The following is an 82,343-nucleotide window of genomic DNA, read 5'->3' on the forward strand; positions in this document are numbered from 1 at the left end:
AGCTCCGGATCGTCAACCTGATCGACCTTGTTCAGGAACACGACCAGAGCCGGCACGCCGACCTGACGAGCGAGCAGGATGTGCTCACGGGTCTGCGGCATCGGGCCGTCAGCTGCGGACACAACCAGGATCGCGCCGTCCATCTGCGCCGCGCCGGTGATCATGTTCTTCACGTAGTCGGCGTGGCCGGGGCAGTCGACGTGAGCGTAGTGACGCGCTGCAGTCTCGTACTCAACGTGCGCCGTCGAGATCGTGATGCCGCGAGCGCGCTCTTCCGGCGCTGCGTCGATCTGGTCATACGCCTTGAAAACGGCGCCGCCGGTCTTCGCCAGCGTCTTGGTGATAGCCGCAGTCAGCGAGGTCTTGCCGTGGTCGACGTGACCGATCGTGCCGATATTGCAGTGCGGCTTGTTACGCTCGAATTTAGCCTTTGCCATCGTCTCTCTCCGTTACCCGCAAATCTGCGGGATGCGGTTGTTTACTCTGTAGTCCGGCGCCACGACCAGCGGCGCAAGGAAGGAAAAACCGTCAGTTACCAGCGGTAGTGACTGAAGGCCTTGTTCGCTTCCGCCATGCGGTGCGTGTCTTCCCGCTTCTTCACTGCGGCGCCGCGATTGTTCACAGCATCAAGCAGCTCGTTGGACAAGCGGTCCTGCATCGTGTTTTCGCCGCGCTTGCGCGAAGCGTCGATCAGCCAGCGGATCGCCAGCGCCTGACGGCGCTCGGCCCGGACTTCGACCGGAACCTGATACGTAGCACCGCCAACGCGGCGCGAACGGACCTCAACGGCCGGCTTCACGTTGTCCAGAGCGCTGTGGAACATGACCACAGGATCGGCAGACGCGCCGCCGCGACGACGCATCGTCTCGAGCGCGCCGTAGACGATGCCTTCGGCGGTGGATTTCTTTCCATCGTACATCAGCGCGTTCATGAAACGCGTGATCACGATGTCTCCGAACTTCGGATCGGGAAGGATCTCGCGCTTTACAGCGCGGTGACGGCGACTCATGCCTCGATATTCCTCTTACTTCGGACGCTTCGCGCCGTACAGCGAACGGCGTTGACGACGCTTTGCGATGCCCTGCGTATCGAGCACGCCGCGCAGGATGTGGTAACGCACGCCCGGAAGATCCTTCACGCGGCCGCCGCGGATAAGGACGACGCTATGCTCCTGAAGGTTGTGACCTTCACCCGGAATGTAGCTCACCACCTCGTAGCCGTTCGTCAGACGCACCTTGGCGACCTTACGCAGCGCCGAGTTCGGCTTCTTCGGAGTGGTCGTATAGACGCGGGTGCAGACACCGCGCTTCTGAGGGCAACCCTGGAGGGCCGGCACCTTGTTGCGCTTGGCCGCGGGCTCGCGCCCCTTGGCGATCAGCTGGTTGATGGTCGGCATGCGCCCTTCCCGATCCTTACACAGTTCGGCCGGCCAACCTTCCTTCCGGTTGCCGACTGTCATTCAAAACGAACTCCTTCAGGCGCGAACGCCCGAGGAGCCTATGTTTGCATCCGGCCTTGGCCCACCCCAATCGGGACGTGCGGCGCCACATGCTTGCTCTGCTACATTCAGCAACCACGCCCGAAAAGCATTCGGAATACGGGGAGCCGAGGGCGCGGAACCTACGGTCGCTGGCGACGTGAGTCAAGCAGAGTCACCCGATTCGCGGCCGATTTCCCTGTTGCGAAACTCTGACATGCGCCCTGAAGAAAGGGGCCGTTCGGTCGTAACGCAACGAACTGCCGCGCTCTTACCGTTAATGAGCGTCTTTCGCCAGTAAAATCGGCAGCGCATGGCGGAAAAACAGACTTTTAATGAAAAAGGCCGGGGACGAGCCCCGGCCTTCTCCAGTTACAAGAGGGACGGCAGCTTATTCCGCCGCTTCCGTGCCCTGCCCGAGGCGTTGACGGTCCTGACGGGCCGCAACGGCGCGCAGCTTGTTCATCACGCTGCCCGTGCCCGCCGGGATCAGGCGGCCCACAATCACGTTCTCCTTGAGACCGTTCAGCGAATCGACCTTTCCGGCCGTGGCCGCTTCGGTCAGCACGCGAGTCGTCTCCTGGAAGGACGCTGCGGAGATGAACGACTGGGTCTGCAGAGAAGCCTTCGTGATGCCCTGCAGCACCGGCATCGCCAGCGCCGGACGATCGCCCTCGTTGAGACGCTTGGTGTTCTCCGTCTCGAACTCGATTCGGTCCACCGTCTCACCGATCAGATAGGTCGTGTCGCCGGGTTCGAGAATCTCGACCTTCTGCAGCATCTGGCGAACGATCACCTCGATGTGCTTGTCGTTGATCTTCACGCCCTGCAGTCGGTACACGTCCTGAATCTCGTTCACGAGATAGTCGGACAGCGCCTCGACGCCCATGACCTTCAGAATGTCGTGGGGCACACGCGGACCATCAACCAGCGGATCGCCCTTCTGGACGAAGTCGCCCTCCTGCACGGACACGTGCTTGCCCTTCGGCACCAGGTAATCAGTCTCTTCGCCTGTCTCATCATTCTTCACGATGATGCGACGCTTCGACTTGTAGTCCTTGCCGAACTCCACCCGACCTTCGTTTTCGGCGATGATCGCGTGATCCTTCGGACGACGGGCCTCGAACAGTTCAGCCACGCGCGGCAGACCGCCGGTAATGTCGCGAGTCTTGGAACCTTCGCGCGGGATACGCGCCAGCACGTCACCTGCATGGACCGTCGCGCCGTTCTCGACCGAGAGCAGCGAGTCCGGCGACAGGAAGTAGCGAGCATCGTTGCCATTATCGAGCTTGATGACCTCGTTGTTCGAGTCCTTGAGCTGCAGACGCGGCCGCAGATCAACGCCCTTGGACGCCTGCTTGTAATCGACCACCACCTTGGACGTCAGGCCGGTCACCTCGTCCATACGCTCGACGAGCGTGATGGAGTCGATCAGGTCGAGATACTCAACCTTACCAGCCTTCTCGGTGATGATCGGCAGGGTGTAGGGGTCCCACTCAGCCATCTTCTGGTTGCGCGTCACCGCCTGGCCATCGTCGATCAGCAACCGGGCGCCGTAAGGCACACGGTACCGTGCACGCTCTGCTCCGGTGTCGTCCGTCAGAAGAATTTCGCAGTTACGCGACATGACGATCGGCACGTTCTGGCTGTTGTGAACCACGTTGCGGTTGCGGATGATCACCTTGCCGTCACGCGACGCCTCGACCATCGACTGCTCCGCGCCACGCTGCGCGGCGCCGCCGATGTGGAAGGTGCGCATCGTCAGCTGCGTGCCGGGCTCGCCGATGGACTGCGCCGCGATAACACCGACAGCCTCACCAATATTGACTGGCGTGCCGCGAGCCAGATCGCGGCCATAGCAGTGGCCACAGACGCCGACGCGGCTATCGCAGGTCAGAACCGAGCGAATCTGCACCGTCTCGACGCCCGCCTTCTCGATCGCCTCAGCGTCAGCCTCGTCGACGAGATGGTTGCGATTGAACACCAGCTCACCCGTCGCCGGGTTCACGACGTCAGCCGCAAGCGTACGCCCGAGGATGCGCTCGGAAAGCGATGAGACGATTTCGCCGCCGTCCATCACAGCGCGCACGGTCAAGCCGCGCTCGGTGCCACAATCGTTCTCGACGATGATGCAGTCCTGCGCCACGTCAACCAGACGACGCGTCAGATATCCCGAGTTCGCGGTCTTCAGAGCCGTGTCCGCGAGGCCCTTGCGGGCGCCGTGGGTGGACGTGAAGTAATCGAGAACCGAGAGACCTTCCTTGAAGTTCGCGATGATCGGCTGCTCGATGATCTCGCCCGAAGGCTTGGCCATCAGACCGCGCATACCTGCGAGCTGCTTCATCTGGGCCGGCGACCCACGGGCGCCGGAATGGCTCATCATCCACACCGAGTTGATCGGCGTGCCGATCTCGGCCTTCGAAATCTCCTTCGTCATCGCGGCCTGCACTTCGTCCGTGCAGCGCGACCACGCATCGACCACCTTGTTGTAACGCTCGCCAGCCGTGATCAGACCGTCCTGATACTGCTGCTCGAACTCCTTCACCTCGGCGGCGGTACGATCGACCAGCTCTTTCTTCTCGGCGGGGATGATCATGTCATCCTTGCCGAAGGAAATGCCGGCCTTAGCCGCGTGACGGAACCCGAGAGCCATCATCCGGTCGCAGAAAATCACCGCTTCTTTCTGACCGCAGTGACGATAAACCGCGTCGATCACGTCCGACACGTTCTTCTTCGTCAGCTGCTTGTTGATCAGCGAGAACGGGATCATCGCGTTCTTCGGCAGGATCTGCGCAATCAGCATGCGACCCGGCGTCGTAACGACGTTCTGGGTGACAGGCTTGCCGTCCGCGTCGACTGTCTCGAAACGCGTGCGGATCTTGTCGTGCAGCTTCAGCGCGCCAGCCGTCAGGGCGTACTCGACCTCGCCAACCTCGCCGAACGCGGACGCGCCCTGCTTCGTCAGCTTGCCGGTCGTCGGATCGTACTCGCTGCGGTCCGGGGTCGCCGCGAATTCCGGCGTCTCCAGGCTGAGGTAGTACAGGCCCAGCACGATGTCCTGCGACGGCACGATGATCGGCTTGCCGTTCGCGGGGCTGAGGATGTTGTTAGTCGACATCATCAGCACACGCGCTTCAAGCTGCGCTTCCAGCGACAGCGGCACGTGAACGGCCATCTGATCGCCGTCGAAATCCGCGTTGAAGGCGGTGCAGACCAGCGGATGAAGCTGGATCGCCTTGCCCTCGACGAGGATCGGCTCGAACGCCTGAATGCCAAGACGGTGGAGCGTCGGCGCACGGTTCAACATGACCGGATGCTCGCGGATAACCTCTTCAAGGATATCCCAGACTTCCGGACGCTCTTTCTCCACCATCCGCTTCGCGGCCTTGATGGTCGTCGCGTGGCCGTATTTCTCGAGCTTCGAATAGATGAACGGCTTAAACAACTCGAGCGCCATCTTCTTCGGCAGGCCGCACTGGTGCAGCTTCAGCTCAGGGCCGACCACGATGACCGAACGGCCAGAGTAGTCGACGCGCTTGCCGAGAAGGTTCTGACGGAAGCGGCCCTGCTTGCCTTTCAGCATGTCGGACAGCGACTTCAGCGGGCGCTTGTTGGCGCCCGTGATGGCGCGGCCACGGCGACCGTTGTCGAACAGCGCGTCAACGGCTTCCTGCAGCATGCGCTTTTCGTTGCGGACGATGATGTCCGGCGCGCGCAGCTCCATGAGCCGCTTCAGACGGTTGTTACGGTTGATGACGCGGCGATACAGGTCGTTCAGGTCGGACGTCGCAAAACGACCGCCGTCGAGCGGAACCAGCGGACGCAGTTCCGGCGGAATGACCGGCACGAGGTCCAGGATCATCCATTCCGGCTTGCAGCCGCTTTCAGAGAACGCCTCGATCAGCTTCAGGCGCTTGACCAGCTTCTTGCGCTTCGCCTCGGAGGTCGTCTCCTTGAGGTCCTGACGCAGCTTCACCTTCTCGGCGTCGCAGTCGATGCGCTCAAGGACCTTCTTGATCGCTTCCGCGCCGATGCCGATCTCGATGCCGTCTTCCGCGTGCTCGTCAAGCACATCCAGATACTGGTCCTCGCTCAGCAGGCTGTACTGCTTGAGCGGCGACGTGCCGGGCTCAAGAACGACGTAGTTTTCGAAATACAGGATCTTTTCCAGATCCTTCAGCGTCAGATCGACCATCAGGCCGATGCGGCTCGGCAGAGACTTCAGGAACCAGATATGGGCGACAGGGCTTGCGAGCTGGATGTGGCCCATACGCTCGCGACGCACCTTCGCAAGCGTGACTTCAACGCCGCACTTTTCGCAGATGATGCCGCGGAACTTCATCCGCTTGTACTTGCCGCACAGGCACTCGTAATCCTTGATCGGGCCAAATATGCGCGCGCAGAACAGACCGTCGCGCTCCGGCTTGAACGTCCGATAATTGATCGTCTCGGGCTTCTTGATCTCGCCGTACGACCAGGACCGTATCTGCTCGCTGGACGCGAGCTGAATCTTGATCTGATCGAATGTGGCGGCCTGGCCGGTCTGGCCAAGGATCTTCATGAGTTCATTCATGCGCCGAAAACCTCCAGGACGGGAAAAGCGCGGGGGAAACCCGCGCCTGACAGGGTGCTACGCCCTGCCCCCAATTCATTAAAAACAAGCCGGAACCGGGAGGACTGTCCTCCCGAAGGCGGGACAATCCCCCGCCGCGATATCACTTTTCGCCGCTTTCCAGATCGACGTTCAGCCCGAGCGACTTCAGTTCCTTGATCAGAACGTTGAAGCTCTCCGGGATGCCTGCCTCGAAATCGTCCTGCTCGCGCACGATCGACTCGTAAACCTTGGTTCGGCCGGACACGTCGTCGGACTTCACGGTCAGCATTTCCTGCAGCGTGTAGGCGGCGCCGTAAGCCTCAAGCGCCCAAACCTCCATCTCTCCGAAGCGCTGTCCACCGAACTGCGCCTTACCGCCCAGCGGCTGCTGGGTGACGAGCGAGTACGGACCGATCGAACGAGCATGGATCTTGTCGTCGACCAAGTGATGCAGCTTCAGCATGTAGATGTAGCCGACGGTCGTCTTGCGCTCGAACGGCTCGCCAGTGCGGCCGTCGATGAGCTGGGATTGACCCGACTTGTCCACACCCGCCTTGGTCAGCATCGCCTCGATGTCGGGGATCGACGCGCCGTCGAACACCGGCGTCGCGATCGGCACGCCCTTGCGGAGGTTCCCGGCCAGCTCGACCAGCTGATCGTGGTTCATCGTGGCGATATCGTCTTCGTAGACTTTCTCGCCGTAGACGTCCTTCAGCTCGTCGAGAAGCGCCTGCTTCTTCTCGCCCGTGCGCTGATACTCATCCACCAGATCGCCGATGCCGCGACCGATGTTGGCGCAGGCCCAGCCCAGATGGGTCTCGAGAATCTGACCGACGTTCATGCGTGACGGCACGCCGAGCGGGTTCAACACCAGATCGACCGAGGTTCCGTCTTCAAGGAACGGCATGTCCTCGACAGGCACCACGCGAGAGACGACGCCCTTGTTTCCGTGGCGACCGGCCATCTTGTCGCCCGGCTGTAGCTTGCGCTTCACCGCGACGAACACCTTGACCATCTTCATCACGCCGGGAGGCAGTTCGTCGCCGCGCTGCAGTTTCTCGACCTTGCTGTCGAAACGCGCCTGAATCTTCTGCACCGACGCGTCGAACTCACGACGCAGGGTCTCCAGTTCGGCGACGACGGCGTCATCGGCCACGGAAACGTTGCGCCATGCGCCACGAGGCACCTCGGCGAGAACTTCTTCCGTGATGACCGTGCCGGACTTGATGCCCTTGAAGCCCGTTCCCGCAGTCTGGTCGAGCAGACGCTCACGCAGACGGTTGTAGAACGAACGCTCCTGAATGCCGCGCTCGTCGTCGCGGTCCTTCGCCAGACGCTCAATTTCTGCGCGCTCGATCGCCATCGCACGCTCGTCCTTGTCGACGCCGCGGCGGGAGAAGACGCGAACGTCGACGATCGTGCCGGTCGTGCCGGGCGGCAGACGCAGCGACGTGTCGCGCACGTCGGACGCCTTCTCGCCGAAGATAGCGCGCAGAAGCTTCTCTTCCGGCGTCATCGGGCTCTCGCCCTTCGGCGTGACCTTGCCGACCAGAATGTCGCCAGGGTTCACTTCCGCGCCGACATAGACGATGCCCGCCTCGTCAAGGCTGCGCAGGGCTTCTTCACCGACATTCGGGATGTCGCGCGTGATTTCTTCCTGACCCAGCTTCGTGTCGCGGGCCATGACTTCGAATTCCTCGATGTGGATCGAGGTGAACACGTCATCACGGGCGATACGTTCGGAGATGAGGATCGAATCTTCGAAGTTGTAACCGTTCCACGGCATGAACGCGACGAGCACGTTGCGGCCGAGAGCCAGTTCACCCAGCTCCGTCGACGGACCGTCGGCGATGATGTCCCCGGCGGCGACCTGATCGCCCACGCGCACCAGCGGACGCTGGTTGATGCAGGTGGACTGGTTGGAGCGCGAGTACTTACGCAGACGATAGATGTCCACGCCCTGCGTCGAACCCGTGTCGCCCGTTGCGCGCACCACGATACGCGCGCCGTCGATCTGATCGACGATACCGGCACGGCGGGCAACGATGGTGGCGCCAGAGTCGTGCGCGACCGCCGCTTCCATGCCCGTGCCGACCAGCGGCGCGTCGGAGCGGACCAGCGGCACCGCCTGACGCTGCATGTTCGAGCCCATCAGTGCGCGGTTGGCGTCATCGTTCTCAAGGAACGGAATCAGCGCGGCGGCGACGGACACAAGCTGCTTCGGCGAGACGTCGCAGGCCGTGACGTCGGTTGGCGGCACCAGACGGAAGTCGCCGCCACGACGCACGGAAACGAGCTCCGAGGTCAGCTTACCTTCGGCGTCCTGCTTGGCGTCAGCCTGCGCGACGATGAGGCGCTCTTCCTCCATGGCGGAAAGATATTTCCAGCCATCCTGAAGGACGCCGTCCTTCACCAGGCGGTACGGGGTTTCGATGAACCCGTACTTGTTCACCTTCGCGTACGTCGCCAGCGAGTTGATCAGACCGATGTTCGGACCTTCCGGCGTCTCGATCGGGCAAATACGGCCGTAATGGGTCGGATGCACGTCACGGACCTCGAAGCCCGCGCGCTCACGCGTCAGACCGCCCGGGCCAAGCGCCGAGAGACGACGCTTGTGCGTCACTTCGGAAAGCGGGTTGGTCTGGTCCATGAACTGGCTGAGCTGCGACGAGCCGAAGAACTCACGCACAGCGGCTGCGGCCGGCTTCGCGTTGATCAGGTCGTGCGGCATGACAGTGTCGATATCGACCGAGCCCATGCGTTCGCGGATGGCGCGCTCCATGCGGAGCAGGCCGACGCGGTACTGGTTCTCCATCAGTTCGCCGACCGACCGCACACGACGGTTGCCGAGGTTGTCGATGTCGTCGATCTGGCCGCGACCGTCCTTCAGGTCGCACATCATCTTGATGGAGCGAAGGATGTCTTCCTTGCGAAGCACGCGAACCGTGTCCGGGCAATCGACGCCCAGACGCATGTTCATCTTCACGCGGCCAACAGCCGACAGGTCGTAACGGTCGGGATCAAAGAACAGGCCACGGAACATCGCTTCCGCCGTCTCGGCGGTCGGCGGCTCGCCGGGGCGCATGACGCGGTAGATGTCGATCAGCGCCTCGTCGCGACTGCCGTTCTTGTCGACCGTAAGCGTGTTGCGAATCCACGGGCCATTGGCCGAGTCGACGGCGAGCGTCGGCAGCTCGGTAAGGCCAGCCTCCTCCAGCGCCGCCAGACGGGCTTCCGTCAGCTCTTCACCGGCTTCGCCGTAGATCTCGCCCGTCTGCATGTTGACGATGTCATGCGCAATGAAACGGCCGAGCAGATCAGCCTCGCCGACCAGCACTTCCTTCGTCGTCTCGGCGATCTTGCGGACAGAGCGAGCGGTCAGCTTCGTGTCGGCGGTGGCGACGACTTCGCCGGACTCGGCGTCAACCAGGTCCGAAAGCAGCTTCTGTCCACGGAACGCCTCGGGGTCGAACGGGCGCGCCCAACCCTTCGGGGTCTTGGCGAAAGTCACCGTGCCGTAGAAGAAGCCGAGAATTTCATCCGCGTCCATGCCACGGATATCCAGCGAGTCGACGTCGCCGCCCTCTTCCAGCTTCTTTGCGCGCGCGGCTTCGGAGTGCACGCCTTCAAGGGCGTACAGCAGCGTCGTCACCGGCAGCTTACGCTTGCGGTCGATGCGGACGTAGATCAGGTCCTTCGCGTCGAATTCGAAGTCGAGCCACGAACCGCGATAGGGGATCACGCGAGCCGTGAACAGATACTTGCCGGACGAGTGCGTCTTGCCCTTGTCGTGATCGAAGAACACGCCGGGCGAACGGTGCATCTGGCTGACGATGACGCGTTCTGTGCCGTTGATGATGAAGGTGCCGTTATCCGTCATCAGGGGCATGTCGCCCATGTAAACGGGCTGCTCCTTGATGTCGCGGATCGAGCGCGAACCGGTGTCCTCGTCAACGTCCCAGACGATCAGACGGAGAATGACCTTCAGCGGCGCGGCGAAGGTCAGGCCACGCTGGATGCATTCCTCGACGTCGTATTTCGGCTCTTCAAATTCGTAATGCACGAACTCGAGACGCCCACGACCGGCGAAGTCATTGATCGGGAAAACCGAGCGGAAAACTTCCTGCAGACCCGTCTGGGTGCGCGCATCAGGCGAGACGTTCGCCTGCAGGAAGGCTTCGTAGGACGCGCGCTGCACGTCGATAAGGTTAGGCATCGGGGCGATTTCGGGGATTTTCCCGAAGCTCTTGCGTATCCGCTTGCGCCCTGTGAACGATTTCGAGATTGCGTTCATGTCTTTACTGCCCCGTCCCTGCCGTCGGACCATCCGGCCGCCCGTAGCTGCATACCCGCAACCACCGGCGGCCGGACGGTCCGGCCGTAATTCACACCAGCCGCGCGGCCGCCATCCGCGCTTCGCCTGCGCGGAGCGCCCCAAAAGGCGCCGCGCCTGACGATCCGTTCACACAGACCGCCACAGACGAACGGGCGGAGGCCAAAGACGACCCCCGCCCAAAAACTCTTTCAAAAACCTCGACGGGACATAAACCACCGTCCCGCCAAAAGCACCCGTCGTTATTTGATTTCGACGGAAGCGCCGTTCTCTTCGAGAACCTTCTTGATCTTCTCGGCTTCGTCCTTGTTGACGCCTTCCTTGACGGTCTTCGGCGCGCCCTCGACCAGATCCTTCGCCTCTTTCAGGCCCAGACCCGTGATGGTGCGGATTTCCTTGATCACGTTGATCTTCTTGTCGCCAGACTTGGCGAGGATCACGGTGAACTCGGTCTGCTCTTCAGCAGGCGCAGCCGCAGCGGCAGCCGGACCGGCGGCGACAGCGACCGGAGCAGCGGCGGAAACGCCCCACTTCTCTTCGAGCAGCTTGGACAGCTCAGCGGCTTCGAGAACGGTAAGAGCGGAAAGCTCGTCAACAATCTTGTTCAGATCGGCCATGGTTAGTCTTCCTAATATAGATACCGGTTATCGATACACAACCCGGCGAAAGCCGGACGTGCGAATTTTCTTGTCCCCGCGCGCGGGGACAGGGTCAGGCTGCGTCCGCCTCGCCCGTCTTGGCGTAGGCCCCGAAGACCCGCGCAAGCTGTCCTGCCGGCGCCTGAAGGACACCCGCGATGCGCGTGGCCGGCGTGGAGATAAGCCCCACCAGCTGCGCCCGGAGCGTATCCAGGGACGGAAGTTCGGCCAGAGCCTTTACGCCATCCGCATTGAGCGTCTGGGTTCCAAGGGCTCCACCGAGCACGACAAGCTTGTCATTGGTCTTGGCGAACTCGACGATCACCTTCGCCACAGCCACAGGGTCGGCCGCCCACGCAAGCGCGGTCGGTCCCTTCAGCAGCGGCGAGATGCCTTCGAATCGGGTCCCATCCAGGGCGAGAGTGGCCAGCCGGTTCTTCGCGACCTTGTAGGTCGCGCCCGCTGCGCGCACCTTGCGCCGCAGATCCGTCACATCAGCGACCGTCAGACCCTCATTGCGGGTGACGACAACCATCGACGTCTCGGCGAACACGGCGGCCAGGGACGCGACAAATTCGCGCTTCTCCGTACGGTCCAAATCCCGTCTCCGTCTTGGCCTGCCCGAGAAACTCGAACAGACCGGGTTTCCCTAGAACCACCGGAAAAAATATCCGGCGATCCGGTTCGCCTGTCCTTTTACGGAACACCCGGAGACGCAGGCTGAGCCTGCATAACCAGCATCCTCGTCTTCCGGCCGCGCCTCCCGTGTTACAGGAGAAGCATTAAGGCTGAGCGCCGCGCCCGGTCTGGGACAGGATCGGAATGGCGCGCAGGAGCGCGCCACCCTGGAAGCCGCGTGGCGCACCCGGAAGCGCGCCACACGGCAACGTCTTGAACTCGGCCGTTAGACCGAGAAAGCCGACACGTCGACGCGAACGCCAGCGCCCATCGTCGAAGACAGAGCCGCCTTCTTCAGGTAGGTGCCCTTCGCGCCAGTCGGACGAGCCTTCTGCACCGCATCGACGAACGCGCGGATGTTTTCCGCCAGCTTCTCGCCGTCGAACGAGGCCTTGCCGATACCGGCGTGGATGATGCCAGCCTTTTCAGCGCGGTACTCGACCTGACCGGACTTGGCCGCCGTGACAGCGCCCTTCACGTCCATCGTGACGGTGCCGAGCTTCGGGTTCGGCATCAGACCACGCGGGCCGAGGATCTTGCCGAGACGACCGACCAGACCCATCATGTCCGGCGTCGCGATGCAGCGGTCGAAGTCGATTTCGCCAGCCTGCACCTTCTCCATCAGGTCGTCCGCGCCAACCACGTCGGCGCCGGCGGCCAGAGCCTCCTCGGCCTTCGCGCCACGAGCGAAAACACCGACGCGCAGGGTCTTGCCCGTGCCATTCGGCAGGGACAGCAGACCGCGGACCATCTGATCAGCGTGACGCGGGTCGATGCCGAGGTTCAGCGAAATTTCGACCGTCTCGTCGAACTTCGCCGTAGCGTTGCTCTTCACCAGAGCGATCGCCTCGTCGAGGCCATAGGCCTTCGTGGTGTCAACGGCGGCCTGGGCCTTCGTAAGACGCTTGTTCTTCGCCATAATCTCAGCCCTCCACCGTCAGGCCCATCGAACGGGCGGAACCGACGAGCATACGCACGGCGCCGTCGAGGTCGTTCGCGTTCATGTCTTTCTGCTTCTCGGCGGCGATCTCGCGCAGCTGCGCCATCGTCACCTTGCCGACAGCTGCTGACTTGCCGACTGTCTGGCTGCCCTTGGACACCTTCGCCGCTTTCAGCAGGAAGTAGGTGTTCGGGGGCGTCTTGGTGATGAAGCTGAACGTGCGGTCAGCAAACGCCGTGATGACGACCGGGATCGGCATACCGGGCTCGAGGCCCTGCGTCTTCGCGTTGAATTCTTTGCAGAACTGCATGATGTTCAGGCCGCGCTGACCCAACGCCGGGCCGACCGGCGGCGAAGGGTTAGCCTTGCCGGCGGGAATCTGCAGCTTGATGTAGCCAACGATCTTTTTGGCCATATCCGGGGACTCCTGTTAAGTTTCACCCGAACCGCGGTACTGACGGCCTGCCGATGCACTGACGCACACCGCGACCTCCCGCGTTCCGTAGGAGGGGCGGCGCTTACGCCCTGATACGGTCACTGTCAAGCGCGGAATCGATAAGCAACTCAGCAACCGCCCTACGCGCACCATACTAAATTTCGATTTGTGCATTTCTCGCTCGCCCTCATCGAACGAGCCTCCTCCCCTGACCTATCCGACACTCTCACGCCGCTATAGCAGGGCGAGCCATTCTCGCCTCGAGCACGCTCGATTCGAAGAATTGTGCTAGGCTACAGGATCATGTCCTCCCGACGATCAATCTCACGCACGAACGCCACGCCCGCTCCACCGCAGCGACCTGACCGGCCCGGCCTGCGGGAGGCGGCGCTGACGCATCTTTCGCGGTTCGCCACGACAGAGCGGGCGCTCTCTCAGGTTCTGGAGCGTCGCATCCTGCGCTGGGCGCAGCGAGCGACGGATGCAGGCCTCGACGCGGGGGAGGTATCCGCCGCCGTCACCGAACTGCGCCCTTTGGCCGAACAGATAGCGTGCGAGATGACGGCTCTGGGAGCTGTCAATGACGCTGCGTTCGCAAAAGCGCGCGCAGCGAGGCTGACCCGTTCTGGCCGCTCGCGGCGGGCGGTTCAGACCAGACTCGCAGCCAAAGGGCTGGACACCTCAGTGATCGACGACGCCCTGGAGAACGCCCTCGGCGAAGGCGACGCCGGACGTGATGCGGAACTCGCCGCAGCTCTTGTCTTCGCCCGCAAGCGGCGCATCGGTCCCTTTAGCCCTGATGGAGAAGGCGACGACGAGAATGAAGACTCCCCCCGCATTCTCGCCGCCTTTGCTCGCGCCGGTTTCTCCCGCGACGTCGCTGAGCGCGCTCTGACGACAGAGCGCGACGAGGCCGACGAGCGCATCCACGCTCTCAGGAACTCCGCATGATCCGACAAAGGGCCCATCCGCATAGGTTCCGCCGCGCCGAAATGGTCGCCAAACAACCGCCACGTTACGCGCGCTTCGCCCGCAGTGTCAGAAGCATACTCGCGCTCTTTGTCGCCACGCTGCTCGCGGCGTGCGGCGGCGACGGATTTCACGGACGCGTCCAATGCGCGCCCTGGGCGCGGGAACATTCGAATGTGGCCCTCTACGGCCCGGCGGCGTCCTGGTGGCGATCGGCCAATGGAAAATACGCGCACGCAACGCAGCCGAAACCCGGCGCAGTGCTGGTTTTCAGATCGACCTCGCGCCTACCGGACGGGCATGTGTCCGTGGTGCGATCGATCCAGGGGCCGCGCGCCGTGCTGGTGGATCAGGCGAACTGGAGTCCCGGACATGTCGATCGCCGGGTCCCGGTCGTCGATGTATCGGCGCGCAACGACTGGTCCCGTGTGCGGGTGTGGTGGTCCCCGACTGAATCCATGGGACGCACGGTCTTTCCGACCTATGGCTTCATTTTGCCTGAGCCGCCCAATGGGTGGATCTCCTGACGGGGCGCCTTGGCCGATGTCATGATCGAGGGGCGCATAGGCCTCGGCGCCTGCTTTATCGAAGCAATTTATGGCGAACGACGCTCTCGACGCTTGCATGATCGCCCCGGGGCGGCCATGTCATCCGTCCAGATAGTATTGCACGGAGCGCGTCCTGCGCTCTGGCCGTCCTGACAGGGCGCAACTCGACACAGCAGGGATTGAGGCGATGGGTAGCTTGAGCATCTGGCATTGGCTGATCGTTCTGGCGGTCGTGCTGGTCGTCTTCGGCGGGGGCGGCAAGATCAGCTCCCTGATGGGCGATTTCGCCAAGGGTCTGAAGTCCTTCAAGAAAAACATGGAGGACGACGAATCCATGGAGCAGGCGAACAAGCAGGATGGCCGTATTCCCGCGCCGCCCGCCGCCTCGACCGGATTTGCGACCGACGCCAACACGGCCGACCGCGCCGCGACGAACGCGCGCCCCAACTGATCCATCAGGGCGGGGTCATGAGCGAAGGACACAACGCGGCCGTCGAGGACCCGGCCTGGGTCGCCGCCGCCGATGCGATCGTACGCGCCGGGCGACGGATGGATCAACGCGGCTGGGTGCCGGCCACCGCCGGCAATATCAGCGTCCGATTGGCTGATGGCCGCATAGCCTTGACGCGTTCCGGCGGGCACAAGGGCTTCCTGAACGCGGACGACGTGATTGAGGTCGATCTGCAGGGTCGTCCGCTACGCGACGGCGACCGTCCGAGCGCCGAAACGCTGCTGCATTGCCAGATATACGGGCATTTTCCCACCGCCGGGGCTGTCTTGCACGGCCATTCCGTCGCAGCGACAGTGCTGTCGATGGCTACGAAGGCGTCGGCGCTCTATCTGGCTGATTACGAAGTCCAGAAAGTCTTCGAGGGTCAAACCACCCACGCAGCGCGCGTCACTGTTCCAGTGTTCGACAACGATCAGGACATCGCGCACCTGTCGCGCAGCGTCGCGCTGTATCTCGACGACATGAAAGCCGGGTACGTCATTCGCGGCCACGGCGTGTACGTATGGGGGCCGACCATGGACGTCGCGCTTGCCCGGCTTGAGGGACTGGAGTTCCTGCTCGCCTGCGAACTGGAACGGGTCAAGCTGGGCGTCCCGACGAGAATTGCGGAGGAACGACTATGAGCAGTCTTGTGGTGTTCGATGACGGCACGCCCGGCGCGGCGCGCTTCTCCACCAGCGACCCGACGGCCATCGCCGAACGTCTGAAGACCATCGGAGTCCGCTTCGAACGCTGGCTGGGCGTCGATATCCCTCCCCGCGACGCTTCGGCCGAGCGCGTGCTGGACACCTATCGCCCCTGGCTGGACAGGCTGATGGGTGAGACGGGCGCCGGATCGGCCGACGTCATCCGCATCGACGTGAACACGCCCAACCGGGCTGCTCTGCGCGACAAATTTCTGTCGGAGCACCGCCACACCGAGGACGAGGTGCGGTTCTTCGTGCACGGCGCGGGGCACTTCATCCTGCACGTAGACGGCGCCGTCTACGATATCGGCTGCACGCAGAACGACCTGATTTCGGTGCCGGCAGGCATCCCGCACTGGTTTGACGCTGGAGAAATCCCGGATGTGGTGGCGCTTCGCGTGTTCACCAACACCGATGGCTGGATCGCGGACTACACCGGCGACGATATCGCGTTACGCTTTCCGGCCGTCGCTGCATGAAACCCACAGTCGTCCTTCTGGACATCGAAGGCACCACGACGCCCGTCTCTTTCGTCCATGACGTCCTGTTCCCTTATGCGCGCAAGGCGCTGCCTGACCTGATCGTTCGCCGCGCGTCCGAGCCCGCCGTGGCGGAGGCGCTGGAGGAGACGCGTCGCCTTGCGCCGGACATGGAACCGCTCGCCCGGCTGAACGCGTGGATGAAAGAGGACGCGAAAGTCGCGCCGCTAAAGGCGTTGCAGGGACTTGCCTGGGCGGAGGGTTACGCGGACGGGGAACTGGTCGCCACGCTGTACCCCGACGTTCTGCCGGCGCTCCGCGCATGGCGGCAGGCGGGCGTGAAGCTCGCGGTTTACTCATCTGGTTCGGTCGCGGCGCAGAAACTGATATACGGCCACACGGCCGAGGGCGACGCCACGGCGTTGTTCGACGCGTTCCTCGATCTTGCGATGGGCGGCAAAAAAGACGCCGCCAGCTATGCAAAAATCGCCGAGACAGAGGGCTGGGTTCCGGGAGACGTGTTGTTCGTGTCGGACGTCGTGGCGGAGCTGGACGCAGCGCGCGGAGCGGGAATGAAAACCTGCCACATGGTGCGGGCTCAGGACGGCACGGTAGCCGGAGACGCCCATCCGGTGGCGCACGACATGCCTGAAGTCGGCGTCCTGTTCGGGCTTCCCGGGGACGACGTGACAGCCGACGCTCCATGACTCCCCGACTGCACGAAGACTGGCGTTCGATTCCCCCGGAAGCGCGCGGCGCAGTCGCCGCGCTCGGCAATTTCGATGGCGTCCATCTCGGGCACGCTCATCTTGTTCGCACCGTGCAGCTGGCGCGCCCGGACGCGCCTCTGGCGGTTGTGACGTTCGAACCCCACCCGCGCGAGCTATTCCGCCCTCAGGACCCGCCGTTCAGACTGACCCTGCCTGATGAGCGCGCGGCGGCTCTTGGCGCCCTCGGCGTGCAACATATCTTCCAGATTCCGTTCGATGAAGCGTTTTCACAGATGCGGGCCGACCGCTTCGTCGAAGACGTTCTGCACAACGCACTCGGCCTGCGGCACGTCGCTTGCGGCCACGATTTCGCCTTCGGCCACAGACGCGGCGGCGACGTGCCGTTTCTAACGGAACGGGCAGCGGAGCTTGGCTTCGGGTTCACCGTCGCCGAGGCCCTGACCGACGCGAACGGCCCTTACTCCTCGACGCGCATCCGTCGCCTGCTGCAGGATGGCTACCCGGAGCGCGCAGCGATTGAACTGGGACGTCCGTGGTCTATCCGCGGCGTCGTCCAGCACGGCGACAAGCGAGGCCGCCTGCTGGGCTTCCCCACCGCGAACGTCGCCCTTGGGCGGCATATTGAACCGGCGCGCGGCGTTTATGCCTGCATGGTGCGTCTTTCGAACGGTCATACATACTACGGCGTCGCCAATATAGGACGACGTCCGACGATCAATGACGGCCAGGAATCGCGACTTGAGGTTCACCTCTTCGATTTCAGCGCCGATTTGTACGGACAGACGATCTCCGTCGCCTTGCATGCGCTGCTTCGTGCAGAGAAGAGGTTTGAGAATTTGGACGCCCTGAAGGGGCAGATCGCAAAGGACGCCGAAGAGGCACGCGCCCTGCTGGCCGACAGAGAAAGCGTCTGAAGCGATCACGTCCTGACGCTACAGGCGTCAGGTTCGGTTAGAGGCCTCTCCGAATCCCCTGTCCCACACGGACTGCCGCATTGGCGGCGGCGGGGGTTCGCACGAGACGAAGTAAATACCTACGACGAAAACCAGATTCGCCAACGCATTGAACCAGAGCGGAATCACGAACGGCGCAGGCGCCGAGACCCCCTGATAAAAAGCGTAAATAGCGAAGGGGATCGACAGAAGCCGCATGCCGGTCAGCATGACCCGAAGCGGGTTGAGATGACCCGGGCGCACGAGCGTCTTCATACGGGCGACGCCGATATAGAACGACAGACCGAACGCCCAGATCAACACGTTGAAGATCGCGTCGGTGATCTCCATTCCAGTCAGAAAGACCATCGCGACGATGGATGCCGCTGACAGCATCAGCGCGCCAAACAGCATACTCATGCCCAGTTCGACTGCCGGCAGCTTCTCCGGCATGCGATTCGCGACCGGCTGGAACACCTTGTCCAGAAGCCACAAATCGGCCTTGCTCACTCGCTCTCCAAACGTCATGCCGTCAAATCTCGCGCGCTTCGACCGCCCCGGGCCGAGCCGCTCAGACCGTGCCGGCCGGGGTGTTTTTGTCCACCGCATCCGGGAGGAAGTGCGCCAGTGCGGGAAGCAGGGTGTCGGCGGGCAGCCCGGTGCGCGCTACGAGGTCCTGAACCTGCGAACTGCCAAGGACGTTTCGGATTTCGTCGGCCGAAATGGGCAGATTGTCGCCTGAACCGATCCACGAGCGGACGCGATCGCCGAGTCCGGCCTGATCAGCCTTCGCGACGAGATCACGAATCGTATCAGGCTGCAACAAGGAGCCCAGCTCCTCGTTCAGTTTCGCATGCAGATCGACGCCGAGCGCGCCACCGAGCTTGTCAACAAGTCCGCCAAAAAATCCAGACATCAGTGAGTCTCCGCCCTCGATGAAGCACGTCCGCGCCACGTCCCCGAAGCGCCTTCAACGGCGCGGCGCGATAACAGATATGCGAGCGTCCCATGCACGGGATGGCTCGAATTGCTTTAAATGATCGACGTTCTTCGCCTCGGACGCAAGTAGAGCTGTGCTGGTCTTACCGGGAATCCCCCTTTTCATCGCCCGCCGCATGGCGTTCCTGCAGCACCTGACGCCATTGCGGCGGCCCGGCGAAGCCCGCAACGCGCGATTACGCTGGCTCTTCTTCCCCACCATGTCGGCCCTCGGGTTCGCGGTCCGCACGACTATCGCCGCATTGTCGGCGCTGATCATCGCAATGTGGATGGAAATGGACGACCCGCAATGGGCGCCCATGACCGTCTGGATCGTGGCGCAGGGCTCGCGCGGCGAGAGTCTGTCGAAAGCGCGGTGGCGCATCGTCGGCACTGTTTTCGGCGTCATTTCCGCCGTGGCTCTGATTTCCGCGTTTCCGCAGCAACCCGGACTGTTTTTCCCGGCGCTTGCGATCTGGATGGGGCTTTGCTGTGCGCTGGCTACGGTCGTGCACAACTTTCGCTCCTACGCTCTCGTGCTCACCGGCTACACATGCGCCATCATTGCGCTTGGCGCGGTCAGCAATCCGGAAAACATCTTCATGGTCGCGATGTCGCGTGCGACCTACATCTTTCTCGGCATTGCCTGCGAGAGTCTTATTGCGGGCTTGTTCGCGCACAATCTCGCCGACGCCGCGCGCGCCAATATACGCACCAAACTTCGCACTGCGCTAGCCAGCGTCACCGACGCCATCGCATCGCTTCTCGAGGGCAATAAGGCCGCCCTCGTCCGTTCGCGCGCACTCTTCGGGCCGTTGCTGTCCATCAACGACCAGATCGAATTCAGCGAAGTCGAGATGGGGCCGCACGGGCATGAGGGCGACCACGCCCGCGCCGCTCTGGCCGCCGTTTCGGTGCTGCTGTCGCGCGGGCTTGGCATGGCCGTGCGGATACAGTCGCTGGAACACGAACAGCCCGTGTTTCGGGCGACGACGGAAAAGACGCGCGCATTTCTGACGAGCGCTCCCGAACCGCTGGACAGCGACGAATCCATCGCAGCCCTAAGGCAGGACCTGTCTCTTCTGCGCAGTGAATGCCGGCAGCGTATCGTCGACGCCCTGACCGAAGAGATTTCTCTCAACCTGCCGTCAGAGAACCAGCAGGTCGTGGCGTTGCTCGACCAGCGTATCCTGCACAACGCCCTGGACGAACTGCTGGGAGAACTCGACCGAGCGATCCTGGAGTTCGAAGCCAGCCATACGGCGGTTCGCGGCGACCATTTCCGCTTTCGCCTCCAATCCCACCGTGACTGGCGCGAGGCCGGCTACAACGGCGTGCGCGCCGCAATCGCGCTGATGGCCGCCGCACTGATCTGGGAAGTCACGGCGTGGTCCTCGGGGATAGGGTTCATCACCTTCGTTGGGGTGGTTTGCGGGCTCTTCGCCACGCGTGAAAATCCGGTTCTGGCGACGACCAACTTCCTGAAGGGCAGCGTCTGGGCGGCGATCGTCTCCTTTTTCTTCGTTTTCCTGATCGTGCCGCGTCTTTCCGATCCGGAAATGCTGATCGCAGCGCTTTCGGTCCCGATGATCGCCGGCGGCCTCGCCGCCCGCAATCCGGCGACCGCCCTGCATTCCGCCGCCTTTACCCTTCTGTTGCCAAATTTCGTTCACCCCACGAATCATACCCGTGAAAACGAAATCGCCTGGTTCAATTCGACCGGGGCCATCTTGCTGTCCGTCGCCTGCTCGGTGTTGATCTTCAAGGTCATCCTGCCGTTCGACGCAGCGGCGGAACGCTGGCGGATGCGTAGAACGATGCTGCAGGATCTGCGCGCCCTCGCCTCCGCGCAACCGATACCGCTGACGCAGGACTGGATCGGTCGAAACATCGATCGTTTCGCGCGCCTGATCCGCCACGCCGGACCCACCCCCTCCCCCACTATCGAGGGGTGTCTGCAAGGCACTCTGGCTGCGATGACCATCGGCCTTAACATTATCCGTCTACGGGCTGTTCTGGAGCGCGACCAGATTCCCCCCAGAGCCCGCGACGCGCTGCTGCTCACCATGCAGCGGATGAGCCAGTTTACAGGACGTTACGGACGCGCCGCCGCAACCGCCCGACGCGCAACAGCGATGTTGCGGCGACTGGAGGCGCGGGAGGCCAACGTCTCCACCCGTATCGAACTGACACGCGCGATGGCGTATCTGATCGTGGTTTCACACGAGTTGGACGCTAACAGGGAATTTCTCGATGCGTCGCAAGCGTTTCAGGTTCGCTGAACGCGTCCTCCGTCAGATGCCGCCTGGTGGGGATTAGCGCCAGATATTGAAGCCTCGGCTGTTTCCGCCCATGCGAACGAGTGCCTTCGCCCGCACTCGGCTCACGATCTCAAGCTTAATGCAAAGCCAGTTCGTTTGGGCACGTTTTCCCACCACCACTCGTGCATCCACGCGTCGCCGCCATGTGGACAAACAGGTAATAGCCGCTGCGTGTTGAATGGCGATCGTGAGCGCCTTTAATAGCCCCTCAGCGCGTCAGCGGGAGACGCCGGAAAACGCCTCCCGACCACATATTGCTGCAAATGGCTATGCGGCCGCAGCTTCAAGCTCAGTCATGTCTTCCGCCGTCAGTTGCAGGCTGGCCGCCTTCGCGAAGCTCTCGACTTGAGACACTTTCGTCGCGCTAGCGATCGGAGCAGTCACGCCCTCGCGCTCGATCAGCCATGCGAGAGCGACTTCCGCATCGCTCGCGCCATGGCGCGCGCTTACAACATCCAACGCCTTGAGGATCCCGAACCCGCGCGTGTTCAGATACCCTTTCACCTTGCCGCCCCGTTGGCTGACGCCAAGATCCGCTTCGTCACGGTATTTTCCGGACAGGAATCCTGATGCGAGCGCATAGTATGGGACGACGCCCACTCTTTCTCTAAGACACAAGTCCCGCAGCGCCCCGTCATAGGCGCCGCGGTCGTAGAGATTATATTCCGGCTGAAGGACCTGATAGGCGGGCAAACCATCCTTCTTCGAGACATCGAGAGCGTCTTGCAGTTGCGTCGCATCGAAATTCGAAGCGCCTATAGAGCGAATCTTGCCCTCCTTGAGCAGGCGTTCGTATGCCGCCAGCGTCACCTCCTGCGGCGTCGCGTCGTCGAACCTGTGCGAGAAATAGAGATCGATCCGCTCGACGCCCAGTCGGGTAAGGGAGTTTTCAACCTCTGTGAGAATCCACTTTTCCGACAGCCCCGTCTGCCCCGGTTGCCGCATATCCATACCAACCTTGGTGAAGAGCTTGACCCTGTCCCGCATGCCGGGCCGAGCCTTGAGCCAGCGGCCGATGATCGCTTCGGACTCGCCACCTTTGTTGCCTGGAACCCAAACGGAATAGACGTCCGCCGTGTCAATGGCGTCAAAGCCATGATCCACGAAGGCGTCCAGAACGTCGAAACTGGTTTTCTCGTCGATCGTCCAGCCGAACACGTTGCCACCGAACACGATGGGGGCGATCTCGAATCCGGTGTTGCCCAGCGCGCGTTTCTTCATGACAGCTTCTCCTTCAACGTTTGACTTTCCTAGTGAGAAGAACACGCCCTGACGCCCTTCAATGCAAGCGTCGCCGATCGAGGGTTGAGGGATCCGGGCGGTCCCGTCCGGGATATGCGCCGGATGGGCGCCCTTAAGCCGTCAGGAAAGCAGCCAAACGGCGCGCGCAATACATATGGAGATACAGCTTGGACCCCGCAGGCGAAATGCTTTATTCCCTCGGGCATATTGTCGGCTTGCCAGGATATCATGAGAAAGAAGACGCAATCGGTCGCCCCGCCGCGTTTTGTGGATGCGCAGTCGCAGAGCGAGGGCTTTCGGGCCAACCGAGAGGCGCGCCGCAACGTGCTGATCGAGGATTACGTGGAACTGATCGCTGACCTGATCGACGAGGGATTGGACGCTCGGCAGGTCGACATTGCAGCCCGGCTCGGCGTCTCGCAGCCCACCGTCGCGAAAATGCTCGCTCGCCTCGCCTCCGAAGGTTTGGTGGCGCAGAAGCCCTATCGCGGAGTTTTCCTGACCGAAGCCGGACAGGCCGTCGCGATGAACGCACGGCGGCGCCATGGCATCGTCGAGGCGTTTCTCTCCGCATTGGGAATCAGCGCCGAGAATGTCCGCATAGACGCAGAAGGCATCGAGCATTACGCGAGCGAGGAGACGCTGCGGGCGTTTCAGACGGCGTTAGACTCTGGATTAAAGGAACTCATGGCGCGAAGCGCAGATATTCAAAAGAAATAAAGAAAAATTCGATACAGCACCTTTGCTGTCACGATGACTGACCGGAGGGCGTCTTTGTGGCGCGATCCTTGCTTTTGCGAGCTTCAGGCTGAACCATGTCCGGCGCGCGATCACCTGGCAAATCGGGGGCTTAAATTTTCGACTTTCACCGGGATTGTGGCTGATCGGGGATGCGCCCCTCGAATATGAGATAGTTGCATCACATGAGCCGATCCGACGGCGGAATGCGAAATTCGTCGTAGCCAATAAGCTGCCTCGACAGGCGCGCAGCGTCCCGACGGCACAATGAACGCGGTAGCCTCAGTCTACGTTGACCGTGTCGAGCCGTTGACCAGGACGGGTTTCCTCAGGATGGCTACACAATACGATGGCCGCAACGCGTCTATTGCCTCGGCTGCCGAAAAAACAGCACGCAGCCGCAGGTGGACGATCACCCATAGGCCAAAGGTTTACAGGTAAGTTAGAGTCAGGCCGCACCGACTCTGGAACATCGCGGTCGCCGCAGCCTAACAGAAGAGCGGCACGCAGATCAGATCTTCTTAAAGCTTGTTCAGTTTATGCAGACACTCCGTTCGCGAGGAGGATGTCAGCACCAAGCCATCACGCTGTCCAGTCAGCGCCATTTACTCGTCGTCCTGCGTCGATATCTGCGGGCCTTAGTCGTCATCTTCAGGTGGCATTTGTTTGATGGCGAGCCTCCACCCCGCCTCCGCCCCGAAAATCCCTCATGGCACGTGTCCGTCAAGCCGCCGCGATTAACGTGGCGTCCCCCTCTCGAGTGCGTCGGTAAGAAATGCGAGGAACGGCAACGCACGGAGGCAAAAAGTTCGTTTTCGAAATTTCCGTATAAATATAGGAAATCCACGCAGACCTCATTTTTCTGGAGCTGAAAACGAAATCGCCCGCGACGTTGATATACCGTATGGACGCCGCATACCGATCGGTATATGAAACTCACATGAAACTACACATTGCACCCCGCAAGCGCCTGAGTCGCACTGAACAGCAAGCGGAAACTCGTCAAGAGATTCTGACGACCGCTGGCGCTCTGTTCGCTCGAGTAGGATTTGGAGGCGCAAGTCTGGAAGCTATTGCTTCAGAAGCGGGTTACAGCAAAGGAGCAATTTACTCGAACTTTGAGAGTAAAGAGCATCTTTTCCTTGAAGTTATGAAGCGATACCAACAGGAGAGCCTCACGTCGGTAATGAGCATTTTCGACGATGACAGCTCACACGACGTCATCGTGGATCGTCTGGCGGCATGGGCCGACAATCTGGCCAAGAACGGGATTTGGGCCTTTTTGGCGCTTGAGTACGCGCGCCATGTTGGCGCTGATTCAGATTTCGGCGAACTGCAAACGGCATTGATTCGAGATAATTGGTGGGCCGTCGGCAAGCGTTTACGCACGATGTTTAATAGCGAGTTTCCCGGCGATGATGAGATGCTGGGGGCGCTCGTATTCGAATTGACTCACGCGCCCCTATCTGGAATTGCCGCGTCCCCGACCGTAGGGCAACTGCTGCGTCTCACATTCAACGGATTGCTTGCCGCCTATGGCGTTCAGAAAAAAGATGGAGGTTCTCGGAAGAAATCCGGGAAAAATTCCTGATGAGCGGCAAAATTGATATCAAGCCGTTATTGGGACTTCTGGGAGTTCTGATCGCGGCGCTTAGCGCCGAGTTCAATGATCAGGTTGTCGGCGTCGTGATGCCAGACTTGCGTGGCGCTCTTGGCGTTGGCCACGATCCGGGAACGTGGCTGGAAAGTCTTTATGTATCGGGCGAAGTTCTCGGGATGTGTTTCTCGCCCTGGTGGATGTATACACTATCGCTGCGAAAATTGGTACTCACCGTTCTGTCTGTGAACTGCCTGACATCTATCTGCATTCCGCAGTGCGAAAACCTGACTTTACTGTTTTCTCTTCGATGGATTCAGGGTTTGTCCGGCGGATTGACGATTCCTCTATTGATGGCCACCGCTCTTCGCGCCCTACCCCCGCCGATAAGGCTATGGGGGTTGGCCGTGTACGCGCTTACTGCGACGTTTACACCGAACCTGTCCGTGACGCTTGCTGCATTATGGTCCGACGTCGTGGGATGGCAGTTTGGTTTCTATGAATCCATCTTTCTGTGCTCAGTCGCCGCAGCTTTGTGCTCAACTTTTCTGTGGAGAGACCCGACGCATTTCGAACGCCTACGCCAATTCGACTGGCGCGGCTCCCTTCTCGCGTTCATTTGCTTGAGTTCGCTGTCGACTTTTCTGATTCAGGGAGATCGCCTTGACTGGTTCAACTCTCCGCTGATCTGCGTTTTGATACTCCTGACGGTGGTGAGTTTTCCGCTCTTTGTCATAAACGAAAATCGGCATCCACTCCCTCTCGTAAAACTTCCTCTCCTTAAGCGGCCGAATCTCCTCTACGGCGTTATAGCGTTATTCACATTGTTGTTAATAAACGCAGCTTCGTCGTCGCTGCCAGTTATGTACCTTACCGAAGTTCAGGGTTACAGGCCTATTAACGCACATCTCATTACGCTGGAAATTGGCTTGACCCAGCTTATTTTTCTTCCGTCGATGGCGGTTCTTCTGAACCGTGAACGTGTGGACCCCCGTGTGGTATCCTTCATTGGCGTTTCACTCTTCTTCTGCGCCTGCATTGGAGAATCATTCGTCACGAGTTCGTGGAACAGAGAGCAGTTTTACGGCTGGCAACTGGTTTTCAGTCTGGCGCTCGCGATGATTGTGGTGCCGCTTTTGCAAATGGCGACGAATTCGATTCAGCCGCCAGAGGGAGCCTTCGCGGCCGGCATCGTCAACACACCGCGCGCAATATCGGAGGCGGTAGGGCTCTGGCTGCTTGATCTTATTGAGCGTTGGCGCGGAGGGCTGCATTCGTCCCGAATTACTGATCAGCTTGGACGTCGGCGCTTCGAAGTCGTGCAATCCAACGGATACCTTCCGCAACACCCCACGCCGCTGCTTCCTGACGGAGCGCCCCGCTTCGACGGCAGTCTTGAGTGGTTCTCCCATACGGTACGAGCTGAGGTGACGACTCTTACTGTCAGCGACGCGTACCTTGTGTTCGCAGCAATATCAATCGGCTTGATGCTGCTGATCGTGACACTCCCGATCCGCACATACGCCCCCCGCATAGCTCTGATGAAGAAGTAACAGGTGAATTTTTATGGCTGATCCTAATCCCAACTCCGCTCCCCCAGGCCACGAAACGCCAAAAAGCAGATGGCCTCTGTTCCTGGGTTTGGCAGTAGCGCTTTGCTTCGTTGTAGTAGTCCTCGGAATCATTTTTATCCCGACCAAAAATGTCTGGACAGATGACGCTTATATTCACGCTCATAACGCTGTAATTGCGCCGCGCATCGCGGGACAGATCGAGACAGTCAATGTCAACGATAACCAGATGGTGAAGCGAGGCGATATTCTCGCCGTGCTCGACGACCGGGACTATCGTACCGCCCTGGCTGACGCAGAAGCGACTCTCGCCCGGGACCGTGCTGAGGTGGACGACGCTGCGGCGACCGTCGCGCGGCAACCGTCCCTGATTTCAGAAGCCGAAGCCCGTGTTAAAGCGCTTGAAATCAAAATGAATTTTTCCAAGCAGGACGCATACCGATACGAGCACCTCGCCAGTACAGGCGCTGGCACGTCTCAGGAGAAACAACTGTCAGCAACAAAGTGGCGTCAGGATGAGGCCGATTTGATGGGAGCGCAAGCTGCACTGGAAGCGGCGCGCCACCAGTTGGATATCCTGAAGGCCAAACATGACGCGGCGATGCAGGCGGTGCGCGCGGATGAGGCGCGGGTCGAACAAGCTCGCCTAAACCTCTCCTATACCCGCATCCACGCGCCCGTGGACGGCATGGTGGGCGCCAAGACGGTGCAGTCGGGCAACTACGTAAGCCCGGGCGCAACCATTATGGCAGTCGTTCCGATGAACGACATTTATATCGAGGCAAATTACCGAGAAGTCGCCTTGCGTCACGTCCGCCCGGGGCAAAAGGTCAAAATCCATCTGGATGCGTATGACGTCGACCTGAACGGCGTCGTGGACAGTGTGCCTCCTGCTACTGGCGCAGAGTTTGCGCCGATCGCTCCGGAGAACGCGACAGGAAACTTCACGAAGATCGTTCAGCGTCTCCCGGTGAAGATCGTCATCAGCCCTCATCAGTCTTTAGCGCATCTGTTGCGGCTTGGTTATTCAGTTGAGACCACGATTTACACAAACTTTGACGATGTTGTTGGCGCGCAGACCAATTCGACTGCACCAGTGACGCTTGCACACGAATGAGATGACCATGTTTGGAAGAAAAACTCGACGGTTGTATCTGCTGTGCATTGCGACCACGTTGGGCGCGTGCACGGTAGGACGAGATTTCAAGGAACCGCATGCCAACCTGCCGAGCAGGTGGAATGACAGCCCTCATTCAGTGGCGAGCACAACCTATGGCGGTGCAGTCGACACCATGTGGTGGAACAGCTTCCATGACACCGAACTAACCTCTTTGGTTTCACGGCTTGCCGCCCAGAACTTTGATCTGGCGATGGCGGAGCAGCGCGTTGAGGAAGGGCGGCAGGAACGAAACGCGGCCGCGTCTCAAGGGCTCCCGCAGTTAGGCGCATCCGCCAGCTATTCGCGTACGATGATGAGTCCCCAAGGTTTTTTGCAACTTGTGCAACCAAGGCCAGGCGCACCAACTGAATACGATCTTTTCTCCAACTCGATCATGGCGTCCTGGGAGGCTGATCTTTTCGGTCGTATCAGACGTAGGGTCGAGGCCGCACGCGCCAATACGGCTGCAGCTGAAGAGGCACGACACGCGATCGCACTGGAAACTGTTTCCGATCTTGCGCTCAATTATTTCTCATTAAGAGCCGTGCAGAATAAAATTGAAATTGTGAAACGCAACGTCGCTATAGCGGAGCGAAATACAAAGCTCGTCCGTAACCAAATTATGTTTGGAACCGGTAACAACCTGGACCTGGCGGAGTCTCTGGAGCTGGAAACGTCGATGCGCTCGACGCTTCCAGCCATGGAATCTCTACGCTCTCACCTGTTGAACGCCATCACTTTACTCCTCGCCCAATCTCCGCATTCACTTGATGATGAATTACTGGCCTCAATAAACCAACCTGATCTTCCACCGTCCGTACCGACCGGGCTGCCGTCTGAACTCGCGCGCCGGCGTCCGGATATTCGCGAAGCCGAAGCCAAACTCCACGCGGCAACAGCGCAGACTGGCGCTGCGGTCGCGGCCTTCTACCCCGACATTTCTTTGAGTGGAAATTTCGGCACACAGTCCATTCAATTTCCAAAAATGTTCAATCTGAGTTCACGGGCAGGCGCAGTTGGCCCCTCTCTCGATATCCCAATCTTTAAAGGGGGCCAGCTTCGCGCGGAATTGCATCTACGTAAGGCTGAGCAAAAGGAGGCCGCAATCGCGTATCAGAAGGTCGTTTTAAAAGCATGGAACGAAGTAGATGACGCCATGGTATCGTATAGAAACGTTCAGAAAACTCATGACGAAATTAAAAACACCGTCGCGCAGGCGAGGCGCGCTCTGGATGTCGCTCAGCAACGTTACTCCGATGGCACGGAAAACTATCTGAATGTCATCGCAACCGAGCGTGAGTATCTCGACGAGAGCTCCCGCCTGGTGAGCAGCAAGGCTGAATCCGAAGCGACACTTGTCCAGCTATACAAATCACTTGGAGGCGGCTGGGAGTATTCTGAAGAAAACAAGGAAAAAGGCGCATGACAACGAAAGATGAGGCTTATTTTCGGATGCGCGACGTTATCACTCGCTGTTTGCAGGAAAAGGATTATGAAGAACCTTCATATGAGGATCTAGCGGACGATATTATAAAATCCCTCCTGGACAATGGATATGCGATTACGAATACCAACGACATGACATAAGTCGCGATCGAAACGTGTTGAATTTTTGACGAAAGTAAAAGTTGTGGTAAAATTTATTGCTTATTCTAGAAATTCAAGCATGTTGCCGAATTTGGGAGATTCCATTCTTCTTGAAGACGCCAACATCGGAGGATATGCAATTTGCAAATCCAGAGGATTTCGACGTTGTTTCGCTGTATTTTTCGACAGGAACTCAAACCACTCTTTGCTTTCGGGATGGGTTGGGCGCGTGAGAAAGATAGAGCCCACGATTGTTTCTCATTATCACGCGAATCTCGTTGAAATGTGGTGAATTTCTGAATTTAATTACAGTGAATTTATTATAAACTTGATTAAAATGCAAACCGGAGCAGTAGATAATGTTCGAATATTGGTCCTTATTTTATCAGAAAAAATCAACCTCTGCGGTCAAAAAAAAGAAGTTTGACAATATAGGATCGGTTATGGCATTCATCAAGCACAAACGAGAAGACGCCATTCCCTTAATATTCTTGCATATCGTGTCACCATCTGGACAAAAACTACCTATCGATGATGAAGAGTCTCAATAAAAAATACAAAATGACGTGAAAATTATCTTCATAATGCAATTCAATTCATTTCTCATAAAATACAAAAAATTTTAAGAAATTCACTGACTTTCATGACGCGACGGTTGTACCCTGCGAAATCGCGATCATTTTGAAGGAAAGTCCGATCGATAGAACTGCAGACGGACGAAACCTAGTTGCCTTACGGAAGATCAGACCGTCGCGATCCTGAAAGCTCAAGAGTTCTATCCCGAAGCTCTATGACCTGTGCCGCGAGCATGGGGACATGCGATTCCTTCTCCTATAAATGAAAAAAATATATTATCGATGTCTTATACCAAACAGACGACTGTTTGTGGCTGGTTCGACCTCAACCACTAGGAGTTGCTCGCACTCCGTCAGAGACGCACTCTTTGGGAGAACAACGCCGATGATCCGATTCCTGGAGCGTAGTCTGGTCGGCATCGGCCAAATCGATCTGAGGATTCCCCCTAGGGGATACCCGCACATATCTAAAAAACTGCAAGTAATATTGGAAATCTCATCAAGAGGGCGCCCAGCCGATTGGAGATGGTGAAAGCACCATCGAATTGCTGCCGAGAAGGCTCTAGTCGCACGTCCTTTCGACGATCCTTATGCCGTCTCGAACCTCAGGATTATCTGGAACATACGGCAGCTTTCGCAAGCACATCGAATGTTACGGGAGTTACAAAGGAGACCCTGCTTCAACACAAAGTTCGATTGAGAACTCGCCGCGCGATGAATTGGGCAGCGCCTAACTTAGGCCGTCGCTCCCCAAATAACCCGATTCGATCTTTCAGAACGCCGCGACACACGGACTCACCAGCATAAGCTGCCCCGTCATGCAGAATCATGTCACCAGTGTCAGCCCGCCATCGACAATGACAGTCTGTCCGGTGATGAAACCGCATTGCATCAGGAAAAGGTAGACCTGAACAACCTCGTCAATCGTAGCCGTTCGCCCCATCGGGATCGTTTTGGAAAAGCGCTCCCTGGTAGCTTCGACGTCAGCCGGCGGCATGTGTCGCCAGAGCGGCGTTTCGGTCCAAGTCGGAGCCACCGCATTCACGCGCGCCTTAGGCGCCAATTCCACAGCCAGTCCCTGCACCAGCAGGCGAATGGCGTCATTTCCAACGATGGCGCCGGAAGCATTGTCGGGCCTCCCACCCGACCCGGCGGTAAATACCATGCTGCCCCCTGCTGCAACCTTCATCGCCGCATAACGCGCAATACGGAGATTCGCGAAGAGCTTTTCGTCGATAGCGCGACAGATCGTCTCGTAATCCGCGCTGAGAAACCCGCCTCCCATAAATCCCCCGGCCATCGAAACAAGATGGTCAAACGAAGGGACACTCTCAAAGAAGGATGCGAGGTCATCGTCATTCGCAGCATCAACGACGTGTCCTTCCACGCGAAAACCGCGCGCGGAGAATTCATCCACTACATGGGTCAGCTTTACGACGTCCCGGCCCGTCACCACGAGAGAAGCCCCGAGCGCCGCGGCCTGTTCAGCGAGGGCCTTCCCAAAGCCCGATGTGCCACCGATCACGACAAGCGCCTTCTTATTAAAACTCATGATAATGAAAACCTTTCTTACACGTGGCGCTTACTTGCGTCTCATTGCGCCAATAAACGCAAGTAAGGAACACTCAGCGCTCCGCGTCGCGGTGTCCTGAACGTTCTCACCCGATGAGCCGCTGACGCCGACCGTACCAATGACGGCTCCCTCGAACTAGACCGGCACACCGCCTTGCAGCACCAACAGCCTGGGGACCGTCGCCATCGACGGTTGACCGGCGTTGATCATATCTTCGAAGAACCTTGACGGAGCATCCAGGTACGCTGCCGCATACTCTTCTCCGCAAGAGCCTAGCTACACGCCAAAGCCCTTTTCGCCCCATTGAGCGATGGAGTCCGAATAATTTTTGTTATATCTTCTATTATTTCGCGGATTTCCTGTTTTTATCTCCCTCTAGATGAGTCTCCCCTTTGTCGAAAGGATGCCGCCAGCCTCCATACTATCTGGACACGACCGCCTTTCCGCCACACGCCCCCGTATATACGGTAAATAATGCGGGTATTGTTATACAGAGCCATTATGGCCATACAATCAAATGTAGATTTATATTTTATTTTTCTACTCTCAAATACAAAACATTTAATTTGCGCCGCTATACAGCAAAACATCCGATTAGTCAGTGATTCTACATGACGTTGCAATAGTTTCCCCTATTCAACAACAGGAGAGATTTTCCCTTTGAAATAAGTTTCTTGTTCGATAGAATTTTCAAATGTCATCCGTAAGATGGTCTTTTCTCATCTCGGTCACCTTTGAATTCGCGCAAAAGCGCTCTGCCCGAATTGACGAGCATGAGAATGTCGATACCAACAGCAACAAATTGAACGCCAGCGGCAAGATATCCCTTAGCCCGCTCAACATCCGTGGCTAGGACGCCAGCCGCTTTTCCGGCCGCTCTGGCAACGGATGCCCCTTGTCCAATCGCCCTCACGACATCTGGATGCGTCGGTTGGTCCATCAGGTCCATAGATGCAGAAAGGTCAACCGGCCCGAAGAATACGCCGTCCACCCCTTCAACGGAGACGATTTCATCTATGTTTGCGAGCCCCTTTACGCTTTCCACCTGAACTATCACGCAGATCTCTTGCACGCCAGAGTCAGCGTAATCTGGTATACTGGCCCAGCGCGACGCGCGACCCAAGGCTGCGCCCACGCCGCGTATGCCCTTCGGTGGGTAGCGTGTCGCCGCGACGACCGCACGCGCCTGTTCGACAGTATCGATCATGGGGACCATCAGCGTCTGCGCACCAATGTCCAGCACCTGCTTGATGACGCTGGGATTGGCGTCCACAACCCGCACGACCGGATGAGAAGCGTAGGGAGCCACCGCTTGAAGTTGCGCCAGGATGCTGCGTACGTCATTTGGCCCGTGCTCACCGTCAATCAGTAGCCAATCAGCGCCGATTGTCGCAACCGCCTCGGTGGCATAGGGATCAGCAAAACTTGCCCAGATACCCAATTGTGGATCTCCGGAAGCCAGCGCTCTCTTAAAGCTATTTGCAGGATTTTTCATTTCTCTCTCTCCGATGTTCATATCTGGCCGAATGTATGCAGTCAGATCCGGCGCACGAAATTCTATGCAGATCTTATCATTATTAAGATTTGTCTTTCTGAGCCGCCGACTCGGCTTTCGTCACGTCACCAACGGCAAAAAACTGAGGCTTGATCACGTTGACCATGACACGAACCGAAGCCAGCGGTGCATCCAAAGTGCGGCTGACGGTGCGGGCGACTTCGCGCACGCATTCACTGACGACCTTATCGTCACGCCCCTCAACGAGATTAATTTGTATAATCGGCATTGCATTTCCCTTTTGTCAGCGAATTCGGAATTCGCAAAAGCCTAACCCGGAGGCTTCGAGGCGGACATGCTGTCCTGCCTCCAATGCTATCGCTGCGGTAGCAGCGCCCGCCATGACGACCATCCCGGGCTCCAGAGAGAGGCCCGCTTCACCAGCAACGCGCGCGGCGGACACCAGCGCCCGCACCGGGTCTCCCAAAATAGCGGCGCTTGATCCGTAACCCACCGGACGGCCGTCAACGTTCATGATCATTCCGATATTGCTCAGGTCCGTCCCGGGCTCATGCCAGGTTCCGACCACGAATCCGGAGGACGACGCGTTATCAGCCACCACGTCAGCTAAAGAGAACTTGAAATTTTCGTAGCGGCTATCGATCAACTCGATTGCACATGCTACGCCACCCACGGCGTCCAGGGCCTGCAACGGCGTGACAACGCCGCTCAGCGGCTTACGCAGAAGAAAGGCTATCTCCGGCTCGGCTCGTGGATGGATATAACGCGACATTTCGGTAAATCCGCCGTCTTCCACAATCATGGAGCGCGTCAGGCGACCCCAGATCAAATCGCTGACGCCCATCTGCACCATTTTGGCTCGACTGGTGAAACCCATCTTGATGCCCACAATGGGATCGCCCCGTTGCACACGACGATCGATGCTCGCCGCCTGAATCGCATACGCCTCATCTACCCCGAAATCTTGCTCCTGCGTGATCTGCGGAATGGCTCTCGCAGAGATGGCCGCCGTATCGACCCTCTCAGCAAATTTTTGAATGAATGACATGATATCCTCCTTTTTCCTCTGGGGGTATCGGTTTATTTTCCGAACACGGCGCGCACGCTGCCCAGGCCGGCGACCTGCGCTTCGTAAACCTCCCCGGGCGTCACAGACACCATTGGTCCCAAAGCCCCGGAAAGGACTATTTGTCCGGCCTTGAGAGGCTGTTCCAGACGCACCATCTGGCGCGCGAGCCAGGTCAGCGCAGTCAACGGATTGCCCAGACATGCGGCGCCACAGCCCGTCGATACCGGCTCTCCTGCGTTATCGATGCGCATACCGCACAACCGGAGATCAAGCTTGTCGATTTTCCGAGGCTCGCCACCTAGCACATAGGCAGCGCTGGAGGCGTTGTCGGCGATTGTATCAAATATAGATATTTTCCAGTCACGAATGCGGCTGTCCACGACCTCAATGGCCGGCAACGCGTAAGCTACTGCGCCAATGACATCGGCCATCGACAGCCCTTCCTGATCAAGATCGTGTTCAAGCACGAACGCGACTTCCGCCTCAATCTTCGGCTGGATAAGCGTGTTCCATGGAATTTCATCCATGTCCGCGTATTCCATCGTATCGAGCAGCGCACCGTAATCGGGTTGGTCAACGCCGAGCTGCGATTGAACGGATCGCGCTGTCAGACCAATCTTTCGCCCGGTTAAACGCGCGCCGCTTCTTGAAAGATGGGCGACGACTTCGCGCTGCACCTTGTATGCGGCGCCAAGTCCCAGCGGCTCAATCAGTGTTTTCACAGGATCTGTGGGGACCCGTTTATCGAAAGCGCTAACAATTGCAGCCGCAGCATCACGAATGCCACTTTCCTGATGAATATCCATGCTCTCCACCTTGCGTGCTGTTTTTCAGGAAAAATTATTTATTTTGCCTGACTCTTGAGAAATTCCGACATCCATTCCCTTGCCACGTCGCATGAACCCGCCGACGAACACGACGATCAGCACCAGCAATATGGCTGTCGTAGCAGCCATGAAAGACCATATCGCTGTAGCGAGAGTGTTCGAAATATGAGTTGAGTGTGACATGAAGATGCACAACATGCCCATTACCAGAATAGCCACGGCGCCAGAAAAAAGCGTGATATTTACTTCAAAGGCCATATAGCGGCCCAGAAATGGCGGCCTGTATGGCACCACGCCGTTCTCATCGTAATTAGCTCCACCGTAGAGCTTCGTCGTCAGGGACGCACTGAAGAACCCTGTGTAAGCAGCTATCGACAAAAATGATGCATACCACAGATTACGACCGGACCCGTCGTCGGGCGTCCAAATAAAGTAGAGCGCGAGAGCAGCGACGCCGATATAGCTCAACACTTGCCAGACCACATGAAAGCGCGCGTGGGGAACCCAGTGCGGATTCGTCATATGCGTCTCGTTTGAGTCAAAAATCGCGGGAATCGCGCTATAGCCCAGCGTACTGAGCGTCAGAAGAATTTGAGCAGGAAGATCACTCACCGTGCTTCCCTCCTATATTTACGGCCCACACGAAGCATCCGCATTCGGTTTCACGATAAGCGGCATGCCGGGCTGGCGCCTCCGGACAAAAAATGTATCGCTGGACGATACATATGTATCGTTGTTTGATGATGTTTATGCTCTCCGAGCCTGTTCGGCCAGTACTTTCCGGGTCGGACTTATCAAAAATCTGTGCTTAAACAGACGAACTACACAGATGCGTGTGTTTCTGAGAGCCGGGACGGGCTGTCGCTTGCCATCCTGCTCTTGTCCGAGAGATCTACCTGAGAGCGCCAGACGTCTCTCGCCTGATCGCTTTTAGAAAAGCCTCGCAGTAGCGGCAGGATCGTCATGTTGGATCAGGCGGCGAGTTTCGGGCAGGTGCGCCATACCACCACGCGCTGAATGCTGCGCCGCAGCCCCATGCTCTGGCCCTACGTAAAATTCACCATCTTCGTTGCCTGCCTTGCTACAGAGAGGCCTTACTCCAAAAAGTAATGGCGCTCCGGTAGACATGCTCGGCGACGACGAGACCGTCGGACAACCTCACGGCTCGAATGTCCAGGACACCCGATTTTGTGTTCGTCAAATGATACAGCTATGAGTGATTTCCAAGACTTCAGGGGCAGCGGACTGGAAATGAAGCCAAGCAGGTCAACTGTCAGTCGCAATTGTGCGACAGACATAGACAATACCGTTGAGTCGGGGCCGGTTCGAGGCGAAATGCGTCTCATTTCGCGCGCCGCAGCTATCTTGCGCGCCCTTGCGGACCATGGAGACGGCCTTAGCCTCGGTCAGATCGCGACTGAAACCGGGCTGGTGCGCGCCACAGTTCAAAGGATTGTCGGGGCGCTCGAAGTAGAAGGCTTTGTCACAACGAACCCACTGACGCCCGGAGTGTCTCTTGGCGCTGAGTTGGCCCGAATTGCCGGATCGGCTCATCGTGACGTCATTGGTATGTGTCGCCCCCATATGAAAATTCTCAACAAGCACGTCAATGACACGATCGACTTAACCATCTTGCAAGGCTCGACGGCTGTAGTTGTCGAACAAATACACGCCCCACATACGTTAAAGGTGGTCACCCATGTCGGCACGCCACTCCCACTGCACTGCACCGCAAGCGGCAAGGCTCATTTGTCGCGGCTGTCTGTCGAGCAATGCAAGACCCTTCTCACTATGCCCTTGAGAAACTACACGTCGCAGACTTTGTCCGACGCCAATGCTGTAATCGCCAGTCTGCACTCGGCTCCAGAGGATTTGATTTTTCGAGACGTCGAGGAATACTCAGAGGGCGTGTGTGCAATAGCCGCCCCTATCCGCGGAATTATCACCGGCAATTACGCTCTCTCCATTCTTCAGACACGGCAACGCTACGACGCCCAGTCGGGTGACGCAGAGAGGCTGCTTCTAGAATGTCGCGATGCTATTGAGCGTGCAGCGGGACTTTGACACTCCATCATATGCGGCATGTCTCTCCGACCTGTGTGACAGGCTTCGAACAACATGTCGTTGGATGCTCCACGTAGGTGAACCATCAAACCGGCAACGCGACTGCCGCCCTGTTGAGCGCGTAATCGGCGGCAAGGCGCCAGCGTAGCGATTAAGATGTGTATTTGAAGAGGGTCTGACACTATAGACTGCCAGATCGCCCCAATTATCCCTAAACGACAGCAGTTGTGGTTACTGCGAAGACATTTTTTCTTTCACACAATTCCTAAAACTCAACGCAACTGTTCGCTGCCTAGGCGTTCATCCCAAGGGCTACCTAAATGTGGATAGAGCGCGGTTCGAAAGCGACGAACCGCCTCTGATTCGATAAAACGCCGATAGGCCGTTTCGCTGGCGAAGGTTTCAGTCAGGATAAAATGATTCGACGCATCGCCAGCCTGCTGTATCAGGGCGATCGACTGAACATTCGGATCGTTTCTTAGCTGATCCCGATAATTGACCAGAAGCTTTTCTCCCTCGGCCTGATCGCTCGGCATCAAGTCAACATTCACGATAGAATGAAACGCATCTGTGGTCGGAGCGGCCAAGGCAGGGGCGGTTATCGCCATAAAGACAAGACAGAGAGATTTTCTAAAAAACATTTTAATGCCCTATGATTTCACGAATGAAAGAAGCTCGGCGCGGAATCGCTCCGGCATCTCTAAATGCGGCACATGGCCAGCATCTGAGAAAGAGATAAATCGACCATTGCGCAACTCGTTTACTGCCTGCTGCGCTGCCGGATGGATCCCCGGCATCGCCGCTCTCGCCGCGGCGGATGCGTAGGATATGAGCGGCGCCGAATGATCCTTCGTTCCCGCAGTAAGCAGGACAGGCATGGGAAGAGAAGCGTAGAGCGGACGAGTTGGTTCTCGATAAATCATCTGATAGGTGAGCGCCGAAGCGCGGGCGAAGCGATCGAACTCACTTGATAGCGTTGTGCGCATTCGCCATGTCACAAAAGGCTCGTATGAGTTCTTGGGCAACAATGGAAAGAAGTGAGCAATGAACGCCCGGTAGCTGGCGATCGTGTATGCATGCTCGGCCGCAACGAGCGTTTCAGTCTCCTGCGGGGGAATGAAAGCACGGTAATCGACCAGTCCGATCGGGTCTTCGAGCACGAGTTGCTCAATCCGATCGGGCGCTATACTGGCCATGCGCACGGCGAGTGCGCCGCCGGTCGAGTGCCCGAACAACGTGATGCGGCCAAGCGACAGGGCGTCAGCCAAAGCCAACGTGTTGCGTGCCAGCGCTTCGAAAGAATAGTCGAGATCGGGTTTGGACGATTTATTGAAGCCTATCTGGTCGGGCACGATCACGCGAAAGCCGGCGCCTCGCAGCCAGTCGACCGGTCCGCTCCAGTAGCTGCCATCAAAGTTTTTCCCATGTAGCAAGAGGATCGCCCGGCCGTTGGCCCCCGACGTCGGCGCGAAATCCATATAGGCCATACGCACAGACTGCCCACCCATCACAAGCGGCAGGAAGGACACGGGACCAGGATATGGCCACCCCTCCAACCCGATACCAAGGGGCTCTGCGGTTTCGGTTGGAGTTGGCTGAGGAGGCCCCGCCATTGCTCGCCCTGCCGCTGTTGCCAGCGCTGCGGTTGCGAGCGGCAGCGTAAAGGCGCTTCGTCGGGTCATCGCCGGGAGAGCGTCGAAAGTATCAGGCATCGTTTCATCTCTCCATCGGGTAGGGCGTCGCGGCAGTGACAGGATAATCTGTGTAGCCCTGCATGCCGCCGCCAAAGAAGCTATCTTCGTCAGGCGCCGAACAGAGGAGATTCCCCCAGAAGGCGTGCAACCAGATCGGGATTGAAGATCCTGCCCCCGCCGCATGGACCGCTTCGGCTGCCAAGCGCCAACCGGCGACCTGTTCACTGCTGTAGATACCAGAGGCGAAAGAATAGCCCTTGCCCTGAGGGGAGGTTTGAGCAGTCTCGGTGACGATCAGACCAGCAGACGCCCGCTGCGCATAATGGGTCGCATTCATCGCGCTTGGACTATCGCCAGGCTGGATGCTGCGCGCGGGTCACCGGCGCCGTCACGATCCGGTTCCGAGGATATTGGCCTCCAATCGAAATCGGTGTGAACAGAAAGGAGGTCATGGCGTGGGCTCCAACGAAAATGCACGGAGATTGATTTGAGCTCTTTCCGCTCGCGGCGATATGCGTGAAATTGTGGAGACATTCTCCACCATTCGGAAAGAGTTATGCTGGACGATATCAAGGAACTGCGCACCTTCGTCCGTATAGCCGCCGAGGGCAGCCTCTCGGCCGCCGCGCGGGAAATGGGGCTTGCACTCAGCGTCGTGAGTAAGCGGCTTGCTGCGTTGGAGGCTCGGGTCGAGCACTCGCCTGATGATACGAAGCACACGCAAGCTTTCGCTGACCGACGAGGGCGGCAAGCTTCTGGAACGGGCGCAGCGTATCCTCGCAGAAGTGAGTGAAGCAGAGGAAATGTTGTCCCATGGTCGGCTCGAGCCACAGGGCCTTCTGAGAGTCAGTGCGCCAATTGCGCTTGGCCGAATGCACGTGAGCCCGGTCTCCCGGCGGCTTGCCGCAGCCTATCCAAGTATGTCGATTGATCTCCTGCTGACAGACCGCGTCACAGCTGTCATCGACGAGGGCCTGGATGTCGTCATTCGTATCGGAGGCCCAAGTGATTCAGGTCTTATTGTACGAAAGTTGGCGGACAGCCACCGCGTGGTTGTCGCGTCAAAGGACTATCTCGCCGCACGAGGAACACCCACGACGCCAGAAGCTCTCGTGGATCACGATTGCCTACATCAGGGTCATGGCGCCGTATGGAAACTGATCGGTCCTGACGGTCGTCTCGCGGAAATCGAGGCCAGATCGAGACTTCGTTGTAACAATGGCGAAGTCTGGCGCGATTGGGCGTTGGCTGGCTCAGGCATCGCAATGAAATCGTGGATCGACGTAGCCGACGATGTACGCGCCGGAAGGCTTATTCACGTTCTGCCCGAATGGAAAAGTCCTCCGGCGCCAATCTGCGCATTGCTACCGACACGAACCCTCGTCCCCACTCGTGTTCGTGTGTTCCTGGAAAGCATGGCCGATCAGCTTCGCAAGAATGATAGCTTGCAGCCGCTTCAGCCTACTGGAGCAACTTTCGAAGCGGGATAGCATCGCGACTTGCGTTCTCCAACACTCACTGGTGTCACTTAGAGATCTACTCGCGCCACTCTATATCCGGGGACAAGAAAAGCTGACGGGCTCAAAACTCCTTTACGTTGAGTGGACTTCACTAAAAGCGAAGAACTGACCGGAGCCGGAAGCACGTCAACCTACAAACTCAGTATGATCGCCCGTTAGCTGACGACGCACCGTCATCACCTGATCGCCCACGCTCGATCCTGCGGCTTAAGCAGCAGGCGCTGTTCGCCAAAGAACGCCCCTCAAACACGCTCGATCAAAAGCGCGACGCCCTGTCCGACTCCGACGCACATGGTCGCGATCGCACGTCTCAGACCAAGGGTCTCAAGCGCATTAACAGCCGTGAGAGCCAAACGTGCGCCCGACATTCCCAAAGGATGGCCCAAAGCAATTGCTCCACCATTCGGATTGACGTGAGCGGCGTCGTCCGGGAGGCCAAGTTGACGCAGCACTGCGAGGGACTGACTGGCAAACGCCTCGTTCAATTCGAAAATATCAATGTCTGCAAGCGACAGGCATGTCCGCGCGAGAAGCTTTGCCACTGCGGGCGCGGGACCAATGCCCATGACACCCGGCTCAACTCCTGCGGTCGCCATGGCGACGACACGCGCTCGCGGCGTAAGGCCGTGGCGTGAGGCGCCCTTCTCGCTTGCAAGCACCAGCGCTGCCGCGCCATCGTTAACGCCGGAGGCGTTGCCTGCCGTCACCGTACCGCCCTCAGCCTTGAATGGAGCGCGAAGTTTTTTCAGCGCCTCAAGCGTCGTGTCCGCTCGTGGGTGCTCATCTTGTGAAACAACGCTCTCCGCTTTTCGTGTTTTAACGGTTATTGGCGTAATTTCTTTTGCGAAGAACCCATTGGCCTGAGCTTTGGCGGCGCGTTGTTGTGAGTTAAACGCGAACAAATCCTGATCCGCTCGCGAAATGCTATACCGTTCTGCGACATTTTCTCCCGTTTCCGGCATGGAATCCACGCCCCAGGCGGCCTTCATGGCGGGATTGACGAAACGCCAGCCAATCGTCGTGTCGAACATCTCTGCCTTGCGGCTGAACGCTTCGCTCGCTTTGCCCATCACAAAGGGAGCGCGGGTCATGCTTTCAACGCCGCCGGCCAGCAAAAGCTCGCCCTCATCCGAACGGATCATTCTTGCCGCAGTGCCGACTGCATCAAGTCCGGAACCGCAGAGGCGATTGATGGTCGAACCCGGTGTCGTGACAGGATATCCGGCGAGGAGAACGGCCATGCGTGCGACGTCACGATTATCTTCGCCGGCCTGATTGGCGCAGCCAAGATAGCAATCATCCACAGCATCCCAGTCAACGGACGTGTTGCGTTCACGCAGGACACGCAGCGGATGCGCAGCGAGATCATCCGCACGGACATCCTTCAGCGCGCCGCCAAAGCGACCGATTGGCGTCCGAGTAAAGTCGCAGATAAATGCCTCAGGCATATCAGTTCTCTTTCCTGTGCAGCACTGCGCCAGTTTGCGCCTGCAATGCCTCAAAACTCAGGCCGGGGACAATTTCGGCCACCTCAAACCCTCGTGACGTCACATCAATGACCGCAAGGTTGGTGTAGATGCGGTCTACGACGCCCGGCGCTGTCAGCGGGTAAGAGCAATGGCTCACCAGCTTGGGGGCGCCATCCTTCGTGGTATGCTCTGTCACAACCCATATCCGTTTGGCGCCCACGGCAAGATCCATCGCACCGCCCACAGCAGGCGCCGCGTCTTCGGCGGATGTAGCCCAGTTCGCGAGATCTCCATTTTCCGCCACCTCGAACGCGCCGAGGATACACAGATCGATATGCCCGCCACGAATCATCGCGAAACTGTCTGCGTGATGAAACAGCGAAGCGCCATCAAGCAAGGTGACATTCTGCTTGCCTGCGTTGATCACCCACGGATCAATGTCCTCTGGAGCCGGAGAAGGCCCCATACCCAGAATGCCATTTTCCGAATGAAGGATAACTTCCCGATCTATCGGCAGGCAATCTGCAACGAGGGTCGGAATCCCGATTCCAAGATTGCAGACCCAGCCTTCCGGGATGTCGTGCGCGACGCGCGCGGCCATTGCGCGACGGGAAAGAGGCGTAAATTCGGACATGCGACTTTTCCTTGAGATTACTCTCTATCAAACCGGAATATTGCTTTGAAATGGCACGACACGACTGACGAAGAGGCCCGGCGTCACGACGTTTTCCGGAAGGATTTCGCCCAATTCGACAATTTTTCTTGCAAGCACGATTGTCGTCTTCGCGGCGGTGGCCATGATCGCGTTGAAATTCCGACCGCTGCCGCGATAGTCGCAGTTGCCCCAGCGATCGACACGCCACGCTTCGACCAGGGCGACGTCGGCCGGAAGCCAACGCTCCATCAGGTAGGTCTTACCGTCAAATTCACGGGTTTCTTTTCCTTCCGCAATCTTGGTGCCGACACCCGTCGCCGTGTAAAATGCAGGAATTCCGGCGCCCGCCGCCCGAATGCGTTCAGCCAGGGTTCCCTGAGGAACAATTTCCAACTCCAGTTTTCCAGCCTTGAACAAATCTTCAAACACGACCGATCCGGCAGAACGCGGAAAGGAGCATATGATTTTTCGCACTCGACCGGCTTCCATCAGTTTCGCAAGACCAACATGGCCGCTACCAGCGTTATTCGCGACGATAACGAGTTCACGAGCGCCCTGTTCAATCAGGCCTTCGATCAGAGAGTCAGGCTGCCCGACAGAGCCGAAGCCACCGACCATCACTGTCGATCCATCCTGGATGCCTTCCAGCCCTTCGGCGATATCACGTACCCGTTTGTCGATCATATTTTCTCTCCTGCATGCACAACGAGATGCCACAGAAATGTGCGTATGGCGCACATAAATCCGCTATACGCACATACTCTGCTCGAATCAAAAGGATGCAAGTAAAAAAAACGGGATCATACCGCGTTGTAAGCGGATAGGTCTGTTCACCGCCCATCCGAAAATCGTTTGGGCAGAACAGAAATATTAGTCGATCAATAAAAAGCCGGCGCTATGATATCGGCAGCCTGTTTCAGGGCCGGGAGGAAAACCTTTTCCAAATCATCCCGGCTCGTCCGGTGGCTCTGTGTGCCTACATTCAGCGCCGCGACTACCTGTCCCCCTTGCCGCCTTATCGGGACGGCGAGAGAACGAAGACCGGGCTCGAGTTCCTCGTCGAGAATGCTGTAGCCATCCTCGGCCACGCGCCGAAGTTCCTGCATCAACAGAGTACGATCTGTTTTGGTCGTCGCTGTCCTTTGCGCGAGAACGGGAGGGATCAAGCAAGCCCAGTCTGCGGGAGGCAAATCGGCAAGCAGGACTCGCCCCAGCGAGGTGCACCAGGCGGGCAAGCGCGTGCCGGGTCCCAGATTGAGCGAGACGATCCGACGGGCCTCCGCCCGCGCCAGATAGATAATGTCGGAACCCGAGAGCACCGCAACCGAGAAACTCTCGTCAAAGCGGTTACTCAGTTCATCCAAAACAGGCTGCACATTGCGCGTGAGCGGCGCCGAAATCATTGGCGCCGCGAGGGCCAGAACTTTGGGGGTTAGGGAGAACAAACGCCCATCACTGACCAGATACCCTTTCGCAACGAGTGTCAGCAAGGAGCGTCTCGCGCTGGCGCGTGTCGTATCAGTACGACGCGCCACTTCAGCAAGGGTCAGCCCTTCGGAGGCGTCGGCGCAAGTGAGCAGAACATCCAGGCCGCGGGCCAGGGCATCGACAAAGTCACGACTTGCCTTGTCAGTCCTATTTTTCAACGGCATGCTTCTGATAGTTTCCATGGAACGAGGTGAAATTCACGTAAATGCCGGACCAGTTCCAGCCAGCGTCTGTATCCCGTCGGGGATGGGATAACCCAGATCGGAATATATCTCCTTGATCGTATGCGCCATCACGACGAGTTCGGGAGACTGATCTCCTGAACGATAGCTCATGATGATGGGAGAAGACGCCTCTTCCACCAACTCGCGATAGCAGACGCCGTCCATCTGAGACCGGCGAACGGACTCGGGCACAATGCAAATTCCCTCCTCAGCCGCAACCAATCCGATCGCGCTCTGAAGTTCGCGTGCTTCGTGAGCTACGCGTGGGACCAGATCGTGGTCATGAAACACGGCCAAAACCTGATCAGCGTAGCTCGGACGTGGAAATCTTGGATATGCAATCAGTGGCAGCCTCGCCAGTTCCTGAAGCGAAACGCGCGCATCAGGGTCTTCAGGTGCGTGTAGTTCAGGCATGGCGACAACCAGCCGTTCTTCGCGCAGCACAATACGTCGGATCGCGCTATCTTCGACACGAATGCGCCCGAAACCGATGTCGATCCGCCCTTCCTTCAGCGCCGCCACCTGATCAAGGGTCACCAATTCGGACATGGTTAATTCAACACTTTGTGCGCGCCGTCGAAACCCACGAATGAGCGTAGGCAAGCGCGCGAACATGGTTGATGAGACGAAACCCAAGGCAAAATGGCGCTTTTCGGCTCCAATTGCACGCGACAGCACTTCCTGCATCGTGTTTAGTTGACCAAGAAGGCGCTGGGCTTGCTCATAAACGAGCCAACCGACCGACGTCAGACTAAGCGGCCTCTGGGAACGGTCAATCAGCAACGCTCCGATTTCTGCTTCAAGTTGTTGAATTTGCCTGCTTAGTGGCGGTTGGGCGATATGCAGCCTTTCCGCTGCGCGAGTGAAATTGCGCTCCTCGGCAACTGTCACGAATGACCGCAAAACACGTAAATCCACCACGTCCTCCATACTCTTTCGGTATGTAATTGAGACCATAATAGTCTTGGGCGATCCTGTGAGCGAGGCATAACGTCGGCTCAGTCAAAATATCAAGCGGGCATGATCCTGTGACAGTCCACATCAAACATGCTGAAGTTATCATTCTTGATGTGCCCACGATCCGACCTCACGTCCTGTCGATGGCCACGATGCGCAGTCAGACGATTGTGCTGCTACGGCTCCGTGGCGCCGACGGTATTGAGGGGATTGGTGAAGGCACGACCATCGGCGGCCTGAGCTACGGCCCGGAAAGTCCGGAAAGCATCAAAGGCGCACTGGAAACCTACATTCTCCCGCTTCTCGAGAACCATGACATCAGCCAAATAGGTAAGGTCATGGAGCACGTTGAGCACCATGTTTCAGGCAACCATATTGCGAAATGCGCTCTCGAGACCGCGCTATTCGACGCCGCGGGCAAGCGTTTGGGCGTGCCCGTTTCTGACTTGATTGGCGGTGGGCGTGTGCGTGACACACTACCGGTAGCGTGGACGCTGGCCAGTGGCGACACCTCCCGCGATATCGCAGAAGCCGAAGCAATGCTGGAGGCAAAGCGACATCGCATTTTCAAGCTAAAGATCGGAAAGCGCTCGGTTCGCGACGATGTCAGGCATGTAGCGACAATCAAAAAGGCGCTAGGCGACTCGGCAAGTGTCCGCGTTGACGTTAATCAGGCCTGGAACGAAGCTTCGGCCGATCTCGGAATGGCGCTTCTGGCCGACGCAGGTATCGATCTTGTTGAGCAACCTGTTCCACGACATGCCCTGCCAGCGATGATGCGCCTTACCGCGCGGCATACGATCCCTCTGATGGCGGATGAAGCCTTGAATGGTCCTGTTTCCGCCTTTGCCGTCGCCTCCACAGCGGGCGCGCGGGTTTTCGCCCTGAAAATCGCTCAGTCCGGCGGCTTGCAAGCTGCGCGAGACGTCGCGGGTATCGCCATAGCGGCCGGTATTGGCCTCTACGGAGGAACCATGCTCGAAGCAGGAGTCGGCACCGCAGCTTCCGCTCACGTCTTTGCAACTCTTCAGTCTCTTGAGTGGGGCACCGAACTGTTCGGACCGCTTCTGCTTACCGAAGAAATTCTTGAGAATCCTCTACAGTATTCGGAGTTCTGCCTCTCCGTTCCGACAGGTCCCGGTCTCGGAGTTTCTCTTGATGAACGCGCCATCGCGCGCTTTAGACGTAACAATCAGTGAGGGCCAACAAATGCTCTTTATGGTGGAAATGGACCTTTCAGTCCCATTAACGTTCGATCAGAAAGAATTCGAACGTCTTAAGCTAACAGAAAAAAACCACTTCCAGGAATTGCAGCGTTCCGGAAAGTGGCGACATATCTGGCGCGTAACTGGTCACTACGCAAATGTGAGCATTTTCGATGTTGATAATAATGCAGAACTTCACGACCTTCTCACAGGTTTGCCGCTTTATCCATTTATGACCATCAAGGTAACACCACTGAATCGCCACCCATCTTCATTACACGATGATGATCGTTAAAATATATCTTCGCAAATAAAAATCACAAAAATTGAACAATAACAAAAAAAGGGCATGACCATGACAGAGTTCACAAAATCCGTGGAAATCACAGAGTTCCTCGATCGGGTTTCCGGCCTGACAAATCCAGACGCCAAAGGCGATGAGAGAACGAAGAAAATTATCCGTAAGATTGTTGGAGATTTGTACGACACTATTGATACTTTCGATGTCACCGACGACGAATTCTGGCTGGCTCTGAACTTCCTTGCGGCGGGCTCGGGGGAAATCGGCCTGTGGGCCGCAGGACTGGGTTTCGAGCACTTTCTTGATCTGCGTGCGGACAGGAGGGACCGCGCGGCTGGAATTCCAGCGGGCACGCCGCGCACGATCGAAGGCCCCCTTTATGTCGCCGGGGCTCCCATCGTTGAGAGCGGCTCCCGCCTTGATGACGGCAGCGATCCAGGTGAGCAGATAATTATGCATGGGCATGTAAGCGACACCAACGGAAAGCCGGTTACAAATGCGCTGGTGCATGTATGGCATGCCAACACCAAAGGAAATTACTCCTTTTTCGATAAATCCCAGACAGATTTTAATATGCGCCGTCGCCTGAGAGTGGATGAAAACGGCGATTACATGTTTCACAGCATCATGCCGTCCGGTTATGCCTGTCCACCCGGCGGCAGCACGGATACCATCCTGTCCGCCATCGGTCGACATGGCGAAAGGCCCGCACATATCCATCTTTTCGTTGAAGCTCCAGGATATCGACAGCTAACGACACAGATAAATATCGAAAATGATCCTTACATAAACGATGACTTCGCTTATGCGACACGGGACGAACTCATTCCGCCGATCATCCGGCACAGTAACTCCGCAGATATCAGCGCTGCTGGACTTAACGAACCCTATGCTGAAATCAAATTTGATTTCGTCCTTACTCCTGCGCTTAACGAAGAGGAAGAGCACTTCTCCAGTCGTCCGCGCGTGATGGCTGACTGAACCATTCTCCAAAATAACAATAATAATACTCTCCAGAAACTCTGATTTCTGGTGGAATTTAGCGGGAGAAAAATCATGCGCCATTCCCTTCTCGAACGGTTAGAAACATCTATCGTGGAAGACAAGGAGTCTGGAATATCCCGGTGCCGTCGCGATATCTTCACTGACCAGGATTTTTTTAATCTTGAAATGGAGCACATTTTCGAAGGTAATTGGGTTTACCTTGCGCACGAAAGTCAGATTTCCGACATAAACGACTATTTCACCACGACAATTGGCCGCCAACCGGTCGTGATTACCCGTGACAAAACAGGCGAACTCCATGCTCATGTCAACGCATGCGCGCACCGTGGCGCCATGCTTTGTCGACGCAAGCATGGCAACAAATCCAGTTTCACATGCCCATTCCATGGATGGACCTTCAATAACTCAGGGAAACTTTTGAAAGTAAAGGACGGAAAAACTGGTGGCTATCCAGAGATGTTTAATACCGCTGGATCTCACGACCTCGCCAAAGTACCCCAGTTCAAGAACTACCGCGGATTCCTATTTGGCAGCATGAAGGCCGATATAGCTCCACTTGAAGATTATCTAGGCGCGACAAAAGTAATCATTGACCAAATCGTTGATCAGGCTCCTGAGGGAATCGAAGTTCTCCGAGGCAGTTCCTCTTACGTATTTGACGGAAACTGGAAGCTGCAGATCGAAAATGGCGCCGACGGCTATCACGTCAGTTCCGTGCATTGGAATTACGCCGCGACCATGGGACGCCGAAACTATGAATCAGAGGGCACACGCGCTGTTGACGCCAATGGCTGGTCGCGAAGTGTAGGTGGAGTGTACGGATTCGAAAACGGACACATTCTGCTTTGGACCAAGCTTCTGAATCCTGAAGTAAGGCCAATTTATGGCCGCCGGGACGAATTGGCGCAGCGCGTTGGCGGTGAACGCGCGAAGTTCATTATCGAGCAGACGCGAAATCTGTGCTTGTATCCCAACGTCTACCTTATGGACCAGTTTTCGACCCAAATCAGGGTCGTTCGACCAATCAGCGTCGATAAAACTGAGATAACGATCTATTGCTTCGCTCCAAAAGGTGAAAGCGCTGCGGATCGCGCCACACGTATCAGGCAATATGAAGACTTCTTCAACGTAAGCGGTATGGGCACTCCCGACGATCTGGAGGAGTTCCGATCCTGTCAATCCTCTTATGCCAAAGGTAGCAACCTTTGGAATGATCTCAGCCGCGGCGCCACACGCTGGATCGAGGGCGCTGACGACAACGCACGTGAAATGGGTCTGAAGCCTCTCCTCAGCGGGACGCAGAGCGAAGACGAGGGTCTTTTTGTACGGCAACACGAGAATTGGGTGAAGGTGTTGCGTGAGGGGCTACTGCGTACAAGTAATAGCGAATACAATCCGACCATGCGGGCAGAAGTCGTGGGAAGCGTAACATGAGCGGTGATTACGAACAGGTTTGCGCCTTTCTTTATAAGGAAGCCCGCCTTCTCGATGATCGGCAGTGGGATGAATGGCTGACGTGTTATTCACCCACAGTTTCCTATTGGATGCCTGCGTGGGACGACGATGACACTTTGGTGGAGGATCCCCAAAGCGAAGTCTCTCTAATTTATTATCCGAACCGGGATGGACTTGAAGATCGCGTGTTCCGCATCAAAACGGAGCGCTCGAGTGCCTCGACACCTGAGCCGAGGACCTGCCATTTCATTAGTAATATCGAAATTGTCGAAAAATCCGAAAAATCATTGAATGTGCGATATAACTGGCAGACGTTGAGCCATCGGTACAAGACAACTGACAGATTCTTTGGCTCGACGTCCTGCACCATTGATATGGATGGTAATTCGCCGCTCATATCAAAAAAAACGATTTTTTTGAAGGATGATTACATTCATCAGGTTATCGATATTTATCATGTCTGAGAACCGATTTTTGTTTGGTTCTGGCGGAGGGTCGTATGAGCTATCGTGTCGCTCTGAATTTTGAAGATGGTGCTACGCGCATTATCGACTGCAAAGACGGTGAGAGGGTACTCGACGCAGCCTACCGTAATAAAATTAATCTCCCGATGGATTGTTCAGACGGCGTCTGTGGAACCTGTAAATGTCGTTGTGAGGAGGGCGAATATGAACTCGGTGATGAGTATATCGAAGACGCGTTGACAGAAGATGAGGCGGCGGAGGGTTTAGTGCTCACCTGTCAGATGCTCATCTCGTCTGACTGCGTAATTTCGGTGCCGGCGCCGTCATCCGCATGCAAAATCAAGGCTCAGGAATATGAAGCCGAGCTGAAGACAGTCGACCTTGTATCAGACAGCACTATTGTTCTGACGCTCGACCTCGCCGGAAAAGGCGAGCTCGATTTTCTGCCTGGACAATACGTCAACCTCAACGTTCCTGGAACAACGGAAACGCGTGCTTATTCCTTCAGTTCGCGTCCTCGTTCAGACAGCGTGAGTTTTCTCATTCGCAATGTGCCTGATGGTCTGATGAGCCGCTGGTTGACTGACGAAGCCAAGCCCGGCGTGAAGATGCGTTTTGTTGGTCCCAATGGAAGCTTCTTCCTGCGGAAAGTGGAGCGACCAGTGATTCTCCTTGCGGGAGGCACGGGGCTCGCGCCAATGCTCTCGATGCTGGAAGTGCTTACCCGGAGTGAGTGTAATCACCCTGTCCATTTAATCTATGGCGTCAACCACGACGGCGATCTGGCCGAGCTGGAGCGAATTAAGACGCTTGCCGCCAATATTCCCGGTTTTACGTGGGATTGTGTTGTCGCCGACGAAAATAGCCACAACCCTCTGAGGGGATATGTGACGCATCATCTCGATGACGCGCGACTGAATGGTGGAGATTGCGACATCTACCTTTGCGGGCCGCCGCCTATGGTCGAAGCGGTTCGCGTTTTTCTTAAAAGGAAAAACGTCGAGCCAAGACATTTTTATTATGAAAAATTCGCGGCCAGTGAGGCTGTATGAGTATGATTTTTCAAGGACGCTTTACCGGCAAGGTTCTGGTAGTAACCGGCTCAGCGCAGGGCATCGGCCACGCTGTCGCTTCCCGGGCGGTGGCTGAAGGCGGGCAGGTAATGTTTGTCGATCGGGCAGATTTCGTTGACGAAGTTGCACGGTCCGCCGCTAGAGGGCAGGCTGGACGAACAGCATCCATATCTGTCGATATGGAAACGTGGAAAGGCGCGCAGGATGCTATGGAAGCAGCGCACATCGCCTTTGGGAAAATCGACATAGTTATAAACGGCGTCGGCGGAGCTATTCGCATGCGCCCGTTCCATGCCTTCGAAGCAATTCAGATCGAGGCCGAGATTCGACGCTCCCTTATGCCAACGCTCTGGGGGTGTCACGCAGCTCTACCTTATCTTCTTCAAGGCGGAGGGGGCACCATCGTGAATATCTCCTCTAATGCGACGCGCGGCATTCACCGCGTCCCCTACTCCGCAGCCAAAGGCGGAGTTAATGCCCTGACAGCGAGCCTGGCAATGGAATATGCAGAATCGAATATTCGCATCGTCGCGGCCGCCCCGGGCGGCACGGAAGCTCCGCCGCGCCGCATCCCGCGTAACCCGGGTGGAGACACGCCGCAGGAGCAGGTCTGGATGGACGAAGTCGTCGAGCAAGTCAAAGACTCTACATTTCTGAAACGTTACAGTACGATTGAAGAGCAGGCGGCCCCAATTCTATTTTTGGCGTCCGACGAGGCATCCTACATTACGGGATCGGTTCTGCCTGTAGCTGGAGGTGACCTAGGATGAACCGTAAATTTCTCACAATGGGCGACGGTTGCAGCATCGCGTACACGCAGAACGGGGACCAAAAAGCGGAACCTCTGTTTTTATCGAACTCTCTCGGCACCAGCCTGGATATGTGGAACCCGCAAATAGCCCGACTTTCGGAGCAATTTCACGTTATCCGCTATGATACGCGTGGGCACGGCAAGTCAGACGTTCCTGTAGGCTCCTATAGTCTCGATCGACTGGGGCGGGACGTGCTTGAACTCGCCGATGCGCTCGAGATTCAACAGTTCTCTTTTTGCGGTTTATCACTCGGCGGAATGACAGCTCAATGGCTGGGCGTTCGGTCCCCTGAGCGGCTCAAGCGCATCGTCATTGCAAACTCCTCACCGTATATGGGGCCGCCATCAGCCTGGGATGCTCGCATTCGTACTGTGCTGAATGCGGGAATGAGCCGGATCGCGGAGGCCGTGGTTGAGCGCTGGTTCACACAAGAGTTTCGCAATAACCGCGACAACACCAAATTCGTCCTCGATATGCTGTTACACACGAACGCGACAGGATATGCAGGTTGCTGCGCCGCAATCCGCGATATGGATTTGCGACCGTTGCTCCCTCTCATCAGGACGCCGACCCTCATTATTGGTGGAACCGAAGATCCAGCGACGCCGCCCGAGCAGACTTATGAATTGCGCGACGGCATCCGCAGTGCGAGATGTGCAATGCTTGAGGCGGCGCATCTTTCGAATATTGAAAAGCCGCTTGAATTCACGGATCTCGTGATAAGTCATCTTGTCTAAGTTCATTAAAAATAAAGGAGAATTTATATGCGTGCACAAACGACAATAGTTTAAAAAATACCAAAAAAAAATAGAGATATTTCTGAAATATGACCTCCAATCATGTTCACTTTAGGTAAACAGCTTCCTTCAACTATGCAGTTCGTCATTGGGGCCGAAACCCCCATAACGTTTCAACGTTGGAAACGTGAACTGTGTAAAGTATATCGATTCACAAATATGATGTCGCTCAGAAGGTGATAATCGTCCAACCCTGACGCGTCACGGTACATTACAACAGCGCCACAAACGCTCACTCGTTAGTTCGTCAGTCGGCGTAGTTCACTCACATTTTTTCACCTCGCGAGGTTTTAATTAAAAATTCTTCCAAAATTCGCATTTCTATTACTACAAAATAACTAAAGAACCGACCTCAGTTATCTAAAAGGATGAACCCGCGAATTCGATAAAATCTCCCACATATTGAATCTCTTCATCAGTCTCACGACAGCCAAGAAATATTTGCTTCGCGATGCCATTTTTACCGAGTTTTATAGTGCAAAGTCCAAAACGTAATGCGTATTCTTCTGCTAACCACCGGGGGAGCGCTGCGACACCCCGGCCATGCGCTACCATCACCAGCATAATATCAGTCGTCTCTATCTGCTTCTGCTGTCGCGGGGCGATGCCCGCCGGCTGAAGAAATTGTGTATATATATCAAGGCGTTCAGTCGGAACCGGGTAAGTTATTAACGTTTCGCCCGCCAACTGCTCTGGCAAGACAAATTTTTCATCCCCCAGCGGGTGTCCACTCCCAACAACCAGCACAAGCTCGTAGTCAAAGACAGGAGTAAATTTCAGGCCTGGTTTATAAAGTGGGTCAGGCGTAACCAGAATATCAATTTCGTTGCTGAAAAGCGCGCCAATTCCACCAAACTGAAACTTTTGCCGTACATCAACATCGACTTTCGGCCACCGCTCCAGATAAGGGGATACGACTTTGAGGAGCCACTGGTAGCAGGGATGACACTCCATCCCAATGCGTAATGTACCACGCTCACCATTTGCGAATTGCTCTAAGCGATTTTCCGCCAGTTCAAACTGGGGTAGCAACCGATTCGCCAATGACAGCAGCCACTCCCCCGCTTGAGTAAGCGCCAGAGATCGGCCTTCCCGCCGCCATATCTTCACGCCAAGCTGGCGTTCTATCTTGCGGATCGCATGGCTGAGAGCTGGCTGGGTCAGATGCAGACGCGCCCCGGCAGCCGTCAGTGATCCCTCTCGCGCAACTTCCTGAATAATTATCAGATGACTACGCTCAAGAACACTCATGCGGGACTCCAAAATGCACAAAATTCATGTGATCATTAAAATATATCATTTCACCTCATTCTTCAAAGCTCCTATCGTCGCCGCCAGCATAAATTATCCGGATTTTCACCTTTGATAGCGAACGATGATGCCTGATCTTACGCAAGACGAAGGGATTGGAGGTCCCAAGGAGACGGTTACTCCCGTCTCGAAGAACAGCGCTGAGAAAGAGCACGCTGCGTCGGCCCGGACATGCGATACCACACCTCAGGACGGCATTCCTGACCCTGAAAGCGGATTCGAATGTCCGTGCTGTGTAATGCCGTGGTTCCGGTAACCGAGAAAATCTTCAATTCAGGCATTGATTGCACGGCATACAACGCAGCCCGAGCGGCAGCATCTTCCGCGACACCACTTTCCGTTCCCACCAAGAAGAAAAGGCGCTCCCTACTTTGCATTGTTTGAAAATGTACAATTTTTAACTACGGACGATCAAAACGTCGAAGCGTTTGAACATATCCACTGCTTCACCAACTCTCATTATGGATGCGGCAACGGATATTGAGCGACCCTCTATAGTGAAGGTGCGCATTTGCGCATGCCTTTGGCGCTTATAGCCCCAAACACACAACGCATTTCCGATCTGGAAAGCGTAAAATGGACGCTCGACCGCACGCGTGATCTGGAAAAAAAAATTAACCCACTATACTCGTGTAGTTATATTTCGTTCAAAGTAACAAAAGTGGTAGGTCGTTCGCTTTCTCGAGGACTCTGGCATCAAAAGATAGGACAGAATCGACGTGAGCGCTCGCGTCGTGAGCGCTCTGCCGACGCCGTCTTCTCAACTCATCATCGATCACTGTCCCGGCCACGCGCTCGATCAGGCTGAAAGCTCTCTTCGAACGATTTCAGCACCAGCGCTTAGCGCATGAAGCTTGCCGCGTGCTATCTTCCGTGGCAAAGGAGCCATGCCGCAGTTAGTGCAAGGATAAAGTTTGTCAGCATCTACAAACTTCAATGCTTTTCTCAAGATATCAGCGACCCTTTCCGGCGTTTCAATGGCGTTCTTCGCCACATCAATGGCGCCGACCATTACTTTTTTACCCCGGATAAGCTCTATCAGATCCATTGGAACGCGAGAGTTCTGGCATTCCAATGAAATCAAATCGATAGAGGATTTCTGCAGCTTCGGAAAAATTTCTTCATACTGCCTCCACTCTGCCCCCAGCCCCTCTTTCCAGTCTATATTAGCCTTGATACCGTAACCGTAGCAGATATGAACTGCCGTTTCGCATTTAAGTCCTTCAATGGCTCGCTCCAGCGTGGCGATGCCCCAGTCATTGACCTCGTCGAAAAAAACATTGAATGCAGGTTCATCAAACTGAATAATATCGACACCGACGCTCTCCAGTTCTCTCGCCTCTTGATTAAGGATTTTGGCGAATTCCCACGCCAGCTTTTCTCTACTTTTATAGTGACCGTCATAGAGAGTATCGATCATGGTCATCGGACCAGGCAGCGCCCATTTGATTGGCTTTTTTGTGAGCCCGCGTAAAAACTTCGCGTCCTCGACGAAAACGGACTTTTCGCGCACCACAGCGCTCACAACCGACGGCACGCTGGCATCGTAGCGATTCCGAATTTTGACCGTCTGTCGATTTTCAAAATCAACGCCGCTAAGGTGCTCGATGAATGTCGTCACAAAATGCTGACGCGTCTGTTCGCCGTCGCTGACGATATCAATTCCTGCACGATCCTGATCATCCAGTGTCAGACGCAAGGCGTCCTGCTTGCCCTCGTGCAGTTCTTCCCCCTGCAATTTCCATGGCGACCAGAGCGTCTCAGGCTGAGCAAGCCAGGACGGCTTCGGAAGACTGCCAGCGGTGGAGGTTGGGAGCAATTTTTTCATAAGAGGTGACCTTGTACTGTTCGTGGAATCAAGCGGCATAATTTGCGGACCACGCCTCAAGAATTTCTCGGTACGGCTTGATAAGGCCTTGTTCCGTATATTTACCCTGCGCTACCGCCAGTCGATTGCGCTCCTCCCGGTCATAGACGATGCGGGTTACGGAATAATCCTGATGCTTCAAGCTTGGCTGATAGCAATCAGACGCCGCGGAGTTGGCATTGTAGATTTCAGGACGATAAATCTTCTGAAAAGACTCCATAGTGCTGATGGTGCCGATAAGCTCCAGAGCGGAATAATCAGAAAGAAGGTCGCCAAAAAAGTAGAAGGCCAGCGGTGCAACGCCACCGGTCGGCATAAAATAGCGAACCTGCATTCCCATTTTCTTGAAATATTGATCCGTCAGAGAAAATTCATTCTGCTGATACTCCGCGCCCAGAACAGGGTGCTTATTTCCAGTTCGGGAATAGGTTTTGTTGCTCGAAACACTGAGGCATATTACAGGACGCTTACCAAAGTTTTTTTTATACGCCGACGAATTCACCGCGCACTTAAACAGATTTCCGTGCAGAGCTCCATAATCGGCCGGAACGACAAATTCTTTTTTATTTTCATTGTATTTCAACAACAAAACACTGAAATCGTAATCCCTTACGTAGGAAGAAAAATTATTGCCTGCGACGCCGGCAATACGTTTATTATCTTTTTTATCGACAATCGTCGTATTCAAAATCTCGATCAACGGAAAACGATCACCCTTGTCCGTCGAGTCGATATCCATCTCAACGGAGACGATCTCAATCTCGACGGAATAGCGATCTCCATTCGGATTATCCCAATGGGCCAAGTCGTTGAAACGATTGTCAATCATTCGCAGGACGTTACGCAAATTCTCCTGACGACTGTCCCCTCTAGCCAGATTAGCAAAGTTGGTCGTGAGACGCGTGTTGTCAGAGGGACAATAATCCTCATCAAAACAAAGTCGCCTTACATAAAAAGATGAATCCTGAATCATCGAAGCCTTCGTCACATCAACTGTTAAGCGGTCATGCTTATTTTATGCCCGATCAGTCGAGTGAACGAAAATGATTTGATTTCATAAATACATAAATTCTGCTCATACAGAAGCGGTGACGCTGCGTATTGAGTGAGCTTCATGATTCGTCGTGATGATTCCCCCTGAGGCGATGACGTATCAGGTCGACTGCCGACACAGGGAGGCTAATGACGGCTTCCAAAAAGGCACATGGCAACTTTAGGCGCTAGGTTGAGGATGAATTTCCACTAGCTACAAAGAAAAACGGCGACCTGTCGGCCGCCGCTTCCACACTCGATATCCCGTTAGAGAGACTGGATCAGATTAGTTCTGCTTCTCGAACGCGCCCGCGATGGACAGGGTCACGTCGTCACCAACCATCGGAACGTATTTCGACACGCCGAAATCGCTGCGCTTGATAACCCCGGTCGCCTGGAATCCGATCGTATACGCCTTGTCCATCGGGTTTACGCCGGCGCCGATGAACTGCGCCTGCAAAACGACGGGCTTCGTGACGCCGTGCAAGGTAAGATCGCCGCTGATCGTCGCGTGTCCTGCGTCGGTCGCGGTGACGCTTTTGGAGGTGAACGTCGCGGTCGGGTAGCGCGCGGCGTCGAACCAGTCGGGTTCTTTCAACTCGCCAGTCAGCACGTCGCTGGTCGTCGCAACGCTGGAGATCGGCAGGCTGACCGTCAGCTTCGTAGCGGCCAAATGGGCCGGATCGATCTTCAACGAGCCAGAAGCGCCTGAAAACATTCCCGAATACTGAGTGAACCCGAAATGCAGCAGCGAGAACGTGACCTCCGTGTGGCCGGGTTCGACCTTATATTCGCCCGCCTGAATTCCCTGAGCCGTCGTTTCGGCCCGAGCCGAAGAAATGAACGCAGCGGCGGCCAAAGCGGCGACAGTCGAAGTCATAAGACGCGTTTTCATAAACTCTCTCTTTCATTGCCAATGTGGCGTCGCCCGATCAGGGCGATCGTCGGCGCGCCCTCGCGCCGACGGAAACTGTTCAGCCGAAGCGAAAACCGGACATAGCCTTTCCCATGACGACGTCGCTGTAATCGCGCTTGCCAAGATCCGCGCCCGCAGCGCCAGCTGCGAACATCAGCGGCAACAGATGTTCCTCACGCGGGTGGCACTGCCGGGCGCCCGGCGCGGCCTCCCAACGCAATAACGCAGCATTCCGTTCCTCCGGCTCCGCCTCGACCGCCTTGGCCAGCCAGGCGTCGAAGGCTTGCGACGCGTCCGCTGACAACGGATCCGACTGCCGGAACTGCCGCAGGTTATGGTACGTCATCCCGGTAGCCACGATCAGCACATTATCGTCACGCAGGGATTGCAGCGCCGCGCCGATGCGAACCTCTTCCGCGGCGCTCATATCCTCCCGAAGCGACAGCTCGACGACGGGGATATCGGCATCGCCAAAGGCGAGCAAAAAAGGAATGAACACGCCGTGATCGAAACCCCTCTCGGGGTCTTCGTCATTTGCGATTCCGGCGGCGGACAGAAGCGACCGGACCTGCGCTGCAAGTTCGGGCGATCCCGGCGCGGGATATTGCAGATGATACGTATGCTCCGGAAATCCGTAGTAATCGTAAATCAACGGAGGCGCCGCGCTGGAGGTCACCGTCGGCCGCTCGGTTTCCCAATGCCCGGAGACGACCAGTATCGCGCGCGGACGCTGCGGCAGGGTTGCAGCCAGCCCGCGCAGATAAGCCGCCATACGATCCCATATGACCGGCTGGTCCATGAAGAAACATGGTCCCCCGCCATGGGGCGCAAACAAAACGGGTTGCCGGGCTGGCGTGGTGGTCGAAGCCGTCATCGGCGTCACCTTTTGTCGTCGAAACACGGCGCGATCTTGCCGCTACGACCGCCAGACGATAATCCCCTGTTCAGGACGTTCATATAACACTCCTGGTGTGAGATACTCCCCCGATGCTTGATCGCGTCACCGGAATGCAGACATTCGTTCGCGTCGTCGCTGACGGCAGCTTCGCCGCAGCCGCTCGGTCGCTCGGCATGTCGCAGACAATGGTGACGAAGCACATTGCAGCGCTGGAGGCGCGCCTGGGTGTCGCCCTGTTTCAGCGCAGTACGCGTCGCCTTTCCCTGACGGAGGCCGGACGGCGCTTTCTTGATGGGTGCCAGCGCATTCTCCCGGCACTGGACGACGTCGAACAGGCAGTCGCCGTCGATGCGCAGGAGCCCCGCGGCACGCTCAGACTCAACGCGCCGGTCTCGTTCGCCATTCGCTACGTTGCGCCGCTGCTCTCGGGATTTAGCGAGCGTTATCCGCTCGTGACCGTTGATCTTGGGCTGGACGACCGCACTGTGGATCTGATCGAAGATGGATGGGATCTTGCCCTGCGCATCCGGCGTATGGCGCCGAGCAGCCTGCGGGCGCGCAAGCTCGCATCAATCCGCATGGTCGTCTGCGCCGCGCCGTCGTACCTTGCGCGACACGGCACACCCACGACGGTCGCCGACCTGCAGCGCCATGCCTGCCTCGGGTATACGCTCAGTGACGCAGTCGGCACGACGCGATGGAGCTTCGGGGAAAAAGGCGAAAGAACGGCTCCGATCCGCTGCCCCCTGGTGGCCAATAATGGCGACGCCCTGCGAGAAGCCGCTATCGTCGGTCAGGGGATTATCTACCAGCCAACGTTCATTGTGGCAGACGCTCTGCGCTCCGGCGCGCTTGTGACGCTGGCGTTCGACTCGCCACTGCTTGAAGCGTCGCAGTTGCATGCGGTTTACGCGCCGACCCCGACCGTGTCCCTCAAGGTCCGGGCGATGATCGATTATCTGGCGGAGCGATACGGCGCCGAGCGATACGGCGGGGTCCCTCCCTGGGAGGAGGGGCTACCCCCTCCCCTCGCCGCAGGCGCGACGGTCTAGGCAGGCATCCGCTCACTTCGGTGCGTGTAACGCCTCTCGCGCGTTACTTTGATGAGCGCCTTCTTTCCAGAATGCGCTTGCCCGGAGGATGACGACCTGGAGGGCGCGTCAAGCCGGTGACGATCCGGCTTATTGCAGATCCTCGGGAGCGAGGCGCTGCACCCGGATCGCGCGTCCTGCCGCGTCGTAATAGATGACGCTCTCGCCCCGGCGCTGCGCGTAACCGTCGGGTTTTCCATCCGGCGTCCAGAACAGGAGCCGGTCGAGATCCGGCTGCTCCTGCACGCGATCACCGTGCGGGCGATAGAGGTAGTGACTGTAATCCTTGTGGACCGGCGGCGCTGATGGATGCGCGGCGAGTTGATGCATGTCCGGCCCCTTGTGTTCGTCCGGATCAGCGTCCTGCGCGGACGCGAACGACGGAGCGGCGAGAAGAGCCAGCGCGAAGCCCGCAGCAAGGCGGGTTGAAAGCGTCCGGAGTCCGTATCCGCGTAGCCTGTTGGACGTGACCATGTTCGTAAACCATCTCCCAAACGCTGCGCATATTTACCGTGCGGAGCGCAATCCAACGCGTTTTCCCAAGTTTCATCCGCCTGCGCAACACGAGCAGGTGTTACATTATACGTCATTTTAGGCGCTTCACGCCGCCCCCCCTCCTGTGGCTAAATAAAAACGATTTTATATCGTGGTTTTCGGAGATAACGACGGGGCTTGCTGATATTTAGCGCCACGTAGTAGGGTATATTGCGTATACCACCGTAAAATACGGTAATATTGAAACCTATGAAGCCGGGCCAATGACGTCATCCTCGCCGCTCACCCTCACCCGCCGCACGCTCTTCGGCGCCGCGGCGGCATGCGCCGCTCTGGCCGCCATTGGACGCGGACGCAAAGCCAGCGCCGCTCAGGCGCTGCTCAACGTGTCGTATGACCCGACCCGCGAGCTTTACGCCGACATCAACCGCGCATTCGCGGCCCAGTGGGCCTCCACGCATGGCGGCAGCGCCCTTGCGGTCCGCACATCCAACGGCGGTTCCGGCGCGCAGGCCCGCTCGGTCCTTGAAGGTTCGCCCGCCGACGTGGTGACGCTGGGCCTCGCTTATGACGTCGACATGCTGGCGGCGCACGGCCTTCTGGCGACGAATTGGCAGACGCGACTGCCGCACAATTCCACGCCGTTCACCAGCACGATCGTGTTCCTGACGCGCAAAGGGAACCCTAAGGGAATCCACGGCTGGGCCGATCTGGTCCGTGACGGCGTGCAGGTCGTGACCCCGAATCCGAAAACTTCCGGCGGCGCACGCTGGAACTACCTTGCCGCATGGGGCTGGGCGCTGCGTCAACCGGGCGGGACCGAGGATACGGCCCGCGCCTACCTCAAATCACTGTTCGCTCATGTGCCCGTGCTCGACGCCGGGGCGCGGGGCGCGACCAACAGCTTCGTGCAGCGAGGACTGGGCGACGTTCTTCTCGCGTGGGAGGACGAGGCGCTGCTCGCAGCGCGCGACCTCGGGCCGGATAAATTCGACATCGTCGTTCCCGACCTGACCATCCTTGCTGAGCCCCCGGTCGCACTGGTCGACAAGAATGTGGACGCCCACGGCACACGGGAGGCGGCGCAGGCCTATCTCGAGTTCCTTTATACGCCCGAGGCCCAGAAAATCGGCGCCAAGCATTACTTTCGCCCGGTCGACCCAACTGCGGCGGCAGAAAGCGCGTCGATCTTCCCTGCGGTGAAGACGTTCGACATCGCCAGTCTCGGCGGCTGGACCGCCGTGCAGAAAAAGCATTTCGCAAGCAGCGGCGTCTTCGATCAGATTTACAGTAAATGAACCTGTCCGCGACGCTTTCTCCTACGCGTGAGCCTTCGACGCTGCACGCGAAGGGACGACGCGCGCGCGATCCATTGCCGGGGTTTCGCCTTGCGCTGGGCGCGACTCTGCTGTGGCTGGGCCTGATCGTCGTCCTTCCACTTGCCGCGCTGGCGGTACGACCCTGGCAAGAAGGCGCATCGGCGATGCTCGCTGCGCTCAACGACGGGCGCATGTTCGCAGCGCTTCGGGTCAGCTTCCAGTCCGCCGTGCTCGCCGCCATTCTGGATCTGCCGCTCGGCCTGATTCTGGCCTGGGCGCTGGTGCGAACGCGCCTGCCGGGACGACGCCTGATCGACGCGCTGATCGACCTGCCGTTCGCGATCCCCACAGCAGTCACCGGCATTACCCTCGCAACCTTATACAGCCCGCAAGGCTGGTTAGGCGCGCCGTTATCACGGCTGGGAATCAGCGTCGCCTACAGCGTGACGGGCATCGTCGCAGCCCTGATGTTCGTGGGGTTGCCCTTCATCGTTCGCAGCGTCGAACCCGTGCTGCGCGATCTACCGTCGGAGCTTGAGGAAGCCGCGACGCTATTGGGCGCCAGGCCCTGGCAAATCGTGGCGCGGGTGCTGACGCCCGCTCTTCTTCCCTCGCTGATCAGTGGCTTCGGCCTCGCCTTCGCCCGTGGTATCGGCGAATATGGCTCGGTGATCTTCATCGCAGGCAACCAGCCGTTTCGCAGCGAAATCGCACCGCTTCTTGTCGTCGTGCGGTTGCAGGAATTCGACTACGCAGGGGCGACCTCGATCGCTTTCATTCTGCTTGTAGCCTCATCGGCGTGCCTCGCCGCGGTAGCCATGCTGCGCAGGCGGGCCGCACGCGGGCTGGTCGCGGAGGGCGCGGCGTGAACGCGCTCGCACCATCCTCACCGGACAACGCTCGCCGTTCGCCCGCCGAGATCGCGCTAATCGCCGCAGCCTACGCGATCGTGGGGCTGATGCTCGTCCTGCCGCCCGTCCTGGTCTTCACCGAGGCGCTGCGCTCCGGGTTGGGCGCCGCGCTGGCGAGCATCACGGATCCCGACGCCCTCTCCGCCATCAAGCTGACGTTGGAAATGACGGTCGCCGCCGTAGCCATCAACACCAGCTTCGGCGTTCTCGCCGCATGGCTGTTGGCGAAATACCGCTTTCCGGGACGTAGCGTTCTTGTCGCGCTGATCGAAATTCCGATCAGCGTGTCGCCAGTGGTCGCGGGGCTGGTATGGCTGCTGCTGTTCGGGACGCAGGGTTGGTGGGGAGAGGCCCTGAACAGGGTCGGAATCACCATCGCCTTCGCTACGCCGGGCATCCTTCTCGCGACCCTGTTCGTCACCTTCCCTTTTGTGACCCGCACCCTGCTGCCGTTGATGGAACAACAGGGCCGCGACGCGGAGGAGGCCGCCACGCTGCTGGGAGCGTCTTTCTGGCGCATTCTTTGGGGCGTCACGCTGCCGGAAGCACGCTGGGCGCTGCTTTCGGGGGGGTTGCTGACGACCGCCCGCGCGATGGGCGAGTTCGGCGCAGTTTCGGTGGTCTCGGGCCATATACCGGGCCTTACGGAAACGATGCCGCTGCACATCGAAACACTTTACAATGGTTACCAGAGCGTCGCCGCCTTCAGTATGGCGGCGCTTCTCGCCATCATGGCGATGGCGACCGTCGGCATGCGCTCGCTGTTCGAAGCCCGGATGCGACGCGAAGAACCACGCAAGGCTGAAACCGCTGGAGGCGGCGCATGAGCGTTCTGATCGAAAATCTCACGCGCCACGTCGCCGGTGGCAAAGTTGTGCTGGACAACGTGTCGCTGCACGTTCCCGACGGAGCGTTTGTGGCGCTGGTCGGACCGTCGGGCGCAGGAAAAACGACGCTGCTGCGCGCCATAGCCGGGCTTGATCCTGCCTCGTCCGGCCATGTCGAAATCGACGGACGCGCGATGGAAGGTCTTCCTCCCCGCGAACGCAACGTCGGCTTCGTGTTTCAGAACTACGCGCTGTTCCGGCACCTCACCGTCGCACGCAACATCTCTTTCGGGCTGGACGTTCGTCCGCGCGCGAGCCGCCCTTCCCGCGCCGAGATCGACGCGAAAGTCGCGGAACTTCTCGCGTTGATCCAGTTGCCTGATCTTGGAGACGCCTATCCGCAACGCCTGTCCGGCGGCCAGCGGCAACGCGTGGCGCTGGCCCGCGCTTTGGCCACCGGCCCGCGCCTGCTGCTGCTTGACGAGCCATTCGGCGCGCTCGACCCGATGGTCCGCCGCGCCGTCCGGACCTGGCTGCGCGATCTGCACGATCAACTCGGCCTGACGACGATCCTCGTCACCCACGATCAGGAAGAGGCGCTCGACGTCGCGGATCGACTTGTCGTGATGCAGGACGGGCGCATTGTGCAGGACGCGGATGGAGAGACGCTGGACGCAACGCCAGCGACGCCTTTCGTCATGGAGTTTCTGGGCGAGACGCTGCGCTTTCCGGGCGTTGTTTCCGATGGGCTTTTCATTCCCGCAGACACCCACGTCGCGCCATTTTCAACAAACGTCGCCGAAGGGGCCACTGAAGCGCTGATTCGTCCCCACGAGGTAACGCTTCTTACGGACGCCTCTGGAGGAACCGTGAAACGCGTCGGTCGGCGCGGCCCACTGGAAAGGTTAGCCGTAAGTCTGGGCGAGCGTAGCGTCGAGATCGAACGCCCCGTTGAGGCGCCGCCGTCAGACCCCGTCGTGCTCGAGATCGCGCAGGCTCGGCTCTTTCAGAACGGAAAGCCCGTTGTAGAAGGCAATCACCCGTGGAGCGACGCTCCAGCAGTTTTAGCAGACGTTGTTCCAGAGCCGGTGTAAGGTTTCGTATATTGTACTATTATTTTTAGTGATATATGCCGCTGACCTTGTATTTTCTGAAATGGCGTCGTAAATGTAAGACAGATTTTGCGTAACGGGTTTTCTCACTGTGGATATCAGAAGCAACAGACGCGACACCGATGGTCGGAGCGTGATCACCGCCAACCGGCTGCTTGACGGAATCGTTGTCTGGCGTGCGGCGGACGGGGCATGGCGCGAACGCATCAGCGACGCAGCCCTTGTCCCGAACGACGAAGTCGAGGCGCTTCTGAAGACGCTGCAGGGACAGGCGCAAGCGCAGGGCGTGCTGGGGGTTTACGGTGTGCAGACCCGTGAGGACGAGGCGGAGATCACGCCCCTCACCACCCGCGAACGAATTCGTGCGTTCGGACCGTCTGTGCACCCTGAATTCGCGCCGACCGTCTTCGCTCCGGAGCGGGCCTGAAGAGTCGTCGGTGAAAACCGGGCGCCTTCGATGATGATTTCGAAATAATGACCGTGAGGCACACCCGTTAAGGTCTTGCGACCCGGCGGGATTGAGATGAAGCGCATCGCTTCACATGGAGGAGAGAAAAAGGATGTCGACCGAAACCCTCGTAAGGCAGGACAGCGCGGCGCCTCCCGTCGGGCGCTACGCCTACGATCAGGTTGACCGTGACTTCCTGCGCGACCGGATCGAGCAGTTCCGCGATCAGGTGAGCCGCCGCATCTCCGGCGCCTTGACCGAGGACGAATTCAAGCCGCTGCGCCTGATGAACGGGCTATACCTCCAGCTCCACGCCTACATGCTCCGCGTGGCGGTCCCTTATGGAACTCTGGACTCGCGCCAGATGCGCGCGCTGGCGCGGATCGCGCGAGAGTTCGACCGCGGATACGGCCATTTCACCACCCGACAGAACATCCAGTTCAACTGGATCAAGCTGGAGGACACGCCAGCCGCGCTGGAAGTGCTGGCCGAAGCGGACATGCACGCCATCCAGACAAGCGGCAACTGTATCCGCAACGTGACCTCGGACGAATTCGCAGGAGCGGCGGCAGACGAGTTGCTCGACCCGCGCATTCACGCAGAAATCCTGCGCCAGTGGTCTACGCTGCACCCGGAATTCACCTTCCTGCCACGCAAGTTCAAGATCGCGATCTCCGGCAGCCCGAATGATCGCGTCGCCGCGCGCTTCCACGATATCGGGCTGATCGCGCGTCCCGGCGACAACGGCGCGCCGTTGTTCGAAGTGTTCGTCGGCGGCGGTCTCGGTCGCACGCCTATCGTGGGCGTCAGCCTGCGCGACGATCTACCTGAGGAAGACCTGATCGCGTATCTGGAAGCGATCCTGCGCGTCTATAACGAGTACGGTCGGCGCGATAACATCTACAAGGCGCGCATCAAGATTCTCGTGCAGGCGCTTGGCCCGGACGTTTTCCGTCAGAAAGTCGAGGCGGAGTTCGCCGCCATGGACCGCGCGCGCTACCGCCTGCATCCCTCCATCGTCACGGCGATCAGCGAACGTTTCGGCGCGCCACAATTCGCGCCTGAAGATGGCGCAGTCGCGGCGCTCGCAGCTGCGCGCGCCACAGACCGGGCGTTCGACGGATGGGTCCGAACCAATACGCACTCGCACCGTGCGCCAGGTTATATTTCGGTCGTCGTGTCGCTGAAGCCAGCTGGTGGAATTCCCGGCGACGCGACAGATGCGCAGCTCGATCTTCTGGCCGATCTGGCGGACGAGTTCAGCTTCGGCGAAATCCGTGTGACGCATCTGCAGAACGTCGTGCTCGGTCATGTCCGACAGGATCGACTACAGGAACTGTGGCGCCGTCTCGACGCCGCCGGCCTCGGGACCGCGAACATCAACTTCATCAGCGACATCATCGCCTGCCCCGGCCTCGATTACTGCGCACTCGCCAACGCGCGTTCGATCCCTATTTCGCAGAAGCTGAGCCAACGTTTCGCCGACATCACCCTACAACGGGAAATTGGTGAGCTGCGGCTCAATATTTCGGGGTGCATCAACGCCTGTGGCCATCACCATGCCGCACATATCGGCATTCTTGGTGTGGACAAGCGTGGCGAAGAGGCTTTCCAGATCACTCTGGGCGGATCCGGTGAACAGGACGCTTCCGTTGGCCAGATTCTTGGTCCGGCCATGACGGAAGACGACACCGTCGACGCCGTCTCCCGGCTGGTCGATCTCTACCTGGCGCGCCGCGAGGGTTCTGAGCGGTTTCTCGACACTTTCCGTCGTCTCGGGACGGCAGCTTTCAAGGATGTTGTCTATGCCGCTGCTTGAAAACGGCCGCGTGGTCTCTGATCGCTGGACCTACGCTGTCGAGGGCGAACCTCTGGGCGAAGGCGCCGTTATCGTACCCAGTTCGCGACTCAGCGAAGGGCTCGGCCGCGCAGAGGGCGAACTCGGAGTCCTGCTCGCACCTGACGAGGCGGCTGAGACGCTTCGCGCAGGGCTTGCAAAACTATCTCTGGTAGCCGTGCGCTTTCCAATTTTCCGCGACGGCCGCGCCTTCAGTCAGGCACGAGCGCTCCGTGAGCATCTGCATTTTAAGGGCGAGGTTCGCGCGGTCGGCCACATCCTGCCCGACCAGTACGAATTTCTCATGCGCTGCGGCGTGACGACTGTGGAAGTGCCGGAAAACGCGGATATCTCCGTCTGGAACGCCGCGTTGCAACGTTTCAGCGTCGCGATGCAGCCTTCCATCGCCGCCGAGAAGGCGACCGGGTTCGGTCTACGGCGGTTTCTCGACGTCGCAGGATAACCCAGTATCCGACCGGACGGACGTATCCGCTCGCATAACATTGTTTGATCGAGCGAGGAGCCGAAACCATCTCCTCGGCCCGGCGCGAACCGGACATCTGACTTTACGACAGTCCTCAGTTCACACGCTTTATCGCCATATCTCGGTCGCTTGGCGGGACGCCATTTCACGCTTTCAGCCTTCTGCAGGCTTTTCAGCGTCACATCGCCGCGAAGGCTGCCCTATCAGGATTGGAAGCGGAAAGGCGCTTACCTATTGCCGCGCCCTATCGCTCTCGTCTGCAGATCGGGCCTAAGCGCCGCGACATAGCCCAATACCATCGGTGGGCAAGCGAATAATTATCCGCGCCATCAGGAGCACGGCCTCCAAACCGAGGGAATCCCGTGGCTTCGCCTCAGCGCTGCTCGTAACCTTGCATTACGAGCAGTGCTAAACGCAGAGACGCTCTCTCTCTGCGTCTTCTCAGCGATCCGTAAGCCGGAATTCGATGCGGCGATTGCGTGCGAAAGCCTCGGAAGTCGAACCCTGTACCAGAGGCTGATAATCGGAGAAGCCGGTCGCCGCCAGATGATGCGGGTCCACGCCCTCGGCGATAAGCAATTTGACCACTGTGATGGCGCGGGCGCTCGACAGCTCCCAGTTACTGGGGAACGCCGTGTGGATAGGCTGCCGGTCGGCGTGACCATCAATGCGTAGAATCCATGGAACGTCAGCAGGAATCTGCGATGACACCTGCCGGAAGGTTTTGGCTAGCGTCCGGATCTCCGCAGCGCCCTTCGGGGTCAGGTCGGCGCTGCCGGTCGGAAACAACACCTCGCTCTGAAACACGAAGCGGTCCCCGACGATCTGCACACCCTTCTGATCTTTCATCACATCGCGCAGTCGGCCAAAGAATTCGGAGCGATACCGCTTGAGCTGCTCCACCTTGTCAGCCAACGCGATGTTCAGCCTGTTGCCCAGATCGGCGATTTTCGCATCGCGATCCGACACGTCCTTGTGGGCGATGTCGAGAGCCTGCGATATCGCCGTCAACTGCTGGTTTAACGACGTCAGTTGCTGGTCGAGCTGCGTGACCTTGTCTTCAGCCGCGTGGTCAAGGTCGGACGCCTTTTTCGTATCTGCGCGCGCCTGCTCAAGCTGACCGCCGATCGCGGCAAGGCTGGCCGCGTCCTTGTCATGCTGAGCTGAAAGCGTCGCGACGTTCACCTTCAGATCGGACGTCGTCTTCTGTTCAAGCGCCAGCATACGCGCCAGTTCAGCCGCCTGGACCTGCAACTTGTCGAGCACATGCTCGCGCCGGTTCAATGCAACGGACAGGAAAGCCTGCCCGAGCACAAAGACCAGAAGAACGAAGGTGACGACCATCAGCAGTGTGGACAACGCGTCCACATAGCCCGGCCACGCATCCAATCCTGCCTGGTGGGTTCTTCCGCGGCGCCCCGGTCGCATCGGGGGGCCTTATTGCGGGGTCTGGCCGCCGGTCGCAGCGACCGTGCGGGCGAGAAGACGAATATCGCTGCGGACGTCGGCTATGATCTGTTGGCGACCACGCTCCGCGTCGGACACAAGCTGGTTTAGCAATGTTTCGATGTTGCGCAGGTGGATATGGGCCTGTCGGGACTCGTTGTTGTCGCCATTCTGATTCGCCATAGCGCCGAGATGACCGCTCAGACGCGCCAGCATCTGGGTCTGAAGCGTGCGCTGCTCCTCGCTCGCCCGGATCATGAGCTGCAAACCTTCAAGGTTATCCGCCGTCTGCTCCAGCAGAGCCTGCACATAGGTCGGAATGGAGCCGTCACCTTCGACATTGCCCATCGTCGAGGAAAAGCGCGTCAGGCTGGCCAGCCATTCTTCCAGCTCGTTGAAGAAGCGGTTTTGCGCCTGCCCGGCGGTAAGATCGAGAAAACCGAGAACCAGCGCGCTCGCCAGACCGAACAGGGAGCCTGAGAAGGCCGTGCCCATGCCATGAAGCGGCTTGGCCAGCCCCGCCTTCAACTGGTCGAACATGGCGTTGAGATCGCCGTTGCCGATCGACATGCTGCCGATCACGTCCGCGATGGCGCCGACAGTCAGCAGCAGGCCGTAGAACGTCCCCAGCAAACCAAGGAAAATCAGCAATCCGGTCATATAGCGCGACACCTCGCGCCCTTCGTCCAGACGGCCGGACAAGCTGTCCAGCATAGATTGCATGGCGGGCGTGGACAGCGCGATCCGGCTCCTGCCCGACTGTCCCGCCAGCGCGGTGGAAACCGCCGCGAGCATAGTCGGCGGCTCAGGCGGCGCCAGAGCGGTGCGGCCTTGCCGCATCGCATCCACCCACTCGACCTCGGGCTGAAGCCTCAGCACCATACGGATGTTCCACGCCACGCCGATGGCGAGAATCAGCAGGATCAGGCCGTCGAGCATCGGGTTGTTGAAGAACGCCGCGCGTAGCGGGCGCCACAGCAAGCCGCAGACGACGATGACGGCGGCGAGAAACGCGACCATCCTGAGGAGATAACTCGTGGGTTTGGTCATCGGGCGCCTTGGATTATGAGAATGTGGTCGGGACGCAGGCGTAACGGAGCCGGGGGTTACGGTACCGCGTCCGAACGCCTTATGTCCACCCGGTCGGCAGGTTCAGGACCGGGAGAGGCCGGCGCGGGAAGAACCCGGACATAAATACGCGTCGACGGCACGCCCGCGTTCATCAGGACTGCGCGAACAGCGAGGCCACGCTGTAGCGCCATACGACGTGGGCGGGACGGATCGTTAGGCGCGCCGCTGCCGATCGCGTCGATCAGGGCGCGCGAGTCTGGCTTTTCCTGAAGGGCTTTCACGAAGGCCAGGACCGCATCACGGGTTTCCGCGTTCAGGTCGGACGATTTCGCAGCAAAGGTGATGCGCACGCCACCGTCTATCGGCGTCGCCGCCCCCTGCGCATCCTTGACTGCCGGAGGAACTGCAGGATTTGGAAACGGGTGAAGATCGACCGGCGTCGGCGGCGGCGTGAGGATCGGAATCGGGGGCGGCGCGGGTGGAATAGTTGGCGGCGGTGGTGGTTTGCCCGGCGCCGCGGGTTTCGCGGGCGCGGAGGCCTGCGGCTGCGCTTCGCTCTTTCCAGACGTTGCGGCTACGGCGCCGTCGACAGGCTTTTCCGGCGCTGTCAGCTGAGATGCAGCCGCAGGCTTAACCGTAGCGCTGGAGTCGGAGCCGACGCGCGCTGATCTCTGCGCGTGGGCTTTGTGCCCGGAGGCGCTGGCTTCCTGCCTCGGTTTCTGCTCAGGCGTTATCGAATCGAGCGCGTCCGGATTGGTAGTCACCTGGGCGCGGGCCGACAAAGGCGCGACAAGCGCGACGCCGCCGGTCAAAACCGCCGCAACCGAAACGGCGGCGCAGAAATGCAGCTTCATGACAACCAGTTCCGCGGCACGGAATAGTACGCTCCAGCCAGATCGCGCGAAGTCTGCTTCATCTCCCGATTGGAAACAAAGCCATATGCCGATGTCACCCGGCAAAATCCGCACGTCAAGCTGCGCCCCCGCAGGAGAGCGGTCCGCCCACGGACGGCTTCGTCAACGGCGCGCAAGATCGCGTCCTGAGCGGTCAGTCGCGCTCGACGAGGCTGTCGGCGACGATTTCACGAAGCTTTCCGTGGAGCTGCGCGTTTCCGGCCACAAGCAGCACGTCGTCGGGGAGATCATTGATATCCACGCCTGCCGGGTCGGTGCAATAGCCTCCGGCCTCACGCACAAGCAGCGCCCCCGCCGCGCAGTCCCACGGGCGAATGCCGAGCTCCCAGTAACCTTCATAGCGGCCGGCGGCCACCCACGCGAGATCGAGGGCCGCCGCGCCAAAGCGACGGATTCCGGCCACCTGCGGCATCAGCGCGCCCATCGTGCGGGCGAACGGCAGGCGCTGACGCGCGGGCACCTTGGCGAAGGGAATACCGGTCGCGAAGAGGGACTCGGACATTTCGCGGCGGGCGGATACGCGCATACGACGCTCGTTGAAGAACGCGCCTACACCCTTTTCCGCCCAGAACATCTCACCGGCAGCCGGGTTATAGACCAACCCGGCCGACAGTTCGATCGAACCGTCCGGCAAGCGCCGCTGCAATCCGATGGAGATGGCCCAGTGCGGCAGGCCGTGAAGAAAATTCGTCGTTCCGTCGAGCGGGTCGACCACCCAGCGCCACGTCCAGTTATCGCCGCCAGAAGCCCCGGACTCTTCCATCAGGAAGGCGTAGCCGGGACGCGCCCGCTCAAGCTCTTCACGGATGGTGGCTTCAGCGCGCAGATCGGCCTGCGACACGAAGTCGCCGGGCCCTTTGATGCTGACCTGCAACTGCTCGACCTCGTTGAAGTCGCGCAGCAGGCGCTTCGCAGCCTTCTGGGCCGCGTTCTGCATGACGGTCATCACGGGGGAGAGGCGCATGGCCACAGGTCACATCCTTGGGAAAATCTTGGTCAGAGACGCCGGACAGGCATCCGTCCGGCGCATGAAGCGTCTGGTCAGTCCTGAATTCAGGACTTCGCACGCTCCACGTAGCTCGCGTCGTCAGTCCGGACCACGATGCGCTCGCCCGCCTCAATGAACGGAGGCACCATGGTCTTCACGCCATTGGACAGAACCGCAGGCTTGTAGGACGAGCTTGCAGTCTGTCCCTTCACCACCGGATCGGCCTCGACGATCTCAAGCGTGACGTGCGGCGGCAGCGTGACGGCCACCGGGTCGCCCTCGACCAGATTCACGTTCAGGACCATGTTGTCCTGCAGGAACGGGGCCTGCTCGCCCAGAAGCTCCACAGAGATCATGAACTGCTCGAACGTCTCGGGGTCCATCAGCACGAGCGTGTCGCCGTCGGAATAGGAATAGGTGTATTCCTTGTCCTCGGTCATCAGACGCTCGACCGTATCGGCGGTGCGCCAACGCTCGTTGGTCTTGTTGCCGGTCTTCAGGTCGCGCATCTCGACCTGAATGAAGGCTCCACCCTTTCCGGGAGTAATGATCTGCTGCTTGAGGACCGTCCACCGACGTCCGTCATGCTCGATGACCTGTCCGGCGCGGATCAGGTTCGCCTGCTGTTTCATAAGTCGTCCCTGGAAGAAAGAAGCTGGGGGATCAGAGGCGGGCTTCTACCCCCCGCGAGGCCGAAGGGCAAGGCCGACGCACGACGGAGGGCGTTTCGTCGCCAAAAATCTCGGCGACGCATGCTGAGCGCCAACGTTCTCGACCACTGGAGCAAGGCTCGGCGAGGAAGTCCTTACTACAGGTAATTGCGCGTTCATTATTGATACGAAATTCACGTAGGTGCGCCCACTACATGCTACCGCGCCGTGAAGCTCTTGTGCGACGATATTTCTCGTCACGGTGACAGTTACGCCCAGCCGCCTCGCGACAAGAGGAGTTTCGAGTTGCGTAAGCCTCTCAACTTTGAAACGCCTCAGCATCAGCTCCACGGGGCGCCTCAGGCCGCCGTTACAGCAGAAGTCCGCTCACTGACCGGTTTGCGCGGGATAGCTGCAGTGTGGGTGGTGCTCTACCACATGACCATGCGCGATCCCGCAGGCGGTATTCTCGACGCGATCATCAGACGCGGTTACCTCGCGGTCGATCTCTTCTTTGTTCTGAGCGGTTTCGTGATGGCGATGTCCTATCGCCGTATTTTCGCGCAAACATTTACAGTGAAAGTGTTCGCTGTCTTCATTCTCCGCCGTCTCGCCCGAATATACCCGCTTTATATTTTCGTGCTGCTGCTGCTTTTTTCGCGACTGCTCGGCGTCGCCGTGTCCGCCCATAGCCCAATGCGCGAACTTCTGGAAAACTTCTTTCTCAACACATTACTCATTCAGGCATGGGTCGGAAGCCCGTCAATTCTGGGGGCGTCCTGGTCAGTATCGACCGAATTCGCAGCCTATTTTCTCTTTCCGCTCCTCCTGATGATCGTCACCGCGCGAAGCCGCGCGCCCATGATACTGGCCACGACCCTCGCCGGGGCGAGCGTTCTGGCGGTCGCCTACCATCCGGCGGTCGGCGCGCAGGGAGACCGTAATGGGCTTCTCGACGTAACATCCGGGACGCCACTTTGGCCGTTGTTACGGTGCATAGCCGAATTCACGCTTGGCCTCGCCAGCTACCGCATGGCCGTGGAACGCCCGCTTTCCGGAAGTAGCCAGGAGCCCGCCATTACCCTGCGGACGCACCTGGACGTGGCAATCGGGGCCGCCCTGATCTGTATCACCGTGATCCCCGCCTCAGACATCCTATTTGCCGCTCTCCTCCCCCCTTTGATGATCGCACTCAGCAGCCAGAGAGGTCGGCTCGCGGCGATACTGAGCAGCCGCCCAGCCCACACCTTAGGCCTTTGGTCCTACGCGATTTACCTGTGGCATGGGGCTCTTCTGTTCATCATGTGGCACGTCGAAGCGCTGCTTCAGGCGCGCGTCGGGTTCAATGTTGCGCGCGCGGCTGGAACCATCGCGTGTTGGGCTGTCATTCTTCCCATATCAGCCCTATCTTACCGGTTCATTGAGACGCCGGGACGCAGGCTTGTCCGCGATTTTGAAAAACGCTTGTTTCCGTCGGAAGATACCGCAGTATTAGAAAGCGAGGCATCCGGGCGGGCGCGCCTTTGACGCTGTGCGCCTGTAAGTCATTTACTGTGTTGAACCTTGTGTTCCAACGAACTCGCGGATGAACACCCAACACTATAAGTTTTGACGATTTTCTTCACCCGGTGACTCTGGATGTTGAGCAATCCGATAATGGAAAAATCATTTTTGCGATCAGAGATATATTTTGAACAATCCTATCCTCGCCACTCTCAAGACCAGCCAAAATTCGAGCGCCGCACGCATACCTTGTTCGGTGAGCGTTCATCAATCGACAGAAGCCGCCTCCCTCGGCTTGGCGCGTCCCCCGAGGCGACATAGGCTCGCTCGCGACCACTGGAGAATCACATGCCTAAAGCAATTATCGTCGGCCCAGGCGGCGGCTTCGACCACGTCACCGTCGCCGAGCGTCCGGCTCCTGCGCCGCGTCCCCGTGAAATAACGGTCAGGTTGCACGCCAACTCCCTGAATTACCATGACTATGTAGTGGTCAGCGGCGTGTGGGGACCGACGGAACCGCGTATCCCGATGGCGGACGGCGCGGGAGAGGTGATCGCAATCGGTGAAGGCGTAAACGAGTTCGCGGTCGGCGACCGGGTGGTCAGCACGTTTTTTCCGACGTGGCTATCTGGCGCGCCGGAGGTCGTGGGGTTCGCAACCGTTCCGGGCGACGGCGTGGACGGATATGCGCGCGAAGAAGTGACCGCGCCAACCACCGCCTTCACCCACGCTCCCAAAGGCTACTCTCACGCCGAGGCGGCAACGCTGACGACGGCGGGCCTCACTGCATGGCGGGCTCTGTTTTCCGACGACAATGTGAAACCCGGTGACGTCGTGCTCGTGCAGGGTGCTGGCGGCGTGTCCATTTTCGCGCTGCAGTTTGCAAAAATGGCGGGGGCGACGGTGATCGCGACTTCGTCAAGCGATGAGAAACTTGAACGCATGCGCTCTCTCGGCGCAGACCACGTTATCAATTACCGCTCAGATCCGGCTTGGGGAGAGACCGCTCGCGCGCTGACCGGAGGCCGGGGCGTCGATCATGTCGTCGACGTTGGCGGCCCATCAACGCTGCAGCAGTCCATGGAGGCCGTGCGCGCCGCGGGCCATATTTCGGTTATTGGCATTCTGGGCGGCGTCGAAGCTCCGTTGCAGTTCGTGCCTGTACTGGTCAAACAAATCCGCTTGCAGGGCGTTCTGGTTGGCAATCGCTCACAGCAGATAGAGATGATCAAGGCCATCGACGCGAATGGCATGAAGCCCATCGTCGACAAAAGCTTCCCTCTGGAGGAAATTGTCGCGGCATTTCGGTATCAAGAAAGCAATCGACATTTCGGAAAAATCTGCCTGGAATTCTGAGAGATAGAACACACACGAGTTTGCGCGCCTCGACTGGGCGCGCAAGACACGGCGACAAGCGCCGAATTATTTGGCTGCACAACAAGATAACGCCGCCGCGCGGCGGCGGCTTCGGCCGAAAATCACCACAAATAGACGAACTTCATATAATAGGCGTTTGTCTCCGGCACGTTTCTCCCTTCGATAGAATGCGAATACCGCATGGTAAGGGACACGCTCTTGCTCAGGTTAAGCATAACGCCCATTCCACCGGCGACCTCTCGCGAACTGCTGTCGGATACGTACATTTTCTGTGTTTTGTCGTAAATTCCGGCGACGTTCTGCCAATCAAAAGCGAAGAACGGTTCAAGCAGTTTCGTCGCCTTCCAGCTAAACCGAAGGTTGGTGAAAAAACTCGTTCCAGGGGTATAGGAGTTTTGATTTTTTAGATGCCTCGATGTTACGGAAGTCACGGCGCCAAGATCGCCGTCGAAGCTGAAATGCTTCCACTCATAGTCAAAGAGAAAACTGGAAATATTTGACCAGTAGTGTGAAGCCGTTGCATCGCGCGTACCGGACGGTGACTGCATGAAAGTCTGAAACCCGAACGTGCTGTGACTGTTTGGCTTGAACCAGGACGCAAATCCGGGAATGGTCGTACCTAAGCCGCCGTAATTCGTTCCGTTTGCAAGCGTGAAGCTCTCCGCCTGAATCAATTCAAAGGCGAACCCTACTTTGGGGATCGCCTCAAAACTCCGAAAATGCACGTATTTGCTGAGGCCAACCCACGTATGACTTCCGCCTGTCCCTCTACGACTTCCCTGGCCGTCATAGGTGTTTCCAGCAGCGTTCCCGTCGCCATATTGGACGAACACGTTGAAAGGCTTGAAATCGACAGGAAGATCGTACTCATGCGGACCTATGACCGCGAAGGTTATGTCTGACGCCCGGGCCGCGTTCGGGCCAAGCGCAGAAATAGCAAATCCAGCGCACGCATAGATCGTGCGACGTTTTATAGTTACCGTGGTCATTGAAACCTGTCTCCGAGCAACGGCTCCGCTGCGACAGCGTCTGTAGCGGCCCGTAGCGGTTATTGTTTTTGTTTTTATCTCGGAAAGGATTCCGCCTTCGTCGGCTGATCTTGTCCTTTCTCTACGCGCTCAGCCCGCAGTCACAACTCAAAGACGACATCGTTTTACTTCGCCGTCCCCCTTCGAAACCAATATGGCTCCGGAGGGAGACGGCAGGTAACTTTAGTCGGCTATGCTGTGTCCGTTCTTCAATTCGTCCTGAAGATCATAGGCGCGTTTGATCAGGTAGTCGTGGATCTGACCAATCTGAGTCTCGGTCAGGACATCCTTATAGGACGGCATGCCAAGACTCTGGTAAGCGCCCTGAACGATCATCGGGAACATCTGATGCTGGGCCGCCGACAAACGACGCAGATCCGGCACGACGCCACCCGAAACCGCGTTGATGCCATGGCACTGCGAGCAATGACCATTGAACGTATCCTTGCCCATGGCGATATCCTCCGGCGTCCCCGCACGCGCGGGCGGCTCCGGCGTTTGCAGCGCCTTGTATTCAGCTTTCGCCAATTCAGCCGTACCGCCCAGCTTGTAGGTCAGGACCTGCGCCCATGGTTTCACGCCAGCCCGCAGGGACGCTCCACCTGCAAATGTCGGAAAAGCGCCGCCCCAGCCGACCATGAATGTGACGTACTGAGCGCCATTTGCCTCATACGTGACGGGCGCGGCGATAACGCCGGATTGCGCCGGGGACTCCCACAGCTTGGTCCCGTCTTTGGCGTTATAAGCGACGACACGACCGTCGGCAGTGCCTTCAAAGACCAGATTTCCGGCAGTCGACAGCGTGCCGCCATTAAAGATTGTCGTGTAGGGAACTTCCCACACTTTCTTCTGATGCACCGGATCCCATGCAAGCAGAGCGCCGGTCCAGCTCTTCGCCCATTTTTCCATATCCGCCGGATCGTCCTTCATCGCGGCGGCGCCGACGCCCAGCTGATAGAAATTCCGCTTATGCTGGATGTATTTGTAATCGGGCGTATCTTCGTATTCGACAGCGAATACGTGTTTCGGAATGTAGACCAGCCCGGTCGCGGGATTATACGACATCGGCTGCCAGTCATGACCACCCCAGAAACCGGGACGCACCAGAACAGGGCCCTTCTTTTCCCAGTAACTCGCATCCCCGGTGAAGACAGGGCGACCGGTTTTCGGGTCGATCTTGCTGGCCCAGTTCACCGGCGCGTATTTTTCCGCCGAAATGAACTTTCCTGTTGCGCGATCAAGAACGTAGAAGAAGCCGTTCTTCGGCGCCTGCATGATGACCTTGCGGGTCTGCCCGTTGATGTTCAGATCCGCGAGAATCATATGCTGGGTGGCCGTCATGTCCCACGCATCGCCCGGCGTGGTCTGATAATGCCACACGTATTTTCCGGTATCGGGGTTGATCGCGACGATCGACGACAGGAACAGATTATCGCCCTTGGCTTCCGAGCGCAGCTTGTAATTCCACATCGACGCGTTGCCTGTGCCGATATAGAGCAGGTTCAGATCAGGGTCATACGCCATGGAGTCCCACGCAGTGCCGCCGCCGCCCTGCTCGAACCATGCTTTTCCTGTCCAGGTCTTGACGGCCATCTGCAGTTCAGGCGTTTCCTGCGGTTTGTCCGGATCGCCAGGCACCGTATAGAAGCGCCACGCCTGCTTCCCACTGTCGGCGTCGTAAGCTGTCACATAGCCACGAACGCCGTATTCCGCACCGCCGTTGCCAATGATCACCTTGCCATGGACGATACGCGGTGCGCCGGAAATGGCGTAAGAGCGATCGTGATCTGCGATCGTGTCAACATCCCACACGGATTGCCCGGTCTTTGCGTCGATCGCGATCAGACGTCCGTCATTTGTTCCGACATAGACACGGCCTTTCCACACCGCCACACCACGGTTCACGGCGTCGCAGCAGAATTGCCCCGACTTGGCGCGATCTTCCTTCGGATCGAACTTCCAGAGCAGTTTTCCCGTCGCTCCATCCAGCGCATAGACGACTGCAAACGCACCCGTGGTGTACATCACACCATCGACGACAATCGGCGTGGCTTCGACGCCACGGTCGAAATCGAGCTTGTATTGCCAGGCAAGCCCCAGCTTGCCGACGTTGTCGCTCGTGATCTGAGTCAGGGGGCTAAACCGCTGCTCGTCATATGTCCGGCCTGTGGACATCCAGTTACCGGGTTCCTTGTCGGCGTTGATGATCCTCTGACCATCGACGTCAGCAGGCCCTGCGGCGGCCTGCGCGGAGCCCGCTGCAACGCACAGCGCCGACAGGGACGCTGCGCAGAACAGGCCAAGCTGTTTCAGACGAAAGGATGATCTACGATCAGACTTCAAATATGCCGCATTGACGACGGTCATTGTTCTTCTCCGAATGAGCCACCGCGCCAACGGCGGCTCTCTTATTATTTTTGTTTCTGACGGCGGGAAGATTCGTCAGACTTGACCCTGCATGTAGACAACGTGCGTCTCGGTGAACTCATATAATCCATGCTTGCCATCGGCGCCGCCGATTCCGGACTTCCGGCGTCCAGCATGAAATCCCTGCATCGCTTCGAAATTTTCGCGATTCACGTAAGTTTCGCCAAACTTCAATTCCCTCGTGGCTTTCAGGATGGAATTGATATTGGTCGAGTAAATGGACGATGTGAGCCCGTATTCAGAATCATTCGAAAGGGCGATCGCCTCGTCCAGCCCGGACACCGCCATAACAGGCAAAACGGCGCCGAACGTCTCACGTTTCATTACATCCATATCGGATGTCACATCGGAGAGCAGCGTCGGCGTATAGTGGAACCCCGTCTTCTGGTCATTCACTTTTCCGCCGACGACAACATTCGCGCCCTCAGTTTTCGCCTGCTCAACCATTTTGGCTATACGATCGACCGCCGCCTGATTGATGAGCGGCCCCATATCCAGCGTACGATCTTCCGAAGGATCTCCATAGCGGGTGGCTGCGAAAAGAACCTTCAGTTTCTCGAGAAGCGCTTCGTAGACTGACTTTTCGACATAGACGCGCTCCGCACAATTACAGACCTGTCCGGCGTTGATCACGCGCGACGCATGAATCGCCTTGGCGGCGAGGTCGAGATCCGCATCCGCCAGGACAATGGCGGGCGCTTTCCCACCCAACTCCAGATTGACACGTGTAAGATTGCGCGCCGCAGTCTCCATAATCCTGATGCCGGTCTGCACGCTTCCCGTGAAAGTCACCATGTCGACTTTCGGGCTCTCGGTGAGAGCCTGCCCGCAGACGGCGCCGGTTCCGCTGACCAGATTGAAGACGCCGGGCGGGAGATCTGTCTCGGCCACCAGTTCCGCAAACTTGTGCGCGTTGATCGGCGTTTCTTCGCTGGGCTTGATCACGATCGTGTTGCCGGTCAGAAGCGCCGGCCCCACCTTGCGGGCGATCATGAAAAACGGGAAATTCCAGGGAAGGATGCCTGCGACCGTGCCCAGGGGTTTGCGCAGCAGCAGGATCGTCTCGTTTACGCGGTCGCTGGTCAGCACCTCCCCTTCCAGACGACGCGCCCATTCGGCAATGTAGTCGAAGTAATCCGCTGCGAAATCGACCTCGACCTCCGCCAGCGGCTGGACCTTGCCCTGCTCCTCGACGATCGTGCGCGCGAATTCATCACGGCGGGCGCGGATGCCTGCCGAAATTTTCCTGAGATATCCTGCACGCTGTATGGCCGGGAGCTTTTCCCACTCCCCCTGCGCCGCATTCGCAGCGGCGACAGCATCCGCGACGGTTTTCGCATCACTGGCGGGAACGTACCCGAGCAGCCGCCCGTTGGCCGGGTTGCGAACTTCGAGCGCTTCACCTGTTACGTCAACAAACTTGCCGTTGATAAAGTTGCTGTATCGAGGTTGAGCGTGTTTTTTGTCTTCTTTGTCGTGGGCCATTGGGCCTTCCTCGCATTCACTGGTCGGACGATGAATATTTGCGAGGGTTTTATCGATTTGTCGTCGGCGTCCGGCTGGCCCCGCCAGAGAAGTGGCTCACCAGAGAGCCACTTCATCCCGACTACCCGCTCGTGGGCGGCTCACTCGCCCCGGAAGACGTTACGCAGTTCGTAGCGGGCGATGCGCCGCTTGAGCGTGGCCAGGCTGACGCCCAGATTCCGGGCCGCCGCCGACACGTTACCATTGGTCCGGACGAGTTCACGGCGGATGACGGATCTTTCCGACGTTCCGAAATCATCGTCCTCCTGCGCGACGACGTCGGACGCGCACACGCCGGACCGCAGGCGCGCATCGGTCAGCGAGAATTGCGTACGCGCAGCCCGTGTCGCGCCGCATATCACGCCGTCGGCGTCGACCGCCAAAAGAACGCCCCCGGACTGCCCGTTCGCCGGAGGGAGGGAGATGATTTTTCGATTGGCGTAACACGCGTGAAAATGATCAATCTCGATCTGCCGCGTCGAGGAGAGCACAAGAGACGCGATCAGCGCTCGCGCCGGACTGTCCACGTCAGAACCGCATAACGAGACGTTAAACGCCCCGCCGATCTGCCCGAGGTGATCGAAAACCGGAGCCGCGAGGCAGGTCATCACAGTGTCGCGCAGGAAAAAATGCTCGTCATGGCGGATCGCGATGGGCGTTTCCTCGACAAGGCATGTTCCGATGCCGTTGGTGCCTTCCCTTGGCTCGCTCCAGTCCGCTCCACGCGCCAGCCCCCAGTTACGGAGAGCATCGGCATCGTCAACGAAGGTCTCAAGCGCCACGATCACGCCGTCGGGCGTAGCGAAGCTCGTGCACACGTTATACGGGGAGAGGATTTTGGACAGCCGCGACAACGCAGGAAAAATCCGGTCGCTGAGACTCCCCAGCTGCTCTTTGGAATCGCGCAACTCCCGTTCGGTGAGAATACGTCGGGAGACGACGCTTTCCGGCGCAAGTCCGTAATATGACGCGCATCTGTGCCACGATGCCGCTATCCGCGATCGCGCGCCGTCGCCCGCTGCGACCGCTGACCGAATTTTTGCGCCGTGCCGTTCAGGCTGGGCGCTGATATCTACCAATGTCATCCTGAGCCCTTGTGTTTTTTTATTTCAGGCTAAGTCGCTGACGTTCTTGTTTGAGACGTCCTTACTCAACGACGGACAGGGGCGCACTATCCGGTTATATCTCAACGTAACGCAAGAGGGCGCAAGAAGCCCCCGTGAAAACTTGATCATGCGCGTCCAAAAACGCTGGCGCGCCCCGCGTTACCGGCTGGCGCGTGGAAGCGGGCGACACGCAGCCAATAGATCCGGCGCCCCCGCACGCCTTTCCGCGATTACTGCCCGAAGCTTCCTGCTGGCGATCTCTGCGCCCCGACCGCGCCCTCGATCAGCGCTCCCACCTGCAGCGCCGTGAGGTCATCCCCCGGTCGCCCTACGATCTGCACACCCGTGGGCAAACCGGTCGCCGAAACGCCGCTCGGAACCGACAATGCGGGCAGACGCGCAAGCAGATTGAACGCGCCCGTCATCGTCACCTCCCGTAGTCGCCCATCAGCAGTCACATATCCCGGCGGCAGCAACCCATCGGCGGACGGGACATCGCGCGCCAAAGTCGGGCAGAGCAGAACGTCGCAACGCCGCAGGATCGGCGCCAGGGAACGCCACATCATCGTGCGCATGATCTCGCCCTGCCTGTAATCAATCGCGCGTATTTGACGCCCTTCCTCGATCAGCGCGCGCATCTCGGGATCGAGTTCGTCCTCCCGTCCGGCGGCGGCCTCGCCGTAATAAAACGCCTGCCAGACGGCCCATTCACGATCCCATAGCGCCGCATGGTCAGCGGGAAACGCGACGTCGACCATCTCCACGTCCGCTCCCATACGGGCGAGCGCGTTTGCCGCCGCATGCAAGTTATCGGCAATGACGGCGTCGACCTCGTAACACCCCAGATCGACCGAGACGCCGACACGCAGCCGCGCCGGATCGAGAGCCCCCACTCGTGCGGCGAAACGCTCCATCGGCGCGAGGTCATATCCCACGTCGCCATTGCGCGGCACTCCATCGGGACCGAATCCCCCCTGCGTCACGTCGAGGAAAAGCGCGGCGTCGCGGCAGGTGCGCGCAAGCGGTCCCCAGTGCGACAGCGGATCGAACGCGTTGGGCAACCCGGTGTAGGGAATGCGCCCAAGACTCGGCTTGAAGCCAATCACGCCGCAGCAACTCGCCGGAATCCGGATCGACCCGCCCATGTCCGACCCTTCCGCCAGAGGTACGCAGCCGGTGGCGACAGCCACTCCCGCCCCACCGGAACTTCCGCCAGACGTCCTGGACGGGTCGTACGGATTTCGGGTTACGCCCCAAAGCGGACTATCCGTGCGGCTTGACCACGCGAACTCGGGTGTCGTGGTCTTGGCGAGGAGAATCGCGCCCGCTCCCAGCAGGGCGCTGGCGATTGTCGCGTCATGGTCCGCGATACGACCGTCGAACAGGCGCGATCCCTCGGTCCAGATATCGCCCTTCGTCGGCGTCATATCCTTTAACGCCACCGGAACACCGTGCAGAGCCCCCAGCGCGGCTCCGCTCTCGCGCGCCTTCACTGCCTCTCGCTCGGCGACGCGAGCAGCTTCCAGCGCCTCTTCGCGGCGAATGACGACAAAGGCGTTGAGCTGCGACTGCACTGCCTCAGCCCGTTCCAACGCCCGTTCCACCAACACCACCGGCGAAAGCGCACCGCTGCGGATCGCGGCCGCCATCTCGGTGGCGTCCAACGCCAACGGATCATCCGGCGACGCTTCGCTCGGGAGTTTCGCGAGTTTCGAGGCGTTCTGATCGTGCATCTTCTACTCCGGCGGTTTGAGCGGCCGGGCTGACATGCACCGGAAATCCGCCGACGCGCCGGATCATACGCTTGGCTGCGCAACAGCAACAGCAACAGCAACAGCAACAGCAACAGCAACAGCAACAGCAACAGCAACAG

The 82,343-nt window shown here is 58.4% G+C and carries 76 protein-coding genes (1 of these 76 running past the window's edge); 34 read left to right on the top strand and 42 right to left on the bottom strand.

Features of this window, described 5'->3' with window-relative positions; genetic code table 11:
* The 9 genes from tuf to rplK form a co-directional block, all read right to left on the bottom strand.
* Positions 1–437, bottom strand: partial view of an elongation factor Tu gene (gene tuf, locus J2D73_RS09740; RefSeq protein WP_026397247.1) — the 5' portion only. Its footprint begins 754 nt before the window's first position; only the first 437 of its 1,191 coding nucleotides appear in the window; its start codon is at positions 435–437; its stop codon lies off the left edge, out of view.
* 95 nt (positions 438–532) lie between these two features.
* Entirely contained in the window at positions 533–1,009 is a 477-nt protein-coding gene (gene rpsG, locus J2D73_RS09745; protein ID WP_026397246.1) for a 30S ribosomal protein S7, read from the bottom strand.
* 15 nt (positions 1,010–1,024) lie between these two features.
* Positions 1,025–1,396: a 30S ribosomal protein S12 gene (gene rpsL / locus J2D73_RS09750; protein ID WP_003621118.1), complete on the bottom strand. Its 372-nt coding sequence runs from the start codon at positions 1,394–1,396 to the stop codon at positions 1,025–1,027.
* Between the two features lie 472 nt (positions 1,397–1,868).
* On the bottom strand, positions 1,869–6,050 hold the full coding sequence (gene rpoC, locus J2D73_RS09755; RefSeq protein ID WP_207881373.1) for a DNA-directed RNA polymerase subunit beta': 4,182 nt from the start codon (positions 6,048–6,050) through the stop codon (positions 1,869–1,871).
* Positions 6,051–6,192: 142 nt separating this feature from the next.
* On the bottom strand, positions 6,193–10,365 hold the full coding sequence (gene rpoB, locus J2D73_RS09760) for a DNA-directed RNA polymerase subunit beta (protein WP_207881374.1): 4,173 nt from the start codon (positions 10,363–10,365) through the stop codon (positions 6,193–6,195).
* A gap of 281 nt (positions 10,366–10,646) precedes the next feature.
* Positions 10,647–11,021, bottom strand: a complete 375-nt coding sequence (gene rplL, locus J2D73_RS09765) for a 50S ribosomal protein L7/L12 (protein WP_207881375.1) — start codon at positions 11,019–11,021, stop codon at positions 10,647–10,649.
* 94 nt (positions 11,022–11,115) lie between these two features.
* Positions 11,116–11,640 carry a 50S ribosomal protein L10 gene (gene rplJ / locus J2D73_RS09770; RefSeq protein WP_026397242.1) on the bottom strand — a complete coding sequence of 175 codons (525 nt, stop codon included), beginning with the start codon at positions 11,638–11,640 and terminating at the stop codon, positions 11,116–11,118.
* A gap of 306 nt (positions 11,641–11,946) precedes the next feature.
* Positions 11,947–12,639, bottom strand: a complete 693-nt coding sequence (gene rplA / locus J2D73_RS09775) for a 50S ribosomal protein L1 (RefSeq protein ID WP_026397241.1) — start codon at positions 12,637–12,639, stop codon at positions 11,947–11,949.
* Positions 12,640–12,643: 4 nt separating this feature from the next.
* Positions 12,644–13,075: a 50S ribosomal protein L11 gene (rplK, locus tag J2D73_RS09780; RefSeq protein ID WP_026397240.1), complete on the bottom strand. Its 432-nt coding sequence runs from the start codon at positions 13,073–13,075 to the stop codon at positions 12,644–12,646.
* A gap of 324 nt (positions 13,076–13,399) precedes the next feature.
* On the opposite strand from rplK, the gene J2D73_RS09785 reads away from it, so the two are divergent.
* From J2D73_RS09785 to J2D73_RS09815, 7 genes are all read left to right on the top strand, one after another.
* The gene (locus J2D73_RS09785; protein ID WP_207881376.1) at positions 13,400–14,047 is read left to right on the top strand and encodes a RecX family transcriptional regulator; all 648 of its coding nucleotides are present in this window, start codon (positions 13,400–13,402) and stop codon (positions 14,045–14,047) included.
* Between the two features lie 41 nt (positions 14,048–14,088).
* Positions 14,089–14,592 carry a CHAP domain-containing protein gene (locus J2D73_RS09790; protein WP_207881445.1) on the top strand — a complete coding sequence of 168 codons (504 nt, stop codon included), beginning with the start codon at positions 14,089–14,091 and terminating at the stop codon, positions 14,590–14,592.
* 208 nt (positions 14,593–14,800) lie between these two features.
* Entirely contained in the window at positions 14,801–15,064 is a 264-nt protein-coding gene (locus J2D73_RS09795; protein ID WP_207881377.1) for a twin-arginine translocase TatA/TatE family subunit, read from the top strand.
* Between the two features lie 17 nt (positions 15,065–15,081).
* The gene (locus J2D73_RS09800) at positions 15,082–15,747 is read left to right on the top strand and encodes a methylthioribulose 1-phosphate dehydratase (protein ID WP_207881378.1); all 666 of its coding nucleotides are present in this window, start codon (positions 15,082–15,084) and stop codon (positions 15,745–15,747) included.
* The gene (locus J2D73_RS09805; RefSeq protein ID WP_207881379.1) at positions 15,744–16,289 is read left to right on the top strand and encodes a 1,2-dihydroxy-3-keto-5-methylthiopentene dioxygenase; all 546 of its coding nucleotides are present in this window, start codon (positions 15,744–15,746) and stop codon (positions 16,287–16,289) included. Before J2D73_RS09800 ends, J2D73_RS09805 begins: the two co-directional genes overlap by 4 nt.
* Positions 16,286–16,996, top strand: a complete 711-nt coding sequence (gene mtnC, locus J2D73_RS09810; RefSeq protein WP_207881380.1) for an acireductone synthase — start codon at positions 16,286–16,288, stop codon at positions 16,994–16,996. The genes J2D73_RS09805 and mtnC overlap by 4 nt, the downstream gene beginning before the upstream one ends.
* The gene (locus J2D73_RS09815; RefSeq protein ID WP_207881381.1) at positions 16,993–17,934 is read left to right on the top strand and encodes a bifunctional riboflavin kinase/FAD synthetase; all 942 of its coding nucleotides are present in this window, start codon (positions 16,993–16,995) and stop codon (positions 17,932–17,934) included. Before mtnC ends, J2D73_RS09815 begins: the two co-directional genes overlap by 4 nt.
* A gap of 27 nt (positions 17,935–17,961) precedes the next feature.
* Here the strand turns inward: J2D73_RS09815 and J2D73_RS09820 are convergent, their stop codons facing one another.
* Positions 17,962–18,480 (bottom strand): hypothetical protein, encoded by a 519-nt coding sequence (locus J2D73_RS09820; RefSeq protein WP_207881382.1) that lies wholly within the window; start codon positions 18,478–18,480, stop codon positions 17,962–17,964.
* A 43-nt stretch (positions 18,481–18,523) separates the two neighbouring features.
* On the bottom strand, positions 18,524–18,868 hold the full coding sequence (locus tag J2D73_RS09825; RefSeq protein WP_026397231.1) for a YidB family protein: 345 nt from the start codon (positions 18,866–18,868) through the stop codon (positions 18,524–18,526).
* A gap of 199 nt (positions 18,869–19,067) precedes the next feature.
* Between J2D73_RS09825 and J2D73_RS09830 the strand changes: the two genes are divergently transcribed.
* Entirely contained in the window at positions 19,068–21,212 is a 2,145-nt protein-coding gene (locus J2D73_RS09830) for an FUSC family protein (protein ID WP_207881446.1), read from the top strand.
* Between the two features lie 306 nt (positions 21,213–21,518).
* Here J2D73_RS09830 and J2D73_RS09835 read toward each other — a convergent pair whose 3' ends face one another.
* Entirely contained in the window at positions 21,519–22,472 is a 954-nt protein-coding gene (locus tag J2D73_RS09835) for an aldo/keto reductase (protein WP_207881383.1), read from the bottom strand.
* Between the two features lie 249 nt (positions 22,473–22,721).
* On the opposite strand from J2D73_RS09835, the gene mntR reads away from it, so the two are divergent.
* From mntR to J2D73_RS09860, 5 genes are all read left to right on the top strand, one after another.
* Positions 22,722–23,213, top strand: a complete 492-nt coding sequence (mntR, locus tag J2D73_RS09840; protein WP_207881384.1) for a manganese-binding transcriptional regulator MntR — start codon at positions 22,722–22,724, stop codon at positions 23,211–23,213.
* Between the two features lie 958 nt (positions 23,214–24,171).
* Positions 24,172–24,822, top strand: a complete 651-nt coding sequence (locus tag J2D73_RS09845; protein ID WP_207881385.1) for a TetR/AcrR family transcriptional regulator — start codon at positions 24,172–24,174, stop codon at positions 24,820–24,822.
* Positions 24,822–26,381: an MFS transporter gene (locus tag J2D73_RS09850; RefSeq protein ID WP_243429827.1), complete on the top strand. Its 1,560-nt coding sequence runs from the start codon at positions 24,822–24,824 to the stop codon at positions 26,379–26,381. The genes J2D73_RS09845 and J2D73_RS09850 overlap by 1 nt, the downstream gene beginning before the upstream one ends.
* Positions 26,382–26,394: 13 nt before the next feature.
* Positions 26,395–27,516: an HlyD family secretion protein gene (locus J2D73_RS09855; RefSeq protein WP_207881386.1), complete on the top strand. Its 1,122-nt coding sequence runs from the start codon at positions 26,395–26,397 to the stop codon at positions 27,514–27,516.
* Positions 27,517–27,523: 7 nt separating this feature from the next.
* Positions 27,524–28,984, top strand: a complete 1,461-nt coding sequence (locus tag J2D73_RS09860) for an efflux transporter outer membrane subunit (RefSeq protein ID WP_207881387.1) — start codon at positions 27,524–27,526, stop codon at positions 28,982–28,984.
* Positions 28,985–30,546: 1,562 nt separating this feature from the next.
* On the opposite strand, the gene J2D73_RS09865 is transcribed toward J2D73_RS09860, so the two are convergent.
* The 6 genes from J2D73_RS09865 to J2D73_RS09890 form a co-directional block, all read right to left on the bottom strand.
* Positions 30,547–31,272, bottom strand: coding sequence for an SDR family oxidoreductase (locus tag J2D73_RS09865; protein WP_207881388.1), 726 nt, complete (start codon positions 31,270–31,272; stop codon positions 30,547–30,549).
* 718 nt (positions 31,273–31,990) lie between these two features.
* The gene (locus tag J2D73_RS09870; RefSeq protein WP_207881389.1) at positions 31,991–32,788 is read right to left on the bottom strand and encodes an aldolase/citrate lyase family protein; all 798 of its coding nucleotides are present in this window, start codon (positions 32,786–32,788) and stop codon (positions 31,991–31,993) included.
* A gap of 82 nt (positions 32,789–32,870) precedes the next feature.
* Positions 32,871–33,077, bottom strand: a complete 207-nt coding sequence (locus J2D73_RS09875; protein WP_207881390.1) for a tautomerase family protein — start codon at positions 33,075–33,077, stop codon at positions 32,871–32,873.
* 15 nt (positions 33,078–33,092) lie between these two features.
* Positions 33,093–33,857 (bottom strand): 2-keto-4-pentenoate hydratase, encoded by a 765-nt coding sequence (locus tag J2D73_RS09880; protein WP_207881391.1) that lies wholly within the window; start codon positions 33,855–33,857, stop codon positions 33,093–33,095.
* Positions 33,858–33,889: 32 nt separating this feature from the next.
* Positions 33,890–34,684, bottom strand: a complete 795-nt coding sequence (locus tag J2D73_RS09885; RefSeq protein ID WP_207881392.1) for a 2-keto-4-pentenoate hydratase — start codon at positions 34,682–34,684, stop codon at positions 33,890–33,892.
* Positions 34,685–34,708: 24 nt separating this feature from the next.
* Positions 34,709–35,317: a DUF6640 family protein gene (locus J2D73_RS09890; RefSeq protein ID WP_207881393.1), complete on the bottom strand. Its 609-nt coding sequence runs from the start codon at positions 35,315–35,317 to the stop codon at positions 34,709–34,711.
* A 723-nt stretch (positions 35,318–36,040) separates the two neighbouring features.
* Between J2D73_RS09890 and J2D73_RS09895 the strand changes: the two genes are divergently transcribed.
* Complete coding sequence (locus tag J2D73_RS09895; RefSeq protein WP_207881394.1) at positions 36,041–36,769, top strand: IclR family transcriptional regulator; 729 nt, start codon at positions 36,041–36,043, stop codon at positions 36,767–36,769.
* A gap of 272 nt (positions 36,770–37,041) precedes the next feature.
* On the opposite strand, the gene J2D73_RS09900 is transcribed toward J2D73_RS09895, so the two are convergent.
* From J2D73_RS09900 to J2D73_RS09910, 3 genes are read right to left on the bottom strand one after another with little or no spacing between them, the layout of a single operon-like run.
* Positions 37,042–37,410, bottom strand: a complete 369-nt coding sequence (locus J2D73_RS09900; RefSeq protein ID WP_207881395.1) for a putative quinol monooxygenase — start codon at positions 37,408–37,410, stop codon at positions 37,042–37,044.
* 9 nt (positions 37,411–37,419) lie between these two features.
* The gene (locus J2D73_RS09905) at positions 37,420–38,481 is read right to left on the bottom strand and encodes an alpha/beta fold hydrolase (RefSeq protein ID WP_207881396.1); all 1,062 of its coding nucleotides are present in this window, start codon (positions 38,479–38,481) and stop codon (positions 37,420–37,422) included.
* A 4-nt stretch (positions 38,482–38,485) separates the two neighbouring features.
* Positions 38,486–38,827, bottom strand: a complete 342-nt coding sequence (locus tag J2D73_RS09910) for an oxidoreductase (RefSeq protein WP_341535067.1) — start codon at positions 38,825–38,827, stop codon at positions 38,486–38,488.
* A gap of 192 nt (positions 38,828–39,019) precedes the next feature.
* Between J2D73_RS09910 and J2D73_RS09915 the strand changes: the two genes are divergently transcribed.
* Both J2D73_RS09915 and J2D73_RS09920 read left to right on the top strand, forming a co-directional pair.
* A complete protein-coding gene (locus tag J2D73_RS09915; protein WP_207881398.1) occupies positions 39,020–39,256 on the top strand; it encodes a helix-turn-helix domain-containing protein in 237 nt (78 codons plus the stop codon).
* Positions 39,168–39,953, top strand: a complete 786-nt coding sequence (locus J2D73_RS09920) for a substrate binding domain-containing protein (RefSeq protein WP_207881399.1) — start codon at positions 39,168–39,170, stop codon at positions 39,951–39,953. The genes J2D73_RS09915 and J2D73_RS09920 overlap by 89 nt, the downstream gene beginning before the upstream one ends.
* 272 nt (positions 39,954–40,225) lie before the next feature.
* Here the strand turns inward: J2D73_RS09920 and pcaF are convergent, their stop codons facing one another.
* The 5 genes from pcaF to J2D73_RS09945 form a co-directional block, all read right to left on the bottom strand.
* The gene (pcaF, locus tag J2D73_RS09925) at positions 40,226–41,431 is read right to left on the bottom strand and encodes a 3-oxoadipyl-CoA thiolase (protein ID WP_207881400.1); all 1,206 of its coding nucleotides are present in this window, start codon (positions 41,429–41,431) and stop codon (positions 40,226–40,228) included.
* A 1-nt stretch (position 41,432) separates the two neighbouring features.
* Positions 41,433–42,086, bottom strand: coding sequence for a 3-oxoacid CoA-transferase subunit B (locus tag J2D73_RS09930; protein ID WP_207881401.1), 654 nt, complete (start codon positions 42,084–42,086; stop codon positions 41,433–41,435).
* Positions 42,087–42,113: 27 nt separating this feature from the next.
* A complete protein-coding gene (locus J2D73_RS09935) occupies positions 42,114–42,791 on the bottom strand; it encodes a 3-oxoacid CoA-transferase subunit A (RefSeq protein WP_207881402.1) in 678 nt (225 codons plus the stop codon).
* Positions 42,792–42,985: 194 nt separating this feature from the next.
* Positions 42,986–43,753: an IclR family transcriptional regulator domain-containing protein gene (locus J2D73_RS09940; protein ID WP_243429828.1), complete on the bottom strand. Its 768-nt coding sequence runs from the start codon at positions 43,751–43,753 to the stop codon at positions 42,986–42,988.
* 39 nt (positions 43,754–43,792) lie between these two features.
* Entirely contained in the window at positions 43,793–44,776 is a 984-nt protein-coding gene (locus J2D73_RS09945) for a LysR family transcriptional regulator (protein ID WP_341535066.1), read from the bottom strand.
* 71 nt (positions 44,777–44,847) lie between these two features.
* On the opposite strand from J2D73_RS09945, the gene J2D73_RS09950 reads away from it, so the two are divergent.
* From J2D73_RS09950 to pcaD, 8 genes are all read left to right on the top strand, one after another.
* The gene (locus J2D73_RS09950; protein ID WP_207881405.1) at positions 44,848–45,975 is read left to right on the top strand and encodes a muconate/chloromuconate family cycloisomerase; all 1,128 of its coding nucleotides are present in this window, start codon (positions 44,848–44,850) and stop codon (positions 45,973–45,975) included.
* The gene (locus J2D73_RS09955; RefSeq protein ID WP_456304358.1) at positions 45,935–46,276 is read left to right on the top strand and encodes a muconolactone Delta-isomerase; all 342 of its coding nucleotides are present in this window, start codon (positions 45,935–45,937) and stop codon (positions 46,274–46,276) included. The genes J2D73_RS09950 and J2D73_RS09955 overlap by 41 nt, the downstream gene beginning before the upstream one ends.
* A 60-nt stretch (positions 46,277–46,336) precedes the next feature.
* The gene (gene catA, locus J2D73_RS09960) at positions 46,337–47,263 is read left to right on the top strand and encodes a catechol 1,2-dioxygenase (RefSeq protein WP_243429829.1); all 927 of its coding nucleotides are present in this window, start codon (positions 46,337–46,339) and stop codon (positions 47,261–47,263) included.
* A 75-nt stretch (positions 47,264–47,338) separates the two neighbouring features.
* The gene (locus J2D73_RS09965; RefSeq protein ID WP_207881407.1) at positions 47,339–48,721 is read left to right on the top strand and encodes a Rieske 2Fe-2S domain-containing protein; all 1,383 of its coding nucleotides are present in this window, start codon (positions 47,339–47,341) and stop codon (positions 48,719–48,721) included.
* Positions 48,718–49,206, top strand: coding sequence for a benzoate 1,2-dioxygenase small subunit (gene benB / locus J2D73_RS09970; RefSeq protein WP_207881408.1), 489 nt, complete (start codon positions 48,718–48,720; stop codon positions 49,204–49,206). The genes J2D73_RS09965 and benB overlap by 4 nt, the downstream gene beginning before the upstream one ends.
* Before the next feature lie 35 nt (positions 49,207–49,241).
* The gene (gene benC, locus J2D73_RS09975) at positions 49,242–50,258 is read left to right on the top strand and encodes a benzoate 1,2-dioxygenase electron transfer component BenC (RefSeq protein ID WP_207881409.1); all 1,017 of its coding nucleotides are present in this window, start codon (positions 49,242–49,244) and stop codon (positions 50,256–50,258) included.
* Entirely contained in the window at positions 50,255–51,049 is a 795-nt protein-coding gene (gene benD / locus J2D73_RS09980; RefSeq protein ID WP_243429830.1) for a benzoate diol dehydrogenase BenD, read from the top strand. Before benC ends, benD begins: the two co-directional genes overlap by 4 nt.
* 17 nt (positions 51,050–51,066) lie before the next feature.
* Complete coding sequence (gene pcaD, locus J2D73_RS09985) at positions 51,067–51,828, top strand: 3-oxoadipate enol-lactonase (protein WP_243429840.1); 762 nt, start codon at positions 51,067–51,069, stop codon at positions 51,826–51,828.
* A 420-nt stretch (positions 51,829–52,248) separates the two neighbouring features.
* On the opposite strand, the gene J2D73_RS09990 is transcribed toward pcaD, so the two are convergent.
* The 5 genes from J2D73_RS09990 to J2D73_RS10010 all read right to left on the bottom strand — a co-directional run bounded on the left by J2D73_RS09990 (position 52,249) and on the right by J2D73_RS10010 (position 57,888).
* A complete protein-coding gene (locus J2D73_RS09990; RefSeq protein ID WP_207881411.1) occupies positions 52,249–53,139 on the bottom strand; it encodes a LysR family transcriptional regulator in 891 nt (296 codons plus the stop codon).
* An 859-nt stretch (positions 53,140–53,998) separates the two neighbouring features.
* Positions 53,999–55,027: a methionine synthase gene (locus J2D73_RS09995; protein WP_207881412.1), complete on the bottom strand. Its 1,029-nt coding sequence runs from the start codon at positions 55,025–55,027 to the stop codon at positions 53,999–54,001.
* A gap of 28 nt (positions 55,028–55,055) precedes the next feature.
* Positions 55,056–56,039: a DUF1852 domain-containing protein gene (locus J2D73_RS10000; RefSeq protein ID WP_207881413.1), complete on the bottom strand. Its 984-nt coding sequence runs from the start codon at positions 56,037–56,039 to the stop codon at positions 55,056–55,058.
* Between the two features lie 345 nt (positions 56,040–56,384).
* Complete coding sequence (locus tag J2D73_RS10005; RefSeq protein WP_207881414.1) at positions 56,385–56,993, bottom strand: YceI family protein; 609 nt, start codon at positions 56,991–56,993, stop codon at positions 56,385–56,387.
* A 79-nt stretch (positions 56,994–57,072) separates the two neighbouring features.
* On the bottom strand, positions 57,073–57,888 hold the full coding sequence (locus J2D73_RS10010; RefSeq protein WP_207881415.1) for a DODA-type extradiol aromatic ring-opening family dioxygenase: 816 nt from the start codon (positions 57,886–57,888) through the stop codon (positions 57,073–57,075).
* Positions 57,889–58,001: 113 nt separating this feature from the next.
* Here J2D73_RS10010 and J2D73_RS10015 point away from each other — a divergent pair, with 113 nt between their 5' ends.
* Positions 58,002–58,964 (top strand): LysR family transcriptional regulator, encoded by a 963-nt coding sequence (locus J2D73_RS10015; RefSeq protein ID WP_207881416.1) that lies wholly within the window; start codon positions 58,002–58,004, stop codon positions 58,962–58,964.
* A gap of 129 nt (positions 58,965–59,093) precedes the next feature.
* Here the strand turns inward: J2D73_RS10015 and J2D73_RS10020 are convergent, their stop codons facing one another.
* Positions 59,094–59,477: a hypothetical protein gene (locus J2D73_RS10020; protein WP_243429831.1), complete on the bottom strand. Its 384-nt coding sequence runs from the start codon at positions 59,475–59,477 to the stop codon at positions 59,094–59,096.
* Between the two features lie 284 nt (positions 59,478–59,761).
* On the opposite strand from J2D73_RS10020, the gene J2D73_RS10025 reads away from it, so the two are divergent.
* The 7 genes from J2D73_RS10025 (at position 59,762) to J2D73_RS10055 (ending at position 66,415) form a co-directional block, all read left to right on the top strand.
* Positions 59,762–60,796 carry a sulfate ABC transporter substrate-binding protein gene (locus J2D73_RS10025; protein ID WP_207881417.1) on the top strand — a complete coding sequence of 345 codons (1,035 nt, stop codon included), beginning with the start codon at positions 59,762–59,764 and terminating at the stop codon, positions 60,794–60,796.
* Positions 60,793–61,686 (top strand): sulfate ABC transporter permease subunit CysT, encoded by an 894-nt coding sequence (gene cysT / locus J2D73_RS10030; RefSeq protein ID WP_207881418.1) that lies wholly within the window; start codon positions 60,793–60,795, stop codon positions 61,684–61,686. Before J2D73_RS10025 ends, cysT begins: the two co-directional genes overlap by 4 nt.
* A gap of 50 nt (positions 61,687–61,736) precedes the next feature.
* Positions 61,737–62,555: a sulfate ABC transporter permease gene (locus J2D73_RS10035; RefSeq protein ID WP_341535068.1), complete on the top strand. Its 819-nt coding sequence runs from the start codon at positions 61,737–61,739 to the stop codon at positions 62,553–62,555.
* Positions 62,552–63,649, top strand: coding sequence for a sulfate/molybdate ABC transporter ATP-binding protein (locus J2D73_RS10040; RefSeq protein ID WP_207881419.1), 1,098 nt, complete (start codon positions 62,552–62,554; stop codon positions 63,647–63,649). Before J2D73_RS10035 ends, J2D73_RS10040 begins: the two co-directional genes overlap by 4 nt.
* A gap of 109 nt (positions 63,650–63,758) precedes the next feature.
* Entirely contained in the window at positions 63,759–64,094 is a 336-nt protein-coding gene (locus J2D73_RS10045) for a DUF2849 domain-containing protein (RefSeq protein WP_086644827.1), read from the top strand.
* 133 nt (positions 64,095–64,227) lie between these two features.
* A complete protein-coding gene (locus J2D73_RS10050; protein WP_207881420.1) occupies positions 64,228–65,934 on the top strand; it encodes a nitrite/sulfite reductase in 1,707 nt (568 codons plus the stop codon).
* Positions 65,921–66,415, top strand: coding sequence for a DUF934 domain-containing protein (locus tag J2D73_RS10055; RefSeq protein WP_207881421.1), 495 nt, complete (start codon positions 65,921–65,923; stop codon positions 66,413–66,415). Before J2D73_RS10050 ends, J2D73_RS10055 begins: the two co-directional genes overlap by 14 nt.
* A gap of 462 nt (positions 66,416–66,877) precedes the next feature.
* Here the strand turns inward: J2D73_RS10055 and J2D73_RS10060 are convergent, their stop codons facing one another.
* The 5 genes from J2D73_RS10060 to efp form a co-directional block, all read right to left on the bottom strand.
* Positions 66,878–67,864: a peptidoglycan -binding protein gene (locus tag J2D73_RS10060; RefSeq protein WP_207881422.1), complete on the bottom strand. Its 987-nt coding sequence runs from the start codon at positions 67,862–67,864 to the stop codon at positions 66,878–66,880.
* Positions 67,865–67,873: 9 nt separating this feature from the next.
* Entirely contained in the window at positions 67,874–68,932 is a 1,059-nt protein-coding gene (locus J2D73_RS10065) for a flagellar motor protein MotA (protein ID WP_207881423.1), read from the bottom strand.
* 56 nt (positions 68,933–68,988) lie between these two features.
* A complete protein-coding gene (locus J2D73_RS10070; protein ID WP_207881424.1) occupies positions 68,989–69,807 on the bottom strand; it encodes an OmpA family protein in 819 nt (272 codons plus the stop codon).
* Positions 69,808–70,000: 193 nt separating this feature from the next.
* Positions 70,001–70,831 (bottom strand): inositol monophosphatase family protein, encoded by an 831-nt coding sequence (locus tag J2D73_RS10075; RefSeq protein ID WP_207881425.1) that lies wholly within the window; start codon positions 70,829–70,831, stop codon positions 70,001–70,003.
* 89 nt (positions 70,832–70,920) lie between these two features.
* Positions 70,921–71,487, bottom strand: a complete 567-nt coding sequence (efp, locus tag J2D73_RS10080) for an elongation factor P (RefSeq protein ID WP_086644834.1) — start codon at positions 71,485–71,487, stop codon at positions 70,921–70,923.
* A 324-nt stretch (positions 71,488–71,811) separates the two neighbouring features.
* Here efp and J2D73_RS10085 point away from each other — a divergent pair, with 324 nt between their 5' ends.
* Positions 71,812–73,032 carry an acyltransferase family protein gene (locus J2D73_RS10085; RefSeq protein ID WP_207881426.1) on the top strand — a complete coding sequence of 407 codons (1,221 nt, stop codon included), beginning with the start codon at positions 71,812–71,814 and terminating at the stop codon, positions 73,030–73,032.
* A 324-nt stretch (positions 73,033–73,356) separates the two neighbouring features.
* Positions 73,357–74,364, top strand: a complete 1,008-nt coding sequence (locus J2D73_RS10090; RefSeq protein ID WP_207881427.1) for a zinc-dependent alcohol dehydrogenase family protein — start codon at positions 73,357–73,359, stop codon at positions 74,362–74,364.
* Positions 74,365–74,486: 122 nt separating this feature from the next.
* Here J2D73_RS10090 and J2D73_RS10095 read toward each other — a convergent pair whose 3' ends face one another.
* From J2D73_RS10095 to J2D73_RS10115, 5 genes are all read right to left on the bottom strand, one after another.
* On the bottom strand, positions 74,487–75,374 hold the full coding sequence (locus J2D73_RS10095; RefSeq protein WP_207881428.1) for a transporter: 888 nt from the start codon (positions 75,372–75,374) through the stop codon (positions 74,487–74,489).
* A gap of 222 nt (positions 75,375–75,596) precedes the next feature.
* Positions 75,597–77,780 (bottom strand): PQQ-dependent dehydrogenase, methanol/ethanol family, encoded by a 2,184-nt coding sequence (locus tag J2D73_RS10100; protein ID WP_207881429.1) that lies wholly within the window; start codon positions 77,778–77,780, stop codon positions 75,597–75,599.
* Between the two features lie 75 nt (positions 77,781–77,855).
* Complete coding sequence (aldA, locus tag J2D73_RS10105) at positions 77,856–79,325, bottom strand: aldehyde dehydrogenase (protein ID WP_207881430.1); 1,470 nt, start codon at positions 79,323–79,325, stop codon at positions 77,856–77,858.
* 140 nt (positions 79,326–79,465) lie between these two features.
* A complete protein-coding gene (locus J2D73_RS10110) occupies positions 79,466–80,449 on the bottom strand; it encodes a helix-turn-helix domain-containing protein (protein ID WP_207881431.1) in 984 nt (327 codons plus the stop codon).
* 251 nt (positions 80,450–80,700) lie between these two features.
* The gene (locus J2D73_RS10115) at positions 80,701–82,203 is read right to left on the bottom strand and encodes an amidase (RefSeq protein ID WP_207881432.1); all 1,503 of its coding nucleotides are present in this window, start codon (positions 82,201–82,203) and stop codon (positions 80,701–80,703) included.
* Positions 82,204–82,343 lie beyond the last annotated feature (140 nt).

The organism is Acetobacter sacchari (assembly GCF_017377715.1).
Taxonomy (GTDB): Bacteria; Pseudomonadota; Alphaproteobacteria; order Acetobacterales; family Acetobacteraceae; genus Acetobacter; species Acetobacter sacchari.

Coding starts and splice junctions, on each gene's coding strand:
- rpsG (WP_026397246.1), bottom strand. CDS start 1,009: ATGAGTCGCCGTCACCGCGCTGTAAAGCGCGAGATCCTTCCCGATCCG.
- rpsL (WP_003621118.1), bottom strand. CDS start 1,396: ATGCCGACCATCAACCAGCTGATCGCCAAGGGGCGCGAGCCCGCGGCC.
- rpoC (WP_207881373.1), bottom strand. CDS start 6,050: ATGAATGAACTCATGAAGATCCTTGGCCAGACCGGCCAGGCCGCCACA.
- rpoB (WP_207881374.1), bottom strand. CDS start 10,365: ATGAACGCAATCTCGAAATCGTTCACAGGGCGCAAGCGGATACGCAAG.
- rplL (WP_207881375.1), bottom strand. CDS start 11,021: ATGGCCGATCTGAACAAGATTGTTGACGAGCTTTCCGCTCTTACCGTT.
- rplA (WP_026397241.1), bottom strand. CDS start 12,639: ATGGCGAAGAACAAGCGTCTTACGAAGGCCCAGGCCGCCGTTGACACC.
- rplK (WP_026397240.1), bottom strand. CDS start 13,075: ATGGCCAAAAAGATCGTTGGCTACATCAAGCTGCAGATTCCCGCCGGC.
- J2D73_RS09785 (WP_207881376.1), top strand. CDS start 13,400: ATGTCCTCCCGACGATCAATCTCACGCACGAACGCCACGCCCGCTCCA.
- J2D73_RS09790 (WP_207881445.1), top strand. CDS start 14,089: ATGGTCGCCAAACAACCGCCACGTTACGCGCGCTTCGCCCGCAGTGTC.
- J2D73_RS09795 (WP_207881377.1), top strand. CDS start 14,801: ATGGGTAGCTTGAGCATCTGGCATTGGCTGATCGTTCTGGCGGTCGTG.
- J2D73_RS09800 (WP_207881378.1), top strand. CDS start 15,082: ATGAGCGAAGGACACAACGCGGCCGTCGAGGACCCGGCCTGGGTCGCC.
- J2D73_RS09805 (WP_207881379.1), top strand. CDS start 15,744: ATGAGCAGTCTTGTGGTGTTCGATGACGGCACGCCCGGCGCGGCGCGC.
- mtnC (WP_207881380.1), top strand. CDS start 16,286: ATGAAACCCACAGTCGTCCTTCTGGACATCGAAGGCACCACGACGCCC.
- J2D73_RS09815 (WP_207881381.1), top strand. CDS start 16,993: ATGACTCCCCGACTGCACGAAGACTGGCGTTCGATTCCCCCGGAAGCG.
- J2D73_RS09820 (WP_207881382.1), bottom strand. CDS start 18,480: ATGACGTTTGGAGAGCGAGTGAGCAAGGCCGATTTGTGGCTTCTGGAC.
- J2D73_RS09825 (WP_026397231.1), bottom strand. CDS start 18,868: ATGTCTGGATTTTTTGGCGGACTTGTTGACAAGCTCGGTGGCGCGCTC.
- J2D73_RS09830 (WP_207881446.1), top strand. CDS start 19,068: ATGGCGTTCCTGCAGCACCTGACGCCATTGCGGCGGCCCGGCGAAGCC.
- J2D73_RS09835 (WP_207881383.1), bottom strand. CDS start 22,472: ATGAAGAAACGCGCGCTGGGCAACACCGGATTCGAGATCGCCCCCATC.
- mntR (WP_207881384.1), top strand. CDS start 22,722: ATGAGAAAGAAGACGCAATCGGTCGCCCCGCCGCGTTTTGTGGATGCG.
- J2D73_RS09845 (WP_207881385.1), top strand. CDS start 24,172: ATGAAACTACACATTGCACCCCGCAAGCGCCTGAGTCGCACTGAACAG.
- J2D73_RS09850 (WP_243429827.1), top strand. CDS start 24,822: ATGAGCGGCAAAATTGATATCAAGCCGTTATTGGGACTTCTGGGAGTT.
- J2D73_RS09855 (WP_207881386.1), top strand. CDS start 26,395: ATGGCTGATCCTAATCCCAACTCCGCTCCCCCAGGCCACGAAACGCCA.
- J2D73_RS09860 (WP_207881387.1), top strand. CDS start 27,524: ATGTTTGGAAGAAAAACTCGACGGTTGTATCTGCTGTGCATTGCGACC.
- J2D73_RS09865 (WP_207881388.1), bottom strand. CDS start 31,272: ATGAGTTTTAATAAGAAGGCGCTTGTCGTGATCGGTGGCACATCGGGC.
- J2D73_RS09870 (WP_207881389.1), bottom strand. CDS start 32,788: ATGAAAAATCCTGCAAATAGCTTTAAGAGAGCGCTGGCTTCCGGAGAT.
- J2D73_RS09875 (WP_207881390.1), bottom strand. CDS start 33,077: ATGCCGATTATACAAATTAATCTCGTTGAGGGGCGTGACGATAAGGTC.
- J2D73_RS09880 (WP_207881391.1), bottom strand. CDS start 33,857: ATGTCATTCATTCAAAAATTTGCTGAGAGGGTCGATACGGCGGCCATC.
- J2D73_RS09885 (WP_207881392.1), bottom strand. CDS start 34,684: ATGGATATTCATCAGGAAAGTGGCATTCGTGATGCTGCGGCTGCAATT.
- J2D73_RS09895 (WP_207881394.1), top strand. CDS start 36,041: ATGCGTCTCATTTCGCGCGCCGCAGCTATCTTGCGCGCCCTTGCGGAC.
- J2D73_RS09900 (WP_207881395.1), bottom strand. CDS start 37,410: ATGTTTTTTAGAAAATCTCTCTGTCTTGTCTTTATGGCGATAACCGCC.
- J2D73_RS09905 (WP_207881396.1), bottom strand. CDS start 38,481: ATGCCTGATACTTTCGACGCTCTCCCGGCGATGACCCGACGAAGCGCC.
- J2D73_RS09915 (WP_207881398.1), top strand. CDS start 39,020: ATGCTGGACGATATCAAGGAACTGCGCACCTTCGTCCGTATAGCCGCC.
- J2D73_RS09920 (WP_207881399.1), top strand. CDS start 39,168: ATGATACGAAGCACACGCAAGCTTTCGCTGACCGACGAGGGCGGCAAG.
- pcaF (WP_207881400.1), bottom strand. CDS start 41,431: ATGCCTGAGGCATTTATCTGCGACTTTACTCGGACGCCAATCGGTCGC.
- J2D73_RS09930 (WP_207881401.1), bottom strand. CDS start 42,086: ATGTCCGAATTTACGCCTCTTTCCCGTCGCGCAATGGCCGCGCGCGTC.
- J2D73_RS09935 (WP_207881402.1), bottom strand. CDS start 42,791: ATGATCGACAAACGGGTACGTGATATCGCCGAAGGGCTGGAAGGCATC.
- J2D73_RS09945 (WP_341535066.1), bottom strand. CDS start 44,776: ATGGTCTCAATTACATACCGAAAGAGTATGGAGGACGTGGTGGATTTA.
- J2D73_RS09955 (WP_456304358.1), top strand. CDS start 45,935: ATGAACGCGCCATCGCGCGCTTTAGACGTAACAATCAGTGAGGGCCAA.
- catA (WP_243429829.1), top strand. CDS start 46,337: ATGACAGAGTTCACAAAATCCGTGGAAATCACAGAGTTCCTCGATCGG.
- J2D73_RS09965 (WP_207881407.1), top strand. CDS start 47,339: ATGCGCCATTCCCTTCTCGAACGGTTAGAAACATCTATCGTGGAAGAC.
- benB (WP_207881408.1), top strand. CDS start 48,718: ATGAGCGGTGATTACGAACAGGTTTGCGCCTTTCTTTATAAGGAAGCC.
- benC (WP_207881409.1), top strand. CDS start 49,242: ATGAGCTATCGTGTCGCTCTGAATTTTGAAGATGGTGCTACGCGCATT.
- benD (WP_243429830.1), top strand. CDS start 50,255: ATGAGTATGATTTTTCAAGGACGCTTTACCGGCAAGGTTCTGGTAGTA.
- pcaD (WP_243429840.1), top strand. CDS start 51,067: ATGGGCGACGGTTGCAGCATCGCGTACACGCAGAACGGGGACCAAAAA.
- J2D73_RS09990 (WP_207881411.1), bottom strand. CDS start 53,139: ATGAGTGTTCTTGAGCGTAGTCATCTGATAATTATTCAGGAAGTTGCG.
- J2D73_RS09995 (WP_207881412.1), bottom strand. CDS start 55,027: ATGAAAAAATTGCTCCCAACCTCCACCGCTGGCAGTCTTCCGAAGCCG.
- J2D73_RS10000 (WP_207881413.1), bottom strand. CDS start 56,039: ATGATTCAGGATTCATCTTTTTATGTAAGGCGACTTTGTTTTGATGAG.
- J2D73_RS10005 (WP_207881414.1), bottom strand. CDS start 56,993: ATGAAAACGCGTCTTATGACTTCGACTGTCGCCGCTTTGGCCGCCGCT.
- J2D73_RS10010 (WP_207881415.1), bottom strand. CDS start 57,888: ATGACGGCTTCGACCACCACGCCAGCCCGGCAACCCGTTTTGTTTGCG.
- J2D73_RS10015 (WP_207881416.1), top strand. CDS start 58,002: ATGCTTGATCGCGTCACCGGAATGCAGACATTCGTTCGCGTCGTCGCT.
- J2D73_RS10020 (WP_243429831.1), bottom strand. CDS start 59,477: ATGGTCACGTCCAACAGGCTACGCGGATACGGACTCCGGACGCTTTCA.
- J2D73_RS10025 (WP_207881417.1), top strand. CDS start 59,762: ATGACGTCATCCTCGCCGCTCACCCTCACCCGCCGCACGCTCTTCGGC.
- cysT (WP_207881418.1), top strand. CDS start 60,793: ATGAACCTGTCCGCGACGCTTTCTCCTACGCGTGAGCCTTCGACGCTG.
- J2D73_RS10040 (WP_207881419.1), top strand. CDS start 62,552: ATGAGCGTTCTGATCGAAAATCTCACGCGCCACGTCGCCGGTGGCAAA.
- J2D73_RS10050 (WP_207881420.1), top strand. CDS start 64,228: ATGTCGACCGAAACCCTCGTAAGGCAGGACAGCGCGGCGCCTCCCGTC.
- J2D73_RS10055 (WP_207881421.1), top strand. CDS start 65,921: ATGCCGCTGCTTGAAAACGGCCGCGTGGTCTCTGATCGCTGGACCTAC.
- J2D73_RS10060 (WP_207881422.1), bottom strand. CDS start 67,864: ATGCGACCGGGGCGCCGCGGAAGAACCCACCAGGCAGGATTGGATGCG.
- J2D73_RS10065 (WP_207881423.1), bottom strand. CDS start 68,932: ATGACCAAACCCACGAGTTATCTCCTCAGGATGGTCGCGTTTCTCGCC.
- J2D73_RS10070 (WP_207881424.1), bottom strand. CDS start 69,807: ATGAAGCTGCATTTCTGCGCCGCCGTTTCGGTTGCGGCGGTTTTGACC.
- J2D73_RS10075 (WP_207881425.1), bottom strand. CDS start 70,831: ATGCGCCTCTCCCCCGTGATGACCGTCATGCAGAACGCGGCCCAGAAG.
- efp (WP_086644834.1), bottom strand. CDS start 71,487: ATGAAACAGCAGGCGAACCTGATCCGCGCCGGACAGGTCATCGAGCAT.
- J2D73_RS10090 (WP_207881427.1), top strand. CDS start 73,357: ATGCCTAAAGCAATTATCGTCGGCCCAGGCGGCGGCTTCGACCACGTC.
- J2D73_RS10095 (WP_207881428.1), bottom strand. CDS start 75,374: ATGACCACGGTAACTATAAAACGTCGCACGATCTATGCGTGCGCTGGA.
- J2D73_RS10100 (WP_207881429.1), bottom strand. CDS start 77,780: ATGACCGTCGTCAATGCGGCATATTTGAAGTCTGATCGTAGATCATCC.
- aldA (WP_207881430.1), bottom strand. CDS start 79,325: ATGGCCCACGACAAAGAAGACAAAAAACACGCTCAACCTCGATACAGC.
- J2D73_RS10110 (WP_207881431.1), bottom strand. CDS start 80,449: ATGACATTGGTAGATATCAGCGCCCAGCCTGAACGGCACGGCGCAAAA.
- J2D73_RS10115 (WP_207881432.1), bottom strand. CDS start 82,203: ATGCACGATCAGAACGCCTCGAAACTCGCGAAACTCCCGAGCGAAGCG.